The organism is Streptomyces sp. SAI-127 (assembly GCF_029894425.1).
In the GTDB taxonomy this organism is placed as follows: domain Bacteria; phylum Actinomycetota; class Actinomycetes; order Streptomycetales; family Streptomycetaceae; genus Streptomyces.
This window is the reverse complement of sequence record NZ_JARXYJ010000001.1, coordinates 679,992-795,334: the sequence shown is the minus strand read 5'-3', so window position 1 is coordinate 795,334 and position 115,343 is coordinate 679,992. Positions and strand designations below refer to the sequence as shown.

General features: G+C 69.7%; 97 protein-coding genes and 4 pseudogenes (2 of these 101 cut by a window edge). 63 read left to right on the top strand and 38 right to left on the bottom strand.

The features are described 5' to 3' along the window. From M2157_RS03855 to M2157_RS03840, 4 genes are all read left to right on the top strand, one after another. On the top strand, positions 1 to 364 hold the end of the coding sequence (locus M2157_RS03855; RefSeq protein WP_280864420.1) for a MerR family transcriptional regulator. It extends 632 nt beyond the left edge of the window; only the last 364 of its 996 coding nucleotides appear in the window; its start codon lies beyond the left edge, outside the window; its stop codon occupies positions 362 to 364. 268 nt (positions 365 to 632) lie between these two features. Next, positions 633 to 1,856 carry a lycopene cyclase family protein gene (locus tag M2157_RS03850; protein ID WP_280864419.1) on the top strand — a complete coding sequence of 408 codons (1,224 nt, stop codon included), beginning with the start codon at positions 633 to 635 and terminating at the stop codon, positions 1,854 to 1,856. Next, on the top strand, positions 1,853 to 2,584 hold the full coding sequence (locus tag M2157_RS03845) for a class I SAM-dependent methyltransferase (RefSeq protein WP_280864418.1): 732 nt from the start codon (positions 1,853 to 1,855) through the stop codon (positions 2,582 to 2,584). Before M2157_RS03850 ends, M2157_RS03845 begins: the two co-directional genes overlap by 4 nt. Positions 2,585 to 2,637: 53 nt before the next feature. Beyond that, positions 2,638 to 4,134 (top strand): NAD(P)/FAD-dependent oxidoreductase, encoded by a 1,497-nt coding sequence (locus tag M2157_RS03840; protein WP_280868161.1) that lies wholly within the window; start codon positions 2,638 to 2,640, stop codon positions 4,132 to 4,134. A gap of 52 nt (positions 4,135 to 4,186) precedes the next feature. Here the strand turns inward: M2157_RS03840 and M2157_RS03835 are convergent, their stop codons facing one another. The 6 genes from M2157_RS03835 to M2157_RS03810 all read right to left on the bottom strand — a co-directional run bounded on the left by M2157_RS03835 (position 4,187) and on the right by M2157_RS03810 (position 11,311). After that, positions 4,187 to 5,191, bottom strand: coding sequence for a DUF5914 domain-containing protein (locus tag M2157_RS03835; protein WP_280864417.1), 1,005 nt, complete (start codon positions 5,189 to 5,191; stop codon positions 4,187 to 4,189). Then, the gene (locus tag M2157_RS03830; protein ID WP_280864416.1) at positions 5,188 to 6,183 is read right to left on the bottom strand and encodes a phytoene/squalene synthase family protein; all 996 of its coding nucleotides are present in this window, start codon (positions 6,181 to 6,183) and stop codon (positions 5,188 to 5,190) included. Before M2157_RS03830 ends, M2157_RS03835 begins: the two co-directional genes overlap by 4 nt. After that, positions 6,170 to 7,738, bottom strand: a complete 1,569-nt coding sequence (crtI, locus tag M2157_RS03825) for a phytoene desaturase family protein (protein WP_280864415.1) — start codon at positions 7,736 to 7,738, stop codon at positions 6,170 to 6,172. Before crtI ends, M2157_RS03830 begins: the two co-directional genes overlap by 14 nt. Then, on the bottom strand, positions 7,735 to 8,877 hold the full coding sequence (locus tag M2157_RS03820; protein ID WP_280868160.1) for a polyprenyl synthetase family protein: 1,143 nt from the start codon (positions 8,875 to 8,877) through the stop codon (positions 7,735 to 7,737). The genes crtI and M2157_RS03820 overlap by 4 nt, the downstream gene beginning before the upstream one ends. A 336-nt stretch (positions 8,878 to 9,213) precedes the next feature. Then, positions 9,214 to 10,395, bottom strand: a complete 1,182-nt coding sequence (locus M2157_RS03815) for an amidohydrolase family protein (protein WP_280860358.1) — start codon at positions 10,393 to 10,395, stop codon at positions 9,214 to 9,216. A 112-nt stretch (positions 10,396 to 10,507) separates the two neighbouring features. After that, positions 10,508 to 11,311, bottom strand: a complete 804-nt coding sequence (locus M2157_RS03810; protein ID WP_280860357.1) for an FCD domain-containing protein — start codon at positions 11,309 to 11,311, stop codon at positions 10,508 to 10,510. A gap of 172 nt (positions 11,312 to 11,483) precedes the next feature. Between M2157_RS03810 and M2157_RS03805 the strand changes: the two genes are divergently transcribed. Next, positions 11,484 to 12,323 carry an enoyl-CoA hydratase-related protein gene (locus M2157_RS03805; RefSeq protein WP_280860356.1) on the top strand — a complete coding sequence of 280 codons (840 nt, stop codon included), beginning with the start codon at positions 11,484 to 11,486 and terminating at the stop codon, positions 12,321 to 12,323. Continuing rightward, positions 12,320 to 12,910, top strand: a complete 591-nt coding sequence (locus M2157_RS03800) for a DUF2889 domain-containing protein (RefSeq protein WP_280864414.1) — start codon at positions 12,320 to 12,322, stop codon at positions 12,908 to 12,910. The genes M2157_RS03805 and M2157_RS03800 overlap by 4 nt, the downstream gene beginning before the upstream one ends. Positions 12,911 to 12,959: 49 nt before the next feature. Here the strand turns inward: M2157_RS03800 and M2157_RS03795 are convergent, their stop codons facing one another. Then, positions 12,960 to 13,646 carry a TetR/AcrR family transcriptional regulator gene (locus tag M2157_RS03795; RefSeq protein WP_280860353.1) on the bottom strand — a complete coding sequence of 229 codons (687 nt, stop codon included), beginning with the start codon at positions 13,644 to 13,646 and terminating at the stop codon, positions 12,960 to 12,962. A gap of 160 nt (positions 13,647 to 13,806) precedes the next feature. Here M2157_RS03795 and M2157_RS03790 point away from each other — a divergent pair, with 160 nt between their 5' ends. After that, positions 13,807 to 14,670 carry an NAD(P)H-binding protein gene (locus M2157_RS03790; RefSeq protein WP_280864413.1) on the top strand — a complete coding sequence of 288 codons (864 nt, stop codon included), beginning with the start codon at positions 13,807 to 13,809 and terminating at the stop codon, positions 14,668 to 14,670. 41 nt (positions 14,671 to 14,711) lie between these two features. On the opposite strand, the gene M2157_RS03785 is transcribed toward M2157_RS03790, so the two are convergent. Then, complete coding sequence (locus tag M2157_RS03785; RefSeq protein WP_280860351.1) at positions 14,712 to 16,073, bottom strand: 6-phospho-beta-glucosidase; 1,362 nt, start codon at positions 16,071 to 16,073, stop codon at positions 14,712 to 14,714. Further along, complete coding sequence (locus M2157_RS03780; protein WP_280864412.1) at positions 16,070 to 16,822, bottom strand: DeoR/GlpR family DNA-binding transcription regulator; 753 nt, start codon at positions 16,820 to 16,822, stop codon at positions 16,070 to 16,072. The genes M2157_RS03785 and M2157_RS03780 overlap by 4 nt, the downstream gene beginning before the upstream one ends. Before the next feature lie 365 nt (positions 16,823 to 17,187). On the opposite strand from M2157_RS03780, the gene M2157_RS03775 reads away from it, so the two are divergent. From M2157_RS03775 to M2157_RS03760, 4 genes are all read left to right on the top strand, one after another. Beyond that, the gene (locus tag M2157_RS03775) at positions 17,188 to 18,468 is read left to right on the top strand and encodes an extracellular solute-binding protein (RefSeq protein WP_280864411.1); all 1,281 of its coding nucleotides are present in this window, start codon (positions 17,188 to 17,190) and stop codon (positions 18,466 to 18,468) included. Positions 18,469 to 18,592: 124 nt separating this feature from the next. Further along, a complete protein-coding gene (locus tag M2157_RS03770) occupies positions 18,593 to 19,477 on the top strand; it encodes a sugar ABC transporter permease (RefSeq protein WP_280868159.1) in 885 nt (294 codons plus the stop codon). Further along, entirely contained in the window at positions 19,474 to 20,343 is an 870-nt protein-coding gene (locus M2157_RS03765; RefSeq protein ID WP_280864410.1) for a carbohydrate ABC transporter permease, read from the top strand. The genes M2157_RS03770 and M2157_RS03765 overlap by 4 nt, the downstream gene beginning before the upstream one ends. Before the next feature lie 103 nt (positions 20,344 to 20,446). Then, a complete protein-coding gene (locus M2157_RS03760) occupies positions 20,447 to 21,379 on the top strand; it encodes an alkaline phosphatase family protein (protein ID WP_280860347.1) in 933 nt (310 codons plus the stop codon). A gap of 48 nt (positions 21,380 to 21,427) precedes the next feature. On the opposite strand, the gene M2157_RS03755 is transcribed toward M2157_RS03760, so the two are convergent. Beyond that, on the bottom strand, positions 21,428 to 22,636 hold the full coding sequence (locus M2157_RS03755; RefSeq protein ID WP_280864096.1) for an IS110 family transposase: 1,209 nt from the start codon (positions 22,634 to 22,636) through the stop codon (positions 21,428 to 21,430). Positions 22,637 to 23,080: 444 nt separating this feature from the next. Here M2157_RS03755 and M2157_RS03750 point away from each other — a divergent pair, with 444 nt between their 5' ends. Next, a complete protein-coding gene (locus M2157_RS03750; RefSeq protein ID WP_348541827.1) occupies positions 23,081 to 23,812 on the top strand; it encodes an SDR family oxidoreductase in 732 nt (243 codons plus the stop codon). Between the two features lie 3 nt (positions 23,813 to 23,815). Here M2157_RS03750 and M2157_RS03745 read toward each other — a convergent pair whose 3' ends face one another. Further along, the gene (locus M2157_RS03745) at positions 23,816 to 24,649 is read right to left on the bottom strand and encodes a helix-turn-helix transcriptional regulator (RefSeq protein ID WP_280860345.1); all 834 of its coding nucleotides are present in this window, start codon (positions 24,647 to 24,649) and stop codon (positions 23,816 to 23,818) included. Positions 24,650 to 24,833: 184 nt separating this feature from the next. Then, positions 24,834 to 25,229, bottom strand: coding sequence for a hypothetical protein (locus tag M2157_RS03740; RefSeq protein ID WP_280864407.1), 396 nt, complete (start codon positions 25,227 to 25,229; stop codon positions 24,834 to 24,836). Positions 25,230 to 25,499: 270 nt separating this feature from the next. Here M2157_RS03740 and M2157_RS03735 point away from each other — a divergent pair, with 270 nt between their 5' ends. Together M2157_RS03735 and M2157_RS03730 are read left to right on the top strand one after the other, a co-directional pair. Continuing rightward, positions 25,500 to 26,315, top strand: coding sequence for a hypothetical protein (locus M2157_RS03735; protein WP_280864406.1), 816 nt, complete (start codon positions 25,500 to 25,502; stop codon positions 26,313 to 26,315). Between the two features lie 24 nt (positions 26,316 to 26,339). Beyond that, positions 26,340 to 26,813, top strand: a complete 474-nt coding sequence (locus tag M2157_RS03730; protein WP_280864405.1) for a hypothetical protein — start codon at positions 26,340 to 26,342, stop codon at positions 26,811 to 26,813. A 263-nt stretch (positions 26,814 to 27,076) separates the two neighbouring features. Here M2157_RS03730 and M2157_RS03725 read toward each other — a convergent pair whose 3' ends face one another. Next, entirely contained in the window at positions 27,077 to 28,303 is a 1,227-nt protein-coding gene (locus M2157_RS03725; RefSeq protein ID WP_280864404.1) for an acyl-CoA dehydrogenase family protein, read from the bottom strand. A gap of 113 nt (positions 28,304 to 28,416) precedes the next feature. Between M2157_RS03725 and fabG the strand changes: the two genes are divergently transcribed. Genes fabG through M2157_RS03700 form a run of 5 tightly spaced genes read left to right on the top strand, consistent with a single transcriptional unit; the run spans position 28,417 to position 33,902 of the window. Continuing rightward, a complete protein-coding gene (fabG, locus tag M2157_RS03720) occupies positions 28,417 to 29,163 on the top strand; it encodes a 3-oxoacyl-ACP reductase FabG (RefSeq protein ID WP_280860340.1) in 747 nt (248 codons plus the stop codon). Positions 29,164 to 29,185: 22 nt separating this feature from the next. Continuing rightward, a complete protein-coding gene (locus M2157_RS03715) occupies positions 29,186 to 30,436 on the top strand; it encodes an acetyl-CoA C-acetyltransferase (protein WP_280864403.1) in 1,251 nt (416 codons plus the stop codon). 1 nt (position 30,437) lies between these two features. After that, on the top strand, positions 30,438 to 31,883 hold the full coding sequence (locus tag M2157_RS03710; RefSeq protein ID WP_280864402.1) for an OB-fold domain-containing protein: 1,446 nt from the start codon (positions 30,438 to 30,440) through the stop codon (positions 31,881 to 31,883). Continuing rightward, on the top strand, positions 31,883 to 33,091 hold the full coding sequence (locus M2157_RS03705; RefSeq protein WP_280864401.1) for an acetyl-CoA acetyltransferase: 1,209 nt from the start codon (positions 31,883 to 31,885) through the stop codon (positions 33,089 to 33,091). The genes M2157_RS03710 and M2157_RS03705 overlap by 1 nt, the downstream gene beginning before the upstream one ends. A gap of 16 nt (positions 33,092 to 33,107) precedes the next feature. Continuing rightward, on the top strand, positions 33,108 to 33,902 hold the full coding sequence (locus M2157_RS03700) for a glucose 1-dehydrogenase (protein ID WP_280864400.1): 795 nt from the start codon (positions 33,108 to 33,110) through the stop codon (positions 33,900 to 33,902). Positions 33,903 to 33,977: 75 nt separating this feature from the next. Here the strand turns inward: M2157_RS03700 and M2157_RS03695 are convergent, their stop codons facing one another. Continuing rightward, on the bottom strand, positions 33,978 to 36,674 hold the full coding sequence (locus M2157_RS03695) for a branched-chain amino acid ABC transporter permease/ATP-binding protein (RefSeq protein ID WP_280864399.1): 2,697 nt from the start codon (positions 36,672 to 36,674) through the stop codon (positions 33,978 to 33,980). Positions 36,675 to 36,803: 129 nt separating this feature from the next. On the opposite strand from M2157_RS03695, the gene M2157_RS03690 reads away from it, so the two are divergent. The 5 genes from M2157_RS03690 to M2157_RS03670 all read left to right on the top strand — a co-directional run bounded on the left by M2157_RS03690 (position 36,804) and on the right by M2157_RS03670 (position 43,361). Continuing rightward, complete coding sequence (locus M2157_RS03690; protein ID WP_280860333.1) at positions 36,804 to 38,048, top strand: ABC transporter substrate-binding protein; 1,245 nt, start codon at positions 36,804 to 36,806, stop codon at positions 38,046 to 38,048. Between the two features lie 11 nt (positions 38,049 to 38,059). Continuing rightward, the gene (locus tag M2157_RS03685; protein ID WP_280860332.1) at positions 38,060 to 38,785 is read left to right on the top strand and encodes an ABC transporter ATP-binding protein; all 726 of its coding nucleotides are present in this window, start codon (positions 38,060 to 38,062) and stop codon (positions 38,783 to 38,785) included. Positions 38,786 to 38,795: 10 nt separating this feature from the next. Continuing rightward, positions 38,796 to 40,136, top strand: coding sequence for a hypothetical protein (locus tag M2157_RS03680; RefSeq protein ID WP_280864398.1), 1,341 nt, complete (start codon positions 38,796 to 38,798; stop codon positions 40,134 to 40,136). Beyond that, a complete protein-coding gene (locus M2157_RS03675; RefSeq protein ID WP_280864397.1) occupies positions 40,136 to 41,524 on the top strand; it encodes an acyl-CoA reductase in 1,389 nt (462 codons plus the stop codon). The genes M2157_RS03680 and M2157_RS03675 overlap by 1 nt, the downstream gene beginning before the upstream one ends. 418 nt (positions 41,525 to 41,942) lie before the next feature. After that, complete coding sequence (locus tag M2157_RS03670; protein WP_280864396.1) at positions 41,943 to 43,361, top strand: non-reducing end alpha-L-arabinofuranosidase family hydrolase; 1,419 nt, start codon at positions 41,943 to 41,945, stop codon at positions 43,359 to 43,361. 410 nt (positions 43,362 to 43,771) lie between these two features. Here the strand turns inward: M2157_RS03670 and M2157_RS03665 are convergent, their stop codons facing one another. Beyond that, positions 43,772 to 43,954, bottom strand: a complete 183-nt coding sequence (locus M2157_RS03665) for a hypothetical protein (protein WP_280864395.1) — start codon at positions 43,952 to 43,954, stop codon at positions 43,772 to 43,774. Between the two features lie 387 nt (positions 43,955 to 44,341). Here M2157_RS03665 and M2157_RS03660 point away from each other — a divergent pair, with 387 nt between their 5' ends. Beyond that, on the top strand, positions 44,342 to 46,054 hold the full coding sequence (locus tag M2157_RS03660; RefSeq protein ID WP_280864394.1) for a cellulose-binding protein: 1,713 nt from the start codon (positions 44,342 to 44,344) through the stop codon (positions 46,052 to 46,054). 98 nt (positions 46,055 to 46,152) lie between these two features. Here the strand turns inward: M2157_RS03660 and M2157_RS03655 are convergent. After that, positions 46,153 to 46,641: pseudogene (locus M2157_RS03655) on the bottom strand (family 43 glycosylhydrolase); the annotation flags it as partial. Between the two features lie 477 nt (positions 46,642 to 47,118). After that, complete coding sequence (locus M2157_RS03650) at positions 47,119 to 47,715, bottom strand: DUF308 domain-containing protein (protein ID WP_280864393.1); 597 nt, start codon at positions 47,713 to 47,715, stop codon at positions 47,119 to 47,121. A 212-nt stretch (positions 47,716 to 47,927) separates the two neighbouring features. On the opposite strand from M2157_RS03650, the gene M2157_RS03645 reads away from it, so the two are divergent. Further along, positions 47,928 to 49,112 carry a histidine kinase gene (locus M2157_RS03645; protein WP_280864392.1) on the top strand — a complete coding sequence of 395 codons (1,185 nt, stop codon included), beginning with the start codon at positions 47,928 to 47,930 and terminating at the stop codon, positions 49,110 to 49,112. Beyond that, a complete protein-coding gene (locus tag M2157_RS03640) occupies positions 49,109 to 49,768 on the top strand; it encodes a response regulator transcription factor (RefSeq protein ID WP_280864391.1) in 660 nt (219 codons plus the stop codon). Before M2157_RS03645 ends, M2157_RS03640 begins: the two co-directional genes overlap by 4 nt. Before the next feature lie 427 nt (positions 49,769 to 50,195). Here the strand turns inward: M2157_RS03640 and M2157_RS03635 are convergent, their stop codons facing one another. Continuing rightward, positions 50,196 to 51,029 (bottom strand): phosphotransferase, encoded by an 834-nt coding sequence (locus tag M2157_RS03635; protein WP_280864390.1) that lies wholly within the window; start codon positions 51,027 to 51,029, stop codon positions 50,196 to 50,198. Positions 51,030 to 51,740: 711 nt separating this feature from the next. Continuing rightward, positions 51,741 to 52,433: a GntR family transcriptional regulator gene (locus M2157_RS03630; RefSeq protein WP_280864389.1), complete on the bottom strand. Its 693-nt coding sequence runs from the start codon at positions 52,431 to 52,433 to the stop codon at positions 51,741 to 51,743. Between the two features lie 110 nt (positions 52,434 to 52,543). On the opposite strand from M2157_RS03630, the gene M2157_RS03625 reads away from it, so the two are divergent. Both M2157_RS03625 and M2157_RS03620 read left to right on the top strand, forming a co-directional pair. Further along, the gene (locus tag M2157_RS03625; protein ID WP_280864388.1) at positions 52,544 to 53,710 is read left to right on the top strand and encodes a mandelate racemase/muconate lactonizing enzyme family protein; all 1,167 of its coding nucleotides are present in this window, start codon (positions 52,544 to 52,546) and stop codon (positions 53,708 to 53,710) included. A gap of 511 nt (positions 53,711 to 54,221) precedes the next feature. Then, positions 54,222 to 55,190 carry a cytochrome c oxidase assembly protein gene (locus tag M2157_RS03620; protein WP_280860320.1) on the top strand — a complete coding sequence of 323 codons (969 nt, stop codon included), beginning with the start codon at positions 54,222 to 54,224 and terminating at the stop codon, positions 55,188 to 55,190. Between the two features lie 305 nt (positions 55,191 to 55,495). Here the strand turns inward: M2157_RS03620 and M2157_RS03615 are convergent, their stop codons facing one another. Further along, the gene (locus M2157_RS03615; RefSeq protein ID WP_280864387.1) at positions 55,496 to 55,696 is read right to left on the bottom strand and encodes a hypothetical protein; all 201 of its coding nucleotides are present in this window, start codon (positions 55,694 to 55,696) and stop codon (positions 55,496 to 55,498) included. Between the two features lie 151 nt (positions 55,697 to 55,847). Between M2157_RS03615 and M2157_RS03610 the strand changes: the two genes are divergently transcribed. The 16 genes and pseudogenes from M2157_RS03610 to M2157_RS03535 all read left to right on the top strand — a co-directional run bounded on the left by M2157_RS03610 (position 55,848) and on the right by M2157_RS03535 (position 71,438). Beyond that, entirely contained in the window at positions 55,848 to 57,590 is a 1,743-nt protein-coding gene (locus tag M2157_RS03610) for a CocE/NonD family hydrolase (RefSeq protein WP_280864386.1), read from the top strand. Continuing rightward, a complete protein-coding gene (locus M2157_RS03605) occupies positions 57,590 to 59,233 on the top strand; it encodes an AMP-binding protein (RefSeq protein ID WP_280864385.1) in 1,644 nt (547 codons plus the stop codon). Before M2157_RS03610 ends, M2157_RS03605 begins: the two co-directional genes overlap by 1 nt. Further along, positions 59,230 to 60,018: an enoyl-CoA hydratase/isomerase family protein gene (locus M2157_RS03600; protein ID WP_280860316.1), complete on the top strand. Its 789-nt coding sequence runs from the start codon at positions 59,230 to 59,232 to the stop codon at positions 60,016 to 60,018. The genes M2157_RS03605 and M2157_RS03600 overlap by 4 nt, the downstream gene beginning before the upstream one ends. Beyond that, on the top strand, positions 60,015 to 60,773 hold the full coding sequence (locus tag M2157_RS03595) for an SDR family NAD(P)-dependent oxidoreductase (protein WP_280864384.1): 759 nt from the start codon (positions 60,015 to 60,017) through the stop codon (positions 60,771 to 60,773). Before M2157_RS03600 ends, M2157_RS03595 begins: the two co-directional genes overlap by 4 nt. A gap of 176 nt (positions 60,774 to 60,949) precedes the next feature. Further along, positions 60,950 to 61,471: a zinc-binding dehydrogenase gene (locus tag M2157_RS03590; protein WP_280860314.1), complete on the top strand. Its 522-nt coding sequence runs from the start codon at positions 60,950 to 60,952 to the stop codon at positions 61,469 to 61,471. A gap of 429 nt (positions 61,472 to 61,900) precedes the next feature. Beyond that, positions 61,901 to 62,074, top strand: a pseudogene (locus M2157_RS03585) (IS5/IS1182 family transposase); the annotation flags it as partial. A 29-nt stretch (positions 62,075 to 62,103) separates the two neighbouring features. Then, positions 62,104 to 62,628 carry an ATP-binding protein gene (locus M2157_RS03580; RefSeq protein ID WP_280864383.1) on the top strand — a complete coding sequence of 175 codons (525 nt, stop codon included), beginning with the start codon at positions 62,104 to 62,106 and terminating at the stop codon, positions 62,626 to 62,628. 137 nt (positions 62,629 to 62,765) lie between these two features. After that, a complete protein-coding gene (locus M2157_RS03575) occupies positions 62,766 to 63,455 on the top strand; it encodes a TetR/AcrR family transcriptional regulator (RefSeq protein WP_280864382.1) in 690 nt (229 codons plus the stop codon). A gap of 349 nt (positions 63,456 to 63,804) precedes the next feature. Next, positions 63,805 to 64,554, top strand: coding sequence for an SDR family NAD(P)-dependent oxidoreductase (locus tag M2157_RS03570; protein WP_280864381.1), 750 nt, complete (start codon positions 63,805 to 63,807; stop codon positions 64,552 to 64,554). A 366-nt stretch (positions 64,555 to 64,920) separates the two neighbouring features. Beyond that, positions 64,921 to 65,760, top strand: a complete 840-nt coding sequence (locus M2157_RS03565; RefSeq protein ID WP_280864380.1) for a helix-turn-helix transcriptional regulator — start codon at positions 64,921 to 64,923, stop codon at positions 65,758 to 65,760. A 370-nt stretch (positions 65,761 to 66,130) separates the two neighbouring features. Beyond that, entirely contained in the window at positions 66,131 to 66,724 is a 594-nt protein-coding gene (locus M2157_RS03560) for a TetR/AcrR family transcriptional regulator (protein WP_280860308.1), read from the top strand. Between the two features lie 100 nt (positions 66,725 to 66,824). Continuing rightward, positions 66,825 to 67,562 (top strand): NAD(P)-binding domain-containing protein, encoded by a 738-nt coding sequence (locus tag M2157_RS03555; RefSeq protein ID WP_280864379.1) that lies wholly within the window; start codon positions 66,825 to 66,827, stop codon positions 67,560 to 67,562. A gap of 274 nt (positions 67,563 to 67,836) precedes the next feature. Beyond that, positions 67,837 to 68,535, top strand: a complete 699-nt coding sequence (locus M2157_RS03550) for a nitroreductase (protein ID WP_280864378.1) — start codon at positions 67,837 to 67,839, stop codon at positions 68,533 to 68,535. Positions 68,536 to 68,914: 379 nt separating this feature from the next. Further along, positions 68,915 to 69,310, top strand: a complete 396-nt coding sequence (locus M2157_RS03545) for a hypothetical protein (protein WP_280864377.1) — start codon at positions 68,915 to 68,917, stop codon at positions 69,308 to 69,310. 637 nt (positions 69,311 to 69,947) lie between these two features. Then, complete coding sequence (locus tag M2157_RS03540) at positions 69,948 to 70,400, top strand: hypothetical protein (RefSeq protein ID WP_280864376.1); 453 nt, start codon at positions 69,948 to 69,950, stop codon at positions 70,398 to 70,400. Between the two features lie 132 nt (positions 70,401 to 70,532). Continuing rightward, the gene (locus M2157_RS03535) at positions 70,533 to 71,438 is read left to right on the top strand and encodes an aminoglycoside phosphotransferase family protein (protein ID WP_280864375.1); all 906 of its coding nucleotides are present in this window, start codon (positions 70,533 to 70,535) and stop codon (positions 71,436 to 71,438) included. A gap of 102 nt (positions 71,439 to 71,540) precedes the next feature. Here the strand turns inward: M2157_RS03535 and M2157_RS03530 are convergent, their stop codons facing one another. Next, complete coding sequence (locus tag M2157_RS03530) at positions 71,541 to 72,089, bottom strand: transposase (RefSeq protein ID WP_348541776.1); 549 nt, start codon at positions 72,087 to 72,089, stop codon at positions 71,541 to 71,543. 139 nt (positions 72,090 to 72,228) lie between these two features. After that, positions 72,229 to 72,855, bottom strand: a complete 627-nt coding sequence (locus tag M2157_RS03525; RefSeq protein WP_280864373.1) for a DUF4352 domain-containing protein — start codon at positions 72,853 to 72,855, stop codon at positions 72,229 to 72,231. Positions 72,856 to 73,875: 1,020 nt separating this feature from the next. Between M2157_RS03525 and M2157_RS03520 the strand changes: the two genes are divergently transcribed. After that, positions 73,876 to 74,466, top strand: coding sequence for a DUF3291 domain-containing protein (locus M2157_RS03520; protein ID WP_280864372.1), 591 nt, complete (start codon positions 73,876 to 73,878; stop codon positions 74,464 to 74,466). Between the two features lie 144 nt (positions 74,467 to 74,610). On the opposite strand, the gene M2157_RS03515 is transcribed toward M2157_RS03520, so the two are convergent. The 5 genes from M2157_RS03515 to M2157_RS03495 form a co-directional block, all read right to left on the bottom strand. Continuing rightward, entirely contained in the window at positions 74,611 to 75,195 is a 585-nt protein-coding gene (locus M2157_RS03515; protein ID WP_280864371.1) for a DUF1097 domain-containing protein, read from the bottom strand. 2 nt (positions 75,196 to 75,197) lie between these two features. Then, entirely contained in the window at positions 75,198 to 76,235 is a 1,038-nt protein-coding gene (locus M2157_RS03510) for an alpha/beta fold hydrolase (protein WP_280864370.1), read from the bottom strand. Positions 76,236 to 76,255: 20 nt separating this feature from the next. Further along, positions 76,256 to 77,503 carry a formamidase gene (gene fmdA / locus M2157_RS03505; RefSeq protein WP_280864369.1) on the bottom strand — a complete coding sequence of 416 codons (1,248 nt, stop codon included), beginning with the start codon at positions 77,501 to 77,503 and terminating at the stop codon, positions 76,256 to 76,258. A 42-nt stretch (positions 77,504 to 77,545) separates the two neighbouring features. Further along, on the bottom strand, positions 77,546 to 77,827 hold the full coding sequence (locus M2157_RS03500; protein ID WP_280860296.1) for a zinc ribbon domain-containing protein: 282 nt from the start codon (positions 77,825 to 77,827) through the stop codon (positions 77,546 to 77,548). A 104-nt stretch (positions 77,828 to 77,931) separates the two neighbouring features. Further along, positions 77,932 to 79,029 (bottom strand): substrate-binding domain-containing protein, encoded by a 1,098-nt coding sequence (locus M2157_RS03495; protein ID WP_280864368.1) that lies wholly within the window; start codon positions 79,027 to 79,029, stop codon positions 77,932 to 77,934. Positions 79,030 to 79,138: 109 nt separating this feature from the next. On the opposite strand from M2157_RS03495, the gene M2157_RS03490 reads away from it, so the two are divergent. Continuing rightward, complete coding sequence (locus tag M2157_RS03490) at positions 79,139 to 79,579, top strand: MarR family winged helix-turn-helix transcriptional regulator (protein WP_280860293.1); 441 nt, start codon at positions 79,139 to 79,141, stop codon at positions 79,577 to 79,579. Between the two features lie 304 nt (positions 79,580 to 79,883). Here the strand turns inward: M2157_RS03490 and M2157_RS03485 are convergent, their stop codons facing one another. After that, complete coding sequence (locus M2157_RS03485; RefSeq protein WP_280860290.1) at positions 79,884 to 80,486, bottom strand: TetR/AcrR family transcriptional regulator; 603 nt, start codon at positions 80,484 to 80,486, stop codon at positions 79,884 to 79,886. A gap of 168 nt (positions 80,487 to 80,654) precedes the next feature. On the opposite strand from M2157_RS03485, the gene M2157_RS03480 reads away from it, so the two are divergent. From M2157_RS03480 to M2157_RS49080, 4 genes and pseudogenes are all read left to right on the top strand, one after another. Next, positions 80,655 to 81,368, top strand: coding sequence for an SDR family oxidoreductase (locus M2157_RS03480; protein ID WP_280864367.1), 714 nt, complete (start codon positions 80,655 to 80,657; stop codon positions 81,366 to 81,368). A 186-nt stretch (positions 81,369 to 81,554) separates the two neighbouring features. Further along, a pseudogene (locus M2157_RS03475) lies at positions 81,555 to 82,163 on the top strand (IS5 family transposase); the annotation flags it as partial. A 136-nt stretch (positions 82,164 to 82,299) separates the two neighbouring features. Continuing rightward, entirely contained in the window at positions 82,300 to 82,728 is a 429-nt protein-coding gene (locus M2157_RS03470; protein ID WP_280860288.1) for a hypothetical protein, read from the top strand. 403 nt (positions 82,729 to 83,131) lie between these two features. After that, positions 83,132 to 83,296 (top strand): hypothetical protein, encoded by a 165-nt coding sequence (locus M2157_RS49080; protein WP_348541839.1) that lies wholly within the window; start codon positions 83,132 to 83,134, stop codon positions 83,294 to 83,296. 92 nt (positions 83,297 to 83,388) lie between these two features. Here M2157_RS49080 and M2157_RS03460 read toward each other — a convergent pair whose 3' ends face one another. The 6 genes from M2157_RS03460 to M2157_RS03435 form a co-directional block, all read right to left on the bottom strand. Beyond that, positions 83,389 to 83,508 (bottom strand): winged helix-turn-helix domain-containing protein, encoded by a 120-nt coding sequence (locus M2157_RS03460; RefSeq protein ID WP_280860287.1) that lies wholly within the window; start codon positions 83,506 to 83,508, stop codon positions 83,389 to 83,391. Between the two features lie 12 nt (positions 83,509 to 83,520). Next, positions 83,521 to 83,649, bottom strand: a complete 129-nt coding sequence (locus tag M2157_RS03455) for a hypothetical protein (RefSeq protein WP_280864366.1) — start codon at positions 83,647 to 83,649, stop codon at positions 83,521 to 83,523. Between the two features lie 187 nt (positions 83,650 to 83,836). Then, entirely contained in the window at positions 83,837 to 84,664 is an 828-nt protein-coding gene (locus tag M2157_RS03450) for an enoyl-CoA hydratase/isomerase family protein (protein WP_280864365.1), read from the bottom strand. 118 nt (positions 84,665 to 84,782) lie between these two features. Next, positions 84,783 to 85,589 carry a strictosidine synthase gene (locus M2157_RS03445; protein WP_280860285.1) on the bottom strand — a complete coding sequence of 269 codons (807 nt, stop codon included), beginning with the start codon at positions 85,587 to 85,589 and terminating at the stop codon, positions 84,783 to 84,785. Between the two features lie 46 nt (positions 85,590 to 85,635). Further along, positions 85,636 to 86,502, bottom strand: coding sequence for an alpha/beta hydrolase (locus tag M2157_RS03440; RefSeq protein WP_280864364.1), 867 nt, complete (start codon positions 86,500 to 86,502; stop codon positions 85,636 to 85,638). A 50-nt stretch (positions 86,503 to 86,552) separates the two neighbouring features. Continuing rightward, positions 86,553 to 87,548 (bottom strand): NADP-dependent oxidoreductase, encoded by a 996-nt coding sequence (locus M2157_RS03435; RefSeq protein WP_280860283.1) that lies wholly within the window; start codon positions 87,546 to 87,548, stop codon positions 86,553 to 86,555. A gap of 149 nt (positions 87,549 to 87,697) precedes the next feature. Between M2157_RS03435 and M2157_RS03430 the strand changes: the two genes are divergently transcribed. Next, the gene (locus M2157_RS03430; RefSeq protein ID WP_280860282.1) at positions 87,698 to 88,321 is read left to right on the top strand and encodes a TetR/AcrR family transcriptional regulator; all 624 of its coding nucleotides are present in this window, start codon (positions 87,698 to 87,700) and stop codon (positions 88,319 to 88,321) included. A 147-nt stretch (positions 88,322 to 88,468) separates the two neighbouring features. Here the strand turns inward: M2157_RS03430 and M2157_RS03425 are convergent, their stop codons facing one another. Both M2157_RS03425 and M2157_RS03420 read right to left on the bottom strand, forming a co-directional pair. Beyond that, positions 88,469 to 89,125, bottom strand: a complete 657-nt coding sequence (locus tag M2157_RS03425) for a hypothetical protein (protein ID WP_280864363.1) — start codon at positions 89,123 to 89,125, stop codon at positions 88,469 to 88,471. A gap of 172 nt (positions 89,126 to 89,297) precedes the next feature. Next, positions 89,298 to 90,062, bottom strand: coding sequence for a VOC family protein (locus M2157_RS03420; RefSeq protein ID WP_280860279.1), 765 nt, complete (start codon positions 90,060 to 90,062; stop codon positions 89,298 to 89,300). A 180-nt stretch (positions 90,063 to 90,242) separates the two neighbouring features. On the opposite strand from M2157_RS03420, the gene M2157_RS03415 reads away from it, so the two are divergent. Continuing rightward, positions 90,243 to 91,157, top strand: coding sequence for an N-acetyltransferase (locus M2157_RS03415; protein ID WP_280864362.1), 915 nt, complete (start codon positions 90,243 to 90,245; stop codon positions 91,155 to 91,157). 34 nt (positions 91,158 to 91,191) lie between these two features. Here the strand turns inward: M2157_RS03415 and M2157_RS03410 are convergent. Next, a pseudogene (locus M2157_RS03410) lies at positions 91,192 to 91,299 on the bottom strand (VOC family protein); the annotation flags it as partial. A 382-nt stretch (positions 91,300 to 91,681) separates the two neighbouring features. Further along, positions 91,682 to 92,629 carry a methionyl-tRNA formyltransferase gene (locus tag M2157_RS03405; protein ID WP_280864361.1) on the bottom strand — a complete coding sequence of 316 codons (948 nt, stop codon included), beginning with the start codon at positions 92,627 to 92,629 and terminating at the stop codon, positions 91,682 to 91,684. 249 nt (positions 92,630 to 92,878) lie between these two features. On the opposite strand from M2157_RS03405, the gene M2157_RS03400 reads away from it, so the two are divergent. The 10 genes from M2157_RS03400 to M2157_RS03355 all read left to right on the top strand — a co-directional run. Next, positions 92,879 to 94,234, top strand: a complete 1,356-nt coding sequence (locus M2157_RS03400) for a lysine N(6)-hydroxylase/L-ornithine N(5)-oxygenase family protein (protein WP_280864360.1) — start codon at positions 92,879 to 92,881, stop codon at positions 94,232 to 94,234. 112 nt (positions 94,235 to 94,346) lie between these two features. Further along, the gene (locus M2157_RS03395; protein WP_280864359.1) at positions 94,347 to 95,405 is read left to right on the top strand and encodes an iron ABC transporter permease; all 1,059 of its coding nucleotides are present in this window, start codon (positions 94,347 to 94,349) and stop codon (positions 95,403 to 95,405) included. Continuing rightward, positions 95,402 to 96,505, top strand: coding sequence for an iron ABC transporter permease (locus tag M2157_RS03390; RefSeq protein WP_280860275.1), 1,104 nt, complete (start codon positions 95,402 to 95,404; stop codon positions 96,503 to 96,505). The genes M2157_RS03395 and M2157_RS03390 overlap by 4 nt, the downstream gene beginning before the upstream one ends. A gap of 40 nt (positions 96,506 to 96,545) precedes the next feature. After that, positions 96,546 to 97,385 carry an ABC transporter ATP-binding protein gene (locus tag M2157_RS03385; protein WP_280864358.1) on the top strand — a complete coding sequence of 280 codons (840 nt, stop codon included), beginning with the start codon at positions 96,546 to 96,548 and terminating at the stop codon, positions 97,383 to 97,385. Between the two features lie 111 nt (positions 97,386 to 97,496). Next, the gene (locus tag M2157_RS03380; RefSeq protein WP_280860273.1) at positions 97,497 to 98,552 is read left to right on the top strand and encodes an iron-siderophore ABC transporter substrate-binding protein; all 1,056 of its coding nucleotides are present in this window, start codon (positions 97,497 to 97,499) and stop codon (positions 98,550 to 98,552) included. 2 nt (positions 98,553 to 98,554) lie between these two features. Continuing rightward, positions 98,555 to 100,342 carry an ABC transporter ATP-binding protein gene (locus M2157_RS03375; protein ID WP_280864357.1) on the top strand — a complete coding sequence of 596 codons (1,788 nt, stop codon included), beginning with the start codon at positions 98,555 to 98,557 and terminating at the stop codon, positions 100,340 to 100,342. A gap of 68 nt (positions 100,343 to 100,410) precedes the next feature. Further along, positions 100,411 to 111,351 (top strand): non-ribosomal peptide synthetase, encoded by a 10,941-nt coding sequence (locus M2157_RS03370; RefSeq protein WP_280864356.1) that lies wholly within the window; start codon positions 100,411 to 100,413, stop codon positions 111,349 to 111,351. Positions 111,352 to 111,355: 4 nt separating this feature from the next. Further along, positions 111,356 to 113,059: an ABC transporter ATP-binding protein gene (locus M2157_RS03365; protein ID WP_280864355.1), complete on the top strand. Its 1,704-nt coding sequence runs from the start codon at positions 111,356 to 111,358 to the stop codon at positions 113,057 to 113,059. A 356-nt stretch (positions 113,060 to 113,415) separates the two neighbouring features. Beyond that, on the top strand, positions 113,416 to 114,246 hold the full coding sequence (locus tag M2157_RS03360) for an MHYT domain-containing protein (RefSeq protein WP_280864354.1): 831 nt from the start codon (positions 113,416 to 113,418) through the stop codon (positions 114,244 to 114,246). A 48-nt stretch (positions 114,247 to 114,294) separates the two neighbouring features. Next, positions 114,295 to 115,343, top strand: the 5' portion of a protein-coding gene (locus M2157_RS03355) for a nitrate- and nitrite sensing domain-containing protein (RefSeq protein ID WP_280864353.1). 955 nt of this gene lie beyond the right edge of the window; 1,049 of the gene's 2,004 nt are visible here — the first part of the coding sequence; its start codon is at positions 114,295 to 114,297; its stop codon lies beyond the right edge, outside the window.

Here is a 115,343-nt window from a genome sequence, read left to right as displayed (position 1 = left end):
GGTCCTCGCCTGTGTCCCCGCCGAGAACCACACGCTGCCCTTGGAGGTCCTGGCCGCCGCCCTGGCCGAACGGGGCCTGCCGGTGCGCATGTTCGGCGGCGCGCTGCCCGTCGAGTCGCTCGTGGCCGCGGTACGCAGGACCGGTCCGGCCGCGGTGGGGCTGTGGGCGCAGTCGCGCACCACCGCGAGCCGGCCGCTGGCTCAGCACGTGGCCGCGATCGAATGGGGTGTGCGGGGTGCCCGCAGGAAGCCGGTCGTCCTGACACTCGGGCCCGGCTGGGCCGGGCAGACCGTGCCGGGGTCACCGCATCCGTCCGGGTTGGCACAGGCCCTCACGGCCGTGGAGTCCATCGCTCTGAGGTGACGTGGTGCGTCCGTCGGGTACCTGGTCGGACGGACGTGAGGAGAGCGGCAGGTCCACTCCGGTTGGTCTGTGTCCGGCGCATCCACGGGCGGCAGGCTCACGGAAGAGAGGGCAAGGAGAGGGAGCCGCACGCGTGCCTCTGCGATCAGGAGTGAGACGTGGACATCAACGGCGCACGGGTACCGGGCCCCTCCGCCACCGGCGGCGGCCTGTTCGACGCGTACGGCGCCCGCGCGGTGCGCGATGCCGCCGCCGAACGGCGTGTCCGGTGAGCCGACCTCCCGCGGCGCCCACGGAAACCTCCGACGTGGTCATCGTCGGCGGCGGCGCGTCCGGGCTCAGTCTCGCGCACCACCTGACGGCGACCGGTTCCGCCACCGTCACCCTGGTGGAAGCACCGGACGGCCCGCGGCGTCCGCCCGAGCGGACCTGGTGTTACTGGGAGCGGGGCACCGGCGACTTCGCCGAAGCCGTCAGCGCCTCCTGGTCCCGGCTGCGCGTGCACGGTACCGACGGCCGGACGATCACCGTGGACCCGTCCCCGCTGCGCTACCGCATGCTCCGATCCACGGCGTTCGAACAGCTGGTGCATGCCCGGCTGGCCCGTTCACCAGGCTCGCGCGTCCTGCGCGCGACCGCGGACACGGTGCACGACACGGCCGACGGCGCGGAGGTCCGCTGCACGACGTCCGACGGCCGTACGCTGACACTCCGCGCCCGCCAGGTCTTCGACTCCCGCCCCCTGCGCTCTCTGCCACCGGCCCGGACACAGCTGATGCAGCACTTCCGTGGCTGGTTCGTGCGCACCGAAGCGGACCGGTTCGACCCCGCGGTCGCCGATCTGATGGACTTCCGGGTGCCGCAGCCGCGCCACGGGCTCGCCTTCGGCTACACGCTGCCGCTGGCGCCGGGCAGGGCGCTCGTCGAGTACACCGAGTTCTCCCGTGCTCCGCTGACCACGACGGTCTACGAGGCCGCACTGTCCCACTACTGTCGCGACATCCTCGGCCTCGGGGCGTTCACCGTCGAATCGGCGGAGCAGGGCGTCATCCCGATGACCGACGCGCGCTTCCCCCGCCGTACCGGGAGTTCCGTCTTCCGGATCGGCACCGCGGGCGGTGCCACCCGCCCGGCGACCGGCTACACCTTCGCCGCCGTGCAGCGGCAGAGCAGGGCCATCGCCGCCGCCCTGCGCGACGGCCGCGCGAGCGTGCCCGCACCGCACGGACGACGGGCACTGGCCATGGACGCGGTGCTGCTGCGGGCGCTGGACACCGGGCGGATCGACGGTCCCGGCTTCTTCACCGGCCTGTTCCGACGCGTTCCGCCGGAACGTCTGCTGCGCTTCCTCGACGGCGACACCTCGCTCAGCGAGGAGTGGGGCATCGGCCTGCGCACCCCCGTGGGACCCATGCTCCGGACCGCCCTCGAACTCCCCTTCCTGCCCCGACGGTCCCAGCCCGCCCCACGAATCGGAGAGAGCCACCGATGACACTGCTGCGCGACGACGACCTGGCACGCGCCTTCGACCACGCGTCGCACACCTACGACCGCCTCACGGCTCTCAACCCCGGCTACCGCACCGACCTCCTGCGCTCGGCCCGACGGCTCCGGCTGCCCCGGGCCGGGGCCGGCCTGCACATCCTCGACCTCGGCTGCGGCACGGGCGCCTCCACCCGGGCCCTCCTGCGGGCCGCGCCCCGCGCCCGGATCACGGCCGTCGACGCCTCGGCCGGGATGCTGCGGCGCGCACTGGCCAAACCGTGGCCGGCCCATGTGCGCTTCCTGCACCTGACCGCCGAGGAGGCGGCGACGGCCGGTGAGGGACCGTACGACGCGGTGTTCGCCGCCTACCTGTTCCGCAACGTCACCGATCCGGACGGCGTCCTGGGGACCGTCCGCTCACTGCTCCGGCCGGGGGGACGGCTCGCCGTCCACGAGTACAGTCTCAGCGGCTCCCCTGCCCACCGTGCCGTGTGGACGGCCGTGTGCCGAGGGGTGATCATCCCGGCGGGCACCCTCAGCGGTGACCGTGCCCTCTACCGTCACCTGTGGCGAAGCGTCCTCGACTTCGACACGGCCCCCGACTTCACCGCCCGGCTGGCCCGCGCCGGATTCACGGACGTGCGCGCGGCACCCGTCGCCGGATGGCAGACCGGCATCGTGCACACCTTCCTGGCCCGCAACGGGTCCGCCGCACCGGCGGGGGACGCCCGGTGAGCGCCCCGCGGCGAGCGGCCAGGTGGGGCCGCGACCGCAAGGCCGAGATCGTGATGCCCGCGCCCGGCCGGGACCGTTTCGACCGCGCGGCCGCGCCGGGCGTCGCCGTGGTCGGCGGGGGGATCGCCGGTCTCGCCGCGGCCACCCTGCTGGCCGAACGCGGCGCCCGCGTGACCCTCTACGAACGTGAGGAGTCGCTCGGCGGCCGTCTCGCGGGGTGGCGCACCCGCCTCGCAGACGGCTCCGAGGCGACCATGAGCCGCGGCTTCCACGCCTTCTTCCGCCAGTACTACAACCTGCGCGGCCTGCTGCGGCGTACCGACCCCGGCCTCGACCGTCTCAGGCCGCTGCCCGACTACCCACTGCGGCACAGCGGCGGGCTGACCGACAGCTTCGCCCGCGTTCCGCGGACACCGCCGTTCAGCGCGCTCGGCTTCGTCGCCCTCAGCCCCACCTTCGGCTGGCGCGACCTCACCGCGATGGACGCCCGGGCCGCGCTGCCCCTCCTGGACGTACGCGTCCCCGAGGTCTACGAACGCTTCGACGGCATGAGTGCGACGGCCTTCCTGGAGCGCGTCCGCTTCCCCGAAGCCGCGCACCATCTGGCCTTCGAGGTGTTCTCGCGCAGCTTCTTCGCCGACCCGCGCGAACTGTCCGCCGCGGAACTGCTGCTGATGTTCCACATCTACTTCCTCGGCTCCTCGGAGGGCCTGCTCTTCGACGTGCCGAACGAGCCCTTCCCCCAGGCCCTGTGGGAGCCCCTCGGCGACTACCTCCGCGGCCTCGGGACGGATGTCCGCACCGGCACACCCGTGCAGGGCGTCCACCCGTGCGACGGCGGGGGAGTGGAGGTGCGGACCGACAGCGCCACCGACCGGTACGACGCGGCCGTACTCGCACTCGATCCCGGAGCGCTGCGAGGGGTCGTCGCGGCGTCACCCCGCCTTGGTACCCCTGCCTGGCGCGGCGACATCGCCGCCCTGGACACCGCCCCCGCCTTCCTCGTCTCCCGGCTCTGGCTGGACCGGCCGGTGCGCGCCGACCGCCCCGGGTTCCTCGGCACCAGCGGCTACGACGGCCTCGACAACATCAGCGTCCTCGACCGCTACGAGGGCGAGGCCGCCCGCTGGGCGGCCCGGACCGGCGGCTCGGTGGTGGAACTGCACGCCTACGCCGTCCCCGCCGGCACCGACCCGGAGGCGATGCAGAACCGCCTCACGGAGAGCCTGCGCCGGGTCTACCCGGAGACACGGCACGCACGGGTCGTGGACGCCCGGCACGAGTGGCGCTCCGACTGCCCGTTCTTCCCGGTCGGCTCCTATTCCCGGCGGCCCACCGTGCTGACGCCGCACCCCCGGGTGACGCTGGCCGGTGACGCGATCCGCTGCGACCTGCCCGTGGCCCTCATGGAACGCGCAGCCACCACGGGCTTCCTGGCCGCGGGAGCCCTGCTCGACGCCTGGGGCGTCCGGGGACAGGTGCTGTGGACGGTTCCCCGGGCCGGCCGTTCACCCGTACTGCGAGCGCTCGGCGCGGCCGGGAGACGCTGAGTCCCCGGCATGCGGTGGCCCCCACCGGCTGCCGGGTGACCGCTGCGCGGTGCTATCCCGGGAACCGTCCCGTGCTGCGCAGCGCCCAGCGCCGCTCCGCGTACGCCAGGTCGTCGCGCCAGAGCCGGCCGGCCGTCCGCCGCATCAGAGGGCGCAGTACGGGCGCGGCGGCCCGCGCGAGGGCGAAGCCGCGCCGGTCCGAGGCGGCGACGACCGCCTCGACCACCGCGGTCCGCGGCCGCTCGTCCGCCTCGCGGGTCAGCGGCGTGGCATGAGTCTCCACCACGGATGTGGACCCCTCACCCTCGGTGATGCGCATGACGACCGTACGCGGTCCGGGCGCCGTGAACTCCGCCCGGACCGGCACCACCAGACGGCCGGTCACACGGAAAGAGACGTCGACGACGAAGGAATCGTCCTCGCCCGTCGGCGGCCGGGCCACCGTCAGGTCGACGAACGAGTACGGGTGGAACCACGAGCCGTGCCACGGGTCGAGCCGGTTGGCGACCACGTCCTGCGGGTCGCACCGCCCGACCGCCGTGAACACGGCGTCCACCCCGCTGCCCGCCGCCGGCCGTACCGGCACCACAGGACGCTCCAACGGCTCCTCGCCGCCGACCGAGTCCAGCCGGACCCACACCAGGACCCCGTCGTCGTGGACCGGGTAGGGATCCCATCCGGCGAACGGCCCCCCGTCCAGGGCCAGTCCGTGCCAGTGGCACACCAGCGTGCCGCACACCACCCGGCTGTCGCGCAGGGGCGCCCCGAGGTGGGGGCAGGCGCCCGGGCCGGCGTGCAGTTCGCCGGTTTCCGACCGCCACAGCACCACCTCGACACCGCCCACGGTCCTGCCGTACGGGCGGCCGCCGGCGCGTACGTCCCGGGAGGCACCGACGACGAACCAGTTTCCGGACGGGCGGGCCGAAGCCCGTTTGAGGGCGTCGGCGATCAGAGCCGGGCGTGCCTCCCGCCAGGTGGGCGTCTGCGTCGCCCAGTCCGACCGCCGGCGCCGCCGCAACGGCGGTGTCCAGCCAATCCGTTCCGCTCGGTCGCTCATCGCGCCGGTCCTTTCGTCGGGATGGCCGCGCCATCCGCCCGGGATGCTCCGCGCCCGGTGCGGGCCTGCCACCGCGCGCCCGCGATGCGTACGACTCCGGCGGCAGCCGTGGCCGCGCGGCGCCCGCGGGACACCACCGCACGGCGGTGCACCACGGTGTAGTCCTGATCCGCGATCGCGTCGAGAATGCCGCTGTACAGGGTGAACGCGGTGCGGATGCAGGGGCGTGTCCGTGGGTCGAGCATGGCGATGCCGGGTTCCGCCGCCCGGTACGCCTCTCTCGTCATGTCCTCGGCGGCGATCAGCGCCGCGCGGATCCGCCGGTCGCCGCGTCCCGTGCGGCGGCTCCACTCGAGCAGCGCCCGGTCCACGCCGTGGGCGGCGAGCAGGTCCGCCGGCAGGTAGACGCGGTCGCGGTCCAGGTCCTCACCCACGTCCCGCAGGAAGTTGGTGAGCTGGAACGCCACCCCGAGGTCGGCCGCGTGGGGTGCCGCCTCCGCGCTGGGTACGACCGTGCCGAGCACGGGCAGCATCTGCAGTCCGATCACCGCGGCCGAGCCGTGCATGTAGGCCCGCAGGTCGGCGTAGGTCGGATAGTCCGTGACGTGCAGGTCGCTGCGCATCGAGACCAGGAAGTCCGCGAACAGCCCGGGCTGGATGCCGTACCGGTCGGCGGTGTCGGCGACGGCCCGGACCACGGGCTCGGTTCCGCCGCCGGTACGCAGCCCGTGCGCGAGATCGCTCTCCAGGTGGCGCAGCAGCCGGTCGCGCTCCTCAGGCGTGCGGTGCCCGTCGAGGTCGTCCACGATGTCGTCCGCCCAGCGTGCGAAGCCGTACAGCGCGTGCACCGCGGAGCGGCGTTCCACCGGGAGCAGCCGGGTGGCCAGGAAGTAGGTCCTGCCGTGGCGGGCGTTGAGCCGCCGGCAGTGCGTGTACGCGGCGCGCAGGGCGGGGGCGGTGATCCCGGCGGCGTCCAGTTCACGACGGGTCATGGACGTCCTCCGCGGTCAAGGGAGTGGGGGCAAGTGCTGGGCGCGCCGGGCGGGTGCGGGCGAAACGGTGTGGGCCGCCCCCGGTGATGCGCGCCGCGGCGAGTTTGCCGCTGATGAGCACCGTCGGAACGCCGACACCGGGGGTGGTGCCGCAGCCGGCCAGTACGACGTTGTCGGCGCCGCGCACCAGATTGCGCGGGCGGAACGGGCCGGTCTGGGCGAAGGTGTGGGAGACGGAGAAGGGGCTGCCCGCCGCGTGCCCTTGCGCGGCCCAGTCCAGCGGAGTCACGAGCATCTCCTCCTGGACACTGTCCGCGAATCCGTCCAGGCCCCGGCGTTCCAGCTCGGCGACCAGGCTCTCCCGGTAGCGCGGCCCGAGGTCCCGCCACGCGTCGGCGGAGGGGCCGACGTCGGTGTTGGGGCAGGGGGCCAGCACGTAGTGGAGGTGTCTGCCCGGCGGCGCCAGGGCGGGATCGTGGGTCGTCGGCCGGGTGATCAGCAGGGACGGGTCGCTCATCAGCCGACCCGAGCGGGTCAACTCGTCGAACGTGCGCTCCCAGGCTCCGCCGAAGGACAGAGTGTGGTGGGCGAGGCCGGGCCAGGTGCGGTCGGTGCCCGCGTGCAGGACAACGGCGGACGGCGAGTGACGCAGCCCCACCGGGCGCCGTGGCGCGCGCCCCAGCAGCCGGTGCGCGGCGGACAGCTCGCAGGAGAGCACCACCGCGTCGCAGGCGATCCGCTCGCCGGAGGCCAGCCGCACGGCACGGACCCGTCCGGCCGAGCGCTCCAGCGAGGCCGCTTCGGCCGACCAGCGGAACTCGCCACCCGCGTCGGCCGCCGCGTCCGCCATCGCGCGGGGCAGCGCGTGCATACCGCCCTTGGGGAACCAGACGCCGGCCACGGTGTCCATGTAGGCGATCACCGCGTACGCCGCGAGGGCCCTGGCCGGGGCGACCCCGGCGTACAGGGCCTGGAAGGAGAAGACCCGGCGCAGGCGGGGGTCGGCCAGGAAGCGGGCGATGCGCCGGTCCAGCCGCCCGAAGCCGCCCAGAGCCGCCAGGCGGGCCAGGTCGGGGTGGAGCAGCTGGAAGGGCGAGTCGAAGTTCGTGTCGATGAAGCGCCGCATCTGCGCGCGGTACAGCCGCTCCAGCCATTCCCGCAGGTCGCGGTAGCCGGCCGCTTCGGCCGGTCCGGCGAACCGCCGGACCTCCGCCTCCATCGCCTGGCCGTCGGTGTGTACGTCGAGGGAGGTCCCGTCCGCGAAGCGGGCCCGGTAGGCGGGGTGCAGGGCCGTCAGCTCGACGTGGCGGGCAAGGCTGTCGCCGACGGCCGCGAAGGCTTCGTCGGCCAGGTGCGGCATGGTCAGGACCGTGGGACCGGTGTCCACCTCGTAGTCGCCGAGGCGTACGCGGCCGGCCCGGCCGCCCGGACCGGCGTCCCGTTCGACGACCGTGACCCGGCGGCCTGTGCCCAGCAGGTGCAGGGCACAGGCGAGGCCGGACAGCCCCGCGCCCACCACGACGACATGATCCGACGGCCCCGGCACGGTCCTCACGCGGCCTCCCCGGCGCGCTCGAGTGCCACGCCCGCCGCCCGTTCGACGAGGGTGGCGAACTCCCGCCGTACGAAGGACTCGGCGCCGGTCCGGTCGAAGTGCCGCAGACTCGTCGCCCCCAGCTGCGTGATCTTCGACTCCACGACGGCCCGCGCCCCGGTCCGCTCCAGCGCCGCTCGCATCCGCGCCACGGCCTCGTCCGAGGGGAGGGGCGTGCCCGGGGCGAGCGCGTCGGCGGATTCCTCGTCACCGGAGGCCTCGGCGAGCCTGACACCGACGGCGAGCAGATAGGTGAGCTTGCGGGTGCGCAGGTCGTCGTCGGCCGGTTTGCCCGTCACGGCCGGGTCTCCGAAGGCGCCCAGGAGGTCGTCGCGGAGCTGGAAGGCCAGACCGGCGCACCGTCCGGCGGAGCGCAGCGCGTCCAGGGCGGAGGCGTCGGCGCCGGTCAGTGCCGCGCCGAGAGCCAGCGGCCGCTCGACCGTGTACAGGGCGCTCTTGAGCGTGGCGATGCTCACCGCCTCGTCGAGTCCGGACGTTCCGGTGGCCTGGGCGTGGATGTCCCGGTACTGCCCGGCGACCATCTCGCCGCGCATGGCCTGCCACTCGCGGTGCAGCCGGAGGCCGTGCGGTGAGCCGAGAGCCGTCTCGGTCAGCAGGTCGTCCGCCCAGGCCAGGGCCAGATCACCGGCGAGCACCGCGGCGGACATCGCGAACGCTTCGGGCGGGCCCGTCATCCGTGCGGCCCGGTGCATACGGGCCAGGTCCACGTGCACCGCCGGTGCGCCGCGGCGCAGGGGCGAGCCGTCCATCACGTCGTCGTGGATGAGGGCGCACGCCTGGAGGAGTTCGAGGGCCGCGCCCGTACGCAGGAGTGCCGTGACGTCGCCCGATCCGCCGGTGGCCCGCCATCCGCACCACGCGAACGCCGTGCGCAGCCGCTTCCCGCCGCGCCGGACGAACGCGGAGACACGGCCGGCGACATCGCGGGCGAACACCGGATCGGTCTCCCGGGCCCGGCACATACGTTCGTCAAGCACACGCCCGAGCTCCGCCTCGACGGCACGGACGGCTTCCTGGGCCGTGAACGGCCGGTCGGCCGACCCGACCGGTTCGGCCACGGTGGGCCGCAGTCCCGGCATGCGCAACCCCTTCTCACTCTCGGTCACCTGCACACCCGTGCTTCTGCCGAGTGCCCCTGTACGGATGCGCCGATTCACCGCTGGGTGCGCGGGCCTTTCGGGAGCGGCCATGATCCGGAGTGCGGCAGCGGTGCCCGTCGTGCGGCCTCCGGCACCGTCGGTGCGGGGCAGACGCGGGGCGAGACAGACGTGGGGTGAGGCAGACGCGGGGTGACCACCGACCGCCCCAGCCCGGCCATCAGAAGGAGCGACGTCGCGGTACCGGAAACGGGCCGGACAAGCCTGAGCCCGGTACCGAAAGTCGGTACCGGGCTCCTCGCTTCTCTCCCGTGACGCTCAGCGGCTGATCAACTGCTGGGCGTTGTTGTACATGATGTCGTCCTGGGCGGACTCGTCGAGCTCGGCGATGAGCTTGCGGAAGTCACCGGGGGCGGCCAGGCCCTCCGCGTGCGGGAAGTCGGAGCCCATCACGATGGACTCGTGGTAGCCGAGGCGCTTGACGACGTTCACGATGTCGTCCTCGGGATAGGGCACCACGCGGACGTGCTTGCGGAAGACCTGGCTGGGGCGCTCGTCCAACTGCCCGCCGATCCAGGGGCCGTTGCGGCCCATGCCGCGGCTCTTGTCCATGTGGCGCACGAAGTGCGGCACCCACTCGGACCCGAACTCGGACACCAGGACGTTGATGTCGGGGAAACGGCCGAAGAGGTTGTCGAAGATCAGCGCGGACAGCGTCTCCTCGACGGGGCGCTGGCCGTAGGTGTTCTGCCACTGCCAGGCCGACATCCGGAAGTGGATGGGGTGCGGGTCGTAGCCCCAGGAGGGCGCCACCTGCGAGTTGTAGTAGAACTCGCTGATGTGGTAGCAGACGCTCGCCTTGGCCTCGTTGACCAGCTTCCAGAACGGGTCGAAGTACGGGTCGCCGGGGGAGCGGCCGTACACCGGTCCGGTGGGCAGCAGGATGAAGCGGGCGCCCTGGTTCAGGACGAACTCCAGCTCCTTGACGGCGCTGGGCAGGTCGCGCAGTGACAGCAGCGCGGGGGCGTAGATGCGGCCCTGGTGGTTGAAGCCCCAGACCTCGTTCATGTACCGGTTGAAGGAGTGGTAGTTGGCGTAGAGCGGCTCCACGCCCTTCACGTACTCCTCGGCGACCAGTGCCCAGCCGCCCGGGTAGATGATCGTCTGGTCCAGGCCCTGCTCGTCCATGACACGCAGCCGGGACTCGCGGTTCTGGTACGACTCGTGCATCGGCTCGAACTGGTACGTCTCCTCGGGATTGCCCGAGGCCATCGCCTTGAGCATCTCCTTGAGTGAACCGGGACGGTAGACCTGCCCGAACTCCGGTTCCAGGCATACGACGATGCGGTCCCCGGCGAGGATCACCTCCCGCCCGTCCGGCAGGGTCACCGGGGCGACCGCCGATCCGAGGAACTCCTTCGGGAGGTAGCGGGTGAAGGAGTCCCGCTCCTCGTACATGTGCTGGTCGCAGTCGAAGATGCGCTTGCGCAGTTCGGCCATGGCGTCGCCTCCGGGGCCCCAGGAACTATTCAGTACGCCTTCTATAATTATCTAACTGATTAGAGAGCGCAAGGGGGAGGTGGAGGCGGGTCCGCAGCGAGGTCGGGGCCGGTCAGTCGAGGAGTTCGAGCACCGTCTTGGGTCCCGCGGCGTTCACGACGTCGTCCGCGCTGGAGATGTGCCGCTGCCACAGCTTCTCGGCCTCGTCCGCCTTGCCGGACTCGATCAGGCCGACCATCCGCACATGCGCCCGGTGTCCCTTGAGGGCCTGCGTCTTCTGTGCCTCGGCGTCGGCCGCGCCCGCGGTGTACGAGGCGTTGGCCCGGTCGATGATGTTGCGCAGCATGCCGCACAACAGGATCAGGGTCTGGTTGCCGGTGAGTTCGACCAGCAGGGCGTGGAAGGCGTCCTGCGCGTCGACCAGGGCGAGCGGGTCGTCCAGGACGGCCTTCTCGGCCGCCACCGCGTCGCGCAGCCGCTTGATGTCGTCCGCCGTGTGCCTGGTGGCGAGCTGGCGGGCGCAGGGCGGCTCGATGAGGGCCGCGGCACGATAGATGTCACCCAGGGTGGCGCCGCGGTACTCCAGGATCAGGCCGGCGAAGCGGGCGGCGACATCCGAGTCCGGAGCGCTCACCCGGGCGCCGCCGTGGGCGCCGCGGCGCACCGTGATCAGGGACTCCGACTCCAGCACCCGGAACGCCTCGCGCAGCGTGGGCCGCGAGATGCCGAACTGCTCCATCAGGCCCGACTCCGGAGGCAGCGCGTCACCGGGCTTCAGCTCGCCCCGTACGATCTGACGACGCAGGTGCGCGGCGACCAGCTCGGCGGTCTTCGGCACCCGCACCTGACGTCCGACGCGGCTGCGGGCGGGGACGGGCACGGTCGCCGTTTCTGCGGTGCGGGCTGCCTCGGCCACGGTGGGCTCCTCGTATAGCTAAATGAATCGTCTTAGTGCATCGAGGGTACCAGGTCAAGGCGTGAGTGATCGTCTCTTTGCGTCACCTGATCTGGTGCCCTGGCGGCTGTTGGTATATAGATGATTCATCTATCTATAAAGCCAGCCAACGGACCCCGTGGGAGTGACCTCGATGACCGAGAACCCAGCCCCGGTGATCCTCACCGAGCTCACCGACGACGGGGTCATGCTGTTCACCCTGAACCGGCCCGAACGGCACAACGCCTGGACGCTGGAGATGGAGCTGCTCTACAACGAGCTGTTCGACCGGGCGGAGCAGGATCCACGGGTGCGTGCCGTGGTGCTCACCGGCGCCGGGCGCAGCTTCTGCCCGGGAATGGACATGAGCGTCCTGGACGCCGCCTCGTCGGGCGCCCGTCCATGGCCGACGGACCAGCTGCCCCCGCGCAGCCGCCCGATGTCCTTCCCGAAGCCCGTGGTGGCGGCCGTCAACGGCGCCTGCGCCGGCATCGGGTTCAACCAGGCGCTGATGTGCGACGTCCGGTTCGCCGTGCCGCACGCCAAGTTCGCCGCCGCGTTCAGCGCGCGGGGGCTGGTGGCCGAGGACGGCGTGTCCTGGATCCTGCCCCGGCTGATCGGCTACGGCAACGCCGCCGACCTGCTGCTGTCCTCACGTCGGATCACCGGGACGGAGGCCCTGGCCATGGGGCTGGTCAACCGCCTGGTCGAACCCCAGGACCTGCTCCCGGCGGCGCTCGCGTACGCGACCGAACTGGCCCGGTCGGCCAGCCCGTACGCGATGTCCCTGATCAAGCGGCAGCTCGCCGACGACCAGGCGAGGACCTTCACCGAGAGCCGCGATCACGCGGCCGCTCTCCTGGCCACGGCGAAACGTGCCCCGGACTACCGCGAGGGCGTGCTCAGCTTCATCGAACGCAGGCAGCCGGAGTTCGCGGGGCTGGGGGAGACTCCGGCCGTGGCCCCGGCGCTTCCGCAGGAGGCGTCGTCATGACACGCCCCGAACTCCCGCTGCACCGCCGCACGATCACCGTCACCGCGTACGCGGAGGGCGGCGACGAGATCTCGGTCGAGGCGGAACTGAGCGACGTGCGCCCCTGGGCGGAGCCGCCGGCCGACGTCGTCCACCGGATGGCGCTCGCGGTCCGGGTGCGGCTCGCCGGCATGGTCGTCGTGCACGCCGACGCGGACATGCGGACCTTCCCGCACGCCGAGTGCCCGTTGATCACCCCGGTGTTCGACGGACTGGTCGGGCTCAGCGTCGCCGCCGGATACAACCGGGCCATCCAGGAACGGTTCCGTGGGGTGTCCGGCTGCTCGCACCTGCATGAGCTGGCCCGCGCCTTGGGCCCCGCGGTGGTGCAGGCGGCCATCTCGGCGAACGCGGGCCTGCGGTACGCCGGTGAGCGGTCCCAGGGCCCGCGCTCCACGGCGGGCGTGCTGAACAGCTGCCACGTCTGGGCGCCGGACGGCGTGGGCCTGCGCAAGCTGGACGCGGGCTGGGTCCCGGGGACCGGCCCGCGTCCGGTACCGCCGCTCAGGGCCTTCGAGGAACGGGGACCGGGGGCGTCCGGCGCCTGAATGCGTTGCCGTCCGACGCCTGCATCCTCTCGGGCGGCGCGGGGCTGGATCAGCGTTGCAGCCACTCGTCGAGGAGCGCGACCTCGGCCTTGCTGAGACTGGGCAGCTCCGGCAGGAGGGTGCGGAAGGCCGCGACGACGGCCGCCGGGTCCCGGGTGGGGACAGCGGGCTCATCCACGAGGATGGCGCGAGCGATCGCGTCGAAGGCGGCGTCGGCCAGGTGCGGGTCGCTCTGCTCCGGTGGCAGGGTCAGCAGGGTGTGGACGGTTCCGATCCCCGCCGAGCGGATGAGGTTGACGGCGCGTTCCTCGCTCACCCGGAGCCGCCCGGCGGCGGCGATCCTGTGCACACGCTCGGCAAGGATCAACACGCCCTTGACCTGTGCCGGGGTGTTGCGTGCACGGGCCGGGTCGAGCAACAGGCCGTAGACGTACGGGTTGGCCAGGCCGAAGCTGATCTGCGTGTTCCATCCGGCGCGGAGGTCTTCCACGGGGTCGTCCGAGGGCGCGGTGGTCTGCTTGCTCGCCACATGTTCGGCGAAGACATGTTCCGCGGCGACATCCAGCAGGTCGTCCTTGTCCTGGAAGAAGCGGTAGAGAGCAGGAGGCTGCAGCCCGGCCTCGTGCGCCACGCGGCGTGTGGTCACCGCGGCCGGACCCTGGTCGCGCAGCAGGCCGGCCGCAGCCTTCACGATGCGGTCCCGGGTGATGTCTCGCCGCTGCGTGTTGGGTGTCATGGAGACGATGGTATCGCTCGCGTGTGACGGGTGATGTTATCGCTGTTATCGCCAGCTCATCCCGAATGACCTGCATGAAGAGTACGGCCGCGTCCAACGGAAGTATCGGTGATACCGTTATTTCAGTTCCGTTGGAAACGTTTTCAGACTGGAGCAACCGATGCTGATCGTCACGGGAGCCACCGGCCACCTCGGCTCGCTGATCGTCCACCGCCTGCTGGAGCGGGTACCGGCCGACAGGATCGCCGTCAGTGTGCGCGACGTGAGCAAGGCCGCCGACCTTGCCGAGCGCGGCGTCCGAGTCCGAGCGGGAGACTTCACCGAACCCGACAGTCTCAAGCACGCCTTCGAAGGTGCCGAGCGCGTCCTGGTCGTCTCCGCGGCCATTCGAGGCGGCGGCGCGTTGACTGCCAACCGCGCCGCCATCGACGCGGCACGGGAAGCGGGTGCCCGACGCATCCTCTACACCAGCCACCAGGCCGCCTCTCCCACGTCGCTCTTCCCGCCGCAGAAGGTCCACGCGGCTACCGAGGAGCACCTCCAGCACCAGGCAGTTCCCTACACCGCCCTTCGCAACGGGTTCTACGCCTCCGCCTTGGGCCCCTACCTCGGCGCGGCGCTGGCGACCGGCACGCTCGCCGTGCCGCAGGATGGCCCGGTGTCCTGGACGGCCCACGAGGACCTGGCAGAAGCCGCGGTCTCCGCACTGACCGAGGACGGTGTACTCGAAGGGATCACGCCGCCGCTGACAGCCCCCCACACGCTGGACTTCGCCGACGTTGCCGAGATCCTCAGCCGCATCACCGGCCGGACCATCACCCGAGTCGTCATGGACGACAACGAGTGGATATCCGCAGTGGTCGCCGACGGGATGCCGCGGCCCGCTGCGGAGTTCGCCCTGACGATGTTCGCGGCATCGCGCAATGGCGAGTTCAACGCCACCAACCCGACGCTGGAAGCCACCATCGGTCACCCCGCGAAGACCGTCCATGAGGTCTTGGAGGCCGCCGCGCGCTCCCGGTGAACCGACCAGCCTCTGACCGGCGACGGTTCCCGGTCAGAGCACTAACGCCCCAGGTAGGCAAGCTCCGGGAAATGTCGCTGGTACGCGTCCAGCAGGCGTTTCGCGACCGTGTACGAGTCGATCAGCGGGTGGATGGTCAGGGCCTTGACCGCGTGGGCGCGTTCCGCGGTGGTCGCGGCGTGGATCACCGCGCGTTCGACCGCCTTGACGGCGCACACCAGGCCCTGGCCGTGGTCGGGCAGCGGCGAGCCGGCGATGGGGCGTGCGCCGTTGGCGTCCACATGGCAGGGGACCTCGATGACGGCGTCGTCGTCCAGGGCGGGGATCCGGCCGCGGCCCCGGACGTTGAGGATGAGCGTGGTCCGCTCGTCCCGGGCGATGGCCCGCATGAGTGCGAGGGCCACCTGCTCATAGCCGCCGGATTCCAGGTCGCACGAGTCCCGTTCGCCCATGCCGACGGCGTCGCGGTTCTCCGCCATGTAGGTGGTCTCGCGCTCCAGCCGGGTGGCGTCCCAGGCGTTCCAGGCGGCCCGGGGCGCGGTCGGGCCGTCGCCCGCGGTGTCCAGCAGGTCGTAGAAGCGCTGCTGTTGCGTGTGGAGGAAGGCGCCCCGGGTGTGCTCGGCGGCCCGCGCGGTGCCGACCGACTCGCGGTGGAAGTAGTAGTAGTGCAGGTACTCGTTGGGCAGCGCGCCGAGTGTGCGCAGCAGGTCGGCGCCGAAGAGCTTGCCCTCCTCGAAGGAGGTCAGGGCGGCCTCGTTCCCGAACAGGGACGGCAGCAGGTTCCGGCCGTCGGCGTACAGGCCGCACAGCCAGCCCAGGTGGTTCAGACCCACGTAGTCCAGGCTGGTGCGCGCCGGGTCGACGCCGAGCGCCCCGGCCACGCGGCGGCCCAGACCCACCGGGGAGTCGCAGATCCCGATGACGCGGTCGCCGAGGAGGGCGGTCATGGCCTCGGTGACCATGCCTGCGGGGTTGGTGAAGTTGATGACCCAGGCATCGGGCGCCAGGGCGGCGATCCGACGGGCGATCTCCAGGGCCACCGGGATGGTGCGCAGCCCGTAGGAGATGCCGCCCGCGCCGACGGTCTCCTGGCCCAGCACGCCTTCCTCCAGGGCGATCCGCTCGTCCGCCGCACGGCCTGCGAGTCCGCCGACCCGGATGGCGGAGAACACGAAGTCGGCCCCGGTGACCGCCTCGTCCAGGTCGGTGGTGACGGTGACCCTCGGTGGATCGGGGTGCCCGGCAGCCTGGTCGGCGAGGACCTTGGCGATGGTCGTCAGCCGTGAGGCGTCCAGGTCGTACAGGGTCACGTCGGTGACGCGTCCTTCGCCGCGGTCGCCGAGCAGGGCCCGGTAGACCAGGGGGACGCGGAAGCCGCCGCCCCCCAGGATCGTCAGTCTCATACCTCGACCACCTCGACTCCGGCCTCGCGCAGACGGCTACCGGTCTTCTCCTCCACCGGGGCGTTGGTCACCACGACGTCGAGTTCCTCGGGACCGCACACCCGGGCCATTCCGGTGCCGGGGAACTTGCCCGCGTCCGCCAGCAGGACCACCTGGGCACTGGCGGCGATCATCGCCCGCTTGACGGGCACCTCGACGGCGGTGGTGTCCAGCACCTGTCCGTCGGGGCGGACCCCGCTGGTGCCGAGGAACAACCGGTCGGCGTGGACCTGCCGCAGGTTGTCCTCGGTGAGGAAGCCCACCAGCGAGCGGTAGTCGCGTCGGACCACGCCGCCCAGCAGGATCAGCTGGATGTCCTTGTCGTCCTGGAGCTCCTCGTAGACGGCGAGGTTGCTGGTGATCACGGTCAGGGACCGGCCGTGCAGGTGGCGGGCCACCCGGTGGGCCGTGGTGCCGATGTCGAGGAGCACGGTCTCGCCGTCCCTGACGAGGTCCGCGCACCAGACGGCGAGCGCGTCCTTCGCCTCGACACGGACTCCGGCCACGTCGGCGAACGGGTCGTCCTCGCCCACCATGGGGGCGGCGCCGCCGTAGACCCGCTTGAGCAGTCCCTCGTCCTCCAGTTGTACGAGGTCACGACGGATGGTGGCCTGACTCGCCCCGACCTTCTCGGCCAGGGCGACCACCGAGATGGGCCCGTCCGCGCGCAGGGCGCGAAGGATCAGCTGATGTCTTCGGTCAGGGAGCATGCGCTGACCATACTCGTGAACTCTTCAAACTCAAGCAAAGTCACGCATGAATGTCTCGATACTCGCTTGACCCTTGTCAAAGTCGCGCATCGGGTGCACTCTCTTGCGTAATTCAAGCGAGGTCCGGACCCCACTCCGGTCGGCCGAAGCGGATGAACGGCGTATCCCGCCGCCATGGACGCGTCGGCACCGTCTGAGAGGACCAGCTCACACGCCCCGGGTGGCTGAAGGGTTCCCACCACGCCGATGCTCTTCAGCCACCCGGCCCTCCCGTCACACCCCTCCACGGCTCACGACTCACAGGCCCTGTCGGACATACCGGATATGGCCGATGCGCAGACCCCGCCCAGAACTAGGAGAAGATCGTGGATCTTTCCCGCAGACGATTCCTTCAGGCCGCCGCCCTGACGGCCGCCGCGGCCGGCGCCACCGCAGCATGCGGCGGCAGTTCAGGATCGAGCGGCAGCAAGGACGGCAAGGACCTGACCCTCTGGTACTGGGGAGGCGCGCTCAGCGACAAGGTGGTCGCCGAAGCCAAGACGCACTTCAGCGGCCAGGTCAAGCTGACCACCAACTCCATCGGCGGCGACTTCAAGCAGAAGCTCACCACCACCCTCGCGGCGGGCGCGGCCGTGCCTGACATCACCGGCATCAAGGGGGAGGACATCGCCTCCTTCCTGCCCAATGGCAGCCGCTTCCTGGACCTGAACGACCTGGGCTTCAAGAAGCTCTCCTCCCAGTACCTGGACTGGAAGACCAAGCTCGCCCAGACCACCGACGGCAAGCAGATCGGTTTCCCGATCGATATCGGTCCCACCGCGCTCTACTACCGCGCGGACCTGTTCGACAAGGCCGGGCTGCCCTCCGACCCCGCCAAGGTCGCCGCCGCGACCAAGACCTGGGACGACTACTACGCGCTCGGCGCCGAGCTGAAGAAGGCGTTGCCCGGCACCTACCTGATCAACAACCTCGGCTCGGTGTTCAACATCGCGGTCGGTCAGGGCACCAAGCGGTTCATCGACGAGAACAACCACTTCATCGGCGACCAGGACCACATACGCGCCGCCTGGGATCTCTCCGTCCGCCCCTACCAGCTCGGCCTCGACGGAAAGATCAACGACAACACCCACAACGCCGCCCTCAGCAAGGGCACCCTCACCACCGAACTCGGCGCGGCCTGGCACGCGTTGGACATCGAGCAGGCAGCCCCCAACACCAAGGGCAAGTGGCATGTCAGCCCGAACCCCGGAGGACCGGCCAACCAGGGCGGCTCCTACCTGGCCCTGCCCAAGCAGTGCCGCAACCCCGAAGAGGCATTCAAGATCATCAGCTGGATCCTCAACCCGGCCAACGACGCCCGAGGCTTCACCGACGCCGCCATCTTCCCGGCCTGTCCGGCCGCTTACGCGATGCCGGCCATGACGGGTCCGGACGCCTTCTTCGGCGGGCAGAAGATCATCGAGGTCTTCGGGCCGGCCGCCGAGGCCATCCCGGCCAGCTACGAAGCGCCCGCCGACGCCGCCGTCATGGCCCCCTACCTGACCGAGCTGACCAACATCGAGGCCAAGGGCAAGAAGCCCGACGACGCCTGGAAGGACGCGGTCAGCCAGGCCAAGCAGATCGGCCAGCGGCAGGGAGTGAGCTGACATGTCCTCACCTCCGGTCACCGGACCCGCCGCGGTGCCCAAGCACCGCGGCGGGCCGGGCCCCACCCGGTTCCGCCCGCGACGCACCCCGCCCCCGGGCGCCGTACGGGTCAGGCGTCGCGGGGTGCTGTCCCACTGGCGGCAGTACCTGGCGATCTCGCCCTTCTACCTGGTCTTCCTCGCCTTCTCGTTCTTCCCGGTCCTCTACTCGCTGTATCTGGCCTTCCAGCGCTGGGACGGCATCGGCGACATGCACTTCGTGGGGCTGCAGGAGTTCCGGTTCCTGTGGAAGGACCCCGTCTTCTGGCTGTCGATCCGCAACACCCTGGTGATCTGGGTCCTCTCCACCGTGCCCACGCTCGTCGGTGCCCTGGTACTGGCGACGCTGCTGCATTCGGTGCGCCGCTTCAAGGGCTTCTACCGCATCGCCCTCTACGTGCCGAACGTCACCTCGATCGTCGCCGTGGCGATCTTCTTCGGCGCGGTCTTCAGCAACAACTTCGGCCTGGTCAACGCGATCCTGGACACGGTCGGCATCTCACCCGTCCCGTGGCTGAGCAACCCGTGGCTGATCAAACTGGTCATCGCGCTGCTGATGACCTGGATGTGGACCGGCTACAACATGATCATCTACCTGGCCGGGCTCCAGACCATCCCGAAGGAGATCTACGAGGCGGCCAAGCTGGACGGCGCCGGCCCCGTCCGTACCTTCCTCCAGATCACCATGCCGATCATGCGGCCCATCATCCTGTTCACCGTCATCATCTCGACCATCAACGGCCTGCAGAGCTTCAGCGAACCCCAGATCCTCTTCGCCAGCGAGGCCGCCAACCCCAGCCTCGGCGGTCCCGGCCAGGCGGGCCTGACCACGCTGCTGTACTTCTACCAGTCGGCCTTCGTCAACAACGACTACGGCTACGGCGCGGCCATCGTGTGGGCCTTCTTCGTACTGATCATCGTGCTGGTCCTCATCAACTGGCGCCTCGTGCAACGAGGGAGGAAGGCATGACGGCAGTGGGCACGACGCCGGATCAGGTGAGCACGAGGCGGTCCCGACGCCCCAGGGGCCTGAGCGCGCACGTCTTCCTCATCGTGGCTGTCCTGATCTCGGTCTTCCCGTTCGTGTGGACGATCATCATGGCGACCAACACCACCCAGGACATCTACAAGAGTCCGCCGAAGCTGACCTTCGGCTCCCACCTGCTGGAGAACATCCGGCACATGCTCAAGACCATCGACTTCTTCGGGTCGATGCTCAACACCATCGTCGTCGCGTCCGTCACCACCCTCCTGGTGCTGTTCGTCGACTCCCTGGCCGCTTTCGCCTTCGCCAAGTTCGACTTCCCCGGACGCAGGGTGCTCTTCGCCGCGCTGCTGGGGTTCATGATGCTGCCGTTGCAGCTGGGCATCCTTCCGCAGTTCATCCTCGTCTCCAAGATCGGCTGGGTCGGCACGCTCAGCGCACTCGTCCCGCCCTCTCTCGCCAACGCCTTCGGCATCTTCTGGCTGCGCCAGTACATCCAGAGCGGCGTGCCCGACGAACTTCTCGACGCCGCCCGCATCGACGGCGCCGGGTTCTTCCGGCAGTACTGGAACATCACGCTGCCCATGATCAAGCCGGGGCTGTCCTTCCTCGCCATCTACGCCTTCGTCAACGCCTGGAACGACTACATCTGGCCGCTCGTCGTGCTCACCAAGCCCGGCCACGTCACCCTTCAGGTGGCGCTCGCCCAGCTCAACGTCGCCCACAACACCGACTACAGCATGGTGATGGCCGGTGTGCTCATGGCATCCGTCCCGATGCTCGTCGTCTTCTCGATCTTCGCCCGAGGCTTCATCGCGGGCGCGACGGAAGGTGCCGTGCAGGGCAGCTGAAGCCGTTGTCGGCCCCGGCCTGCGAGGAGGCGGCGCCTCGGCACCGAGAGAGGTGAGGAATGACGGATGTCGATGTGCCGGGGCGGCCGGCAAGGAGGAGAGGGTGGACGGCGTGCAGCGCGGCAAGGTGCTTGTGGTGGGCCTGGACGGGGTGCGCTTCGACCGGCTGACTCTCCCTCAGCCTGCGGCCTCGCTTCGTTCGCCGTCCACGGCGCCCGTGTTGCAGGGGCTCATGGCGGCGGGCTCCTACGGCACCAGTCTGCTGCCCTACGGCGAGGTGGACGGGCAGGCGGAGGACGGGCCGTCGACCAGCATGGCCTACACCGACTCCGGACCCGGCTGGTCGAGCGTGCTGACCGGGGTGTGGCCCGACCGTCACGGGGTGACCGGCAATGACTTCACCGGCGCCGACTACTCCCGCTACCCCGACTTCCTCAGCCGCGCCGTCACCGCCCGGCCCGGTCTGCGCACCGCGGCCGTGGCGTCGTGGCCCGAACTGTTCCACCGAGGCACCCTCGGCCCCGCAATCGGCCGGCGAGTACTTCACGACGGCGAGGCGGAGGGCTACGACGCCGCGGACCGCCTCGTCGCCGACACCGCCGCACACTGGCTCACGCACGGCGACCCGGACGCCGTGTTCGTGTACTTCGGCGCCGCCGACGAAGCCGGCCATGCCACGGGCTCCCTCAGCCCCGCCTACGACAACGCCCTCCTCACCCAGGACGCCCACCTCGGACGGCTGTTGGAAGCGATCGACTCCCGACGCTCCCACCCCGACCGCGCCGACGAGCACTGGACAGTGCTCGTCACCACGGACCACGGCCACCTCGACACCGGTGGCCACGGCGGTGACACCCGTGCCGAGCGCGAGGTCTTCGTCATCCTCGCCGAGCCCGGGATGCCCGGCGGCACCCTGCTCGACGCCCCGCGCCTCATCGACCTGGCCCCGACCGTCCTGGACCGTCTCGGCGTCCCCATCGACCCCGCCTGGGGCCTCCAAGGCCACATCCTGCCCAGGCCCTGCCAGGGCTCCTGATCCATGTCGGGGGGGGTGCCTCTATGTTCTTCGTCAATGCTGAGTGGGTCATGCGGGGGCGGTTTCGGGGGTGCGGGGCTCGTAGAAGGTGCCGTCGCGGAGCATGGCGAACAGCACGCTGATGCGGTGACGGGCCAGGCGGAGAAGGGCCTGCGTATGGGTCTTTCCGCGGGCCCGGCATTTGTCGTAGTAGGTGCGGGAGGCGGGATCGTGCAGGGCGGCGAAGGCGGAGAGGAACATGGCCCGTTTGAGCTGCCGGTTTCCGCTTCTGGGTGCATGTTCGCCGTGGATCGAGGTCCCGGAGGATCTGGTGGCCGGTGCCAGGCCGGCGTAGGAGGCGAGGTGGGCGGCGGTGGGGAAGCTGGTGCCGTCGCCGACGGTGACCAGCAGCACGGCAGCGGTCCTGACCGCGACCCCCGGCATCGAGGTCAGGACCTTCGAAAGAGGGTGATCCTCCAGGAGGGTTTTGATCTGGGCTTCCAGGGCCCGGCGTTGTTCGTGGACGGCGGCGAGGGAGCGGGCCAAGGACGGGATCACGGTGTCGAGGGTGCCGGTGCCGGGGACGACGACGGTCTGTTCGCCGAGTGCGTCGAAGACCTCGTCGATCAGGCGCTGGGCCATGCGCGGGGCCTTGGGCCGGATCACCTCAACGAGCTTGCGGCGACCGGCCTTTCGCAGTGCGGCCGGGGATCCGTAGCGTTCCAGCAGCCAGGTCACGGCGCTGTGGTCCAGGCGGGGCCCGAGTACGCGTTCCAAGCTGGGGTGGAACTGGGTGAGCAGGCCGCGTATTCGGTTGGAGGTGCGGGTGGCCTCGGCCGCCAGGTCCTGGTCGAAGCCCACCAGGACCGTGAGTTCGGCGGTGATCTCATCGGTCAGTTCCAGCGAGCGCAGGGTGTGCGGCATGGTGCGGGCGGCGTCCGCGATCACTGCGGCGTCCTTCGCGTCGGTCTTCGCCTCGCCCGGGTAGAGATCGGCGATCCGCCGCATCGACAGGCCGGGCAGGTAGGCGACCTTGCAGCCGGCGTCCCGGGCGACCGTCAGGGGCAGGGCGCCGATCGAGGCGGGCTGGTCCACGATGACCAGGACGGTGCCGAACTTCGCGGCCAGCTTGTCGAACACGGCCCGCAACTTGGGCTCGCTGTTGGGCAGCTGTTTGTCGAAGACCTTCTTGCCGGCCGGGGTCAGCCCGTGCCCGTGGTGAGCGGTCTTGCCGACGTCCAGGCCGAGGAAGACGCCCACGTCGTCGATGTCGTCCAACCCATCCTCCCGAGCAGGGTTCGTGTGGTGCTGGCCAGGGCTTCGGTGTCGTATGCGCGCATCCACGTTATGCAGACCTGCCGCCCGCAAGCAGCCGGGCATTGCGCCAGGCCGGGCGGTAGTCGGACCTCTCATCAGCGTCTCCAACGGCACCCCGCGGACCCGGTGACACCACCCCCCAGGTCATCCCTGCGACAGGGGGGAACAGTCATGCCGGGCCCGGAGGCCAGCGGTCCCATTGCGGAACCGCGAAGAACATAACGGGGGGCGTCGCGACCGGCGCCCCCTGTTCGTGATCCGGAGGGTGTCACCGGGCCCGGAGGCATCGACGGACCGCTGATTTGGGGCTTGAGCACCGGGCGAAGCCACGAAGAAGGCAATGGGGGTGGCCGGACCACCAGCATCAGGCGTATCTGGATCGCTGTCTCCGCATTCCCGAGGCTGATGGGGCAAGCACAACTCAGACCTACGGAACCGGAGGCGCACAGGATGCGCGTTGTGATCATGGGTGGGACGTCTGGGATCGGCCTCGCGACAGCCGAGAGACTGACGGCTGGCGGCGCCGAGGTGATCGTGACCGGACGGGACCCCGAGAAGCTGGCGGCAGCCAAGGACCGGGTGGCCGGTGCCGAACAGATCGACGGTGCCTCGGAATCGGACGTGACGGAGTTCTTCGAGCGGATCGGCGCCATCGACCATCTCGTGCTGGCATTCAGTCCGGGCGCGCTCGGGCTCGGGCCGCTCGCGGATGTGAGCCTGGCCGGCATCAGGGGTGCCTTCGACGGCAAGCTCTTTTCGTACCTGTATGCGATCCAGCAGGCCGACGTCACTGGCTCGGTCACGATGATCTCCGCAGCCACCGCGAGGGCCGCCCTGCCCGGCAGCGTGGCGCTCGCCGCGGTCAACGGGGCGATCGAGCGGATCGTGTCCCCGCTGGCCGCCGAACTGGCGCCGGTGCGGATCAACGCCGTGGCCCCCGGGGCCGTCGACACTCCCTGGTGGTCGTTCCTGTCGGAGGAACAGCGTGCGGCCCAGTTCAGCGCCGTGGCGGCGGATCTGCCCGCCAAGCGGATCGGACGGCCCGGCGATGTCGCGAACGCGATCGCTTACCTCATCGGCGCCGACTACGTGACGGGCACAGTCCTCCCGGTCGACGGCGGGTTCACGGTCGCCTGACGTTCACGCACTCGTATTTCTGACGAGTTTCAGGAATTGGCTTTCCACCTCTGAGCCCGGCGGCAGCAGATACGAGACCAGCGTCTTGTCGTCATTCGCCACGTGCAGCTTCACGTAGTCGAGGGTGACCTCGCCAAGTATCGGATGGTCGATCGTGCGGGCCTCGGGCACGAACGGCGCCAGTTCCTTGCGTCGCCACATGCGGGCGAAGTCGGGGCTGGCGTCGGCCAGTTCCGTGATGAGCCCGGTGATCTCGGGCGCCAGGATGCCTTCGTTCGCCTGCGTGCGGAACAGCGCGACGGTGAGCGCGGCCTCCGTCTCCCAGTCTCGGGTCATCTCCCGCACCTCGGGTGCGGTGAACGTGAGCCACAAAACGTTGCGCCGCGATGCGGACAGGGCGCCCAGGTCGCCATAGAGGAGTTCGCAGCCGCGGTTCCAGGCCAGGATGTCGAACCGCGGGTTCACGATGAAGGCCGGATTCGGGTCCAGGTGGGTGAGCAACAGCTCGTATTGGGGTGGCAGTTCGGCGCGCGAAGGCGCCCTGTCCGGAGGCGGTTCATCGGCCAGCCGGAACAAATGGTCACGCTCGACCGCATCAAGTCCGAGGGCCGTGGCCAGGCTCCCGAGAATCTGCCGCGAGACGCGGATGTCGCGGGCCTGCTCCAGCCACGTGTACCAGGTGATGCTCACCCCGGCGAGCGTCGCGACTTCCTCGCGCCGCAGCCCGGGTGTGCGCCGCCGCCCGAAGGTCGGCAGCCCCGCCTGCGCCGGCGTGCGCCGCGCCCGCCGGCTGCGGAGGAACTCGGCAAGCTCACGCCGTCGGTCCTGCGCTGTCATCTGTCCACCGCGGCTTCCGCCTCGACACGTTCCCCTTCAGTGGATGCGAGCGTTGTCGTGCATGCCTTCACCTGCAGGGACATGGCACCTCCGGCCGCTCGGTCACCACAGACTCTAAGACAACCGACTTTCCCAGCCCTGACCCAGCCCAGCCCACTGGGCCTTCAGTTGGCGGGTGAGCGCTTCATCGGGCGAATCGGTCGCGGGAGATCAGCCAGCGCCAGCGCCGACGCTCCGTGACGAGGGTGGCGGCGGCCAGCAGGGTCACAGAGAACGCCGCCCAGGCGGGCCAGGCCAGCCATGAGGAGACCACGGCCGCAACAAGCTGGAGCAGCACCAGCAAGATCGTGGTCCAGCCCGGCACCGCGATGATCACGTTGGCCTTGTCTCCCGGAGTGGAGAAGAGCGTCGGAAGGCCGATCAGGGCCGCCACGGACAGGGCGGCGAGCAGCCAGGAATGGCCGGCCAGGGCCCAGGGGGTGGCCACCCATGCGACGAGTTCCGTCGCGAAGCGCAGGGCAGACGCGGCGCGGTCGTCCGGCCGGTCCGAAGTGCTTTCCGCACGAGCAGTGTTGGTCACCTGCGGACGATCTCACGGTGCACCGACGGCAACTCCGCGGACGGCGAACATACGTAGCCGGTTGCGTAGTTCTACTGATCTCTTCAGCGTCCGCTTAGGGGAGGGTCTTGATCGAGGGTGAATCGTGCTCGACCGGAGCGCCACTGAGCACAGGTCAGGATGATGACGTTGCTGGAGTCTGCAGGAGACCGGGTACGGTGGCTGGTCCGCGCCGTCACCCCGACGGGACGTAACCGGCCGGCTCGGTATGCCGCTGCTCCGGTCACCGCCATGCTGGCGGCCGTCGCGCTGCTGACGGCCGGCTGCTCGGGCGACGGAGACGGCACCGACGCATCGGCCGCCACGCCCTCCGTGACCGGCACCGCCACCGCTGCCCCGACCACCCCGTCGGCCACGCCCTCCCCGCCCTATCCGACCAACGCCAAGGGCTGCCACTCCAACGGGGAGTGGACGACGGAACAGGCCACGGACTGGGTGCGAATAGCGGCCGATGCCCCCGACGCAGGCGTCGACACCTCCAAGGACCCGGTCACGATCCACGAGAGCGTGGAGGGCTACTCCGGCCCGCTCTGCGAAACAGTCACCGTTCAGGTGGAGTTCTGGAAGCTCACCTACGGCTCGGCGGGCGCCGGAGAGCACACGACCAGCGCCACGGAGGCCCCGCCGGACTACTACTTCGACATGGACTCCGTGAAGCGGACCGAGCTGCGCGCCGACGGGCGCAAGGAGCTCCTCGTGAAACCGCCGGAGAAGCTCTACGCCGGCGACCGCAGCGTCTGCGTGGGGGCCCTGGTCGCGGTGTACGTCGGCAAGCCCCTCAAGAGCAAGGAACTGCCCGAGCAGATCAGCACCGAGTCCGGGGGCCTCAACATCTACGGCGGGGACGTGGATTTCAGGACCGAGCGGGTGGCCGAGTACGAGCTGTCGCCTCCAGCGGCGCCGCAGGTCTGCAGCCCCGAGGGCAAGCCCACCGCCGACCCGTACGACGTGCCCGACACCACGGGTGTGCCCGACCCGCTGTACCCGACGCCGACGTTCAGCTTCGACCTGGACGACGTCCTGCGTTCCCCGAGTTACGGAGATTGAGCATGTATCTGAAGGGAGGCTGCCATGAGTAAGCGGGAATTGGGGCCGTATCCAAGTCTGAGATATGCGCACATGGTGTCCAAGGACGTCCACAGCAGCCATGTCGTCCGCCAGTTTGCTCTCTATCCGATCGACATCGAGCGGCCGGAGAAGGGCCGACGGGTGGAGGCGCTGGAATGCGGGAGCTGCCAGAAGCCGCTGAAGTTCAAGGTGCTCAGTGTCGCGGCGACCAGGAGCCGCCGGTGGGCGTGGCTGGTGCTGGGCCTGGCCGGGGTAGCGGTGGCGCTCGGGTTCGGGGTGGCGATCTTCGAGGTCGGCGGGCGAGTGGTCGAGGAGGGGGCCCCCAACCCGGTGGGCCCGCTGGCGCTGGGCTTCCTCGCCGGGTTCCTTTCCGGGATCGTCGGCCTGAGCTACTGGTGGTACGAGGACGGGGTGCGCGGGCCCGGCTCGCCGCTGCTGTCGTTGGGTGTGCACGCTCTCCGGTGGCCGCGCAGCTAGCGCGCTCCTGGCGAGATGCCTGATCTGCGAGGCCCTCGAAGATCGACTTATCGAGGAGACTCGGGCTGGACTCCTCGCTGTCCGCCGTGAACGCGCGCCCGCCACACTCGCCACAGACGGGCGGAACCATCTTCAAAGCGCGTCCAATGGATCCGTCCACTCGATGACGCCGACCGGGCATGACGATCCGGCCCACCACGCTCTTCAGGCGCCGCCTGAGACGCGGTCCACCGCCGAAAGCCGGCACAGCTCCCGACCGGGTTCTAACCCGCCGCCGCCCTCGGCTCGCGCGGCAGCCCCAGCACCTTCTCCGCGAGGATGTTCCGCTGCACCTGGGACGTGCCCGCGTAGATGGTGCCGGAGCGGGCGATGAGGTATGTCGTCGACCAGGACGCCGAGGAGTTCGCCGCGCCGGGGTCGTCGGTGCGGTAGGTGCGCAGGGGCGGGCGGCCGACCGGCACCTGGCCGTGCAGGCCCATGATGTCCATCGCCAGATCGGTGACCTTGGTGTGGTACTCGCTCCAGTACAGCTTGGCGATCGACGACTCGGGTCCGGGCTCGGTGCCCTTGAGCCAGCCGGTGAGGATCCGGTAGCCGAGATAGCGCATGATCTCGACCTTGGACCAGCACCAGGCGATGCGCTGCCGGATCACCGGGTCCTGGTCCTTGCCGTACAGCCGGGCCAGCTCGACGAGGCGTTCCACCTCCGCCTTGAAGAGGATCGGGTTGGTCGCCGCCTCCTCCCCGCGCTCCACGCCGAGCAGGCTCTGGGCGACGGTCCAGCCATTGTCGACACCGCCCACGACGAGATCGGCGCGGGTGCGGGCGCCGTTGAAGAACACCTCGTTGAAGTGCAGCTGCCCGCTCATCATGCGGAACGGCCGCACCTCGACGCCGGGCTGGTCGAGCGGGACGAGCAGGAAGGAGATGCCGCGGTGCTTGGCGGCGTCCGCGTTCGTGCGGGCCAGGACGAAGATCCAGTCGCTGTGGTGGGCGCCGGAGGTCCACACCTTCTGGCCGTCGATCACCCACTCCTCACCGTCACGCACCGCGCGCGTCCTCAAGGAGGCCAGGTCGGAGCCCGCGTCCGGCTCGGAGTACCCCTGGCACCAGGTGTCCTCGCCGCTGAGGATGCGGGGGAGGAAGTGGGCCTTCTGCTGGTCCGTGCCCCAGCGCAGCAGCGTGTTGGCCAGCATCTTCACGCCGAAGGTGTCCTGCGGCAGCCCGAACGGCACACCGGCCAGTGCCAGTTCCTCCATGAGCACCACCTGGTGGAGCTTGGTCAGGCCCCGGCCGCCGTACTGCTCGGGCCAGGTCAGCGAGAGGTAGCGGCGCTCGGCCAGCAGACGGCGCCAGTCCCGGGCGAAGGCCCAGGCCGCCTCCTCGTCGAGAGCGCCGATGCCCTTCCAGTCCGATGGCAGTGTCTCGGCGAGGAACGCCCTGACCTCGGTGCGGAACGCCTCGGTCTCGGGGGGATAGCTGATGTCCACCTGCGTACTCTCCTCGTCCGGGCCCGTGCGCACAGCTCCATCGCTGTATTGATTGTTTCAGCATAATAGGTTATCTATTTGAGAGGAATAGCGTCGAGCCAGGGCGGGCTGACATGGGACTGCTGGACGGCCGCAACGCGGTGATCACCGGCGGCGCACAGGGCATCGGCTTCGAGATCGCCGGAGTCCTCGGCGCCGAGGGGGCGTCCGTCGTCCTCGGTGACATCAACGAGGACGCGGCGGCGGAAGCCGCCGAACGCCTCGCCAAGAACGGCGTGGCAGCCACCTCGCTGCGCTGCGACGTCACCGACGAGGACGAGGTCGCCGCCCTCGTCGCCCACTGCGCCGACACCTTCGGACCGGTCGGCGTCATGGTCAACAACGCCGGGATCACCCGGGACGCGACCCTGCGCAAGATGGCCCTGTCCGACTTCCGCGCCGTCGTCGACGTCCACCTGACCGGCGCCTGGAACGGCACCCGGTACGCCGCCGAGGCCATGCGCGCGCACGGACACGGCGGCAGCATCGTCAACATCTCCTCCATCGCCGGCAAGGTCGGAAACTTCGGCCAGACCAACTACAGCGCCGCCAAAGCCGGACTCGTCGGCCTCACCAAGGCCTCCGCCAAGGAACTCGCGAAAGCGGGCATCCGCGTCAACGCCGTCCAGCCCGGCCTGATCCGCACCGCCATGACCGAGGCAATGCCTCCCGCCGCCTGGGACGCGAAGCTCGCCGAGATCCCCATGGGACGCGCCGGAGAGCCCGCCGAGGTCGCCCAGGTCGTCCTCTTCCTCGCCTCCGACCTGGCGAGCTACGTCACCGGAGCCGTGGTCGAGGTCACCGGCGGTCGGTACATGTGACTCCTCATGAAAGGCAGTACTGATGCCCGCCCTCCTGCGTGACGCGGTGATCTGCGAACCCGTGCGTACCCCCGTCGGCGGCTACGGCGGCGTCTTCCGCGACGTGACGGCGGCCGAACTCGCCGCCACGGTCGTCCGCGCCGTACTGGAACGCACCGGCATACCCCCCGCAGCCGTGGACGATGTCCTGCTGGGTCAGTGCTACCCCAACGGAGAGGCTCCGGCCATCGGCCGCGTGGCCGCCCTGGACGCCGGTCTGCCGGTAGAGGTCCCCGGACTTCAGATCGACCGCCGCTGCGGCTCCGGACTGCAGGCGATCATCACCGCGGCGATGCAGGTGCAGACCGGCGCCAGCGACCTCGTGCTGGCCGGCGGCGTCGAGTCCATGAGCCAGGCCGAGTTCTACACCACCGACGTCCGCTGGGGGGTACGCGGCGCGGGCACCACCCTGCACGACCGCCTGGCCCGCGGCCGCGTCACCTCCGGGGGTGCCAACCACCCAGTCGCCGGCGGCATGCTGGAGACCGCCGAGAACCTGCGCCGCGAGTACGCCATCCCCCGCGAGGAGCAGGACCGACTCGCCCTGCGCTCGCACGAGAAGGCCGTCGCGGCCCAGCGGGAGGGCCGGTTCACCGACGAGATCGTGCCGGTCACCGTACGCACCCGGAAGGGCGAGACGGTCGTCGACACCGACGAACACCCGCGCCCCGGCTCGTCCTTGGAGAAGCTCGCGTCGCTGCGCCCCGTGCTGGGCCGTCAGGACCTCGAGGCGACCGTCACAGCAGGCAACGCCAGCGGCCAGAACGACGGCGCCGCGCTGTGCGTCGTCACCCACCCCGAGCGCGCCGCCGAACTCGGCCTGCGCCCGCTGGGCCGCCTGGTCTCCTGGGCCGTCGTCGGCGTACCACCCGAGACGATGGGCATCGGGCCGGTACCCGCCACCGCCAGGGCCCTGGAACGAGCCGGACTGAAACTCGCCGACATCGACCTGATCGAACTCAACGAGGCCTTCGCCGCCCAGGTACTGGCCTGCACCCGTGAATGGGGCCTGACCGAGACCGACTTCGAGCGGTTCAACGTCAACGGCTCCGGCATCTCGCTGGGCCACCCCGTCGGCGCCACCGGCGGCCGCATCCTCGCCACCCTGCTGCGCGAACTGGACCGCCGTCAGGCCCGCTACGGCCTGGAGACCATGTGCCTCGGCGGGGGCCAGGGCCTGGCCGCCGTCTTCGAACGGCCGACCGACGCAACCCACGCTCATGGAGGACGCTGACATGGCCGGACTGATCGCATACGGCGCCTACGTGCCGTACCACCGCCTCGCGAGGACGGATGTCGCAGCCGCACTGGGCGGCAGGGGAGGCAAGGGAACCCGCGCGGTCGCGGGCTACGACGAGGACACCACGTCCATGGCCGTCGAGGCGGCCCGCGACGCCCTGGCCCGCGACGGCCTGCGCGCCCGCGTCAGCCAGCTCTTCCTCGCCACCGCCGCACCCGCCTACCTCGACAAGACCAACGCCACCGCCGTCCACGCCGCGCTCGGTCTCGACCAGCATGTGCTCGCCGCCGACATGGCCGGCTCCGTGCGCTCGGGCCTCGGCGCCCTGGTCACGGCCGCCCGGTCCCCGGTACCGACCCTGACGGTCCTGTCCGACCTGCGCACCGGCCTGCCCGGCGGCAGCGACGAGGTCGCGGGCGGCGATGGCGCGGCGGCGTTCGTCTTCGGCGGCCACCGCAACGGGGCCCCCGTCATCGCGGAGTTGCTCGCACACGACACGGTCAGCGACGAGATCCTCGACCGCTGGCGGCTGCCGGGGGCGCCTGTCTCCCGGGTCTGGGAGGAGCGCTTCGCCGAGGAGATCTACGTGTCCCTCGCGGACAAGGCGCTCACCGCTGCCCTGGACCACGCGGCGGTCGACATCGGCTCGATCGACCACTTCGTGGTCGCGGGCCTGCACGCGCGCGCGTGCGCGGCGGTCCGGCGCACAGCCGGTGTCCGTCCCGAGGCGGTGACCCCGGACCTGGCCGGAGCGATCGGCAACGCCGGCACCGCCCAGCCCGGACTGCTCCTCGCCGACGTCCTCGACCGGGCCCGGCCCGGCGAGACCATCGCCCTCGTCGTGCTCGGCGACGGCGCCGGAGTCCTCCTGCTGCGCACCACCGACGCGCTCCCGGCTCACCGGGCTGCCCGCCCGGTCTCCGCACAGGTCGCCCAGGGCAGCGCCCCGATGCCGTACGCCACGTACCTGTCCTGGCGCGGTCTCCTCGACCGTGAACCACCCCGGCGGCCGGACCCCGAGCCGCCCTACGCCCCGCCCGCGCACCGCCGCACGGCCTGGAAGTACGGCTTCGTCGCCTCCCGTTGCGAGAAGTGCGCCACCCGGCATCTGCCGCCGGACCGGGTGTGCACCTCCTGCCGGAGCGTCGACGCCATGACCGACGAGCCGATGGCGCACGTGCGCGGCACGGTCGCCACGTTCACCGTCGACCGCCTGGCGGCCACGCCGAGTCCGCCGATGCTGGTCGTGGTCGTCGACTACGACGGCGGCGGCCGGTTCCGCTGCCAGCTGACCGACGCCACCGAGGCCGACGCCGTCATCGGCGCCCGCGTGGAGATGACCTTCCGGCGCACGGTCACCGCGTCCGGCGTGCACAACTACTTCTGGAAGGCCCGGCCGGTGCGCACGGGCGAGACCGACGAGACCGAGGGGACACACTGATGGGCTCGCACGGAATACGGGACCGGGTCGCGATCGTCGGCATGGGCTGCACGCCCTTCGGCGAGCACTGGACCCGCTCGGCGGACGACCTGCTGATCGACGCCGTGGGCGAGGCGGTCACCTCTGCCGGCATCACCCTCGACGACATCGACGCGTACTGGTTCGGCACCCAGGCCTCCGGCGTGTCCGGGCTGACCCTGAGCCGGGCGCTCCACCTGCCCAACAAGCCGGTCACCCGCGTCGAGAACATGTGCGCCACCGGCTCGGAGGCACTGCGCAACGCCTGCTACGCCGTCGCTTCGGGGGCGTACGACGTGGCGATGGCCGTCGGCGTGGAGAAGCTGAAGGACTCCGGCATGTCCGGGCTGTCCGGTACGGCCATCCCGGGCGCGGGAGACGACAGCCGCGGGGAGATCACGGCCCCGGCCAACTTCTCCCTCCTGGCTCCCGCCTACGCCGCCAAGTACGGCCTGGCGGGGGAGGAGATGAAGGACGTCATCACCCGCATCGCATGGAAGAACCACGTCAACGGGGCCCGCAATCCGCGCGCGCAGTTCCGCAAGGAGGTGCCGCTGGAGCGCATCCGGTCGGCCCCGATCGTCGCGGGCATGCTGGGCGTGTTCGACTGCTCGGGCGTCTCGGACGGTTCGGCGGCGGCGATCGTGGTGCGCGCCGAGGACGCCTATAAGTACACCGACAAGCCGATCTTCGTGAAGGCGCTGTCCTTCGTCGCCGGTCCGGCGGACGGGCTCCTCGACCCGGAGTACGACTTCACCACCTTCCCCGAGGTCGTCGCCTCCGCGCAGGAGGCCTACCGGCAGGCGCGCATCACCGACCCGCGCGCCGAACTCGCCCTCGCCGAGGTCCATGACTGCTTCACACCAACGGAGTTGGTGCTGATGGAGGACCTGGGCTTCTCCGAGCGCGGCCAGGGCTGGAAGGACGTGACCAGCGGGGCGTTCGACCTGGACGGCTCTCTGCCGGTCAACCCGGACGGCGGTCTGAAGGCCTTCGGCCACCCCATCGGTGCCTCCGGCCTGCGCATGATGTTCGAGGCCTGGCTCCAACTGCGCGGCGAGGCACCGGCCGAGCGGACGGTGAAGTCCGTGGCTGAAGGACGCTCGCTCGCCCTGACGCACAACCTCGGTGGCGGACCCGGCGAGTGCGTCTCGTTCGTGTCGGTCGTCGGCAGCCAACTCACCGCATAGGGAAGGTGGTTCGACCATGGGACGGCTCGAAGACAAGATCGCCGTCGTCACCGGGGCCGCGTCCGGCATCGGCGCCGCCACCGCGCGTCGCGTGGCGGCCGAAGGCGCTCACACGGTCGTGGCCGACCTGAACCTCGAGGGCGCCAAGGCGGTCACGGAGGAGATCCGTGCCGCCGGAGGCTCGGCGACAGCGGTTCCGGTCGACCTCGGCGACATCGAGAGCGTACGGGCCATGGTGGCCGTGGCGGTCGAGACGTACGGCGGTCTCGACGTCCTGCACAACAACGCGGCGGCCACCCACCTGGCCGCCCGCCAGGACCTCGCCGTCGTGGAGGCCGACCCGGCGGTCTGGGACGACACGATGCGGATCAACCTGCGCGGGACCATGGTCGCCATCCAGGCCGCCGTCCCGCACATGATCGCGCGCGGCGGCGGTTCCATCATCAACACCTCGTCCGGATCCGGCCTCGCGGGCGACCTGCGCAACCCGGCGTACGGCGCCTCGAAGGCCGCCCTCATCAACCTCACGCAGTACGTCGCCACCCAGTACGGCAAGCAGGGCGTGCGCTGCAACGCCATCGCGCCGGGGTTCATCGTCACCCCGGCGAGCTCCGGTTCGGCGCACGGGGCGATCCGGGAGGCGATGCTGCGCCATCACCTCACCCCGCGCCTGGGGCGCCCGGAGGACGTCGCCTCGGCGGTGGTGTTCCTCGCCTCGGACGAGTCGGCGTTCGTCACCGGGCACACCCTGCGCGTGGACGGCGGGTTGCTGTCCCATCAGCCGTACGTGGCGGATCTGCGCGAGGCCTGACAAGGCCCTTGTCGTTGCTGCCGGAGGCGCTGATCGCAGCGCCTCCGGTTTTCGGCGTTCCCCGGGACGGGACGTTCAGGCCAGCGTCTCCGGCTCCAGGTCGCCCAGGTAGGCCGCCCGGACCGCCGGATCGCGCCGGACCTCCTCGGGGGTGCCGGCGCAGATCCGGCGGCCGAAGTCCAGGACGACGACCTGGTCGCAGACGCTCATCACCATGTCGACGTCGTGCTCGACGAGCAGCACGCCCATGCCCCAGTCCTCGGCGAGCCGCCGTACCAAGTGGGCCAACTCCCGGGTCTCGTCGTCCGACAGGCCCGCCGCCGGTTCGTCGAGGAGCAGCACGGACGGCGAGGCCGCCACCGCGCGGGCGATGGCCAGCAGCCGCCGCTCTCCGTACGACAGGTCGCCCACCGGCCGGTCCAGACTGTCCTGGAGACCGAACTCCCGTACCGCGACGAGCACATGAGTGGGGAGCGGGCGGCTGCCGGGACGGATCAGGTCCGTGAGGTAGGCCCATCGGCCGGGCCGGTCGCAGGCCGCGTACAGGTTGTCCAGGACGGTCATGTCCTCGAACAGTTCCAGCGACTGGAAGGAGCGGCTCAGACCGGCTGCTGCCCGCCGGTGGACCGGCAGCCGGGTCGCGTCCCGGTCTCCGAGGCGCACGCTGCCCGACGCGGCCCGGGTGAAGCCGGTGACCGCGTCGATGGCGGAGGTCTTGCCGGCGCCGTTGGGACCGATGAGCCCCACGACCTGGCCCGGTGCGACGTCCAGGGAGAGCCCGTCGACGGCGACGACACCGCCGTAGCGGACGGTGAGGTCCCGTACCTGGAGGGGGAGTGGGGCGGCGCGGGTCGCGGTCGGGACGGCTGACGGCTCGTCCTTGGGGACGGTCGCCGGCCGTTTCGGGGGCAGCTTGCGCCGGCTCCCCGCCGCCTGTCTGCTGAGCCCCTTCCCGATGCCGTCCTGGTTGCCCACCAGCGTCAGCACCAGGATGATCCCGCCGATCAGCGGCATCCACTCGCTGAGCCCGGGCAGCACGAGGTCCCCGAACCGGGCACCCACCGTGCCCGCGGCGAAGGTCGCGCCGAACAGCGGGCCGACGAGGAAACCGACCCCGCCGATGACCGCGAGGCCGAGCGCGGTGATGGAGCCGAAGCTGGCGAAGTCGGACAGGACGACCGAGGTCGAGCGGAAGCCGGTGAGCACTCCGGCGAGCGCGGCGATGGCCGCGGACAGGCCGAAGGCGTAGAGCTTGGCGGCGCGGACGTCGATGCCGAGGGCGGCGGCGGCCCGCTCGTTCGCCCGTACGGCGATCAGCCTTCGGCCGGTCCGGCTGCGCCGCACGTTGGCGACCACGAGCGCGGCGGCGACGAACAGCACGAGCACGACGGCGGCGTACCGCTGCGGATGGTCGACGCCGGAGATGCTGATCCCGAAGAGTGTCTGCTTGCCCACCGCGATGCCGTCGCTGCCGGGGGTCGTCGACAGATCGGTGTTCTGGAAGACCATCGCCTCCAGCGTGGTGCCGAGGCCGAGCGTGATGATCGCGAGATTGACGCCGCGGGTGCGGACCGCCGGGAGCGCGAAGAGCAGACCGATCGGGACCGTGCCCAACACCCCTGCCAACAGGGCGAGTTCGAAGGGCCAGCCCCAGTCGGCCGCCGCGTGTCCGGCGATGAAGGCGCCCGTCCCGGCCAGTGCGTAGGCCGCGAGGGAGACCTGTCCCGCGTAGCCGGTGACCACGACGATCGACAGGATGATCAGTGACAGCACCAGGGTGGTGGTGATCGCGTCGGCCCACAGCGGCGTCGCCAGACTCACCAGCGACAGCCCGGCCACGACGGCGAGCGCCAACGGCAGGGGGCGGACCTTCCCGGTGCCCAGGGCGGGCAGCCGGTCCAGGAACGTGCCGCGCAGCGGCAGCGCCCGGCCGCGTGCGACCAGCACCAGGGCGATGAACAGGAAGGGGACCGAGGCGGCGAGCCCGGTGACGTCGGAGCCGAAGCGGGTCAGTTCGGACTGCACGACGCCGATGACCAGGCCACCCGCCAGGGTGACGGGGAACGAGGAGAATTTGCCGACCAGGGCGGCGGCCAGGGCGCTCAGCAGGAGGGTGGTCAGCCCGGTCACCGACAGGCCGATGACCGGCACGATCAGGATGCCGGTCAGCCCGGCGAGCGCCGATCCCAGTGCCCAGTTGCCGGTGGCAATCAGGTCCGGGGACCAGCCGAGCGAGGCGGCCGCGCCCTCGTTCTCCGCTACCGCGCTGGTGCCCAGGCCGAACAGGGTGCGCTTGTAGAGGAGATGGAGGAGGACGGTCACGGCGACCGCGATGCCGATCAGCCACATGCGGTCCTCGGAGACCGTCGCCCCGGCGATCGTCAGCAGCTTGGTGGGCAGCTTGCCCGGCACCAGCTCCAGGCTGTCGCCGTAGCGCTTGACGGCGATCGCGGTGAGCACGATGAAGACCGCCAGGGTGCCGACCAGACGCGCCAGCGAGGACGCTCTGCGCAGCGGGCGGAGCACCAGCAGGTGGGTGAGCACGCCCAGCACCGCGGAGGTGAGCACGCCGCAGGCGGTGGCGGGCCAGTACGTCACGTCGTGCTGGGTTGCGAGCTCCCACTGGACATAGGCCCCGGCCATACCGATCGCGCCGTGCGCGAAGTTCAGGACGCCGGAGCCCCGGTAGACCAGCACGATGCCGTGCGCGGTGAGCGCGTAGAGGGCACCGAGCCCGAGGCCGAGCAGCGCGAAACGCAGGACGTCGTCCATCGAGGAACCTCCCGAGGGCAGGTGCGAGACAGCACATTCATTTAAATAATTGTGCCGAGAGTACTTCACTAACCAGAAAACGCACCCCATGCTGTTCGGCATCTCGACGACGAGCACAGCGGAGGAACCATGAACCACTCACGCCGACGCAGAACCGCCGCAGCGAGCGCCCTCGCGGTCACCGGAGTCCTGCTCGCCGCCGGCTGCGGGGGAGAGGCGTCCGGCAGTTCGAAGGAGGAGACCTCCGCCCTGAAGGGCACACCGGTCAAGGTGATGGTCTGGGCGCCGGAGGACACCCAGGGCAGCGCCCAGCCCGGAGTCCGGCTCACCGCCCAGGCGTACGAGAAGTGGATCAACGCCAACGGCGGGATCAAGGGCGCCCCGCTGAAGGTGCTCACCTGCAACGAGAAGGGCAACCCCGACGAGGCCGAGAAGTGCGCCCAGCAGGCGGTCGCCGAGAAGGTGGTCGCGGTGGTGGGCTCCTACAGCCTCGCCGGTGATCGCTACATGCCCATCCTGCAGAAGGCCGGCATCCCGTACATCGGCGGCACCGGAGTCTCGGCGGCCGAGTTCTCCAACCCGCTGTCGTTCCCGGTCAACGGCGGCACCCCGGTGGTGTTCGCGGCACACGGCAAGCAGCTGGTGGACCAGGGCTGCAAGAAGATCTCCGGCGTACGGTACGACGTCGCCGCCGCCGCGATCGTCTCGCAGTTCCTCACCCTCGGCGCGGTTTCCGCCGGAGGGACAGCGCCGAAGGACCTCAAGGTGCCGCTCACCGCCACAGACCTCGCCCCGCAGGTCGCCGCCGCGACCAAGGGCAGCGACTGCGTGGACGTCATCCTGGGCACGCACTCGGACCTGTTCGTGAAGTCGTACGTGCAGTCCGGCGCCAAGACGAAGCTCGGCAGCGTCGTCGGCAACCTCACCCCGCAGCTGGCCGAAAGCACGGGAGGGAGCAGCAGTCCCCTGGAGGGCTCCGCGATCACCGGCTACTACCCGCCGACCTCCGACGCCGCCTGGAAGGACTTCCTCGAAGCCACCAAGGGCAACAAGGACATCGACACCTCCAATGGCGCCAACGGGACGACCTGGGTGGCGTTCAAGGTCTTCACCGAGGCCGTCAAGCAACTGCCCACCATCTCGTCCAAGGCCCTGGTGCAGGAGCTGGACACCACGGCGGGCATCGACACCGGCGGCCTGACCCCGCCGCTGACCTGGAAGGCATCGACGGCCCTGCCGATCAAGGGCCTCAACCGCATCCACAACACCACCGCAACCGAACTGACCATCCGCGACGGGAAGATCGAGTGGGCCAAGCCCGGATCGACCTTCGTCGACGTCCGCAAGGTGCTGACGGCCGCGATGTCCGGCTGAGGAGCAAACCCGTGGACAACACCGACGCACCCCTGATCGAAGCACGCTCGCTGTCCGCCGGATACGGCAGCCAGCCGGTCGTACGCGAACTCGACCTGGAGGTCAGGCCCGGCGAGGTCGTCGCCCTGCTCGGCCCCAACGGGGCGGGCAAGACCACCACCCTCCGAGCGCTCTCCGGCAGCCTCGCCCCGATGGGCGGCGAGGTGCGCTGGCTGGGCGAACCCGGCCGCGCACCGCTGCACCGCCGCGCCCGCCAAGGCCTGGCGTACGTCGGGGAGCGGGCGGTCTTCACCCGGCTCGACACCGCGGACAACCTGCGGGTCGGCCGGGTGCGGTCCCAGCAGGCGCTGGAACTCTTCCCCGAGCTCGAAAAGCGCCTCAGAACCGGCGCGGGCATGCTGTCCGGCGGCGAGCAGCAGATGCTGTCGCTGGCCCGCGCCCTGTGCCGCTCGCCCAAGCTGCTCCTCGCGGACGAACTCTCCCTCGGCCTCGCCCCGTTGGTGGTCGACCGCCTCCTGCGCGCGGTACGCGAGGCGGCCGACCGCGGCCTCGGCGCGCTGCTGGTCGAACAGCACGTGCGCAAGGTGCTGGACATCGCCGACCGCGTGTACGTCCTGCACCGCGGCCGCGTCACCATGACCGGCACCCCGAAGGAACTGCGCGGCAACCTCGACGCGATCGAGTCGTCGTACCTCGCGCAGACCGCAGCGGAAAAGACAACGTACGCAACTGATTGAGGTGAACGCTGTGCCAGGCGCACGCGAGCAGATCCGATCCCTCGTCCTTTCCGGCGACACCTTCGACCAACCCGCCGACGAGCTGAGGGAGTTGCAGCTGGAGGCCGCCCGGGAGACCTTCACCGCCCACCGCGAGCGGGTTCCGCTGCTGCGCACCCGGGCGGCGGAGACCGGTGTGGAGGAGGTCACCGGCCTCGACGACCTCGTGCCGCTGCTCTTCTCGCACACCAGCTACAAGTCCTACCCCGTCTCCCTCATCACCGCGGGCCGCTGGGACCGGCTCCTGCGCTGGTACACCACCGTGTCCGCGGTCGAACCCGGCGACGTCGACATGGACGGCGTCAACGACATCGACGAGTGGACCGACCGCATCACCGCCGCCGGCCATCGCCCGTACATCACCAGCGGCACCTCCGGGAAGGTCTCCTTCCTCAACTGCGACGCCAGTGACCTGAGTTTCCTCCACGACATCCTGGAGCACCTCACCTGCTGGCCCGACCCCCTGCCCCCGAAACCCACCCGCCGCGGCTATCTGCTCGCACCCGCGAGCGGCCCGATGCGCTCCATCGACGGCTTTCGCCGGCACGCCGACGTCTTCGCGCAACCCGGCGAGACCCGGCTGCTCACCGAGGACCCGATGCGGGTCTCCGAGCTGATGAGCAGCGCGCTGCTGCGCCGCCGGATCGCGGAGGGCGCCGCCACCCCACAGGAGATCAGCTCCTTCGAGAACGCCTCCGAGTCCCGCGAGCAGGAACTCGGCGCGGCCATGGCCCAGATCGTCGACGACATCGCCGCGCACCGCGACGAGCCGCTGCTGATCGCCGGCATGAACAACCAGCAGTTCACCCTCATCCAGGCCCTGCGCGCCCGCGGCGTGCCCGACGGCAGCCTGCACCCGGACACGCTGGTGCTCAGCGGCGGCGGCAACAAAGGCCGCGCGCTGCCCGACGACTACCAGCAGCAGCTCACCGCCTTCTACGAAGGTGTACGCCGCGTACGCAGCTACGGCATGACCGAGCTCCAGGGCTCCTGCCTCGCCTGCGAGCAGGGCAACTACCACGTGCCGCCCTGGGTGATCCCCCTCGTGCTCGACGAGCCCGGCGAGAAGCTGCTCAACCCCGGACACGGCGTGGTGGAGGGGCGGTTCGCGTTCCTCGACGTCTCCCTGGAGGGCCGCTGGGGCGGACTGATCAGCGGCGACCGGGTCTTCGTGGACTTCTCGCCGTGCACCTGCGGCCGCCCCGGACCGGCGGTCCTGCCGGACATCCGGCGCTACGGCGACCTCGGCGGCGACGACAAGATCACCTGCGCCGCGACACTCGACTCCTATGTGCGGGGGATGATCCACTGATGAGCGGTACGACACTCGACGGCACCGCGGCCGACCCCGTGACCGTCGTCCACGTGGTCCGGGGCGAGGCCGACCAGAGCACACCCGTCGACCTCGGCCGGTTCACCGCACCGCCCCTCGACCTGGACCGCCTTGTGTGGCCGCGCTCCGAACCGGGTCCCGCCTTCGACGTGCCCGTGGCGGAGATCGTCGAGCTGCTGGTGGAGACCGGCGAGGCGCTCAAGGCGGACCGCGGAGGCCTGCTCGCCGAAGCCCTGGACCGGATGGTCCCGGTCAGCCCGTTGCCCGCGGAGGTGCTGGAGCGCGCCTACGCCGTGCTGTGGCGCAGCTTCCAACGCCCCGGCCTGTACGCCCAGATCGCCCACGAACTCGGCGGTGCGGACGTGCTCGACGGCTGGCGCGAGGTACGCCTGCCCGACGACCGGATCGCGGCCACCCGCGCGTTCCCGCCCCGCCTGGTGCACATCATCGCCGGCAACGCACCCGGAGTCGCGGCGATGTCCGTCGTGCGCGGCGCGCTCACCAAGGGCGTCAACCTCCTGAAACTGCCCTCGAACGACCTGTTCACCGCGACCGCGATCCTGCGCACCATGGCCGCGGTCGCCCCCGGGCACCCGGTCGTGCGGTCGTTCTCCGCGGTGTACTGGCGCGGCGGCGACGAGGCGGTGGAGAGCGTGCTGTTCCGCCCGCAGTTCTTCGACAAGCTGGTCGCCTGGGGCGGCGAGGCCACCATCCGCAGCGCGCTGAAGTACGTCGGCCCGGGGTTCGAACTCGTCTCCTTCGACCCCAAGACCTCCATCTCGATGATCGGCCGCGAGGCCTTCGCGTCCGAGGAGAGCCTGGCCCGGGCGGCCGACGCGGGCGCCGCCGACGCCACGTTCTTCAACCAGCAGGCCTGCGTGGCCAGCCGCTTCCAGTTCGTCGAGGGATCCTGGGACGACGCCGACCGCTACGCCGCCCTGCTGTGCGAACGTCTCGGCGTGGCAAGGGAGTTCAGCTCGGCTGGCGGTCCACGGGTTGCCGCGGAACTGCGTGAGGAGATCGACGTCCTGCGGTCCATGCAGCCCGAGTACCGGGTGTGGGGCGGCTACGACGGCCAGGGCCTGGTCATCCGTTCACCGGAACCCGTGGATTTCCACCCCGACGGGAAGATCGTCGACGTCGTCCCGGTCGCCACCCTGTCCGAAGCCGTCACCCACGCCGGGGTGGCCACCCAAACGGTCGGCGTGTACCCCGACACCCGCAAGGCGGAACTACGCGACGCCCTCGCCTGCGCCGGCGTGCAACGCGTGGTCTCCCTCGGCAGGGCGGGCGGCATGCCGCCGGGCCTCTCCCACGACGGCTTCTACCCGCTGCAACGGCTCATGCGCTGGGTGAACGACGAGTGACGGCTTCCGCGGCGGCGAACCGGGCGCCCCGGGTTCCGGGTCCCGCCCGGACGGCGAGACCGGCCATCCGGAAGACCGCGTACACGGGGGCCAGTCTGACCTCGCGGGGGCCGAAGAGTTCTGGGCGTCGAGGGCCCGTGATGATCACCAAGTCCGCGCCCGCACCGCTACCTGGCCCTCACGCCAAAGGCCCGTACAACCATGGGACTTGAAGCCGCCTGGTTTCAGCCTGCGAACGTTTCTGCCCGCGGATCTTGCGAGAAGTATTGACGTCATTCATGGGATGTCTAGCATTCTCTCGATCGGCACTTCGACCGCTGTTTGATATGTCGAACAGTCGGAGTTCCGCCACACCGGCATCCGGGCAGCCCTCGACGGGCCGGACCGGAGTCGCTTGCTCGAGGATGACGAGGTCCTTATGCGCAGACGTAGTTTCAGCCGCAGGCGCCCGTCCGCGGTGCTCGCCGCCGTGGTCGCGGCCCTGGCCGCGTTGGCGGCGCTGCTCGTTGCCGGTCCGGCTCAGGCGGCCACCACCAGCGACGTGCGCGGTGTTGATTCCGGCCGCTGTCTCGATGTGGCGGGCTTCAGCCAGACCGACGGCGCGAACGTGCACATCTGGGACTGCCACGGCGGAACCAACCAGCAGTGGACGTTGACGGACAGCGACCAGCTGACCGTGTACGGCAACAAGTGCCTGGATGTCCGGGGCGGCGCCACCACGCCCGGGACCCCGGTGCAGATCTGGACGTGCAACGGCAGTGACAACCAGCAGTGGCGGGTGAACCCCGACGGCACGATCGTCGGCGTGCGGTCCGGACTGTGCCTGGAGGTCTCGGGCTGGGGCAAGGCCAACGGCACGGGGGTGCAGATCTGGTCGTGCCACGGCGGCGCCAACCAGAAGTGGACCGGCCTGTCCGGGGCGAGCAACGCGTGTGCTCTTCCGTCCGCCTACCGCTGGACCTCGACGGGTCCGCTGGCGCAGCCGGCGAACGGGCAGCTCGCGCTGAAGGACTTCGCCACCGTGAAGTACAACGGCAAGAACCTGGTCTACGCGACCACCGCCAACGAAAGTGGGTGGGGCTCGACGGGGTTCAGTCCCTTCACGAACTGGTCGGACATGGGGGCGGCCACCCAGACCAAGACGAACCGGGACGCGGTGGCGCCCGAACTGTTCTACCTCTCAACCAAGAACATCTGGGTGATGGTGTACCAGTGGCCGTCGTTCGTCTACAGCACGTCCAGCGACCCCACCAACCCCAACGGCTGGTCCGCCCCGCAGCCGCTGTTCACCGGCAGCCTCCCCGCCGGCGAAGACGGCGCCCCGCTCGACGCGACCATGATCGCCGACAACCAGAACATGTACCTGTTCTTCGCCGGTGACAACGGCAAGATCTACCGGACGAGCATGCCGCTCGGGAACTTCCCCAGCAGCTTCGGCTCCTCGTACACGACGGTCATGAGCGACACAAACAGGGACCTTCTGTTCGAGGCGCCGGAGGTCTACAAGGTCCAGGGCCGGGACCAGTACCTCATGATCGTTGAGGCGCAGGGTTCGAACCGCTACTTCCGCTCGTTCACCGCCTCCAGCCTGGACGGTCCGTGGACCGTCCAGGCCGGCAGCGAGAGCAGCCCCTTCGCGGGCCAGGCCAACAGCGGTTCCACCTGGGCCCAGGGCGTCAGCCACGGTGACCTGATCCGCAACAACCCCGACCAGACCATGACCATCGATCCCTGCAACCTGCAGTTCCTCTACCAGGGCCTCCTCAAAGACATCCCGCCGAACACCGGCTACATGAGCCTGCCGTACCGGCCGGGCCTGCTCACCCTGCAGCGCTGACCCGCCTGATCCACGGTGACCGCGATGGGGTGCGGTCCGCCGCCGCGCGGACGAGCTGTCTACGGCGTGGGTGACTCCACCTGCTGACCGATACTCACCGCCTTGAGGAACCCCAGCCGCGCGTCGGCTGGGGTTCCTCTCGTTCGTGGACTCTCATCGTGGGTACGGACCGAAGCCCTGTGACGCCACCAGGAATCCGCCTGCCGGCCGTGGTGTGCCGAGAATTCCGCAAGCCCATCCCGGGCATCGGTCCGTGTCGCCGTCGTTCCCCTGGACCCACGTCGTCTTCCTGCTGCGACTACGAGCCCATCGCTTCGGCGCCGACGCCCACCTTGGCTTCGTTCACCTTCAGTGACAGCGTTTGTCGACCAGTTTGAGCGGCGATTTGCGATCTCTGGGAGGAAAGGTCTTCACGACGTCCGTGCGGAGCAGTCGTGTCCGTCGCCGGGCAGGCCCATGACGTTCAGCACGGGTTCCTCGCCCTCGGGGATCTCGAAGGTGAAGTTCGCTCCTGACGCGATCGCCGTGAGCGAGCACTGGTTGCCGAAGGCCAGCGCAGCATGCGGCTTCCGGGAACAGCCCGCCCTGTTCACTGCGGAAACGACGTCCGCGTGCTTGAGCCCTGCCGGGCCCTGTGCGGCTTCAGCCGCTCGGCCACCGCGGGGCGGTGTGCGGCCGGAAGCATGTGATGGTTCGCGCCGTCGAGGTGGAAAGGGAGCCCGGGCGTGTCACCGGGGCACCGGGTCACGGGATCACCGGGTCCGGTGAGACCGTGCGACCGCGTCTCGGCGAAAAAGTAATTGAGACGGCAACCTTTCCGCTCTGAGTGGCCACTTAGGGGTGTACCGACGAGGGCGAGCCGTGGTCAGCGGCGCTACGCCCTCTGTGTCACCACCCGATCGGAGCGTTACGTGTCATCAGAAGACCCGAGATCCGCCGAGCAGCCGATGCCTCGGGGTCGCACGCCCCGCCGTAGCCGGATGCGCCTCCGCTTTGTCGCGGGGGCGGTGGCGGTGCTCGCCGCCTCGGCCGGTGTCGGCGCCTTGGCGCCCAGCGCGGACGCCGCGGCGACCGTCGGCATCAGTGTGGATGCCGGTACCTCCTTGGGCACGGTGCCCAGCAGTGGTGCCGGCCTCAACACGGGCGTCGGCGACGACCGCATGGGGGACGCCAAGGTGACATCGCTGATGAAGGCCGCGGGAGTTCGGCAGCTTCGCTATCCCGGCGGCTCCGGCGCGGACGACTTCCACTGGAAGACCCACACCATGGGCAACGGCGGCTGGATCGTACCCAACACCGACTTCGACAGCTTCATGGCCACCGCGAAGAAGGTCGGCGCCCAGCCGATCCTGACCGCGAACTACGGTTCCGGCACCCCCCAGGAGGCCGCCGACTGGGTCAAGTACGCCAACGTCGACAAAGGTTACGGCGTGAAGTACTGGGAGATCGGCAACGAGGTCTACGGCAACGGGCACTACGGCAACGGCAAGGGCTGGGAAACCGACAACCACGCCGACAAGAGCCCGAAGGAGTACGGGAAGAACCTGGTCGCCTACGCGAAGGCGATGAAGGCCGTGGACCCGAAGGTGAAGATCGGAGCGGTGCTCACCACCCCCGGCTTCTGGCCGGATGCGGAGAAGGCCCCCGGTGACAGCGCCGACTGGAACAACACGGTGCTCTCCATCGCGGGACGCTCGATCGACTTCGTCATCGTCCACTGGTATCCGGGCGGCAAAACCACGGCCGACCTGCTGAACACCCCCTCCCGGATCGCCGGTGTCAGGTCCTCGCTGCGCTCGCTGATCGCCAAGTACGCGGGCTCGCGCGCCGCTTCGGTGGAGATCGCGGTCACCGAGACCGACACCGTCTTCTCGCCCGCCCTGACCAGCCAGGCCGCAGCCCTGTTCGCGCCGGACACCTACATGACCTGGTTCGAGCAAGGCGCCACCCACGTGGACTGGTGGAACCTGCACAACGGCTCGGGCGACGCACCCACCACCGTCAACGGCGAGACCGACTACCAGGACGGGGGCATTCTCTCCGCCGGAACCTGCGCCGGGGGGAAGTGCCAACCGCGGCGCGACACACCCTTCCCCACCTACTGGGGCATCCGCTCGCTGACCGCACTGGCGAAGCCTGGCGACACCATGGTCAAGTCGTCCTCGCGCAGCTCGTCGGTTGCTGTGCACGCGGTGCGGAGCAAGGGCGGTCTGAACGTCATGCTGATCAACAAGAGCCCGAAGGACGCGGCGCAGGTGTCGCTCTCGTACGCCGGATTCACCCCGGCCGCAGGGGCGGTCACGACCGTTTCGTATGCCAAGGGAGACACCGCCCTGACGACGGCGAAGCGGGGCACGGCGGGCGCACAGAAGCTGCCGCCGTACTCGATCACGACTCTTCAGCTGAAGCCCGCGTTGGGGACTACCAGCGCTGACAAGCCGACGCCCGCCCCCACGCCGACCGCCGTCACGCCGGTTGTCTCGGCCCCCGGCACGACCGGCACCCGCGCGCAGGGGGGGATCGGCGCGCCCGTCGGCCAGGCGACCCCAAGCAGCACGTCCGGCGACCTGGCTTCCACCGGGGCGAGCAGCGCTGTTGTCACGTACAGCGCCCTCGGTGGCCTGCTGGTCATCGCTGCCGGCGGCGTGCTGGTGCTTCGCGGACGTCGCCGCAGGGGTCTGCACGGGAAGTGAGACCGCGTGAGTGACTGACGGCCCGGCAGCAACGCCACCCACCCGTGGCGTACGCGCCGGGCCGTCGGCCTGTGCGCACGCGGCGGTCAAACACAAACGTAGTAGATGCTGCCGATCACGGCGTGCCGGGCCCAGGGGCCCGCCGCGTCGGTGGCCCTGTATACGTACGACCGCTGCCAGCCGATCTGGCCCAGCCAGTAGAAGGTCTTGTCGCTGGGGCGGTAGCGCATCGAGGATGCCCAGATGCCCCCGACGTACGCCCGTCCGCCGTTGAGGTCGTACGCGTCGCCGAAGTCGAGGACCGGCACCGAGTGGCCGATGAACTCCCAGTTGACCAGGTCGTAGGAGCGCAGGACGGGCGCGCCCGGCGAGTAGTGCATGGTCGAGCCGGTGTAGTAGTACGTGTCGCCGACGCGGATGACCTCGAGGTCGGCGAAGTCCTGCCAGATCACCGGGTTGGTGAACCGCTCCTGCTGGGCCGCCGTGGCCGCCGCCGCGTGCATCGCCGGCAGCGTGGCGCCCGCGACCAGGCCGGCGGTGGCCGCCATGACTCTCCGGCGGCTGTGGGGGTGTTGGAGCCAGGACATTCGAGATCAGCTTCCTCACGTGTGGGGGGACCGAGAGCGAAGTTCGAAATATCAGACATAATTCTGAATTTCGAACGGGAATATAGGAGCGGGCATGAGGGGAGTCAACACCGGGCGATCAGCGGGCAGTTAGCGGCTCGCCCGCAGCAGTCGTCGTTCGGTGATAGTGCGCGCTTCGGGGCTCTCGAAGTCGTCCGGGCCAATTCCTCGTGGTTGCGCAAGTCCCCTGACACACCATCAGCCAACTACAACAACACGCGGCCAGACCTTCGAGGGCGTCGCCATCCGGGTCGCCAAGCGCATCTTCGCGATGACCGCGGCGATCTGACACAACCGCAGGACCAGCGCCCCGGTCACCCGAACCCTGATCACATACGACCACTGATCACCGTTGGCGAGCAGCGCCTTCAGGGATCGACGGCGGGTTTGCGGAAGACGCCGTGCCTCCGGGAGGGGCAGTGGCTCCAACGACGGTGGTCAACGCTGTGCGCGTCGGCTGCGGATGCTCAGGGCGATGACGGAGACAAGGAACCAGAAGGCACCGAAGGCTGAGTATCCGGCGACGGTGGACAGGCCGCTGGTCGCCGAGGTGGACATGGCAGCAAAGGAGGCACCGGCGAGGACGGACAGTCCGCCGCTGATGACCATGGGCCACTGGGCACCGACGGTGCGTCGGCGCTGGATCGCCACGACGAGCTGGATCGCTCCGGAAAGGAGGGCCCAGATGCCGAACACGAGCAGGGCCGTCCCGATGGTGGAGAAGACAGCGATGATCATCCCGGTGGTGGTGGCGAGGCCGAGAGCCATGTTGGTGGTACCGACGCGGTCCGTGGAGCCGGTGCCGGCCATGCGACGCTCGAGGAGCGTGGCGATGACGTCCCACAGGGGGTAGATGACGAGCAGCACGGCCGCGATCACTGTGGGCTTGTCCGTCGACACGAGCGAGGCGGAGGTCGTGGCGACGAGTGCCACCCAGATCAGGGAGAAGGCGGCTCGGATCAGATAGAGCGATCGGAGCCCGGAGGGCGTCGTCGTGGTCCTGGTCTTGCTCGAAGGCACGGTGGTCTGAGTCATCGGGTGTCCCGTTTTGTGATCGTGATGGTGTGAGACGGTCGCCTCGATGAGGAGTCTCAGCGGCTTCGGGAGGGGCCGCGTACTTCGAACGAAGTAGTTCTGCCATCCACTTCGGAATCGAATGAGTTCTCCGTCCCCATCGCCCGGACCGGGCTCGCCGTCTACATCATTCGAAGTACACGGCCGCAGCACACGTGGGCGAGAATCGGGCCATGGTCAAGGCGCAGAACAATCAGGACGGGCCCGTGGCGCCTCTGTGGGTCCGCCGCCCCGAGGCGCTGCACCTCGTCGCCTATTCGGTGGCCGCGCTGGTGTTCACCGGCCAGATCGTGGCAGTGATCCTGCGGGGGTCGGACTGGCCGACGGCCCTTTCCGTGCTCCTCGCCGGTGGCGGTGTCGCCCTCTCATGGCGAAGGCCGTGGGCAGGACTGATCGTGGCGAGCGCGGCGTCCTTCGCCGTCACATCGGTGGGCCACGACCCGCTGTCGGTGTGGATGATGGCGGTGCTCGTGCTGTTCTCGGTCACCGTCAGGGGGAAGCAGCCGCTGGCCGCAACCGGCATCGTGGCGGCGTTCTTCCTGGGGGCGTTCATGACACTGGGAGGATTCCGTGGCGGCGCGATCGTGGGAGCCGCCGCACTCTTCTCTGCCATAGCAGGAGGTGCGACGGGGGCCGCGCTGCGCATCCATCGAGAGCACTGGCGCACCCTGGAGGAACGGGCCGAAAGCGCCATCGCCACCCGCGAGATCGAAGCCACCCGACGGGTGACCGAGGAACGACTCCGCATCGCCCGGGACCTCCACGACGTCGTCGGCCACCAGATCGCGATGCTGAGCCTGCATCTCGGTGCCGCGGAGATCGGGCTGCCCGAAGACGCCGAGTCCTCCCGGCAGTCCCTCGTCTCAGCCAGGTCCAGCGCCCGCACCGTCGTCGTCGAAACGCAACGGATCCTCGCGCTCCTCCGCCTCGGGGACGACCTCTCCGACGACGAGGCGCTCCGGCCGACCCCGGCGCTCAGCGGCCTGGAAGGCCTTGTCGCCTCGTTCGAGAGCATCGGCCTCGACGTCCGTCCCTCCCTCGACATTCCCGCCGGTTTCGTGGAGCCCAGCGTAGGCGTGACGGTCTACCGGGTCGTCCAGGAAGCGCTCACGAATGCCTACCGGCACGGAGTGGGGGCGGCAACGGTGGAGGTGCGTGAGCGCGACGGCAGGATCTGCGTCACCGTGGAGAACCGCGTCGGTCACTCACCGCGCAGCTCCGGCTCGGGCACCGGACTCGGACTCGTCGGGATGCGCGAACGCGTCGAGTCCTCCAGCGGGCGGCTGACGATCGACAGTGACGATGGGCGATTCCGGGTCCATGCGGAGTTCAGCCCTCTGGGAGCCGTCGTCTCATGACGCGGATTCTGATCGTCGACGACCAGGACGAGATAAGGGCCGGCATCAAAGCGATGCTCCGGCTCGACCCAAGTCTCGTTGTTGCGGGAGATCTCTCCGATGGACTCCAGGCCGTCCCCTTCCTCCGGGCCCACCCCGTCGACCTGGTCCTGATGGACATCCGGATGCCCGGCATCGACGGTGTCGAAGCCACTCGCCGGATCCGCAAAGAGCACCCACCCGAAAAGCTGCGGGTGATCGTGCTGACCACTTTTGACCAGGACGACATCGTTCTCGCCGCCCTTCGCGCGGGTGCCAACGGATTCCTGAGCAAGACCGTGAGCCCCGCTGAACTCGTTGCCGGAATCACCGAGGTCGTCGGCGGTGGCGGTGCGCTGTCGGCCGCCGCGACGGCCGCGCTCATCGGTCACATGACCGACAGTCCGCCCCCGGTGATCGACCGGGAACTGCTGCGACGCTTCGACGCTCTGACGCCCAGGGAGCGGGACGTGGTCGTTCTCGTCGCGAGCGGTCTCGGCAACGACGAGATCGCGGCCCAGATGTCCGTGTCGCCCTTCACCGTGAAGACGCATGCGGTGCGGGCCATGACGAAGGTCGGCGCACGTGATCGAGCGCAACTCGTCTCGTTCGTCTTCCGGGCCGGCCTCTACCCCTGAGCCTGCCGAGCAGAACCCCGAAACGTGTGCCCCCCGTGGCGATGCCGAGCAGTCCGGTGGGCGGGACGGCGTGGGTACGTACCTGGAAGACCTCGCCGTCGCGCTGGGCAAGCGGCGTGCCTGGACCTATAGCTGCGGAGGAGGGCTTGCGTCACGGCAAGGCAGACGAGCTCGGAGTCGGTCAGCAGCGGCGCCGTTCCATCCACCGGCTGCCTCGATCTCGTCGTCGATCTTCACCTACAGCGCGGTCAACAGGCGCTCTCTCTTCAAGCTCGCGCACCAGCCCCGACATCGGACTCAGTCGGTCCAGCAGGGCGGCTCACGGCAGGCTTCAACGTTGCCGCACGGCAGTCCTGTTCGTGCGAATCCGCCAGCTTGGCAATCATCCGGTAATCGACAGGCACGCCTCCCAAGATCATGGAGTTCTCTACGCCCCGTGATCCAAGTGGAAGACAATGCCTGCCGACGCCTCTCGGTGCCCGGCCCAGGCCCGGGCAGCGGCGGTAAGAGCGGCTCTGTGCGGCATGGGGCGTGTGCGTTCCCAGTTTTCCCAGGCGGTGTAGACGGTGCGCGCGAAGGTGGTGACGGTGGCAGGGTCGGCCGCTCGGTACGCGGGAACTTGCCGGGCGATCGTCTCGGCCTGGTCTGGAGTGTGGCCGGCGGAGATGAGTCGGGGCACTGTCAGGGCGGTGTCTGCCCACGCGGGGGCGGGGCAGGAAAGGGCCCAGTCCAGTAGCAGCAACTTGCCGCCGGGCGTCCTCAGCATGTTGTGCGGGGACATGTCCGTGTGGGCGAGCCGTCTGCCTTGCAGTCCGGGCGGCACGTCCTCGGGCAGAAATTCAGTCCACCGTGTGTGCAGCGGCTTCTTGTCCAGTGCTTCGGGCCATGGCGCCTGGGAGGTGACGGTGAGGGTGCGCAGCAGCGGCGCGAGATCGCCGGACCCTGGAGTCAGGTCCGGGTGCCGGCCTTCGATGTACTCGTACCCATAGAGCATCCACCCGTCGGCGGCGACCTCCCACAGCACGCGGGGGGCAAGGGGTGCGCATCGTGTGACCCGCGCCTCGTGGCGGTAGACCCATGCCTGTGGGTCGTCATGCCGCGTGCCTTTGATGAACGCTCGCCCCGCTGGTGTGTGGACCGTGCAGGCGAGCCGGGACATGACGCCGTGCGGCGCGGTCTCGGCCGTTTCGACCGGGCCTGTGTGCTGCTCGACGGCGGCCCGGATCGTTGCCGGTAGGTCGTGCCATTCGAGGCGGTCCACCCGCGGTCTCCTGCGTTGGTCGGGCGAAACGGGGTCGGGAACTACTTCGGGTGGTTCGGGCTGTCCGAGCAGTTCGCGTGGCACTGCGAGCAGTCGGCGAGGTCCAGCTCGGGCCAGAACTCCATGTCGATCTCGTACCCGGCGAGGGTGATCGAGTCGACGGTCAGCGCGCGCAGTGACGTGCCGCCGCCGTGCTCCTACTTGTCGAGGAATCCGGGCTGGTGGTGCAGGAAGCGGCCGAACCGCTGCTCGCAGAACTCGGCGTACGCCTTGGTGTGGAGCAGGAACTTGTGCCAGAAGTCGTCGACGAGCGGCGAGGGCTGAGCGGCCGATCGGCATAGTCACATGCCGCCAGGAAGGCGAGCATCTGCCCGACGCCGCATGCTCCACCAGCGCGGGTGAATCCCACCTCGATCGCTTGCCGAGGGCAGGGCCATGACGCGTGCGAACGCTTCCCCAGGACCGGCATCAAGCAGCAGACTCACCAGCCACCCCCGGGTGCGTTCGACACGCCAGCGGCGCGGGAGGACGACAATCCCCTTGGCGCCTTGGCGCCTTGGCGCCTTGGGGCGGGAGACGGTCTGAGGGGATGTGGGGAAGGATCCCGCCTGACCGAGGTCATGGGGATCAACCGGCGCAGCATCTACGCCGCCGACGGCACAAGGAGCTCCCGGCTTTCGTAGGCCGGGCAATCACCGGCTCGTCGGTCTGTCAAAAGGACTGGTCTGCCCGTATGCCCTCGCGGTCCTCGAGGGCGCCGATGGCGGTGGCGGTGAGGCTGTGGGTGATGTGGCCTCGCATCAGCTGGGCGGCTTCGGCGGCGCGGCCGTCCACGATGAGGGAGACGAGTTGGTGGTGTTCCTGTAGGTCCCGGGTGCGGGGTTCGTCGCCGGGCGGGAGTTCGAGGCCGAGGCGACGGTAGCGGTCGGACTTGTCCCACAGGTCGTCCAGGAGACGGATGAGGACGTCGTTGTGCGAGGCCCGGTACAGCGCCTGGTGGAAGGCGCGGTGGGCCGTGAGGGCCTCTTCCCCCCATTGGCGGGTGACGGGGAGGAGCTTGTCGACGGCGGCCTGCATGGTGGCGATGTCGTCGTCGGTCCGTCGCTGGGCGGCGAGTTCGGCGGCGGTCGGGTCCAGGGACAGGCGGACTTCGAAAAGCTGGCGGGCCTCGTTCGAGTTCATGACGGAGACCCGGACGTCGCGGTGGGTTTCGACGGTGAGGAGTCCCTCGCTGCTGAGGCGGCGGATGGCCTCGCGCAGCGGCGTGATGCTCATGCTGAGGGACTCGGCGAGCTCGTACTGGGCGAGCCGTGACCCGGCAGGAAGAGTGCCGAAGAGGATCCGATCGCGGAGTTCCGCGTAGGCGAGGTCGCTCTTGCTGAAGAACAGGTTCTGTCCTGCCATAGCCCCCTGACCGTTCCTTTCCGGAGGTTCCCCCACCCCTTGACATCCCACCGTGGACCGGCTCACTCTAACAGCCGACACATCTTATAAGATATGAGAAAGGCTCCGCAGTGAAGATCACCAACGTCTACGAGGGCGTCGTTCCGATCCGCTCCTCGATCCGTAATGCCTGGATCGACTTCAGCTCCATGGACTGTTCGATCGTGGCGATCGAGAGCGACGTCATCCGGGACGGCAAGCCCGTGGTGGGCTACGGCTTCAACTCCAACGGCCGCTACAGCGCCGGAGAGATCCTGCGCCGCCGGATCCTGCCCCGCCTCCTCGAGGCCGAGCCCGGCAGCCTGCTCGACGAGCGGGGCGGCCTGGACCACGCCAAGGCGTGGGACGTGATGATGACCAACGAGAAGCCCGGCGGGCACGGTGAGCGCTCGGTCGCGGTCGGCGTGGTGGACATGGCCCTGTTCGACCTGGCCTCCAAGATCGAGGGCAAGCCGCTGTACCGGTATCTGTCCGAGCGCTACGGCGACGGGCAGCCCGACGACTCCGTCTTCGTCTACGCCGCCGGCGGCTACTACGCCCCGGGCAAGACCCTCACCGACCTTCAGGACGAGATGCGCGGCTTCCTCGACCTGGGCTACGACGTCGTCAAGATGAAGATCGGCGGCGCCGACCTGGCGGAGGACCTGCGCCGCATCGAGGCCGTCATCGACGTCCTGGACGGCGACGGCTCCCGGCTGGCCGTCGACGTCAACGGCCGCTTCGACCTCACCACGGCCCTGGAGTACGGGCGGGCCATCGAGCCCTACGGGCTGTTCTGGTACGAGGAGATCGGCGACCCGCTCGACTACCACCTCAACGCCACCGTCGCCGAGCACTACACCGGCTCCATCGCCACCGGCGAGAACCTCTTCTCCCTCCAGGACGCCCGCAACCTGATCCGCTACGGCGGCCTGCGCCCCGACCGCGACACCATCCAGGTCGACCCCGCGCTCTCGTACGGTCTGGTGGAGTACCTGCGCATCCAGGACATGCTCCGTCAGCACGGCTGGTCATCGAGGCGCTGCATCCCGCACGGCGGGCACCAGTTCTCCCTGCACATCGCAGCCGCCCTCAAGCTCGGCGGCAACGAGTCGTACCCGGGCGAGTTCCAGCCCACCGGCGGCTTCGCCGACGACGCCGTCGTCGAGAAGAGCCGTGTCGGCCTGACCGACACCCCAGGCATCGGCTTCGAGAGCAAGGCCGCCTTCTACAAGGTGCTGCGCGCCCTGCACAGCTGACGAGATCGGGGGTGCGCGAGCCGCGTCGCGTCCCCCGCATCACCCCCACAGGTCAGCGCTACACAGGATCGTCGTGCAAGGGAGCACCAACGATGACAAGCACCATCACCGCCGCCGCCCCCCGCAGCGGCCACGGCTGAGCCGTCTCATACGTGAGCTGTGGTTCCAGGTCGTACTGGCCGTGGCCGACCGACTTCCGGGAGTCCACGGTCGGGGAAACCGCCTGAATGGACCGCGGTCAACGGCCCGGTTCCCAGAGCCATCACCGGCATCGAACTCGACCCATGGGGCAGCGTCGAGCGTCTCACCACCGTGTGGAACGGCACCTACACCGACAACGCCCTGCTGGCCCGTGGGCGATCGAGCGCTGACGGTCACGGCCTTGCCCGCGACGGACCGGCAGGGGCAGGGATTCGGTATGAGCCCGGTATGACGACGGCAAATCGGCTGGGTGCGCGACCGGTTCAGGGGAGGACATGGCACAAGATCTCTGCAAGGAAAGGAGATCGGGATGGCGGTTCTGCCCGAGCTCACCGCGGGACGGTTGCTCTCCTCATGGCACCTGGACGTGCCCGCGCTGCTGCTGGTCGTCCTGCTCGGCGCGCTGTACGGCCGGGGCGCGCTGCGGCTGAGGCGGCGGGGCGAGCGTTGGCCCGGGACCCGCGTCGCGGCCTTCACGTTGCTTGGCCTCGGCACGCTCGTCGTGGCCACGATGTCCGCGCTGTCCGTGTACGACCGTGTGCTGTTCTGGCCGGCCGCTGTCCAGAACATCCTTCTCGACCTGATCGCTCCGCTCGGGCTGGCGCTGGGCGATCCGCTGCGCCTGGCTCTGCGGGCCCTGCCCGAGCCGGCTGCCGGTCGCCTACGGCAGGTGATGACCAGCCGGCCGGTGCGGCTGCTCACCTTCCCCCTGGTCACTACGGCCCTCGTGCTCGTGACCGAACTGACGGTGTACTTCACCCCCTACTTCGAGACCGCTCTGCGCGACGGCTGGCTGCACGAGCTGCTGTACTTGCACCTGCTGCTCGTCGGAAGCCTGTTCGTGGTGCCGGTACTCACCCGCGAGGAGGCGCTGCCGAGGTGGTGCACTCATCCGGTCCGGGCGGCGCTGGTGTTCCTCGACGGGGTCGTCGACGCGGTGCCGGGCATCGTGGTGATGACCCACGGCACGCTGATCGCCGGAGCCTGGTACCTGGGCCATGCTCCCCCATGGGCATCGGACGTGCACCATGACCAGCAGCTCGGCGGTGGCGCCATGATCGGCATCGCCGAACTGGTGGCGCTGCCCTTCCTGCTCGCCGTCCTCGTGCAGTGGGCGCGTGCCGAACGCGCCGAGACCGTCGCCCTGGACCGCCGCCTGGACGCGGAACTGGTCCCGGCGGCGCCTGCGGCGACGGGTCCGGAGCTCGTCCGTCCGTGGTGGGAGACCGAGAACGGCGAAGTCGCCCAGCGCATGCGCCAGCAGCGGCCGGGGCACTGACGCACGCATCGTGCGTAGCGCCCGGAGACCGGCTCTGCCCGGCATCGTCCTCCCCTCCGGGTTCTCCATCAACCTGAACGGCTCCGCGGTCTACCTCACGATGGCCTCCCTCTTCCTGGCCCAGGCCAGGGCATCGACCTGTCCCCGGCAGCAGCAGCTGATCATGGTCGGCGTCACGATGCTCACCAGCAAGGGCACCGCCGGAATTGCAGGCGGCCCCTTCATCGTCCGCGCCGGCACCGTCACCGCGGTCGGCCACATCCCGCTCGCCGCCCTCTCCCTGATCGTCGGCATCGACCGCATCCTCAACGAGGCCGCGTCTTCATCAACGTCCTCGGCAACGCCGCCGCCACCATCGCGATCGGCAATTGGGAGAACGAGTTGGACACTGCCAAGGCCGGCGCGGGCAAGTAGCCGTGGCCGTCGTCGAGTGCAGTCACCCCTGAACCGGCGTAGGTGTACCCCGTGAGCACGCCCAGCGTCTCCGTCTCCTGAACGACGACCATCCGGCAACAAGCCTTGAGCCCGCAAGTCGCGACGCATCGACACGCCCTGTCCGCCGACGCAGGCCCTTCTTCGGTAATTGACAGGGTACGGACGTACCTCTTAACGTACCCAAATCCGGAGGCGACGCCGTCAGCTCAACGAGGAGCACCGATGCAGCACCTATACGAGATAGATGTCCAGGTCCCGATGCGTGACGGCGTAGCCCTCGCCGCCAACGTGTGGCATCCGGCCGAGGGACAGGCTCCGACGCTGCTCGTCCGCCTGCCGTACGGCAAGGACGTGATGGGCCTCGGCCAACCAGCCATGCCCGACCTCCTGGCTCTGGTGGAGGCCGGCTACGCGGTGGTGGTGCAGGACTGCCGGGGCACCCACCGCTCGGAAGGCGAGTTCGTTCCGCATATGGCCGACCGGGCCGACGGCGAGGACACCGTCACCTGGATCGCCGACCGGCCGTGGTCGGACGGCACGGTGGGCATGTACGGGCCGTCCTACCTGGGCATGGTCCAGTGGGAAACCGCCGCGACCGGCGCCCCCGCCCTCAAAGCGATCGCGCCGTCCTTGACGTCGATCGACAACTACGAGGCGCCCTGGTACTCCGCGGGCGGTGCGCTGTCACTGAGTGTGGTCACGTGGTGGAACGCCATCATGTACGCGGCGGACGCGCAGCGGTCCCTGGCGGCCGGCACTGACACCGTGTCCCAGCTACAGCAGCTCGGTCAGGCGGCCCTGTTCTCCGAGCCTCTCAATGACGTGCTGCCGACGGCCGAGGTTCCGGTCCTGGCGGCGTACGGCAAGTGGTGGGACGACTGGATGGCCCACCCCTCCCACGACGGGTACTGGGACGCCATGGAGCTCACCCCCGAGCTCAAGAACGTCACCGCCCCGGCGCTCAACATCGGCGGCTGGTACGACCTCTACATCGGCCAGACCGTCCGCACCTACACCACTGCCCGCGAGCAGGCGGGCAGTGCCCAGGCGCGCGAAGGGCAACAGCTGCTCATCGGTCCGTGGGATCACGTCTCCGCGAGTGGCATCTATCCCGACCGCTCCTTCGGCCCGTTGGCCAGTCCCCAGATGGTGGGCCTGACCGGCCTGCATGTGAAGTTCTTCGACCGCTGGCTCCGCGGCGACACCACCGCTCTGGACGACGTGGCGCCCGTGAAGATCTTCGTCATGGGCATCGACCAGTGGCGCGACGAGCAGGAGTGGCCGCTGCCCGACACGAGGTGGACCGACTTCCACCTGACGAGCGGCGGTCACGCCAACACAGCGGGCGGGGACGGCGTGTTGACGACCGAGCCGCCGACCGGCGCCGGGCACGACACTTACCTCTACGATCCGCGCCGCCCGGTTCCCACGGCCGGCGGGGCGTGCCTGCCGATGACGCCGGGGTTCGGCGGCCCGGTCGATCAGCGGACCGTCGCCGGCCGCGAGGACGTGCTGTGTTTCGCCGGCCCGGTGCTCGAGGAGCCTGTCGAGGTCACCGGTCCGGTCAGCCTCAGCCTCTTCGTGTCCTCCTCAGTGGTGGACACCGACTTCACCGCCAAGCTCGTCGACGTCTTCCCCGACGGCAAGGCGATCAACCTGTGCGACGGGATCCTGCGCGCCCGCTATCGAGGCGGCCTCGCCACGGAGGAACTGATGGAGCCCGGCACGGTCTACGAGGTCACCGTCGACATGACCGCCACCTCGAATGTGTTCTTCCCCGGTCACCGCATCCGTGTGGACGTCTCCAGCAGCAACTTCCCGCGCTACGACCGCAACACCAACACCGGCGGAGTCATCGCCCGTGAGAGCGAGGAGCAGATGATCCCCGCGGTGAACCACATCCATCACGGGCCGAGCCACCCCAGCCGTCTGGTCCTGCCGATCATCGACCGGAAGGACCAGTGATGAGCGCCGCCGACCGGGTCGCCGAACTGACCGCGACCTTCGCGGCTCCTTCCGTCGACGTGGCCTGGCTGCTGTGCGACCAGCACCCGGCCGACCGCGTCGCGTTCACCGTCGTCGACGCCACCGGTGAGCCTTCCGCACTGTCCTTCGGAGAGCTCACCGCGGACTCCCACCGCTGTGCGCGGGCGCTGCAGGGGCTTGGCGTCGGTCCGGGGGACAGGGTGGCGACCCTGATGGGCAAAAGCACCGACCTGGTCACCGTCATCCTCGCGATCTGGCGGCTCGGTGCGGTCTACGTCCCGCTGTTCACCGCCTTCGCGCCCCAGGCCATCGCCCTGCGCCTGGAAGGCTCCGGCGCGCATGTCGTGGTCGTCGACCCGGACCAGCGCCACAAACTCGACCCGGGCCCCGACATGCCGGACGACCCCCTGCGTCGCCTCGTCGTCACCGGAAGCGGCGCGCAGCACGGCGACGTGGCGCTGGCCGACCTCATCGCGGCCGCGTCGCCGGAGCCGGTGCCCGCCGTCACCACCAGCGGGGACGGACCGCTGGTGCACATGTTCACCTCCGGCACCACCGGTAAGCCCAAGGGGGTCATCCACCCCGTCTCCTACATCGCCGGATGGCAGGTCTACCTGGAGTTCGGCCTGGGCGTCACCCGGGACAGCAGCTACTGGTGCGCCGCCGACCCCGGCTGGGCCTACGGGCTGTACGCGGCCATCGTCGCTCCGATGGCCGCCGGGATCCCCAGCCTGCTGCTGTCCGGCGGGTTCTCCCCGGAGACGACTTGGCGCACCCTCGCCGACCACCAGGTCACCGACTTCACCGCCGCCCCGACCGTGTACCGGGGACTGCGCTCCTCGCCGGTGCCGGTACCGCAAGGACTGTGCCTGGAGCGGGCGTCCAGCGCGGGCGAGCCGCTGACTCCCGAGGTCAACGAGTGGGCCGGCTCGGCGCTCGGCCTGGCCGTGCACGACCACTTCGGCCAGACCGAGGTCGGTATGCCCTTGGCCAACCACCACCATCCCGAACTCGCCCGCCCCCTCAAGGCCGGATCGATGGGCCGGCCGCTGCCGGGCTGGAGCCTCACCGTCCTGGCCGACGAGAAGGACGAGCCCGCCGAACCAGGCGTGCTCGGCCGGGTCGCGATCGACGTCGCGGCGAGCCCGCTGATGACCTTCCGCGGCTACCAGATCCCCGGGCAGAGCGACGCCAAGTTCACCGCCGACGGCCGCTGGTACCTCACGGGCGACGCCGGGCGCATCGACACCGACGGCGACTTCTTCTTCTCCTCCCGTGACGACGACGTCATCATCATGGCCGGCTACCGGATCGGGCCGTTCGAGATCGAGAGCGTTCTCGCGCAGCACCCGGCAATCGCCGAGTGCAGCGTCATCGGCGCACCCGACGACGTCCGCGGCGAGGTCATCGAGGCGTACGTCGTCCTCCGCGACGGCCACGACGCCTCGCCGGACCTGGCCGCCGAACTCCAGCTGCTGGTCAAGACCCGCTACGCCGCCCACGCCTACCCGCGCACGATCCACTTCATCGACGTCCTGCCCAAGACCCCCAGCGGCAAGACCCAGCGCTACCTGCTGCGCAGCCGCCGTCGCACCGAACTTTCCAGCCGAGAGGCACAGTGACCCACACGGACCCCCTCCTCGTCGAGCAACGCGGCACCGTCAGGTGGCTGTTGCTCAACCGCCCCGAGCGGCGCAACGCCCTCGACATCTCCCTCGTAGAAGCCCTGGACAAGCAGATCACCAGTGCCGAGGCCGACCCCGGCACAGCGGTCATCGCCGTGGCCGGCCGGGGGCCGAGCTTCTGTGCCGGCGGGGACTTCCACCAGTTCCTGGAACTGCACGAGCGGGGCGACAACCCGGTCGACTTCCTGACCGACGTGTCGGCCTGCTTCAGCCGCATCGCGGCCAGCCCGAAACCCTGGGTCGCCGTCCTGCACGGTCACGCCGTCGCCGGGGGCCTCGAACTCGCCCTGGCCTGCGATGTCGTCGTCGCCGCCGACACCACGCTCGTCGGCGACGGCCACGTCATGCGGCGGCTCCTACCGGCCGGAGGATCGAGCGTCCGGCTTCCCGGCGCGGTCGGACGCGGACTGTCGCGCTGGCTCCTGCTCACCGGCGAACTGCTGCCCGCGACTGCTTTCGCGCACACCGGCTGGATCCGGGAGATCGTGCCCGAGGCCGACCTCGACGCCACCGCCACCCGCATCTGCCGACAACTGGCCGACCGCAACAGCCCGGCCCAGCAACGCCTCAAGACACTCCTGCACCGGATCGACGGCATGGCCCCCGATCAGGCCCTGCGCGAGGAATTGTCCGCCTTCGCAGACAACTGGTCGGCGAGCTCGGTGGCCGACGCCCTGCGGGCCTTCCTCGCACCCCGGACCACGAAAGCAGACACCAAGTGAATCGCTTCCACGGACGCGTCGTCGCCATCACCGGCGCCGCACAAGGCCTCGGCCTCGCCATGGCGACCCGGTTCGCCGCCGAGGGCGCCACCGTCGCGCTGGCCGACGTCAACGAACAGGCCCTCGCCGAAGCGGTCGAGACCATCGCCGACTCCCATGACGCGCAACTCCGCACCGACGTGGTGGACGTGACCGACTCCGCACAGGTCGATGCCTGGGTCGCCGGCATCACCGCCGGTCTCGGCCGCCTCGACGTGCTGGTCAACAACGCCGGCATCATCCGCGACAACCGGGTCGAGGACATCACCGACGACGACTGGCACGCGGTCATCGACGTCAGCCTCACCGGCGGCTTCCACTGTGCCCGTGCCGCGTTCGGGCCCATGAAAACCCAGGGCTACGGACGCATCATCAGCTTCTCCTCCATGTCATGGCGCGGGAACTTCGGCCAGACCAACTACGTGGCCGCCAAGGCCGGCATCGTCGGCATGACCCGCACGCTCGCGCTCGAGGGCGCCCGCCACGGCATCACCGCCAACGCCATTGCTCCCGGCCTCATCGAGACACCGATGCTCGCCTCGATGAACGGCCCGGCGCGCGACAAGCTCACGAACAAGGTCCCGATGCGGCACACCGGCAGGCCCGAGGACATCGCCGAAGCCGCAGCCTTCCTCGCCAGCGAAGCCGCCGGCTACATCACCGGCATCGTCCTGGACGTGGACGGCGGCATCTCCATCGGATCCTCGATCCGGTAGCCCAGCAGGTGATCAGCCTCCGCATCGGTGGTCGTACGAGAGCTTCCGGAGCCGGAGGCCCAAGAGGGCCAGGTCCTCATCGACGTCGAATGGGCGGGCGTGGTGTTCCCGTACCTCCTGCAGACTCGCGGGGAGTACCAGACGCGTCCGCACCGCCGTTCATCCCCGGCTGGGAGATGTCCGGAACAGTCCGCACGGACGGTGCCGGATTCCGTGCCGGTGACCGCGTGGCAGCGCTGCCGGTCACCCGTGGCTTCGCCCAGACGGCCGCTGTCGACGCATCGATGGTCGTTCCTCTCCCGGACAACGTCGACACCCGCCGTGGGGCGGCCCTGCCCCTGAACTACCTGACCGCACATTTCGCCCTCATGCACGCGGTTGCTCTGCGCCCTGGCGAGGTCCTCCTCGTCCACGGAGCCGCGGGCGGAGTGGGGAGCGCGGCCTGCCAGTTGGCCGCGGCGTACGGCGCGCGCGTCATCGCCGTCGTGTCCACCGACGAGAAGGCCGAACTGGCCAGGTCGTCAGGAGCACACGAGGTCGTAGGTGTCGGCGGATTTCTCGACGAGGTCAGGACCCTCACCGACGGCCGAGGCGTCGACGTCGTGGTCGACCCCGTCGGCGGGGACCGCTTCCCGGACTCGCTCCGTGCGCTACGGCACGGCGGGGGACGCATCCTTGTCCTGGGATTCTGCTGCTGACCAACACACCTCTGTGCTCGGAGTCGGGATGGACGAGTACTGGCGGCAGGATCCGGAAGCCGCCCGCGTCTGCTGGCAAGAACTCTGGCCCTTGCTGACGTCGGGCCGACTGGACCCGCCCATCTCGTCCGTCTTCCCCCTGGAGAGGGCGTGGGCCGCGCTGAATCACTTGGACCAGCGAAAAGTCCTCGGCCGGACATTGCTGCAGATCGGTGCCTGACGACGCAGAAGACTCCGCGGTTCAGCGGGTGGACGATCCGGTGCCGATACCACCACCGACATCGGGCAGACGCGGTGATGTGGCGCGCGGCCAGGGCGAACGCCGCGCACTGGCCCTGCTGATCACCCGGGCCGTGGAGGTTGTTCGTGTCGCCCGGGCTGGACGGCGGGCGCCCCCCGACTCTGCCCGGCCCGGCGGTGATGAGGCTTCGTCGCCAGATCAAGCACACGATCCCCGAGCCGAAGAAGCAGTGGGCCGACCGCCAAGGCCGCAGCAGCAAGGGCGACCGGCCCGTCGGCTTCGACACGACGATCTACAAGCGCGCCTACGTCTTCCACGGCACCGTCACCGTGGCTTCGATCCGCCTCTGCCCCAATCCGTGATCACTTGGCCTTCGTGACAAGATCCGGGCGTGACGACGTTGTTCCTGACGGTCGGCCTGCCAGGGGCCGGAAAGACCACGAGAGCGCGGCAACTGGCCAAGGAGCACAACGCGCTGCGGCTGACGCCGGACGAGTGGATGATCCCGCTGTTCGGCGATCCGCAGCCGGAAGGGAAGCGCGATGTCCTGGAAGGACGGCTGCTCTGGCTTGGTCTGGAGGCGCTGAAGCTGGGAACGAACGTGGTCCTGGATTTCGGATGCTGGTCTCGTGACGAGAGGTCCGCGATCCGCTGGTTGGTGATGTCCGTGGGCGCGTCCTGTCACCTTGTGTACGTGCCGGTGGACCATGAGACCCAACGTGCCCGGATCGCCCATCGCCAGTCGACCAGCCCTGATCAGACCTTCACGATGAGCGAGAAGGACCTCGTGCACTGGAGGACGCTGTTCGAGGAGCCCGACGCCACGGAACTCGATGGGCGTGAGGTGGGAGGTCCGCCAGCCGGGTGGTCAGGATGGCGGGAGTGGGCCACCGATCGGTGGCCGTCGCTCGCGTGACTGTCCGGCCAACATCACTCACGGGGCACTCCATGTGGGTACGTTAGACGGTACGGTAGTACCCATGTGTAAAGGTCGGCCTTCCCGTCGGACGACCACCCGCCGCTAGGCGGAGACGCTCATGGGAGACTGCTGCGGTGACGGCCCAAACTGACTCGCGTGACCGACGCCCGCGCCGAACGGCGCGCAGGCGGGTCGTCGACACCCGTCGTCGGGACGAACTGCTGCGCCAGGCCGAGGCGATCATCCTGACCGAAGGCTTCACCGCCGTGACCATGGATGAGCTCGCCCAGCGACTGGGATGCTCCAAGGCGACGCTGTACAGTCTCGCCTCCACGAAGGAACAACTCGTGCTGGCGGTCACCCGCGCCTTCTTCCGGGACGCGACGGCCGAGATCGAACAGGCTGTCCAGGCCGAGCCCGACCCCAGGCAGCGGATCCGGGTCTATCTCACCGGCGTCGGCACGGCCATGCGCCGGCATTCCCACGCCTTCTACGACGACATGGTCGGTTACGAACCGACCGCACAGATCTACCGCACGAACTCCGCCGCCGCGGCACGCCGGGTCCACGAACTGATCGAGGAGGGCGTGCAGTCCGGCGTTTTCCGCGCGCTCAACGGCCATTTCGCAGCTCAGGTCGTGGCGGTCACCATTGACGCGGTCCAGTCGGGGGTCCTCCTGGAGAGGACCGGCCTGACCGCCGGCGACGCCTTCTCCGAGCTCGGTGACCTCCTGCTGGACGGGCTCAGTTCGGGGCAGGGCGCATCCGAGCCTCCTGCCACAGCTGTGCGCTCACCCAGGGACGAGTTCTCGGCGCCGAAGTAAAGGCCGGGGGAGGGGCGCGCCTCGCGGACCGTCGCTGACCAGACACCACCCTGTGACGTCGCGGACTCGCCCGGCTTTCACCACATGAGGGTGCCGCTGAAGGCCTTACCAAGGGCTCGGGGACAGCCTCGCGGATGTGTGCCTGTACGGGTTCTCTGAAGGGGTTGGCCCCCGGGGCGGTCGGACCGTTCTGTGCCCTGTGCCAGAGGGGGAGGCGAGTGTGGGCGCCACTCCAGGCAGAGACCGCCGATCCATGGATAAACCTTCCTCTCCCGCCCTTGCGCGGGCGCTCTTACGGTCGAGGCTGCGGGCGCTCACCGGCCCGCCGTACCGAAGGAGCAGGACCCCCATGAAGATGACCGGCAACACGATTCTGATCACCGGCGGCACCTCTGGCATCGGTCTCGGCCTGGCGGTGCGTCTGCACGAGGCCGGCAACAAGGTGATCGTCGCCGGCCGGCGCAAGGAACTCCTCGACGAGATCACGGCCGAGCACCCGGGTATCGACGCGCTCGTCCTCGATGTCGCGGACCCCGACTCGATCGCCCGGGCCCGTGAGACCGTGGCGGCGAGCCACCCGGAGCTGAACGTCCTGGTCAACAACGCCGGCATCATGCAGATGGAGAACCTCCTCGACCCGGCCGGACTCCAGGTCGCCGAGGATCACGTCGCGACCAATCTGCTCGGCACGATCCGCATGACGTACGCCTTCCTGCCGCTGCTGGTGGGCAAGGACGACGCGGTCGTCATGAACGTCACCTCCGCGCTGGCGTTCGTACCGTTCCCGATCACGCCGACCTACAGCGCGACCAAGGCCGCCCTGCACTCCTTCTCCGAGAGCCTGCGCATCCAGCTCGCCGGTGCTGACGCCGGCGTCCAGGTGATCGAGGTGGTCCCGCCGGGCGTGCGCACGACCCTGCTGGGCCAGCAGGACAGCGACCAGTCCATGCCGTTGGACGACTTCCTCACCGAGACCCTCGACCTGCTGCGTGAGAACCCCGACGCGAAGGAACTGGTCGTCGAGCGCGCCCGGTTCATCCGCGACGCGGTGGCCAACGGCTCCTACGACGACGTCCTCGCCATGATCAGCGGCAGTTGACCGACCTGCGGTGACCGCCGCGGAGCAAGCTGGACCCGCCTCGGGGAGTTCCTCACCGAAGGCGCGGAACGGTAAGGAAGCGCCTTCGGTTTCGCCCCGGTCGTCGCACGGGAGGCGGCCGTTTCCGTCCTGAGCGCCGAGGGGCATGCGAGCGCCTGTCTGGCACGGCGAACATCGTCGTATCAGACGGGCCGGGCGACGAGTCCCGCGTACTCCCCAGCGGGTCATGCAGGTCAGGCCACCATCGGATGTCTCGCTGCGCATGCCCTCGGCGTCGGCCGTACGAGAGAGCGGGCGGCAGAGGACTGCTCAGCCATGGATCGGCGGTCTCTGGATAGCCGGGTGGGTTGCGGCGAGGATGGGGGCATGGACAAGAAGGATCTGGCGGAGTTCCTGCGTTACCGGCGTGAGATGTTGCGTCCCCGCGACGTCGGGCTGGTCGAGGGGCCGCGCAGGCGTACGCAGGGGCTGCGCCGCGAGGAGGTCGCGCAGCTCGCCGGTATGTCCACCGACTACTACGCCCGGCTGGAACAGCAGCGTGCTCCGCAGCCCTCGGTCCAGATCACCGCGGCTCTCGCGCGGGCGCTGCGGCTGACCCTGGACGAACGCGACCACCTTTTCGTCCTCATCGGCCACAACGCCCCGGCCCGTTTCCACCGCTCCGAACACGTCAGTCCGACGCTGCTGCGGGTCCTGGACCGCTTGGACGACTCCCCGGCCCTGGTGCAGACCGACCTGTTCGAGACCCTCGCGATGAATCCCTTGGCCGTCGCGCTGCTCGGCGACCAGACCCGCCACACCGGTCTGGCCAGTAGCGGCTACTACCGCTGGTTCATGGACCCGGCCGAACGTCTGATGGTTCCCGAGGAGACGCACGAACGCCACGGCCGCGCCCAGGCGGCACGCCTGCGGGCCGCGCTGACAGCCGGCAGCGACACCACCCGAGCCGCCCGGATCCTCGCCGAACTGCAGGAACACAGCCCCGAGTTCGTCCGCATGTGGGAACTCCAGGAGGTCGCCCAACGCTACGACGACTGCAAGACCATCCTCCATCCCGAACTCGGACGCATCGACGTCGATGCCCAGGTCCTGTTCACTGAGAACCGCGCCCAGACCCTGGTGGTGCTGACCACTCGCCCCGGCTCGGAGAGCCAGAGCAAGCTCGAAGTGCTCTCCGTCATAGGGGATCGCCAGGTCACGCCCTGACCCGAATGACGCCACTGGCCCTGCTGAACGATCTGCCTGTCTGGCTGGCATCTATGCCAATGTGCGTCGCCGGGGCGACCCGCGCTGCCAGGGCTCAGCCCGTCCCAGCACTGAACGGGTCGTCCGCTCCCGGACATGGCGGGAACGAAGTCATCCGCGAGAACCTGCGGTTCTTTGGGTGGCCGCTGTCGCGGTGGCGCGCAAGTTCTCGGGGACGGCCAGGAGGCCGGCGGCGCCGCGGCCCAGGCGCCCAATCGCCGCGCTCAGGCCGCTGATTTGACCGGATGCCGCCTCCGTTTTACGCTCGAGTGCATACGGAGGCGGCATCCGGTTTGGTGCGGTCGCAGGGTCACGGCAGGCGGGAGGGCGTATGAGCGCCGTGGAACAGCGGGGACGTAAGCCGCGCGCGGACGTGCAGCGCAACCGCGCGGCCCTTCTGGAGACCGCGCAGCGTCACTTCCTGCAGCACGGGGTCGGCACCTCCCTCGAGGCGGTGGCCAAGGAGGCGGGTGTCGGTCCCGGCACCCTGTACCGGCACTTCCCCACCCGGGAGGCGCTGCTGGCGGCGGTGCTGCAGACGCGGTCCGAGGAGCTGGTGGCCCGTCAGGCGGACATCGACCGGCTCGGCGACCCGGCCGAGGCGCTGGAGCAGTGGCTGCGGGCGATGGAGGAGTACTTCAGCGCCTTCAGCGGGCTGCCGGACCCGCTCATGGCCGCGGCCAGGGCACAGGAGCCGGACAACCCGCTGACGATTCCCTGCGACATCCTCATCTCCGCCACCGACCAGTACGTGCGCGCCGCGCAGCTGTCGGGGCGGGTGCGTGCCTCGGTGCGGGGGCACGACCTGTTCCTCGCGGCCTGCTCCATCGCCTGGATCAAGGGCACCGGTACCGAGGAGGAGTCGCTCGACCGGCTCCGCACCCTCATCGCGAGCGGCTACCGCCAGCGGGACACCCAGGCCTGAACCGCCAGGCGCCCCGCCCCCGCAACGCCAGGCGGCACCACCGCACGGCCATCACCTCGCGCTGCCCGCAGGGGCGGCACGACCTCTCAAGGGACACATCATGAAAATTACTGTCATAGGCGCCGGTGCCATCGGCGGGAACCTCGCTGTCAAGCTCAGCGCGGCGGGTCATGACGTCCAGGTGGCCGACGCCCGCGGCCCCGAGGCCGTCCGGGCACAGGTGCTGGAGTCCGGGGCTCGCGCGGTGGGCCTTGCCGACGCCGTCCAGGGCAGGGATGTCATCGTCCTGTCGATCCCGTTCGGGGTGGCGGGCCAGCTGGCCGGCCTGTTCGCGTCGGTGCCCGACGAGACGGTGGTCATCGACACCGCGAACTACTACCCCGGCATGCTCAGCGAGCCGATCGAGGCGGTCGACAACGGCCAGGTGGAGAGCGTGTACACCGCCGAACTGCTCGGCCGCCCCGTGGTCAAGGCGTGGAACGCCGCCCTGGCAGAAACCCAGCGGGCCAAGGGTGTTCCGGCCGGAACACCCGGCCGCCTCGCCATCCCCGTCGCCGGTGACAGCGAGGAGGCGCGGCGCGTGGCCATGCAGCTCGTGGACGACACCGGCTTCGACCCCTACGACGCCGGCACCCTGGCCGACTCCTGGCGCCAACAGCCCAACAGCCCCGCCTACTGCACCGAGTTGACCCTCGACGAGCTGCCGGCGGCCCTGGCCGCAGCCGACCGCGCCAAGGACGCGGCCATCCGCGACAGCCTCCCGGAACGCTTCGCCGCCCTCGGCGCCAACCCCACCGTCGACGACGTCGTCGAGATGAACCGCGCCGCCCACCGCTGAGACACCGACCTGCCCCTCGTGCACCCAACGACACGAGAGCGGCAGCGCCGGCACGCCACGAACACACACGACGAACACGAAGAGCGCACAGTCCCCCGCGCTGCGACCTGCAGTCTCGGCACGTCGCTGCCTGCGAGCATCCGCATGCCTGCCGGTACCCGCAGGGTGCCTCCGCACCCGGCCCTTACACCGGCTGTCTCCTTGCATGGCCTGCCGTAGTGCGCTGCGCCGCGGCCGCCGTTGCGGTGACTGCGCGCCATGGAGAGGAACTGCCTTGCCCGGCACCGCATCGCCCTTCACCGACATCGCACGTTCCCGGCGTTCCCCCCGCCGGTTCCTGCCCACCGCCCTGTCCCCTTCGGACATCCGCGGCGTGCTGGAAGACGCACAGACCGCCCCCTCGAACAGCAACACCCAGCCGTGGATGGTGCACGTCGTCTCGGGTGCGGCGCGGGACGCCCTGGCCAAGGAGCTGCTCCGGGCCGAGGAGGAGGGGCGGACCTCCCCGGATTTCACCGATGGCTACGGCGAGGGCCTGTACCTCAAGCGGTCGCAGGCCCTGGGCGCGAGTGTCTACCGGGCCCGGGGCGTAGCGCGCTCGGACCGGGAGGGCAGGAGGGCGGCGGTCCGCGAGAACCTGGAGTTCTACGGCGCTCCCCATGCCGCCTTCCTGTTCATGCCGGCACTCGGCGACGGGGTACGGACGGCCGGCGACATCGGCATGTACGCGCAGAACTTCCTGCTCTCGCTGGCGGCCCGTGGGCTGGCCGGCATCCCGCAGACCGTACTCGGCGTCTACGCCGACACCGTCCGCCAGTTCCTGGATGTCCCCGCGGAGCTCAAGCTGCTGTTCGGCATCTCCTTCGGCATGGCTGACCCGGCGGCACCGGTGAACACGCTCCGCACGGAGCGGGTTCCGCTGCAGCGGAGCGTGGTCCTGCATGCCACCCCGGGAGTCCTCGACAGGCCGTAGTCCCTCCGCCTGCAGGAACCATTCGACGCCTGGGCCGGGCCGCCAGTCAGCCGGCTGGGGCTGGGCGACCGCACGGCTGATATCCCTGCCTCCTCTTCGGCCAGGCCATCGAGGCTGTCGGTGTCCGTCCCGGGCCCGGTCCGGCCGGCACCGGAGTCTGGTTCGCTCGGGCGGCCGTTTCGGGAGTGGGGTGGGGCGGGAGTGTTCGGGCGGGTTGGGTACGGGCAAGGAGGCATTGTTCGCCTGCGGTGCCGTTGAGGCCGGCAGCCGGCTCTGACCAGACCGCAAGACGACTTACGACGATGGCAGTCAGGAACGGCTGTCCTACGTACTGGAGGCCGACCCCGTCGGCACCAGCACGGCGTCCCGGCTGAACGACTTGGACAAGGCCGGAACCTCACCGCCCAGGACGACACCGCGTCGACCTGCCCCACCACAGTTCACCTGGACCTGCAACGACCCCGGCCAGCTCACCGCACAGAACGGCTCCACCACCGGCTGGTCCTACGACAAGACCCGCAACGAGACCGCGGGCTGGCGCACGGCCGCATCAGCGCGGACGAACGAGACGTGGACGGACTGCAGCCAGCTGTCCGGCACCACGGTCGGCGGAATGAACCACGTCCACGACGACGAACGGCGTGGACACCGGATTCATCCGCGAACCCGGGGGCACGTTGAATTCCATGACCGGCCCACCGGCCTGCCGTGTGGCACCACCACCGAGGCCGTCCCGCAGCCGCTCCGCTACACCGGCGCTTACAGAGATCACTGATGGAAGCCGTTGTGGGATCCGGAGGGGCAGCCCTGGCTCATCCTGCTTATCGCGGTTTCGGTTCTGTTCACTGTCGCTCTCGCGGGATACATGGTCTTGTGGTCCCGGCAGCGTCGCAGCGACACTGCCGGCTGACCGCCCCGAAGGAACCCAAGCCACGGGGGAAACGACAGGCCCGTGCCCAGCGCCTGGCCTGTCGTTTCCCGCGCACCGAGGGAGAAGCTAACGCAATGGGCAATCTGGGAGGCATGGAGCTTGTTGTCCTCGGCGGTTTTCTGCTCGTCATTGCCATCTTCGTAACGGCGATCATACGTACATTGAAACGATGAGTGACGCAATAAGAGGAGTGCGAGCCTTTTCTGCTCTTTTGATCGTAGGAGGGATATGTGCGTGCGCTGCGGGGGCGGTCACTGGAGATGCTGCGCCGATCGCACTTGGAGTCGTCGCTGCAACCAGCGGAGTGGTTCTGGTGGTCTTCGCCTTCCTAGGTCACCGGAAGACCCGCTCCTGACATAATGACGACGCCGAGGGCTACCTTGTCCTTGCGATGGTCTTCGAACTCGTCGAGTCCGCCCAGACCCGCTGGCGCTTGCTCAACGCACTCCACCTCCGTCGAACGGCATGACACGGTGGCCGCATGAACCTGCCTGCCGACCTCCTCGCCGGCCTGCATGCCCCCAACCCCCGGGATCGCGACGCCGCCGCTGAGCAACTCGGCGACCTCCTGCACGGGTCCAGCCTGACGCAGGACGAGACGGAAGCTGCTGTCGTGTGCTTGCTCACCGTCGGCATCAACGACCCAGACGACGCCGTCCGCGAGAGCGCCCTCAACGCCATCGGCAACGCCTCCGAACGCCGAGACCTGCCGCTCCACCTGGTCGCCGGACTGGCGCCGCGGCTCCACACAATGCCCGCCCCCCTCCTCGAGCATGCCCTCGGCATTCTCGGCGCCACCCGTGACCCCGACGCCCACCCGATGATCGAGCCCTACCGGCACCACCCCATGGCCTACGTCCGCGACGCCGCCGCCATGGCACTGGCAGAGCTGCCCGATCACAACGCCCCCGCGGCGACGGACCACAACCTTTGACAATTCCTTGCCTGCCATGGCCCGTACGGGCACGGCCACATCGGAGGCTGCCGGCAGGTCAAACTCTCAGCAGACAACGTCGCGCGACAAAAAGGGGTTGCAGGCGAAGATCGTGACCCGAATGCTTCCATCATGAAGATGCACGCCAACCAGCTGACGGTGTTACCTGAGACGGTGCGCGCGTTGGTAGATGAGCAGTTTCCTGAGTGGCGAAGCCTGCCCATCAGGAGCATTGCTGCGCAGGGCACGGTCAACGCCGTCTTCCGCATTGGCGATCGGCTCGCAGCTCGATTCCCTCTTGAGTCCGCAGACATCGAGTCGACGCGTCGCTGGCTGGAGTCCGAAATGGAAGCGACTCGCGAACTGGTGGGTCGCACGCGTTTCCCCACGCCCGAGCCGGTCGCGCTCGGTGAACCAGGGGCGGGTTACCCGCTTCCGTGGTCGGTGCAGACGTGGCTGCCCGGGATCGTGGCCGACAACGAGGACCCAGGCGAATCGCATGCGTTCGCCCGTGACTTGGCCGATCTCATCGGCGACCTGCGCGCCATAAACACGCGTGGCCGCACGTTTGCCGGCACAGGCCGAGGAGGCGATCTGCAGGCCCATGACGCGTGGATGGAGACCTGTTTCAGGCACAGTGAGCAGCTCCTGGATGTCCCATCACTTCGCCGTATTTGGGTAACTTTGCGCGAACTGCCGCGGGGCACGGTTGAGGACGTCATGTCCCATTGCGACCTGATTCCCGGCAACGTGCTCGTGTCCGCTGGTCGGCTTGCGGGGATTCTCGACGTTGGCGGCTTCGGGCCGGCTGATCCTTCTCTGGATCTCGTGAGCGCGTGGCATTTGCTCGAGGCTGGGCCGCGGCAGGTGCTCCGCGATCACCTGGGTTGCGACGATCTTGAATGGGAGCGGGGCAAGGCGTGGGCGTTCGTTCAAGCGATGGGGTTGGTCTGGTACTACGTCGAAAGCAACCCGACCATGAGACGAATGGGTCAACGATCCTTGGAACGCATCCTGGCGGACAAGTCGCTCGCGTGACTTGAAGCAGGTGCTGGTCGCGGCCGATGACCTGTGTGGGGAAGAGGGGCTGGATGTGAGTGGTCTGGAGTCGGACCGCTTCAACGACCTGCGTTTTCGTGGTCAGGGGTACGTCGAGGTTCGGTCGCCGAACAGTGAGTTCCCCGAAGTCCCGATCATGGACGACCTCACCGCGTCACGGGCGACTTCGTCCTGGATATCGATCGAGCGTGGAACCTGGTGCACGACTTCACTCAGACACGGGCGGCCGGCCCTCTGGGGGAGTGGTGTGAGGTGCAGGATCCGGCGCTTGCTGCGTTCGTTGCGGGTGGGGTTGGCGTCATAGCCCTTGTCCCCGAGCGGTGCCTCGGGTCGGCGGCGTGGCCGGCCGGGGCGGCATGCGATGGGCGGGATGCCGTCGACCAGGGCGAGGGTATGGGTGACGTCGTTGACGTTCGCCGCGGTGGTGATGACCTTGAGCTGGGTGCCGCGTCCGTCGCAGATCAAGTGGTGTTGGCTGCCCGCCTCCGCGGGTCGACCGGCGACGGACCGGTGTCGGCTCCCCCCTTTTCGCGCGGATGGGGGAGCCGTCCACACATGCCCTGGACCAGTCGACCTCACCCGTCGCGTTGCGTTCGGCGAGCAGGATCCGGTGCAACTGGTCGAAGACATCGGCTTGCTGCCACCGCTCCAGCCTGCGCCAACAGGTCTGCCCCGGGCCGAACCCCAGCGCCAGAGGCAGGAGTTGACAGGCGCCGTTGCGGCGGACCGGCATCGCCGCGGAGGAGAGTCCCAGCGGGGCTGACCACGCTCAGGCCGGAAGCTCGACCTTGAAGGCAGCGTCCGCATTGGGGTCTTCCGTACCGGCGTAGCTCACGACACCGCCGCGTCGGCCGACGTCGAGGATGAGATACCCCGTAACGGACTGGCCCGGCTTGTATGTCGTATCGAGAGTCCGCCCGTCGCCGACGCCCTCCAGCGTCGAGGCGTCCTGAGCGGCCGTGTTGTCGTCCTCCCACTCCATCACGCCGTACGTCATGATCTCTGCGGGAGCGTCCCCGACGTTCTTCAACGTGAGCGTCAGCCTGACGAACTGGCCGTTCTCTGGCTTGTTGCCCGTGTCGATCTCGTCCGGCGTCACGTACTCCGCACTGACAACAGTCGTCTTCATCTGCGTCGTCACCTTGAAGTTCTCGCCGAGATCATCCGTCTCGCCGTACGCCCACGTGCCCGACTGGCCCACCTTCAGGACCGGGACCGCGGATGCGGACGCCGTTTCTGACGGCTCCTGTGACGGTTGTTCCTTGACCACCGACTCCGCAGAAGCGGACGCCTTCGAAGAGGCTTTGTCGTCAGATCCCCCCGAGGAACACCCCGCCAGAGGCGCGACGGATATCAGCATTGCCAGCACACAGGCACGGCGAACGTAGGCGCACATGGCGCATCCCCCCATGACTCGGTGGCCTCCCCAGGCCACACGGAGCAGCAAGCGTAGGGCACAGCCGCAGGAGCGAGAGGTGCAATTGGCGCTGCGATGCAGGCGTCTCGCTGAGGCGCCGCAGCTCACCGTCGGGACGAAGACTGACGAAGATCACCCCGACCTTGATGCCGGATCGGGCGAGTTCGCAGACGGTGATCGTCGGGAGCCGCGCGTTGACCTGCGCGTGTGGGCTTGGCGGTCATAACAGCGTCGACGTCGTACAGCGGGTGACGCGGGCTGCCGGCGGCGCGGTCGAGCAGGCTGCGGCGTACCAAGTCGCGGGCTGTACGCCACACGCCTGTGCTGCAAGTCCGGTTCGCGCGCTGGTGGAGTGTCGGTATTCGAAAGGTGCAGTATTCGCCTGCGGGGCGAGCGGCCCCGTACCGGCATGACGTAATCGCGGCAGGCGACCAGGTACGTCCAGGCGCCTGGCAGGTCCTCGCGCCGGCGGCCGAAGAAGTCCCGGATCGCCGTCTGCGAGGGCGGGACACGCAAACCGAATTCGCCGCGGCGTCGGGGGCGGTTGAACGGATCGATCGGTGACTCGACGGCGTGGCCGAAGCGGTGCATGATCTCGCCGCCGTAGCGCGGTTCGAGGTAGCGAAGTAGGCGTCGACCGCACGCGTTCGGCGGCACTCGGGGCTATCGGACAGGGGGTGCGGGCGGGTATGGCGGGCGAACCGATCGGCCGAAGTGGATCACTGGTACCCCGCAGCCTGCCCCGCTCGTCACCGCCACCAGCCCCCGTAATGACCGGTGTAGGAAGGCCACTTGGGCAGGGAAAACGCAACTTCGACAGGGCCCGCAGAGGCAGCTACCTTCAACTGGTCTTCGGCGATCGCCCACGGTCGCGCAGGAGTTCCTTCGGGCTGAGCCACCCGCGCCGGGATGAGTTGCCATGCCCCACGAACCCTCGCGCCCGTGCGTAAGCCCGCCGAACCGGGTCCACACCAGGCAGCCCCAACCAGGGAGAGACGCATGCCCCATCTTGCTCTGTACACATTCGGCGTCCTGAAGTCACCTCTGGCCGATCCCGCACCTCTCACGCGCGAGTTCTATGACATTGGTGAGGCCGTCTACCGGAGGATCAGCCAGCACCCCGGATACCTCGCGCGTGCTGAAGCGGCAGACGGTGACCGGGGCATGCTCTTCGAGGCGGACTGGGGTGCATGGGGAGAGTTCGCCGTACCGACCTGGTACGGCAAGGGCCGTACGGTGGAAACCACCGCCCTGGCCGCGACGCTCTCACTCTGGACCGACCTGCGCCCCGCCTTCGACGCCGTCTACACCGGTCTGCATCGTGAGGCGCTGAACAGGCGTTACGACTGGTTCGAGAGGGCAGGACGCCCGAACTACGTGTGCTGGTGGGTCTCCGACGGAGTGATACCCACCTGGCAGGACGGGGTTTCCAGACTGGAACACCTCCACGACCACGGCTCCGCACCGCACGCCTTCACCTTCCACCACTCATTCGCTCCGGACGGAACTCCGACCAGGATCAAAGGCATCGGGCCGAAGAGCGACCAAGTTCCACCACTTGATGCAGAGAACGGACCAGCCCGAACGTGATCACCCCAACTCATGGGTACGCGAGAGCCCCGGACGGCTTGGGGGAGGGCCGTCCGGGGTGGTCTGAGGTGGAGTGGGAAGAGCGGTCGCCTCTGGGTGAGTGGCTCCGTAGGGCTTCCGCCGAGTGGTCGTCCCCACCGGTGCTTAAGTGGTCGATTGCGCCACCTCCTCGGTCAGGTGCCGCTCCGGCTCGGGGGCGGTAGGCGGCGCGAACATCAGGCGCAGTCCCAGGACGGCGCAGAGCGGGCCGAGGGCGCACATCGCGGCGGCGCTGACGAACGAGGCGCCCAGATTCCCCGCGTCGTAGCCGAATCCGCCGAAGTACGTGGCGAAGGTCGACGCGAAGCCGAAGAACATTCCCGGGATGAGGGCGAACGGCTTCAGCCGGCCCGTTGCCAGCAGGGTGCCGTTGACGAAGAAGATCACCACGCCGAGTGCCAGGGTTTGGGCGAACTCGCCGGTGCCGAACATCGTGCCCGTCTCCCGGTTGAGGAGTACGGCCACCACCGCGAACCCTGCCCCCGTCGTGGTCGCGGTGATCATGGAGATGGCATTGGCGATGTTCGGGCCGCCCTGCATGAACGTCCCGGCCCAGGTGATGAAGATCGCCCAGGTCGGCATATGGAGCGGACTCAGGAGCAGGAAGACGGTGGCGAAGGCGACGATCGAGGCGCTGACCTCGTGGGGCAGTCTGATGCGTCCGGTACGGACCGTACGTACAGTGCTCATGGCTACGCCAACCCGCCCGGCTTGGCCAGCAGTTCCTTGATGCCCGTGTCGATGAACGCGGTGTCCGCGGGGCTGCTGCCGCCGCCGGCGAAGTGGCCCCAGATGCCCGGGATCACGCGGAGTTCGGCGCCCGGTATGTGGCTGACGGCCCAGGCCTCGTCCTCCGGCGGGAAGTAGAGGTCCTTCTCGGCGGGCATGTCGAGCGTGGTCGCCTTGATGGAGCCCAGCGCCGCCTCCGTGTCCCCGCCGAAGCCGGGGGTGAGGCCGACGTCGCCGTTCTGCCAGGTCCACAGCATGGTGAGCAGGTTGTTGGGGTCGCGGCCGTCGAGGAAGAAGCCCTCCCAGAAGCCGACCAGGAAGTCCTCGAGGGAGGTGTAGCCGAGCTTCTCGTACTCCTTCTCCCAGTAGAACGCCTGCGAGAAGCCCCACCCCGCGTACACCCGGGCGAGCGCGCGCAGTCCGGTGGTGGGCCACTTGTCCTTGTCGTACCAGCCGCCGTTGTAGACCGCGTCGGCGGTGAGCGCGGCCTTGACGCCCTCCAGGAAGACCTTGTTGTGGGCGCTGGTGCGCGGGGAGCCGCAGAACGGGGCGATCCGCTCCACCATCTCCGGGTGGCTGACGGCCCACTGGAAGGTCTGGCCGGCGCCCATCGACCAGCCGGTCACGAGGGCGATCTTCTCGATGCCGAACTCCTCGGTGACCAGCTTGTGCTGGGCCTCGATCTGGTCGTACACCGTGATGTCGGGGAAGCGGGCGCGGTCGTACGGTGGCGGTGTGTTGCTCGGCGAGGTGGACAGGCCGTTGCCGAGCATGTTCGGGACGATGATGAAGTACTCGGCCGGGTCGAGGGCCATGCCGGGGCCGATGAGCCACTCGTTGTCCCAGTGGCGGCCGGAGTACCAGGTGGGGTAGACGATCATGTTGGACTTGTCCGCGTTGAGTTCGCCGTACGTGGTGTAGGCGAGGTGCGTGCCGCGCAGGGTGGCGCCGCTCTGGGTGGTGAAGTCGCCCAGTTGGAAGGTGAGATGGTCACTGCTCATGGGGCTGCCTTTCGAGACGTTCAGGAAGTGACGGCGCACTGGCCGCGGTCGGCTTTTCTCGGGCCCTCGGCCGTCGGCCGGATGTCGAAGTCGAAGATCGCCGTGGGGAGGTAGAGGGTGCTGCACGCGTTCGGGATGTCCACGACGCCGCTGAGGCGGCCCTCGATCGGGGCGGAGCCGAGCAGCAGGTAGGCCTGTTCGCCGCTGTAGCCGAAGGTCTTCAGGTACTCGACGGCGTTGAGGCAGGCGTTGCGATACGCCATGGTCGCGTCGAGGTAGTGGTTGGTGTCGGTCTCGTGGTCGACGGAGATGCCGACGAACGAGATGAACTCGGTGTACTGCGGGGCGACGTTGCCGGGCATGAAGATCGGATTGGTCGTGACTCCGTACTTCTCCATGCCGCCCTTGATGAGATCGACGTGCAGGTCGATGAATCCGCCCATCTCGATGGCGCCGCAGAAGGTGATCTCGCCGTCGCCTTGGCTGAAGTGCAGGTCGCCGCCGGAGAGCAGGGCGCCGGGGGCGAGGACGGGGTAGAAGACCCGGGAGCCGCGGGTGAAGTTCTTGATGTCGTGGTTGCCGCCGTTCTCCCGGGCCGGGACGGTACGGGCGCCCTCGGCGGCGATCCGCCTGCCGACGTCGCCGCTCGCCGTGCCGGCCAGGGCGTTGTCGGCGAGGGGTGGGAGCGCGAGGGCCGGTACCCGGTGCGGGTCGGTGTCGATGAGGGCCTGCTCACGGGCGTTCCAGCGGGCCAGCAGTTCGGCTGAGGGCGCGGTGCCGAACAGGCCGGGATGGGTGATCCCGGTGTAGCGGACGCCGGGAATGTGCCGGGAGGTGGCCTGCTGGCCGTGGAAGTCCCAGACGGCCTTGTAGGAGTCGGGGAAGTGGTCGGTGAGGAATCCGCCGCCGTTGTCGCGGGCGAAGACGCCGGTGTAGCCCCAGCCCTGACCCGAGCCTTCGCCCTCCGCCTGCGGCACGGGGCCCAGGTCGAGGATGTCCACGACGAGCAGGTCACCGGGTTCGGCGCCCTCCACGGCGATGGGGCCGCTGAGCATGTGCGCGTGGGTGAGGTCGACGTCGCGGACGTCGTTGGCGGAGTCGTTGTTCCCTATCTGGTTGTCGGTCCAGTCCCGGCACTCGATACGGAACTCCGTGCCGGGCCGCACGGTGACGGCGGGCGGGATGTCGGGGTGCCAGCGGTTGTGGCCGGGCACTTTCTGGTCACGCATGGACAGGGCCTGGTCGACACTGAAGACGACTTCGGGCATGGACTGCCTCCGTAATCCGGTGCTTCGCGGTGCGTGTGGGGATCAGCGCTTGGGGAGCCCGGCCTGCCGGGGATCGGCCGGCGGGGTCGGCCGGCGGCGGGCCGGGGGTACGTCGGTGACGACCCGCGGCTCATGGGCGCTTGCCTCCTGGGCGTGCAGGGCACGGGCCAGCGGAGCTGAGGTGCGGGCGAGCATCGGGGCGGTGAAGACCCGGCGGGCAGGGCCTGTGCAGCTCCCGCACGGCTCCTCGGCAAGAGCCCGGCCGATCGGCCGGATCACGTCGAAGGAGCCGCAGCCCGTACAGCGGTACTGATACGTGGCCATGGGCTATCAACCTCCAAAAGCTTCGAGAAAAAAGTATTTCCAGCCGAAGCAATTGGGCAAGGGGGTCGCGTGTTGCGCACAGGTAAAAAAGAACTCCCCGCGGGTCAGGGAAGCTGCTGCAGCACGTCCCACCGCAGCCCGTCGGCCGCCGCGAGGAACACCCGCTGCTCGAGGTGGCGGTCACGGATCTGGACCGTGCCGCGGGGGCTCTCGTACTCCAGCCCCTCGGCGGTCGCCTGGATGCGCCGCACATCCGTGTCGCCCGCCCGGCGCAGCAGTTCGGTGAGCATGCGCACGCCCTCGTAGCACGACTCGCCGAGGCTGTTGAGCACCGGTGCGCCGGGGCCGAACCGGCGGAAGTACGCGGCGGCGAAGTCGAGCCCGGACGCGGTCGGCAGGTCCTCGAAGTATCCGGCCGAGGTCATCAGCCCCCGGGTGTTCTCCGGTCCGGTGGCCAGCAGGACGTTCTCCTCGATCAGGGAACTGAACCGGATGAGGTCGCGGTCCAGCCCGGCCGCGGTGAAGGCGCGGTTGAAGAGGACGGCGTCCTGTCCGATCAGCAGCATCAGCACGGCCTCGCAGCCGCTTGCCGCGACGCGCGCGAGGACGGGCCCGAAGTCCTGGGTGCCGAGCGGCACATACATCTCGTCACAGACCTCGCCGCCCAGTTCGCGCAGATAGCGGTGAGCGGCGCGGGCCGACGAGCGGGGCCAGACGTAGTCGTCGCCGACGATCGTCCAGCGGCGGATGTCCAGTTCGCTCGCGAACCACCGCAGCGCGGGCCGCAGTTGACGGTTCGGGGTCTCACCGGTCAGGAACACGCCGGGGGAGCGCTCGCCGCCCTCGTACAGCGCCGTGTAGACATAGGGCACCCGGCCGTCGATGCGCGGGGCGACGACCTCGCGGACGGCGGAGATGTGCCAGCCGGCCACCGCGTCCACGACGCCTCCGGAGATCAGTGCGTCGACCTCCGTGGCCACCTGCTCGGGCCGCGCGCCGCCGTCGACGAGCACCAGGCGCACCTCCCTGCCCAGCACGCCCGATTCGGCGTTGACCTCTTCGGCCGCGAGCTGGGCGCAGCATTCGCAGGAAGGGCCGAAGATGCCGGCCGGGCCCTGGAGCGGTATCACCAGGGCGACATCCAGTGCGTCACGGGCCCGGCTCGCCGGGGCGCCGAGCCGGACAGACGCCTTCTCGATCATAGCCGCTCACCCTAGCCATTGCTTGCTACGGGAATATTTCACAGCGATAAGGAAAGGACTGTATCGTGGGATCACTCCACCCGTACATCACGACGACTCTGGCAGGGCGATGACGACGACCACCCCGGCGGCCGTAGCCGATCTCGACCTCGCGCGTGCACTGACTCTCGTCGAGCGCAGCGTCGTCCTACGGCTCGGTGAGGCGCTGAAGGCAGAGGGCGGCACGCTCGAGGAGTGGCGGGTGCTGTCGTTCCTGGGCGACGGCGAAGGCCATGCCATGACCGAGATCGCCGAGTTCGCGCTGCTGTCCGCGCCCACCCTGACCAAGGTCGTCGACCGCATGGTCTCCGTGAACCTCGTCCTGCGCCGGGTCGACGACCAGGACCGTCGGCGCGTGCTGGTCTTCGCGTCCGAGCGGGGCAACGAGGCGCTGACCCGCTGGACGGCGGCGGTCGCACAGGAGCAGCAAGGCATCGTGTCCGCTCTCGGTGCGGAGGAGACGGCCCTGCTCAGGGCATTGCTCCAGCGGGCCTCCCGACGCCTGGGCTGAGAGGTCCCGCGGTGCGGCGTGGGCACGGTGTCTTCCGGCCGGGTGCTCGACGCGGGCCGTGAGGGGCCGTATGTCACGCGGCCACTCCTCGAAGGTGGGGGCCTTTACTTCTGAGAGCCGTTGGTGCAACACCTCTGCCCTGGCTGCGATACCGCTCAGCCCGGTGGCGGAGCGGTGGGAGCGACGGTGTCCGGGCTGCTCCTGGTGTGCCGGCGACGCGTGACTCGGCGCGGTCAGGAACCGGGTCGTGACGCTGGCGAAGGCCATCCTGGTGATGGCCTTGTGTCCGAGGCTGGGCCGCACTTCAGCGAGGTAGCAGGACCTCGACCTGCCTCCGGATGTCCTGCACGATCTCCTCGACGCTCAGGGCGATGTTCAGGCTCGTCGCCATGCTGAGGAACATCACGGCGGACACGATGTGTGCCAGCGTCTCGGCGTCGTCCGCGGTGACCCGCTCGTCTCGGCGCAGCACGGCGGCGATGGCTTCCTCGGCCTGCGCGACGATGGCGAGTGCCGCGCTGTGCCGGGGCTCCTCGGGGTCGCCGAAGACCATCTCTCGCAGGTAGGTGCGTCCGTTGTCGATCTGGGTGCGGTTGCACTCAACGATCGGCCGGACAAGGGCCAGCACTGCGTCCAGCACATCTGGGATGGTCTCGGCGTCCGCCCGGCCCTGCTCGAGCGATTCGGCGTACTTGGCGTTCTGCACGAGCAGGAGGAGTTCGCCCTTGGTCTTGGCGTAGAGGAACAGGGTCCCGGTGCCGATGTCGGCCTTGTCCGCGATCTGCTGGGTCGTGACCTCATCGACGCCGTGCTCGGCGAACAGCTCAGTGGCGGCAGCGACAATGCGGTCGAGTTTGTCCTGCTTGTTCCGCTCGCGCCGTCCGACCGGCCGGGGGGCGACAGGCATGGCCGTGTCCTCCAGGAATAGATTCTGACTGCAATCAGTTATGATGATAGTCAATAACGTGTGGGCTCGAATGTGGCTCCACTCATTCTCCCACGGGCGGGCGAGGAGCCATTGCTCCATCCGTGCACAGCCACGCACGTCACATCCCCTTGGAAAGAAGGAACACCAATGCCCTCCATCGATGGAGCAGTCGTCCTTGTGACCGGAGCGAACGGCGGCCTCGGGACCCACTTCGTCCACGACGCCCTGGCGCGCGGAGCCGCCAAGGTCTACGCCACCGCCCGCTCCCCCCGCGCCTGGGACGATGAGCGCATCGTCCCCCTTGCACTCGATGTCACCGACCCCGCGTCGATCGACGCGGCCGTCGCCGCCGCGCCGGATGTCACCGTGCTCATCAACAACGCGGGCGCGATCCCGCCGAACGCGAGCCTGCTCGACGTCACCGAGGCGGACATCCGGGCGAACATGGAGACGAACTTCTTCGGTCCCGTCTTCCTCGCCCGCGCGTTCGCACCGATCCTCGCCGCCAAGTCGCAGGCGGTCCTCGTCGACGTGCACTCCGTTGCCAGTTGGTACGCCTTCGGTGGCGTCTACAGCGCGTCCAAGGCCGCACTGTGGTCGGCCACCAACTCTCTGCGCATCGAGCTCGCGCCCAAGGGCGTCCACGTGACGGGGGTGCACATGGGCTACGTCGACACCCCCATGGCCGCGCACGCCGACGGACCGAAGTTGCTGCCGGCGGAGCTGGTGACGACGGTCTACAACGCCGTCGAGGCCGGCGAACACGAGGTCTTGGCCGACGAGTTGACCGTACAGGTCAAGTCGGCCCTGAGCGGCCCGGTCGAGGCGCTCTACCCGGACCTGCACAGCGCGAACGCCTGAGCTTGTTCTACTTCCAAGCATGGGTGCGAGGCCCCGACCTGGTCTTTTTCAGGTCAGGGTTCCGCGATCCATGACGCTCGAACAGTTGGCCGCCGTCGAGGAGGCGTGCTCCGCCCCGATCGTCGATGAGAGTCGGCCTGGCGGTTCGTGCTGCACACTGGGGTCGCCTCGGAACACCTGCCGCAGGAGCTGGGCTTCGGCTCGGGCATGACATGCTGGCGGCGCCTGGCCGAGTGGACCACGGCCGGGGTGTGGCCCCGGCTGCACGAGGTCCTCCTGGCCAAGCTCCGCGGCGTGGACGCCCTGGACTTCTCCCGGGCGGCGGTCGACGGCTCCCACATCCGGGCACTCAAGAGGGGCCCAAGACACGACGAAGACCCGTTGACCGGGGCGAGACGGGCAGCAAGCATCACGTGATCACCGACGCCACCGGCATCCCACTCGCCGCCACCTTGACCGGCGGCAACCGCAACGACGTCACCCAGCTGGTCCCGCTGCTTCGGGCGATACCGCCGATGCGTGGTGAGCGAGGCCGACCCCGGCGCCGCCCGGACGTGCTGCTTGGCGACCGCGGCTACGACCACGACAAGTACTGGCGACTGGTCCGGAGCCTCGGGGGCAAGCCACTGATCTCCCGCCGCAGTACCGAGCACGGCTCCGGGCAGGGCGCCCAACGCTGGGTAGTGGAGCGCACTTTCGTCCATCTGCATTGATTTCGCTGCCGGCGGATCCGCTGGGAGATCCGCGACGACATCCACCAAGCCTTCCTCACTCGGATGTGTACTTATCTGCTGGCGGCGTCTGAACGGACTCCAGTGGAAGCTGAGTTCGACGACAACCTTGCACAGCACGCCACAACGGGAACTTTCCGGCGAGCTGAGGACGGAGCGAACCAGCAGTGGTCTCTCCACTCGAAGTAGTGTCGGGGTGCATGGTGTCTTTGTTCGCGTTGATTGGGCCGCCCGCGATTACCATCTTCCTCTTCGCGGCCGGGACGCTCCCCTACGCGTTGTGGGTGACCAGGAAGAAGCCCTCGCAGCCGGCCCGCTGGGCCGTGCTCGGCAGCGCAGCAACCATCGCCGCCTACGGGGCCGGAACTGTCTACGGGCTCGCTTTCACGAACCCGCTCGACGTGTGCGGCTCCAGGACCGGCGACGGCGTGTACATGGATGCTGGACGGGACTTCAGCCTGACATCGGTGAACGTGGACGCTTTCCCTCCATCCATCACTTGTCACTGGACCAGCGGCCACAGCACCGAAGAGGTGTGGTTCTGGGCCACACCTTTGCTGTACGCAGGACTGGCCTGCTCCGTCGTCTGCTTGGCCATGCTTCTCATCAACCGAACGCGAAGGCCCTGAGCGCCTCTTCCGTTCCCCGTCGGGGGTTGCACGTACTGCTACGGCGAGGAGGGACTCGCCCAACTCTCCAGGCCGCTGCACCTCATACCCGACGACATGGTGTCCGCGGCAGCCGGAGAGGTGCCCAGCCACTGGGACGACTTCCCGCGTCTCTACCGCCGTCTCGTCCCGTGCATCATCCGCCCCCTTGTCGCCGGTCAGTTCCACGTCACCGAGGAGCTGATCGCCACCCGCCTGGTCGAGGCAGGCTGGAGCACCTGGGACGCGCCCCTGGCCGACGCACTTCGCAACGTCTGGACCGCATGGTGGCAGGCCACCTTGCACACCCACCCCAGCCCGGTGTTCATCAGGGACACCCTCGGCCTCATCACCGTCGCCACCGACAGCCTGCGCCGACGCGCACTTGGCGGACCTGATGGTCGACGTGCTGTTCGAGTACGAGATCACCGACCTGAGCCTGGGGTTCCACAGCGAATACCACGCGACCGCGGAGCTGGTGGAGCTCCAGCAGCTGATCAGCGCTCCAACTGACGCCTCAACCCACGCGGTTCACAAGGACGACTACTGAGCTCTTGGGGTTGTCGCCGATCAGGTCGGGGCGGAGTTGGATGTAACGCGACCAGCGGCGCCAAGACGATGTACGCCCAGCGCTGGCCGCAGTCATTCCGCCTGCGGCCACACATCCTTCTTCCACAGACCCACCGCCTGCTCGTTGCGCTCCAGCGCCCGGCGGGCCGGTGACTGCCAGGACCATCCGTGCGGGTGCAGCAGCCGACACACCGCTGCCGACGATCAGTCCATCCGGAACCTCCGGGCGATCAGCACTCTGATCCGGGCCGGCGTCCAGCGCTGGTCCTCCCAGTCACGCGCCGGGCCCCGTGCCGGCTCCTTCTCGAGGACAGCGAACGGCTCATCGGCCACCTTGGGCAGTTTCGGCGGCCCCGCGGAGGCGAGCGCGGTCCCACGATCACCGCGGTTCTCTCACCGCGACCGAACCGCTCACCCGCCTCGTACCGGATCCGCTCGCGCAACAGCTGCCGCTCCGCGGTCGCCCTCCACCCTGCGCGTATCGAATGACTCCGGCCTACCGCAGGGATCACCACACACGTCACCATCCCCGGTTGGCGGCGCCGATGTAATGCCCCAGGCGGTACTCGAAGTCGATGCCGGCCTGCTCGACGATGGCCTGCGTTCCGGCGGCGCGGGCGAGGAAGCCGGGGAGGGTGAGGGAGTGGGCGAACTCGCCGTAGGCGGCGATCAGATCCGCGTCCGGGGGCAGGGAGGCGCGGTTGATCTGGGCTTTGGCCGAGGCGAGTGAGGTGCGGTCGAATGAGGCGAGCCGGCGGACGATCGTGTCGACGAAGGCGTCGAGTTCGCTGTCGGGGAGGGTACGGGTGGTCCAGCCCCAGCGTTCGGCGGTGTCGGCGTCGTAGTCGTCGCTCGTGAGGATGGCTTCCAGGGCGCGGTCGCGCCCGATGGCGCGGGGGAGGCGCTCGGTGCCGCCACCGCCGGGGAGCAGTCCGCTGCCGACCTCCGGCTGCCCGAAGATCGCTTTCTCCCGGCTGGCGTACCGCAGATCGAGGGCGAGGGCGAGTTCGTTCCCGCCGCCGCGGGTGCGTCCGCGGATGGCCGCGATGGTGATGTAGGGCGCTTTGGAGAGTGCCAGGACCAGGTTCGTCCAGGCCGGCACTGCGTGCTCGTCCTCGGGGGCGGGGAAGTCGGCGGCGGCCAGGTCGAAGTGGTTGTAGAAGAAGTCGGGGGTGGCGCTGTCGAACACCACGACCTGGATGTCCGGGTCGGTGGCCAGTTCCTCGACGATCTGGATGAGCCGCAGGACGGTCTCGCCGACGATGAGGTTGACGGGCGGGTTGGCGAAGGTGACCTTCGCGACCTGGGGCGAGGTGCGCTCGTAGTGGATGGTGCTCTGCTCGCTCATGTTCTGGTTCCAGATGTGTGAGGGACAGCGGATGGCGGCGGGGCGTCAGCAATGCGGGGAAGCCTGGGCCGATGGTTTGCCGAGCAGGTCCGGCGGCCCTGCTCCCGGCGGTTGCCGCTCACTCCTGGTAGTGCGGGAGGATGTCGCCGTTCTTGACGTAGGTGAGGGCGGCGGTGACGTCGTAGGCGTGGATCGCGGAGACCAGCGGTGCCAGTTGCTCGGACAGGCCCTGGATCACGTTGCCGGTGAAGAAGGCGTCCCGTGCTGCGGTGTCGGTGAACCCGAGCATGAGGGAGGCGTGGAAGCGCTGGTCGTGGGGGTTGTCGTGGGCGACGTTCGGGGTGTCCCAGAGCTTTTCGATCCAGGGCAGGAACGTCTGTGTGCGCAGTTCCTTCAGTACTCCGGTTCCGGCGAGCGCGGGGACGAGCTGCTTCTTGACGAACTTCCGGAACTCGCTTGCGCCGGACCCGTCTCTGCGGCGCAGGTAGACCAGGACGCGAGCACCGACCTTCTCGTCCGGGCCTGCGACGTCGTACCAGCGGGACGAGTTCGGCGGGCCGGCGTAGAGCAGGGTGCGGCGGAACACGTTGATCTCGTCCGCGTAGGCCAGCTTCGTCTGCTTGCGCCCCTGCGAGGGAGCGAGCGCCGATCGGAAGGTGACTTCCGCGACGCCGTCGATCTTCCGGTCGGCGGGGATGGAGGTCTCCACTCCGCCGGTCGCCGGCCACCGGCCCGGGTTGTGCTCGGCGAGGTGGATCTGGCGGTACTCCTCCAGGCCCGGGGTGGCGGAGATGATCCCCGAGTGCGGGCCCTTCCAGTAGTCCATGCCGGTCTGGCGGGGCTGGTCGGTGCGCACCCACAACAGGATCGAGGACGTGAGGTGCTTCTTCACGTCCAGTTGTACGGCGGTCGATGGCGTGCTCATGGTGTTGCCCTTCTCTCCCTGGCCGGCTCTTCCTGCCAGGCGGTGGTCATCGGGCGAGGAACTCGACCGCGAGCGGGGCGAACTCCTCGTAGTACTGGAAGATGCCGCCGTGACCTGAGTCGGGGTAGATGATCAGCTCGCTGTCCTTGATACGGCGGTGCAGGTCCTCGGAGAGGACCGAGGGGACCATGCGGTCGTTGTCGCCGTTGGCGATCAGCGTGGGGTGGGTGATCTTCGACAGGTCGTCGGGGGTGGAGCGCCCCCAATTCGTGATCGCCTTCAATTGCGTCTGGAACGCCTTGGTCTTGATCTTCGCGTCGCGGTCGACGGTGCGCTCCTTGAGCCGGTTGACGAACGCGCGCCCGGCGGCCTTGCCGACGGCGTTGCGGTTGAAGAACAGGAACTCCTTGGGGTCCGACCGGGTCAAGGTGGCGCGCAGGATGTCCCAGTAGGTGGTGCCGACGACCTTGTCGATGTCCTTGCCGCCCTTGGGCCCGGTGCCGGTGAGGACGAGTTTGCGGACGAGGTCGGGGTGCTTCACCACCAGGGCCTGGGCGACCATGCCGCCGAGAGAGAAGGAGAAGACGTCGATCTTGTCGTACCCGAGCGCCTTGATGAAGGTGTAGGCGTCGTCGGCCATCGCCTCGACGCTGTCCGGCACCTGACCTGTGGACGCCCCGACACCGCGGTTGTCGAAGGCGATGACGTGACGGCCCTTCGCGACGGGGTCGATGATGCGCGGGTCCCAGTTGTCCAAGGTCGCGGCGAGGTGGACGAAGAAGACGACGGGGATGCCCCCCTTCGGTCCCAACTCGCGGTAGGCGTAGGTGACGCCACCGGCGCTGACGGTGCGGGCCGGGGCCTTCGCGTAGGCGGTGATGACGGCTTCGTTCGGGGTGTCGGTGCTGCTCATGACGGATTCTCCTCGTGTGTTCTGTGTGGCCCCGTCGCGGTTGCGGCGAGTCAGCTGTTGCCGATGACGGCCTTGCCGCGGATGCCACCCTGGGACAGGGACTGAAGCGCCTGGGGGGTCTGGTCGAAGCCGATCACCTTGCCCACGACCGGGCGCAACACGCCCTGGTCGACGAGGGTGGTGATCTGGCGGAGCTGGTCGCCGCTGGCGCGCATGAGCAGGAACTCATACGTCACCCCGAGCTTCTTCGCCTGCCTGCGGATCTTGCCGCTCAGGCCGGCGACCGCCAGGCGCAGCAGCGGGTTCAGACCGGCCTCGCGGGCGAACGCGGGGTCCGGGGGACCGGCGATCCCGATGGCTTTGCCGCCGGGCTTGAGCACCCGCAGAGACTTCTCGAGATTCTCACCACCGAGGCTGTCCAGCACCAGGTCGTAGCCGGTCAGGACCTGCTCGAAGTCCTGGCTGCGGTAATCGATCACCGTGTCCGCGCCAAGCGCGCGCACGAAGTGCTCGTTGGAACGGCCGGCGGTCGTGGCGACGCTCGCGCCGAGGTGTGCGGCGAGCTGGATCGCGATCGAACCGACCCCGCCGGCGCCGGCGTGGATGAGAACCTTCTGCCCGGGTCGGACCTTCCCGCGCTCGACCAGCGCCTGCCACGCCGTGAGGGCCACCAGCGGCAGCGAGCCCGCCGCTTCCATGCTGATCGAAGCGGGCTTGAGCGCGAGGTCGCCCTCCGCCACCGCGATTCGCTCGGCGAACGTGCCGATGCGGTCCTGGTCGGGCCGGGCGTAGACCTCATCCCCGGGCTTGAAGCCGCGAACTGCCGCCCCGACGCCGATGACGGTGCCCGCGACGTCGTTGCCCAGAATCAGCGGCAGCTTGTAGGGCAGGATCTGCTTGAACTCACCGGCGCGGATCTTCTCATCCAGCGGGTTCAGCCCGGCGGCCTCCACCCGGACGAGCACGTCGTGCTCCCCCATGGTGGGCTCGGGGACGTCCGCCTCCTGCAGCGGCTCCTTGTACTTGCTGACGACGAACGCTCTCATGGGGCGTCGCTCCTTGCCTTCATCCTATTTGTTCATGTTTGGGACCATATCGGCGAATCCAGCACGACATCTGGCACCTCGCCTCACTCCATAAACCCGAGTACACTCAACTATGAGCTCACTCAGAATTATTGTCAAGGGAGGTCCACATGGGACGCGGTCACATGCCGATCGGGCGCCGCGAGCAGGCCAAACAGGACAAGCGCGAGCGCATCATGACCGCAGCCGGCGAGCTGTTCGTCGAACGCGGTGTCAGCGGGGTCACGACGCAGCAGATCGCCCACCGGGCCGACGTCGCGATCGGCACCCTCTACCTGTATGCGTCCACGAAGGCCGAGTTGCTGATCATGGTGCAGAACGAGAAGTTCGCCGACGCCATCGACGTCGGCCTCGCCGCCGCGAACGACGCCGTCGGGCAGGGCGCGCTGGAGCCAGTCATCGCTCTCATCCGTCCCGTGGTGGAGTGCGTGAGGGAGCACATCGAGAACGGCCGCACCTACCTGCACGAACTCGTCTTCGGCGACCCGGCCGAGCCCTACCGGCAAGCGGGTCTAGCCCTCGCCGGTCGCCTTGAGGACGGCATCACCGGCCTGCTCACCCGCGACGAGTACGTCCGTCCCGCCGACGCGGCAACGCTGGCGCGGGTGATCACCGCGATCGTCCACATCAGCACCACCGCCACCATGTACCTGCACCGCAGCGACGAAGTCGTCCTCGCCGACATCCGCGACCAGATCCACGCCACCCTGGCGCCCCACCACCGTGCCGCATGACCACTCGTTCCACGAGCGCATGTGGCAGTTGTCTCCGTGGCGCCTTCGATCCAGGCCTCGGTTGCCCGGATGAACCGCTCGGGCGTGCTCATGAGGTGGCCCCTCTCCAGCGTGCCGGAGGCGAGGACCTGATTCACGCCGTGCAGTTCACTGGCGCCCGATCCAACGGGCAGCGGCCTCATAGGTGGTGTCCGGGGTGCTGTTGAACGCGATGGCTGCATCGGGTGCGTACTGTCGAATCAGGTTGATGACCTGCTCGAGGAGTCCAACTTGGTCGTCCGAGTGCCGCAGGCCACCGCCGACGGTGACGCACTTCCACGGGTGGGCCCGCAGCGCGTTCCCGACGACTGCTTCCACGTCGTCACTTCCATCCAGGCCGATGAGACAGGTCCGCACGCCCACGCCGTGTTCGGCGAACTTGGTCAGCCCCGCCTCGATCGCCTTGGCTGCCGGCTCGGGATCCCACGGCCCGGGCACGCGATACGGATCAAGTCCGATGACGAGAACGCGGAGTGAAGCAGTGGTGTCCATATCTGGACGATACGCGTCGAACGACCCACGAATCAGAAGGTGGTGCTGAAGCCGCGAGCGGATGGCCGCCTTGGCGGCGACGATGTCCGCGATCTCCCCGTCGAGCCGGTCGAGCAGTACCCGGGCGCCGTCGAGTGCCGCGAGTCCGCCCGAGGACCCGTTGGCGAGAACGACGAACACGTCGTGGTCGGAGTGCTCGGTCGTCATGCCGTCGTGGCGCGCGAGGACTTCAGCAGGAAGCCGGCGACGCCCGGTCAGCGGTGGCGCGGGCAAGGAACTCGTCGTAGGGCAGCGGGGGTTGAGGAGTCGATCGCGTCATGGGATCTCCCGGGTGCGAGGACCGCGGTCGTGTGCCGCCGCACCGAGGATCAACGCACGCCTGGACGCTGTACGACCCCGGCTGCCGTCCGCGTCTCGTTGTTCCGTTGCCTCTCGTTCCCGTCTCTCAGCCGTCGTCTCCCGCGAGGTGCACGCCGAACACCGCTCCCTGCGGGTCCCGCAGAACGGCGATCCGGGGGCCGTCGGGGACCGAGGTGGGTTCCATGAGGACCGTGCCGCCCGCCGAGGTCGCGGTGGCCGTGGTGGTGTCCACGTCCTCGACGGCGAAATAAGGCAGCCAGTGCGGCGGCACCTCGGGCGGGAACTTGTCGTCCATGGTCACCATGCCGCCGAAGTCGGCGCCGTCCAGACCCCACTGCGTGTAGTGCTCCGAGGCGTTGACGCTCCAGCCGAACACCGTCGTGTAGAAGGCCTCGGCCCGCTCTGGGGCCCGGGTCATCAGCTCCACCCAGCCCAGCGAACCGGGCGCGTTGAACAGTCCCGCGCCCGGGAAGGACCGTGCCTGCCAGAGCTGGAAGGCCGCGCCGGCCGGATCGAGGGCCACGGTGAAACGGCCCACGTCGAACACGTCCATCGGTCCGACCAGGACCGCGCCCCCGGCCTCGGTCAGCCTCCGCGCGGCGGCGTCGGCGTCCGTCACCGCGAACGACACGTTCCAGGCCACCGGCTGCGACTCCTGGTACAGGGGGGTCAGTGCCGCGACCGCCGCGTCGCCGAGGTGCGCCACGGTGTAGCCCCCGGCCTCCGAGCGCGGATCCGTCTCGGGGCGCCAGCCGAACAGCTCCGCGTAGAACCGCTTGGCCGCCTCCACGTCGTCGGTCCCCAGCTCCGTCCAGCAGGGACCACCGGTCACCGGCTTGTCGAACTTCATGGTGTTCCTCCCGGAGCGAGTTGCTCTGCGGTCCCCTCCAGCACGCTAAGCCCGGGCCATGGTCCCGGCCATCCGGCGGCAACAGGGTGGCGCGCGGCGGGCGGACCGCCGTACCCTCGCCCCGTACCGCACCGCATGGCGGCCTCCAGCGCACACCCCTCAGGACCCGGAGGTCCCCGTATGCCCGCGCTCACGGTGCGCCCCTTCCGCCGCGGCGACCGCGACCAGCTCACGGACCTGGTCAACGCGCATGTCGCCGCCGTCGTCCCCGGCGTCTCCGTCTCGACGAACACGGTGCTCAGCGCCCTGGAGCGGCAGCCCGACGAGTTCATCACCGACCCGTGGGTGAGTGAACGCGTCACCCTCGTCGCCGAGCAGAGCGACCACGTGGTCGCCGCCGCGCATCTGCTGCGCTACCGGTCCGGCGCGGAGGTCGGCGAGGCCTACCGGGACATCGGTGAGATCGACTGGTTCCTCTGCCATCCGCCGGCCTCTTTCCGTCCGGACGCCGACGAGGCCGCCGACCTGCTGATGGGCGCCTGCCTGGCCCAGCTCGCCCGGTGGAACGTACGGGCCCGGTACGCCGGCGGAGAGGTGCCCGCCCCCGCGGTCTACGGCCTGCCCCACACCTGGCCGCACATCCGTGCCGCCTTCGAACGTGCGGGCTTCAGGCATGTCGGCGACACGGAGGTGATCCTGATCGCTCGGGTGCCCGACCTGCCGCCCGCCGAGGCCCGCCCGGGCATCAGGGTCCAGCGCACGCTGGGGGAGTGCGGCACCCGTCTCACGGCGTACGCCGACGCGCGCATCCTCGGCTTCATCGAGGTCGACACCTCCCTGGCCCGCCCGGAACGGCACGCCCGCGGCGCCGGCCTCGCCGACATCGGCAACCTGCACATCGACCCGGGGGCGTACGGCACGGGTCTGGAGCACTGGCTCCTCGCCCAGGCCGCCGAATGGCTGTGCCTGTGCGGGGTGGACCGTCTCCTCGCCTGCGAACCCTCGACCGACCAGGTGGCGATCGACCATCTGACCTCGGCCGGCTTCCGTGAACTGACCCGCACCGACCGCCACTGGGAGCATCGGCCGGGCTGAGCTCAGATCCCCGGCCCCCACGGTTCCCTCACCGCGGCCGCACGATGTCGACGCCTCTGCCCCGCAACTCCTCGTGCGCCGCGGCCAGGTCCGCAACGTGGAGCCACAGCCGCACGGCCGACGACGGCGGGACCCCCGACCGCGAACGGCCAGGGGGTCGCCACCGGCGCCCCGTTCACGGAGATCCGCACCACAGCCCAGACCCGCAGCGACCTCCATCACCCGGCCGCACCGCGAACGCACCGACGCCGTCACGGCGGCCGGCCGCCACCACCGCGCCGAGACCGGGCTCACTGTCGGGCGCCGGTACGGCGTCGAGGGCGTCGCCTGGTTCATGGGTGCACCGAGGACTGGCTGGACGACCCGGAACACGTCGAGCCCGTCCTGGCGGCAACCCGGCAACCCGCCGGCGACCCGGCACATCGAGTCCGAGCCGACGCTGCTCAAGCCGGCGGGCAGCTGCTCACAGCGGGACGGCCGCCGAGTTGGCCGTCCACGATCCGTCGAGGCCAAGCAGCCAGCCGTCAGGGGCGGCTGGTCAGGTAGCCGCCCATGGAGGTGAAGTACTCCGTGGCGGGCATCTCCCGGCCGTCCTCGGTGCGCACGCGCGTGATGGCCAGGCCCGGGTTGCGGCCCGTGCGCGCTTCGGCTCCGGCGACGATCACCACGCCGTCGCCCTCGCGGTAGAAGATCCGGCCGGGCGTACCGCCGTAGTGCCCCTGGGACACCACGGCCGCGAGGACCTCGAGCCGCTTGCCCTTGTGGAAGGTGAATGTGCTGGGGTACGGCTCTGACTGGGCGCGGACCAGGCGTTCGAGGTCCGCCGCCGGCCAGGTCCAGTCGATGCGGCTGTCCTCGATGGACCGCTTGTGGAAGAAGCTCGCCTGGGACCGGTCCTGCTTGGTGAACTCGGTCTGCCCGGCAGCGATGAGGTCGAGTGCGCCGATGGTGACCGGGGCGATGAGGTCGACGGTCTTGTGGAAGAGGTCGGTGGCGGTGTCCGTCGGTCCGACGGGTACCGACTCCTGCCGGACGATGTCGCCGGCGTCGAGTTCGTCGTTCATCATGTGCGCGGTGACGCCCACTTCGGGCTCGCCGTTGATCAGCGCCCAGATCAGCGGGGAGAAGCCGGCGTACTTCGGCAGCAGCGAGTCGTGCACGTTGAGCGTGCCGTGGCGCGGGAGGTCGAAGATGCGCGGGGGGATCCACGTCCGCCAGTTGTTCGCCACGATGATGTCCGGGTCGGCGTCCTTGAGGCGCTCGAACAGCTCGTCGTCGTCGGGGCGGTTGCGGATCAGCACCGGGACGCCGTGCTCTTCGGCGAGGTCGGCGACGGAGTCGCTCCAGATCTTCTCGTACGCGTGCTCGCTCTTGGGATGCGTCACGACCAGGACCACGTCGTGTTCGGAGTCCAGGAGGGCTTGCAGGGTGCGGTGCCCCCACGTCTGGTAACCGAGCATGGCGACCCGCATGGGGGTTCCTCCTCAGAGCAGGGATTGACCGGAAGCAGTAAAGCAAGGCTTACCTTAGTACGCAATGCCCTTGCGTGGCAGCCCAGTTGACGGGGTGAATCGGCGGTCGGCTGTCCGCTTCGCCCTATCGACACCCTCACAGGTTTAGCTTAGGCTCACCTAAGTTCACGGCAAGTCGCTCCGTCGGCGTGCCACTTTTCGTGCTTTCCCCACGCCCGGCAGGCGACTGCCCCGCACGATGGGAGTGACATGTCGCAGGTTCTTCCTGGTGACGTACCACCGGTCCACGACCTCATTGGCATCGGCTTCGGACCGTCCAATGTGGCCATGGCGATCGCACTCAGCGAGCACAACGCACGCGTCGGCGGGCAGGAGGCGATCAGCGCTCACTTCTTCGAGCAGCAGCCGCGCTTCGGCTGGCACCGAGGCATGCTGATCGACGACGCGACCATGCAGGTGTCCTTTCTCAAGGACCTGGTGACGCTGCGGAACCCGTCCAGCGAGTTCAGCTTCCTCTGCTACCTGCAGAGCAAGGGACGGCTGATCGACTTCATCAACCACAAGAACCTCTTCCCGCTGCGGGTGGAGTTCCACGACTACTTCGAGTGGGCGGCCGCCAAGGTCGACGACATGGTCTCCTACGGCCACGAGGTCGTCGGCGTCGCGCCCGTCGTCCGTGACGGAGCCGTGGAGTACCTGGACGTGACGGTCCGGTCGGGGGAGGGGCTCGCGGTGCACCGGGCCCGTAACCTCGTCATCGGTACCGGTCTGCGTCCCCTCGTGCCGGAGGGTGTGGAGCGCGGCGACCGCGTCTGGCACAACTCCGAACTGCTGGCGAAGGTCGACGGGTTGGAAGGCACCTCGCCCTCCCGGTTCGTCGTCGTGGGCGCCGGGCAGAGCGCCGCCGAGAACGTCGCCTACCTGCACCGCCGCTTCCCCGAGGCCGAGGTCTGCGCGGTCTTCTCCCGCTACGGCTACAGCCCGGCCGACGACAGCAGCTTCGCCAACCGGATCTTCGACCCCGAGGCGGTCGACGAGTACTTCGCCGCGCCCGAGGACGTCAAACGCCGGCTGATGGACTACCACGGCAACACCAACTACTCCGTGGTGGACATCGACCTGATCGACGACCTGTACGGGCAGATGTACCGGGAGAAGGTCCTCGGCACCGAGCGGCTGCGCTTCCTCAACGTGTCCCGGCTCACCGACGTCAAGGAGACGCCCGACAGGGTCCGTGCCACCGTGACGTCCCTGGTCACCGGTGAGGAGACCGCCCTGGACGCGGACGTCGTGGTCTTCGCCACCGGCTACAGCCCCGCCGACCCCATCGGCCTGCTCGGCGAGGTCGCGGACCGCTGCCTGCGCGACGACGAGGGCCGCGTCCGCGTCGAGCGCGACTACCGCATCGCCACCGAACCCGACCTGCGCTGCGGCATCTACCTGCAGGGCGGCACGGAGCACACGCACGGGATCACCTCGCCCCTGCTGTCCAACACCGCGATCAGGGTCGGCGAGATCCTGGACTCGGTCCTCGGTCAGGATCTCAAGTCCGCTTCCCGCCAGGCGCGTTCGGTCGCCGACGGAATCGGCAGCACCGCCCGCTAGACCGCCACCGGTCCCGCCCCCCCCCACAGCCCCGCACCGCCCGGTGGCACCGCACCCAACAGGCGCGGCACTGGGCAACCCCCGTGAAAACAAAGGGATAACGTACCTCGACATGGGCACGACTGCAGTGGAGCGCCCCGCGCCCAGGGGCACAACAGAGGCCCGTCGGCGGCGGGTTGTGGGTTTGGGCACGCTTGTGGTGATCCTCGTGGTCACGGGGGCGGTGTCGTTGGCGGTGGGGGCGCGCGCGCTGAGTCCCGCCGAGGTGTGGCACGGGTTGTTCGCGGCGCCGGACTCCGACCGGCGGCTCACCGAGATCAGGCTCATCGTGGAGACCGTGCGGGTGCCCCGGACGGTGCTCGCGATCGTGGCGGGCGTCGCCCTGGGGATCGCCGGGGCGTTGATCCAGGGCTACACGCGGAACCCGATCGCCGACACGGGCCTGCTGGGGGTGAACACCGGCGCCTCGTTCGCCGTGGTGTCGGTGATCGCGGTGTTCGGGTTCTCCAACCCGTTCCAGTACGTCTGGTTCGCCTTCCTGGGCGCGGCCCTCGCCGGTGTCGTCGTGTTCGGGCTGGCGAGCATCGGCCGCGGGGCCGGCAACCCGTTGACGCTCGCACTGGCCGGGCAGGGGATCACCGTGTTCCTCATGGCGATGACCACGGCGGTCGCGCTCTCCAACCAGGCCTCGCTGAACGCGCTGCGGTTCTGGAACGCGGGCTCGGTGGCCGGTGTCGGATTCGACGTCATCTGGCCGGTGACCGGGTTCATCGTGGTCGGCCTGGTGCTGGCACTGACCACCCTGCCCACCATCAACCTGCTCAACCTGGGCGAGGACGTGGCGCGGGGGCTGGGCGCGAGCATCGCGCTGAGCCGGACCGTCGGCATCGTGGCCATCACCCTGCTGGCGGGCGCGGCGACGGCGGCGTGCGGCCCCATCGCGTTCCTCGGGCTCATGGTCGCCCACGTGGCCCGCTATCTGACCGGGCCGGACTACCGCTGGCTGGTGCCGTACGCGGGTCTGCTCGGAGCCATCGTCCTGCTGGTCTGCGACATCGTGGGGCGCCTGGTGGTGCGGCCGGGCGAGCTGGACGCCGGTGTCGTCGTGGCCCTCCTCGGAGCTCCCTTCTTCGCGGTTCTGGTGTGGCGCGGAAAGTTCAAGAACGCATGAGCGGGCGAGAGTTGAAGCCGGACAGGACAGACCTGAAGCCTGACGGGACACACGTGAAGCCATCAGTGGCGCCGGGCGTGCGGCTCGGCCACGTGTCGTTCGTATGGCGACCCTGGCTCGTGCTCGTCACGCTGCTGCTGACGGCGGCGACCTTCCTGGTCTTCTGCGTGTCCATCGGGGTCGGGGACTTCCCTATCGGCCTGCCCCAGGTGATCGCCACGATCTTCGGCGGGGGTGAGCGGGTCGACGAGTTCGTCATCATGGACCTGCGGATGCCGCGTGCCCTGGCCGGGCTCGTCGTGGGGATCGCGCTGGGGGTGTCCGGGGCCATCACGCAGTCCATCGCGCGCAATCCGCTGGCCAGCCCGGACATTCTGGGAATCACCGGGGGCGCGAGCGCGGTCTCGGTGTTCCTGGTGACCGTGTCGGGCGGAGCCTCCGCGGCGATCGTCAACTCCGTGGGCCTGTCCGCGGCGGCGCTCGCCGGCGGACTCGGCACGGGCCTGCTCGTGTACTTCCTGGCGTGGCGGCGCGGCATCGACGGCTTCCGGCTCATCCTCATCGGTATCTCCGTGAGCGCCGTGATGGAGGCCATCACGACCTGGCTGCTGGTCACGGCCGACATCAGGGACGTGGCCCGGGCCCAGGCGTGGCTGGTCGGCTCGCTCGACAACCGGTCGTGGGACGAGGTGTGGGTGGCGCTGTGGTGCTCGCTCGTCCTGCTGATCGTCGTGTCGTGTGCCGCCTTCCAGTTCAAGCCGATGCACTTCGGTGACGAGGTCGCCGCGGGCCTGGGCGTCCGGTACGCGATGGTGCGGGCGGTCCTGCTGTTGTGCGCCGTCCTGCTGGCCGCGGTGGCGGTGAGCGCGGCGGGCCCGGTCCCGTTCGTCGCGCTGGTGGCGCCGCAGGTGGCGATGCGTCTGGCGCGGTGCCCGACGCCGCCGATGGTGGCCTCCGGCCTGGTGGGAGCGCTGCTGCTGATCGGCGCGGACCTGGTCGCGCGCACGGCGCTGCCGATCAGTCTCCCGGTCGGCGTGGTCACCGCCGCGATCGGCGGCCCCTTCCTCGTCTATCTGCTGGTGCGGGCGAACCTCCGATAGCTGGTACAAAAGTTAGGCAGACCTAATGCAGGGGGATCCCGTGGCCGCTCAGTACATCACCGAGATCGAGTCCGGGGTCCGTGACGCCTCGCGGCTGGCAGCCAGAGGCGTCACGGTCGGGTACGGCGGCCGGATGGTCATCAACGGTCTCGACGTGGCTATCCCGCCCGGGGTGATCACCACGATCATCGGGCCCAACGGCTGCGGGAAGTCCACCCTGTTGCGGACCCTGTCCCGGCTGCTCAAGCCGACCAGGGGAACGGTGGTGCTGGACGGCGACGACATCGTCAAGCTCAGGACCAGGGACGTGGCGAAGAAGCTCGGCCTGCTGCCGCAGGCACCGGTCGCGCCGGAGGGGCTGACGGTGTCCGACCTGGTCGCCAGGGGCCGTCATCCGCACCAGAGTTGGCTGCGGCAGTGGTCGTCGGACGACGCCGCCGTCGTGGAGCGGGCGCTGGCCATGACCGGGGTGTCCGACCTGGCCGACCGTCCGGTCGACTCGCTGTCCGGCGGACAGCGTCAGCGCGTCTGGATCTCGATGACGCTGGCTCAGGGAACCGACCTGCTGCTCCTCGACGAGCCGACCACCTACCTGGACCTGGCCCACGCGATCGACGTGCTCGACCTGGTGGACGACCTGCACGAGTCGGGGTGCACCGTGGTCATGGTGCTGCACGACCTCAATCTGGCCACGCGCTACAGCGACAACCTCGTGGTGATGAGGGAGGGGGCGATCCTGGCGCAGGGGCACCCGCGCGACGTGATCACCGCGGAGTTGCTGCACGAGGCGTTCGGCCTGCGCGCCAAGGTGATCGACGATCCGGTGGGCGACCGGCCGCTCATCGTGCCGATCGGCCGTACACACGTCCAACTGGACTGATTCCTCGTGAAGTTATACAAGTTAGGCTAGGCTTACCTCACCTGCGCACGGTAAGGTTTGCCTGCCCTTAGACGGGGGCGCAGTGGACAGCGCGAAAGCAAGGGATTTCGAATGCTCCTCCATCGAACGACGCTCAAGAGATCCCGGCGGCGGCTGGCGGCCATCTTGTCCGCCGCGGCCCTTGGCGTCGGCCTCCTCGCGGGATGCGGTTCCGACTCGTCCGACTCGAACAAGGCCGGCGACAGCACCACAACCGCCGCCGCCGGCGCATTCCCGGTCACCGTGGAGCACGCGTTCGGAACCACCGAGGTCACCAAGGCTCCCGAGCGGGTCGTCTCCGTCGGCTACACGGACGACCAGACCATCCTGGCGTTCGGCATCAAGCCGGTCGGCATGGTCGACCAGTACCCGAACCCGGCGGGCAAGTCCCCCGACATCAACACCCAGTGGCCCTGGGTGAAGGACAAGTGGGGCGACACCAAGCCCGAGGTCATCATGGCCAACGGTGACTCCGGCCCCAACTACGAGAAGATCGCCGCCCTTCGGCCCGACCTGATCATCGCGGTCTACTCCGAGATCGACCAGGCCGCCTACGACAAGCTCTCCCGGATCGCCCCGACGGTGGGCCGTACCAAGGCCGAGAAGGAGCCGTTCAGCGCGCCCTGGCAGGACAACGCGCTGCACATCGCCAAGGCGCTCGGCAAGGCCGAGGAGGGCGAGAAGATGGTGGCGGACATCCAGGGCCAACTCGACGCGGCCAAGAAGGCGCACCCCGAGTTCGCCGACCAGAAGGCCGTCGCGCTGTCCTGGTACGAGAACTCCGTGGCGCCGTTCACCTCCACCGACGTGCGCGGACGGCTGGTGACGGGCATCGGCTTCACGTACCAGACCGAGATCGACAAGGTCGCGGACGGCAGCTTCTACACCAAGCTCTCGCCCGAGCGCATCGACCTGATCGACGTCGACCACATCTTCGTCATCAACGACAAGGCGGACACGGAAGCCCTGAAGAAGTTCAAGCTGTTCGCCAATCTGGACGCCGTGAAGAAGGGCAAGGTGTCGTACCTGCTGGACAGTGAGGGCCCGGCGGTCGGCGCGGCCATTTCCCAGGGCACCCTGCTGTCCATGCCGTACGCGATCGACGAGCTCGTCAAGTCGGCCGGGTAGGTGTGAGCGCCACCGACACGCGCGTCGCCCCGGCGACCCTGCGCACGGCGACCGGACACGAGGCCGGCCGATGGGTCGCGGCGCACTGCCGCGAGGTGCCCTGGCTGACGGTCGCCACCGTGCTCACCACGGTGGCCGGGGCCGCGCTCCAGGTGCTCCCCGTGCTCCTGCTCGGTCGGGTGGTCGACGCGGTCGTCGAGGGCGAGTCCCGCTCGGTCCTGCTCACGGTCGGGGTGTGGATGGTGGCGGCCGCGCTGCTCGGCGCGGCGGCCACCGCGGTGTCGACCTACCTGATCGGGCGGCTGGGCGCCGACCTGCTGGCGCGGCTGCGGGAAGGCGCCGTACGGGCGGTGCTCGGGATGCCGAGCGCACGCATCGAGCAGGTCGGCCGCGGGGACGTGCTGTCCAGGGTCGGCGACGACGTGGCCGTGATCTCCAAGGGCATCCGGACGGCCGTGCCCACGGTGTTCTCGGCGGGCGTGCTGGTCGTCATCGCCACGGCCGGCATGTTCGGCCTGGACTGGCGGCTCGGCCTGGCGGGCGCCGGCGCGCTGCCCGCGTATGCGCTGGCCCTGCGCTGGTACCTGCCCCGGTCCGCCCCGCTCTACCGCAAGCAGCGGGTGGCTCAGGCCGACCGCGCGCAGGCGTTGATGAGTGGTCTGAACGGGATCGACACGGTCCGGGCGTACCGCCTCGAAGGCGCCTTCCGCGAGAAGGTCACCGGGGAGTCGTGGCGGGTGCGCGAACTCGGCATCGAGGTGTTCCGGTTCTTCGGCCGGTTCGTCGGCAGGGAGAACCGCGCCGAGTTCATCGGACTGGTCCTGATCATCGTCGTGGGCTACGCCCTGCTGGAGGCCGATGCCGCCAGCCTGGGCGAGGTCTCGGCGGCCCCGCTGATGTTCCACCGGCTGTTCACCCCGCTGGGCTCCATCATGTTCACCTTCGACGAGGCGCAGAAGTCGGGCGCGAGCCTGACCCGGCTGGTCGGGGTACTGGGGGAGGCCGCGGAGGACCGGCTGGTGGGCGACACGGCCGTCGCCGCGGCGGACAGCGCGCCGTACCCGGTGACCGTACAGGGACTGACGTTCAGCTATCCCGGCAGCGAGGAGCCGGTCCTGAGGGATGTCGACCTGACGATCCCGGCCGGCGGTTCGCTCGCGCTGGTAGGGGCGACGGGCGCGGGCAAGACGACCCTGGCCGCGCTGATCGCGGGCATCGGAACACCGCAGGCCGGGTCGGTGCGCGTCGGGCCGACCGATCTCGCCGGTCTGGACGAGGCCGGGGCGCGTGCCCTGGTCAGCATCCTGACGCAGGAGACGCACGTGTTCTCCGGTTCGCTCGCCGACGACCTGCGGCTGGCCGCGCCAGAGGCGACCGACGCCGAGCTGATGGAGGCGTTGCGCACGGTCGGCGCCGAGGCCTGGGTCGACGCGCTGCCCGACAAGCTGAACACCCTGGTCGGCGAAGGGGGAGAGCGCCTGGACGTCACCAAGATCGCCCAGATCGCCCTGGCCCGGCTGGTGCTGGGCCGCTCGCCGGTGGTGGTGCTCGACGAGTCCACCGCGGAGGCGGGCAGCGAGGGCGCCGCCGCACTGGAGCGGGCCGTGGTGGCCGCGTGCGCGGGCCGGACCACGTTGTTCGTGGCGCACCGGCTGACCCAGGCGATGGCCGCGGACCGGATCGCCGTGCTGGACGCGGGACGTGTCGTGGAGCAAGGCACGCACGAGGAGTTGGTGGCGCTGGGCGGCCGCTACGCGCGGCTGTGGCGGGCCTGGCGAGAAGGTAGTTAGTCACCCCGAGTGGATCCCTGAGCAGGTTAGGCCGACTTTCATGCCTTGGAAGGGGCGCTGAGTCTTCGATGGTGGAACCGAGCGCTCGTCTCGTACTGCTTTCTCCCACGCACCTGGCCGACGTGCGCCGGCGAACCGGCGACTTCTCCGACAGGACCGTCGCCGAAGCGTGCGCCATCGGGCTGTCGTACTGGGCGACCGGGCGGAGCCCCGACGGCATCGACCTCACCCCCGGCACTCTGTTCGCCGACGTCCTCGGGTGGGTCGACAACGGCGGGGCCGGGCAGGGCGGTTGGGAGACCGGCGCGGACGGCGCCGGCGGCTGGAGCATCGCCGTCCCGGAAGACGTCGTGCCGGCGGAAGCGCGGCTCGCGCTGGACGACCTGGCCGACTTCCCGGACCGGCCCATCGGCACCATCGGCCCGTCCGGACCGGCGGCCAGGCTCGCGGCCCTGACCGAGTGGAACGACACCCGGGCCGACCGGGTCCGCCCGACCATCGTGGAGATGTTCCGCGAGCAGGCGCGGACCAGGCCGGACGCCGTAGCCGTCGTCGACGAGCACCGGTCGCTGACCTACCGTCAGACGGCTGAGCTGTCCAGTCAGTTGGCTCACCTTCTGATCGAGCGAGGGCTCACCGCCGAACAGGTCGTGGGCATCTCCCTGGGCCGCTCCGCCGACATGGTGATCGGGCTGCTGGGTGTGCTCCAGGCGGGGTGTGCGTTCGTGCCGCTCGATCCGCAGTGGCCCGCCGCGCGCCGGGCCGTCGTCATCGAGGACGCCCGGGTCGTGCTGCAGCTCAACGACTCCGGCGGGCACGACCCGGGTGAACCCGAAGCCGTGGCCGTCGACCTGGGCGACTGGCGGTACGGATCCCACCCCGTCGAGGAGACCGGGGTTACCGTCCCCGGCAACGCCCTGGCCTACGTGATCTTCACGTCCGGTTCGACCGGGCGGCCCAAGGGCGCGATGATCCGGCACGAAGCGATCAGCGAGCGCCTGCTGTGGCAGGTCGACGAGATCCTGGGCTTCGGCCACGACGACGCGTCGCTGTTCAAGGCGCCGCTGTCCTTCGACATCTCCATCAACGAGATCTTCCTGCCGCTGGTGTCCGGCGGCAGGCTGGTGGTCCTGCGGCCCGGCGGCGAACGCGACCCGCACCACCTGCTGAGCGTGATCGCCGAACACCGCGTCACCTTCACCTACCTGGTGTCGTCCATGCTGGACGTGCTGCTGGAGATCGCCGGCGACTCCGGGCAGTTGGACAGCCTGCGGCACGTGTGGTGCGGCGGCGAGGTGCTGACCCCGGAGCTGTACGAGCGGTTCCGCACCCGGCTCGACATCCCGATGTACCACGGCTACGGCCCGGCCGAGACGACGATCGGCGTCTCGCACGTCATCTACCGGGGCGCGGCGGAACGCCTGTCGACGTCGATCGGCAAGGCCAACCCCAACACCCAGTTGTACGTGCTGGACGACGAGTTGCGCCCGGTCCCGGTCGGGGTCGGCGGCGAGCTGTACGTGGGCGGCTTCCTCCTGGGCCGCGGGTACGTGGGCGCGCCCGGCCTGACGGCGTCCCGGTTCGTGGCGAACCCCTTCGCCGACGACGGTTCCCGGCTCTACCGGACCGGTGACCTCGCACGGTTCGCCCCGGACGGGTCCCTGGACTTCCTCGGCCGGGCCGACAACCAGATCAAGATCCGCGGCATGCGGCTGGAGATCGAGGACGTCGAGGTCGGTCTCGCGGAACACCCCGGGGTACGGCACACCTGCGTCGTCGCGAAGAAGAACGCGGCCGGCGGCACCTACCTGGTGGGCTACGTGATCCCGGCCACCGGGAGCGAGGACCTGCGGGCCGACGAGGTCAAGGCGTGGGCCACCGCGCACATGGTCGAGTACATGGTGCCCGCCCACATCGTCGTGATGAAGGAGTTCCCGCTCACCGCGAACGGCAAGCTCGACCGCAACGCCTTGCCGGAGCCCGCGATCGGGACGGGCTCCCTCATACCGCCCAGCACCGAGAACGAGCGCGCGGTGTGCGCGGCGGTCGCGTCCGTGCTGCGGCTGGACGAGGTCGGCGTCGGCCAGGACTTCTTCCAGCTCGGCGGAGACAGCATCCTGGCGATCTCGCTGCTGAGCGCGCTGCGGGACGCGGGTCTCCATGTCACGCCACGGCAGATCTTCGCCCACAGCACGGCGGGGGCGCTGGCGGCGGTGGCGAGCCGTGAGGACGTCTCCACCATTGACCACGGCGATGTCGCGACCGGGTCCGTCGTGGGATCGCCCATCGTGCAGTGGCTCGGCGAGACCACGGACGCGATCGACGGCTTCGTGCAGTCGGTGGTGCTGAACACCCCGCCGGACCTGACCGCCGACGCTCTGGATCAGATCCTCGTCGCCATGGTCGGGCGGCACGACATGCTGCGCGCCAGGCTGGTGCGCGGGGACCGCTGGAGCTTCGACATCCCGGTGGCGGACCGGGCCGCAGCCGGATGGAGCGAGAGCGACCGGCCGCTCGACGAGTGCGTCGCGCTCGCCACCGAGGCGCTGGACCCGGCGGACGGCGTGATGCTGCGTGCCGTCTGGCGCCGGTCGGCACGTCAACTGGTCCTGGTCGCCCATCACGTGGTGATCGACGGCGTGTCCTGGCGGGTCCTGATGGAGGACCTGGCCACGGCGTGGCGGCAGTTCGCCTCGGGCGCGCCCATCGAACTGCCCCCGGTCGGCACGTCGTTCCGGCGCTGGACACAGCTGCTGGAGCGTGCGGCCTTCGACGCGGACAGCTCTTACTACTGGCGTCCCCTGCCGGGACCGGACGGGCCGGTCGGCCGGCGCGCGCTGTCCGAAGCCGACACCGTCGCGCGGGAACGGGTGCGGACCGTCTCGGTCGGACCCGACGTCACGGCCGCGCTGCTGGGCGAGGTTCCCGCGAAGTTCCACGCGGGTGTCAACGACGTACTGCTGACCGCGCTCGCCGTCACCCTGGCCCGATGGCGCCGCGACCTCGGCCAGGACCAGACGTTCGCGCACATCGAACTCGAAGGCCACGGCCGCGAAGGACAGTTCGTGGCGGACACCGCCGGTTTCGAGCCGGAACTGTCGCGGACCGTCGGCTGGTTCACCACCCTGTTCCCGGTGACCATCGACGCCGGCGCGGCGGCCGACCTCACCGCACCCGCATACCTGGCGGCCGCGCTCAAGGCGGTCAAGGAAGACCTCGCCCGGGTGCCGGACAACGGAATCTCCTACGGCGCCCTGCGGTACCTGACCCACACCGAGTTCGACGCGCCCGCACCGCAGGTGCTGTTCAACTACCTGGGCCGCTTCGACGCGGGAGCCCCCGGCGACTGGCAACTCGCGGCCACCACAGGCCAGTTGGGCGAGAAGCGCGACCCGAGAATGCACCTCCCGCGCGCCCTGGAGTTCAACGCGATCGCCGAACCCACCGCCTCGACCGGCGAGTACGAGCTGGTCACCACGATCTCCTGGCCCGACGGGATGTTCACCGACGAGGACATCACCACCCTCGGCGACTACTTCCGGGGCGCCCTGGCCGGGCTGGCCGCGCTCGAACAGGGCGGCCACTCGCCCAGCGACTTCGGCCTGGTGCGGCTGACGCAGGACGATGTCGACGCCCTGGACGGACCGGCGCTGCGGGACATCCTGCCGTTGACCCCGTTGCAGGAGGGCCTGTACTTCCACTCGGTCTTCGACGACGACTCGGCGGGCGCCTACGTCGAGCAGCAACTGCTCACCCTGGACGGCGAGGTGGACGCCGACCGGCTCGCTGCGGCGGCCACCCGGCTGCTCACCCTGTACCCGAACCTGGCCGCGCGGTTCGTGGTCCTCGCCGACGGCCGTGTGGTCTCCGTGCTGGAGAACGGCGTGCAGGCGCCCTTCACCACGCTGGACCGCCCCGGCATCACCGACGACGAGATCCGCGACCTGGCCGAACGGGACCGCCGCGCCGGGTTCGACCTGGCCACCGGCCCCCTGATGCGGTACACGCTCATCCGCGCCGGCTCCGGCCGGAACGTCCTGGTGCAGACCGTGCACCACATCATCGCCGACGGCTGGTCGGTGCCGCCGATGCTCCGCGCGCTGCTGGCCGAGTACCACGCGCCGGGCACCCTGTACCCGCTCGGCGGATTCCCCGACTACGTGCGCCGGCTCGCCGGGCGCGACGAGGACGAGAGCGACCGCGTATGGCGCGAGCAGCTCGCCGAGCTGCCCGGGCCGTCGCTGATCGCCGAGGGACACACCCCGTCCGACCGGTTCGCCGACACCGCCCTGGAGCCGCAGGACGACATCGACTCGGCCGTCCGATCGGCCGGCGTGCCCCTGAGCGTGGCCGTGCACAGCGCCTGGGCGGTGACGTTGGGCGGCCTCCTGCACGGCACCGACGTCGTGTTCGGCTCCACCGTGTCCGGGCGCGACGCCGATGTGCCCGGCATCGGGGACATGGTGGGCCTGTTCATCAACACGATCCCCGTACGCGCCCGTTGGACCGGCACGACCACCTCCCGCGACCTGCTCGCCTCCGTGCGGGAACACCAGAGTGCGGTGCTGCCCCACCAGCACGTCTCGCTGGCGAGGATCGGCCGCCAGACCGGCGCCGGCTCACTGTTCGACACCCTGGTGGTGTTCGACGTGGCCACCGATGTGGACGCCCTGCGCGGGCCCGACGACACGCTGGTCGTCACCGACATCGTGAACGAGGGCGCCCCGCACTACCCGTTGACGCTGGTGGTGGAGCGCACGCTCGACGGCCGTCCGCGCTTCAACCTGATCTACGACGGTGAGCTGCTGCGGGAGGCGAGTGCCCGGGCGATCCTGCGGACGTTCACCTCGGCCCTCACCGGACTGCTCACGCGGCCGGACGCCCTGGTCGACGACCTGGCGCCCGAGAGTACCCGTAGTCCCGCGCACATCACTCCGACGACCTTGGGCGGGCTGTTCGACGCCGCCGCGCGCCGCGACCCGGCCGCCACCGCAGTCACCCAGTGCGGTCTCGACGGAGAGGCCCGGTCCCTGACGTACGGTGAACTGGCCCACACGAAGGACGAGTTGGCCGCCACCTTGCGCGCGGCCGGTGTCGGTCCGGGCAAGCGGGTCGCCGTCGCCGTCCCGCGCTCCCTCGAGCAGGTCGTCGCCCTGGTCGCGATCGTCACCGCAGGCGGTGCCTACGTACCGCTGGACCTGGCGTACCCGGACGAGAGGCTGCAGTACATCCTCGCCGACGCCGCTCCGCAGGTTGTCCTCGTGGAACGTGAGCAGCGGGACCGCTTCACGGAACTGCTGGCCCGGGCAGGTGTGTCGGCCCGGGTGCTCGTGCAGGGGGACGAGCTGCCCCCGGCCACCACCGATGCTCCCGAGCCCGAGGTCAGGTGGCAGGATCCCGCGTACGTCATCTACACGTCCGGGTCGACCGGGCGACCCAAGGGTGTTGTCGTCCCGCACTCCAGCGTGGTGACCCTGCTCGCGAACACTCAGCCCGACATGGACTTCGGCCCGCACGACGTGTGGGTCCAGTTCCACTCCTTCTCCTTCGACTTCGCCGTCTGGGAGCTGTGGGGCGCGCTGGCGCACGGCGGTGAGCTGCTGGTGCCGGAGTACGGGCTGACCCGCTCCCCGGTCGACTTCCACCGGCTGGTCCGTGAGCGCTCAGTGACCGTGCTCAACCAGACGCCGTCGGCGTTCTACCAGTTCATCGAGGCCGACCGGCAGGCCGACGAGCCGGTCACCGCACTGCGCCGGATCATCTTCGGAGGCGAGGCGCTGGATCTCGGGCGGCTGCGCGGCTGGGTCGAGCGGCACGGCACCGGTTCGCCCGAACTGGTCAACATGTACGGCATCACCGAGACCACCGTCCATGTCACCCACCGGGTGCTGACCGACGGGGACTTCGCGCTCGGGGACGAGGTCAGCCCGATCGGCGGTCCGATCCCCGGCCTGGTCACCTACCTGCTCGACGACCGGCTCAGGCCGGTGCCGCCGGGCCGGGTGGGTGCCATCTACGTTGCCGGCGACCAGGTGTCGCTCGGCTACCTGGGCAGGCCGGGGCTCACCGCGGGCCGGTTCGTGGCGAACCCGTTCGCCGGCGACGGCTCCCGCATGTACCACACGGGCGACCTCGCCCGCCGTACGCTCGACGGCGAGCTGGAGTTCGCAGGCCGCGCCGACGACCAGGTCCAACTCAAGGGATTCAGGATCGAGTTGGGCGAGGTCGAGTCCGCGATCAGGGAACTCGACGGCGTGGTCGACGTGGCCGTCACCGTGGCGGACGGCGGCGACCACCTGGTCGCGCACGTGGTGGGCCGGGTGCCGGGGGACCTCGTCGAGTCGCTGTCCACGAAGTTGCCCGTGCACATGGTGCCGGGCCGGGCGCTGTCGGTCGACGCACTGCCGTTGACGGTCAACGGCAAGCTGGACCGCAAGGCTTTGGCCGAGAGGGCCGCACGGGCTGCCCGGGACGAAACCCCGGTGGCCGCGAGTGGTTCCGCGCTCGCCTCACTGGTCGGCATCTTCGCCGACACCCTCCCCGGCTCCGACGCGGACGCCGACACCGACTTCTTCCGGGCCGGCGGCGACAGCATCGTCGCCATCACCGTGATCAACCGGGCCAGGGCGCTCGGCCTGCCGATCGCGCCACGGGACGTGTTCCTGTTCAGGACTCCGCGCGCCCTCGCGGAGCACCTGGCGACGAGCACACCGCAGGCCGCGCCCTCGGCGCCGGTCCGCCGCGAGGACGGCCCCCTGCCACCGACGCCGATCATCCTGCGCCAGCGCGAACTGGGCGGATCGCTCGCCCTATTCGCCCAGGCAAGGACGCTGATGGCCCCCGACGGAACTGGGTTCGCCGACGTCGAGCGCGCCGCGAACGCCCTGGTGGCAGCGCACCCGGCCCTCCGGTTGCGGCTGCGCGTCGAGCACGGGGTGTGGGCACTGTGCACCGAACCCGCCCGCGAGGTCGCCGTCGTACGACCGGACACGACCGATGCGACAGCGGCGGCGAACGAGGCCGCCGGACGCCTTGATCCCGAGTCCGGGGACGTCATCGCGTTCTCGTGGCTGGAGGCGAGCCGCACCCTGGTGGTCACCGTGCACCACCTCGCCGTCGACTCGGTGTCCTGGCTGATCCTGCTGAACGACCTGGCCACCGCCCTGCGAGGGGATCCCCTGGCACCGCCGACCACGTCCTATGCCGAGTACGCCGAAGCGCTGACGCTCCGGTCCGCCCAGGTGACCGACGACCTCGGGCACTGGATCAGCACGCTCCAGGCACCCGCGCTGCTGCCCGCGATCGAGGGGCTGCGCGAGACCACCGTCGTACTCGCGCCCGACGTGAGTGACCGCGTGACGCGTACCGCGCCCGCCGCACTCGGTGTCGGTCTCACCGAGGTACTGTGCGGCGCGCTGCGCACCGCGCTGACACAGATCCAGCCGTCGCCCACCGATCTGGCGATCGAACTGGAGCGCCACGGCCGGGTCCCGGCCCTCGAAGACCACGACTACACCCGCACGGTCGGCTGGTTCACCTCCATCGCCCCCGTGCGGCTCACGCCGCACACCGACCCGGTCGCCGCCGCGCGCGAGGTCGCCGAACGCCAGCCGGACGAGCCCGGGCACGTCGCCTACGGCCAACTCCGGTACCTCAACCCGCAGACGGCCCCGCTTCTCGACGCCCGCCCGCAGGTGCTGTTCAACTACCTCGGCCGGGGCGGCGAGTCCCAGGCCCCGCACATCACGGGCGGCGAGCAGGGCAGCCCGTACGCCGTCGAGGTCAACGCGTGGACCGACGCGGCCACCGGACGCCTGCACGCGGCTTTTACCCTCGCCGAGGGCATCCCCGACGAGATCACCGAGCACTGGCTGAGCGCCCTGCACCACATCGCGGACGCCTCCGCGACGGCCGAGCGCACGGCACCGGTCACCCCGCTCCAGCGGGGCCTGTACTTCCAGGCCCAGATGGCCGGCACGTCCGGACACTACGTCGCGCAGAGCTGGTTCACCTTCGACCGGCGCCTGGACACCGACGCGCTCGCCGAGGCGATGGCGTACGTGATCGCGCGCCACCCGGTCGTAGGCGCCGGCTTCACCACCGACGACGACGGAAACCCCGTCCAGGTCCTCAGCGCGGAACGGCAAATCACCGTACATACAGTCGAGTTGGCGACCGAGGCGGAGGTCGAAGCCCTGCGCGCCCGGGACCGCGACAGCGGCTTCGACCCGGGTGAGCCACCGCTGATCCGGCTGACCGTGGTGCGTCTGCCCGACGACCGCGACGGCCTGCTGCTGAGCTACCACCTGCTGCTGTGGGACGGCTGGTCCCGCGAGATCGTGCTGCGGGACCTGTTCGACGCTTACCAGGCCGTCGTCGCGGGCGAGCCACTCGACCCGGCCCCGGCCACGCCAGGTTTCGAGGACTACGCCCGGGCGCTCGACGCCAAGGACCCCGCCGTATCGGAACGCTTCTGGGCGGAGCACCTGACGGGCCTTCCCGGCCCGACGCTGCTCGCCGGACCGGCGCCCTCCCTGTCGGACGAGCTGCCCCGCGCGCTCGTGCACACCCTGACCGAAGAACAGTCGGAACTGCTGCGGCAAGCGGCCCGGGTGCACGGCGTCACGCTGAACTCGGTGCTGACCGGCGCGTTCGGCCTCCTGCTCGGCGCGCACACCGGACGTGGTGACGCCGTCTTCGGCGTGACCGTCTCCGGCCGGGAGGGCGAGGGCCTGGACGAGGTCGTCGGCGTACTGCTCAACACCGTGCCCATGTGGACGCGGGCACGGCCGGGCGACACGGTCCGGGAGTACCTGACGGCCGTACAGGCGGCCAGGGTCGAGGCGATGGAGCACGAGCATCTGGGGCTCGGCGAGATCCAGCGGGCCAGTGGGCACGACACCCTGTTCGACAACCTGTTCGTGCTCCAGAACTTCCTGGACGTGGACGCCTTCGCCGAGATGAACGCCCGGCACGGCATCACCTCGGTGAAGGCCGACGACTCCACCCACTATCCCTTCACGTGGGTTGTCACGCCGGGCGACCGGCTCACGGTCAAGCTGGAGCACCGCGACGGCGACTCCGAGAGGGCTCGTCGTCTCCTCGACGACTACCTGCGGGTGCTCGAAGATCTGGCTCGCTCGACCGGCCCGGTGGGCGCGCTGCGGGGGGTGGGGCCGCAGCCCGCGCCGGGAACGCGTTCGGACGTCGGAACGGACACCGTCATCGACCGCTTCGACCAGGCGGCGGACCGCGACCCGCGGCGAGTGGCGCTCGTCGCCCACGGCTCGACCATGACCTTCGCGGAGCTCCGGGACCGTAGCCGTGCGGTGGCGGGTGTGCTGGCCGGGCGTGGCATCGGCCCCGAGACGGCCGTGGGCCTGGCGATCCCACGCTCCCTCGACTCGATCGTGGCGCTGTTCGCCGTGCTGCGCGTCGGCGCCGCGTACGTGCCTCTGGAGCTGGACCACCCGGACGAGCGGATCGCCGCGATCGTCGCGGACGCCCGCCCGGAGGTCGTGCTCACCGTGAGCGCCGTGTCGCCCCGGCTGACCGGCAATCCGGTGGACCTGATCGAGCTCGACCGTCCCCTGTCCGAGGCCGAGCCGTATCCGACCTTCGCGCCGGACGACCTGGACCGCCTGCGGCACCCCGCGTACACGATCTACACCTCCGGATCGACCGGGAAGCCCAAGGGCGTGGTGACCGAGTACGCCGGGCTCACCAACATGCTGATCAACCATCAGCGCCGGATCTTCGAGCCGGTACTGGCGCAGCACGGCAACCGGGTCTTCCGGATCGCGCACACCGTGTCCTTCGCGTTCGACATGTCGTGGGAGGAGCTGCTGTGGCTCGCCGACGGCCACGAGGTGCACATCTGCGACGAGGAACTGCGGCGTGACGCACCCCGGTTGGTCGAGTACTGCCTCGAACACGGCATCGACGTCATCAACGTGACCCCGACCTACGCCCAACAGCTCGTCGCCGAGGGACTGCTGGACAACCCGGCGCGGCGCCCGGCGCTGGTGCTGCTGGGCGGCGAGGCCGTCACCCCGGCGCTGTGGCAGCGGCTCGCCGAGACCGAGGGCACGGTCGGCTACAACCTGTACGGGCCCACCGAGTACACCATCAACACCCTCGGCGTCGGCACCTTCGAATGCCAGGACCCGGTGGTGGGCGTGGCGATCGAGAACACGGACGTGTACGTGCTGGATCCGTGGCTACGGCCCCTGCCGGACGGCGTGCCCGGGGAGCTGTACGTGTCGGGCATCGGCATCGCGCGCGGCTACCTCGGGCAGTCCGCCCAGACCGCGCACCGCTTCGTCGCATGCCCGTTCGGCGAACCCGGCGAGCGCATGTACCGCACCGGAGACCTGGTGATCCGGCGGCCCGACGGGAACCTGATGTACCTGGGCCGCACCGACCAACAGGTCAAGATCCGCGGGCACCGGGTGGAACTCGGCGAGGTGGAGGCATCGTTCGCGGCACACCCGGCGGTGCGGTTCGTCGCCGCGGTCGCCCAGCCCGACCCGCAGGTCGACGGCGCATACCGGCTGGCCGCCTACCTCGTGCTCGACGGCGCCGCCGATCTGGCGGCGGTCGCCGCCGAAGTCGGTGCCGGGCTGCCGGACTTCCTGCGCCCGACGCACTACGCCCAGGTCGACAGCATCCCGCTCACGGTGAACGGGAAGGCTGACACCAAGGCGCTGCCGGAGGCCAAGCCGCTGGGCGCGCTGACCACGGCGGCCGAGCGCGGCCCGGAGACCGAAACCGAGACGGCGGTGTGCGAGTTCTTCGCCGAGGCACTGGACCTGGACGACGACGAGGTGAGCGCGGTGAGCGACTTCGTGTCCCTCGGAGGGCACTCCATGCTGGCGGTGCGGCTGATCGGGCTGCTCCGCCGCGAGTACGGACCTGTGATCACGATCCGCGATCTGTTCACCCTGCGAACCCCGGAAGCGATCAGCCGCCACCTTGATGACAACTCCCGATCCAATGACAACTCCTGACTTGATGACAACTCCTGACTCGCAGCGGCCCCACCCGGGGTCCCACATCCTGAGGACCGCACTGCGCCGCAACGTCGGCGCCATGGTCTGGGGCACCGTCCTCATGGGCCTGTACCAGGCGGGGGAGACCGCCTTCCCCATCGCGCTCGGCCTGATCGTCGAACACACGATGAAGGGGGACCGGAACCTCGGCTCGCTCGGCCTGTCGATCGCCGCGCTGGCCGTGATCATCACGACCGTGTCGCTTTCGTGGCGGTTCGGGATGCGCGTCCTGCAGAAGGCCAACACCACCGAGGCGCACCGCTGGCGGGTGCGGGTCGCCTCCTGCGGACTCCAGCCGGTGGCCAGGGACGTCGACCTCAAGTCCGGTGAGGTGCTGACCATCGCCACCGAGGACGCCGACCAGACCGCCGACATCATCGAGGTGGTGCCGCTGCTGATCAGCTCGCTGGTGGCGGTCGTGATCGCGGCGGTCGCGCTGGGCCTGGCCGACGTCCGGCTCGGCCTGCTGGTGATCGTGGGAACCGTCGCGATCCTGTCGATCCTGAGCGTGATGTCCAAGCGGATCGGCGCCAGTACCCGCGAACAGCAGGCCCGGGTGGCACGGGCGGGCGCCAAGGTCGCCGACCTGATCATCGGCCTGCGCCCGCTGCACGGCTTCGGCGGCAACCACGCCGCGTTCCGGTCCTACCGGAACGTCAGCACGGAGGCCAAGCACCAGGCGATCACCGTCGCCCGGGTGAACGGGGTGTACGCGGGCACCGCGCTGGCCCTCAACGCGGTCCTCGCCGCCGCCGTGACCCTGACGGCGGGCTGGCTGGCGTTCGAGGGCCGGATCACCATCGGGGAACTCGTCATGGCCGTGGGTCTGGCGCAGTTCATCATGGAACCGCTCAAACTGTTCTCGGAGATGCCGAAGTACGTGATGATGGCGCGCGCTTCGGCTGAGCGGATGGCGCTGGTGCTGAGCGCGCCGCCGGTGACGACCCCGGGGTCGCGGCGCCCGGCGGCGGGCAAAGGCCTGGAGATCGACGGCGTCCGCCACGGGTCCCTGCGCAGACTCAAGTTCCAGGTGGCCCCCGGCGAGTTCGTGGCGATCGCCGTCTACCAGCCGCGCGCGGCGGCCGACCTCGCGTCGGTCCTGGCCGTGAGCGTGCCGCCGCACGCCTACGAGGGAGTGGTGCGGGTCGGCGGGCAGGAGCTCGCGGACCTGTCGGTCGAGGCGGTCCGCGAGCACATGCTGGTGAACCCGTACGACGGGGAGATCTTCGCCGGCACGCTCCGCACGAACATCGACCCGTCGGGCACCAGCCGGATGATCCCCGAAGCCGTCGAGGCGTCCATGCTGACCGACGTCGTCGCCCTGCACCGCGAAGGCCTCGACCACCCTGTCCGCGACCGCGGCGCGAACCTCTCCGGGGGGCAGCGCCAACGGCTGTCCCTGGCCCGCGCCCTCGCCGCCGACACCGACGTCCTCGTCCTGCACAACCCGACCACGGCCGTCGACGCCGTCACCGAACAGCTGATCGCGCGCAATGTCGCGAAACTGCGCCGGGGGCGCACCACCGTCGTGATCACCAGCAGCCCGGCCCTCCTGGACGCCGCCGACCGTGTCCTCGTCCTGGACGACGGCGTCATCACCGCCGAGGACACCCACCGCAACCTCCTGGCCACGGACGCGGCCTACTGCCTGGCGGTGGCCCGGTGACCCGCCGCAGCGGACGGTTGTCGAGGCCAACCGGGCCTCGGTGACCGATTCTTGGGCACTTTTCGGCCATGCCCGGAGCGTACGGAACGCCGCCGTCCTGGACGTTCCGCCGCCCGGACCGGCGACCATCTTCGCGGCCCGTGGCGCGGGCGAGCCGCGTCGGCGGTGGAAGTACAGGCACCGTAAGGGGTATGTGAAGCACTTGCGTGCAAACGGGTCCGTAACCCACACCGCAGTACTTTAACCCTCACCGACCTTCGGCAAGCAGTGGCGCGATCTCGTTCCCCCGGGTCTCTGTTACCGGCGGTAACTACGTGCGTGCCGAGCTCTCCGCCCGGCGGGCGAGAGGGGTCCCCGTGGGACACATGGACCATTTCAGCGCCGGATGGGTCACCCCCGTCCTCTCCTACGTCATGGCCTGTGTCGGCTCCGCGCTCGGTCTGCGGTGCACGGTCAGGGCCCTGGAGGCCGACGGCGCCTCGAAACGGAACTGGCTGACGCTGGCCTCGTTCGCGATCGGCTCCGGCATCTGGACGATGCACTTCGTCGCGATGATGGGCTTCGGCGTCGAGGGCACCCCGATCCGCTACGACGTCCCGCTCACCGTGCTCAGCCTCGTCATGGCCATCGCCGTCGTCAGCGCCGGCGTCTTCACCGCCGGATACGGGCGTTCGCGGATCATCTCGGTGGCGCTCGGCGGGCTCGGCACCGGACTGGGCGTCGCTGCCATGCACTACGCCGGCATGGCCGCGCTCAACCTGCACGGCACAGTCGGATACGACCCGTTCCTCGTCGTCACCTCCGTCGTGATCGCCGTCGTCGCCGCGACCGCCGCGCTCACCCTCACCCTCATCGTGCGCGGGCCCGTCCTCGCCGCCGTCGCCGCGCTCGTCATGGGGCTCGCGGTCAGCAGCATGCACTACACCGCCATGTACGCCGTCGACGTCCGTCTCGCGCCCAGCAGCGCCGAGCTGCCCGGGGCCACCGCCACCGAGTTCCTCTTCCCGCTCGCCGTGGTGCTCGGCTCGTTCCTCTTCCTCACCTCCGCGTACGTCGCGCTCTCCCCGACCGGCAAGCGCGCCGAGTCCGTCGCCGCCGAACTGCTGCGCGAGGTCGAGCTCTCCACCGCGACCGCCGCCACGCCCGCTCCCGCCACGCCCGCTCCCGCCACCACCGCGACCGCCTGAGCCGCACGTCCGCGAAGCCGCACCGCACCCCCTCGAAGAGGTATCCCCATGTCTGTCACCCGTGCCACGGAACGGCTGCGCCCCAGATCGGTCCGGGCCAAGATCGTCGCCCTGCTCATGCTGCCCATCGTGTCCCTCATGGCACTGTGGGGCTTCGCCGCGGTGACCACGGCCTCCAGCATCGCCGACACCCAACGGGTCAAGGACGTCAACGCCGAACTCCTCGCCCCCCTCGACGGGTTCGTCAGCGCCCTGCAGAACGAGCGCACCGCCGCCACCCGCCACGCCGCCGCGCCGGACACGGCCGGTCTCGACACGATCGAGGTAGCCCGGAACGCCACCGACAAGGCCGCCAACGCCTTCCGGGAAGGTGCCGACGCCGCCACCGCTGACGCCGAGCTCCTCGACGCGGGGCTGCCCGCCCGGATCGACCGTCTGGAGGCCGACGTGCGCGGACTCACGGCGCTGCGCGCGCGGACCGCCGCCAAGGGCGCCGCTCAGGCGGCGGTCACGGGGTACTCGACGGTCATCGAGGACGCCTTCGCCGTCACCGGGGCGCTCACCGGCGAGAACGGCATCCACGCTGCATCCGAGGCACGGGTCGTCCTCGAACTCGCCCGCGCCCGCGAGGCCGTGGCCCAGGAACAGGCCCTCCTCGCCGCGGGGAGCGGGGCAGGCAAGCTCACCACGGAGCAGTACACGCTGTTCGCCGGGGCCGTCGCCACCCAGCGGGAGCTGCTCAAGCCCGCGGTCGCCGACCTGAAGCCGGCGCACCGGGAGGCGTACGACGCGGTCCTGCACAGCGGGAGTTACGACGCGCTCGCGGCCGGCGAGGACCGGGTGCGCAGTGCCGGACCGGGCGCCCCGGTCATCTCCGCGGGCTTCCTGAGGGACTGGGACAACGGCGCCGACGCCGTGCTGAAGGGGCTCGCCGAGGCCCAGTCGGACGCCGGCACGGGCGCGACGGCCAAGGCCGACCCGTTCGGCTGGGACACGCTGGGCGCCTCCGGCGTCGCCGTCATCCTCGGTCTGGTGGGGGTGCTGCTGTCGCTGCTGGTGTCCGTGGGCGTCGGTCGCGGGCTCATCGTCGAACTGCT

What these genes read in the sequence shown, in the direction of transcription:
- M2157_RS03845 (WP_280864418.1), top strand. Translation starts at nt 1,853, where the DNA reads ATGACACTGCTGCGCGACGACGACCTGGCACGCGCCTTCGACCACGCG.
- M2157_RS03840 (WP_280868161.1), top strand. Translation starts at nt 2,638, where the DNA reads ATGCCCGCGCCCGGCCGGGACCGTTTCGACCGCGCGGCCGCGCCGGGC.
- M2157_RS03835 (WP_280864417.1), bottom strand. Translation starts at nt 5,191, where the DNA reads ATGAGCGACCGAGCGGAACGGATTGGCTGGACACCGCCGTTGCGGCGG.
- M2157_RS03830 (WP_280864416.1), bottom strand. Translation starts at nt 6,183, where the DNA reads ATGACCCGTCGTGAACTGGACGCCGCCGGGATCACCGCCCCCGCCCTG.
- M2157_RS03820 (WP_280868160.1), bottom strand. Translation starts at nt 8,877, where the DNA reads ATGCCGGGACTGCGGCCCACCGTGGCCGAACCGGTCGGGTCGGCCGAC.
- M2157_RS03815 (WP_280860358.1), bottom strand. Translation starts at nt 10,395, where the DNA reads ATGGCCGAACTGCGCAAGCGCATCTTCGACTGCGACCAGCACATGTAC.
- M2157_RS03805 (WP_280860356.1), top strand. Translation starts at nt 11,484, where the DNA reads ATGACCGAGAACCCAGCCCCGGTGATCCTCACCGAGCTCACCGACGAC.
- M2157_RS03800 (WP_280864414.1), top strand. Translation starts at nt 12,320, where the DNA reads ATGACACGCCCCGAACTCCCGCTGCACCGCCGCACGATCACCGTCACC.
- M2157_RS03795 (WP_280860353.1), bottom strand. Translation starts at nt 13,646, where the DNA reads ATGACACCCAACACGCAGCGGCGAGACATCACCCGGGACCGCATCGTG.
- M2157_RS03790 (WP_280864413.1), top strand. Translation starts at nt 13,807, where the DNA reads ATGCTGATCGTCACGGGAGCCACCGGCCACCTCGGCTCGCTGATCGTC.
- M2157_RS03785 (WP_280860351.1), bottom strand. Translation starts at nt 16,073, where the DNA reads ATGAGACTGACGATCCTGGGGGGCGGCGGCTTCCGCGTCCCCCTGGTC.
- M2157_RS03780 (WP_280864412.1), bottom strand. Translation starts at nt 16,822, where the DNA reads ATGCTCCCTGACCGAAGACATCAGCTGATCCTTCGCGCCCTGCGCGCG.
- M2157_RS03765 (WP_280864410.1), top strand. Translation starts at nt 19,474, where the DNA reads ATGACGGCAGTGGGCACGACGCCGGATCAGGTGAGCACGAGGCGGTCC.
- M2157_RS03750 (WP_348541827.1), top strand. Translation starts at nt 23,081, where the DNA reads ATGGGGCAAGCACAACTCAGACCTACGGAACCGGAGGCGCACAGGATG.
- M2157_RS03745 (WP_280860345.1), bottom strand. Translation starts at nt 24,649, where the DNA reads ATGACAGCGCAGGACCGACGGCGTGAGCTTGCCGAGTTCCTCCGCAGC.
- M2157_RS03735 (WP_280864406.1), top strand. Translation starts at nt 25,500, where the DNA reads ATGCTGGCGGCCGTCGCGCTGCTGACGGCCGGCTGCTCGGGCGACGGA.
- M2157_RS03730 (WP_280864405.1), top strand. Translation starts at nt 26,340, where the DNA reads ATGAGTAAGCGGGAATTGGGGCCGTATCCAAGTCTGAGATATGCGCAC.
- fabG (WP_280860340.1), top strand. Translation starts at nt 28,417, where the DNA reads ATGGGACTGCTGGACGGCCGCAACGCGGTGATCACCGGCGGCGCACAG.
- M2157_RS03715 (WP_280864403.1), top strand. Translation starts at nt 29,186, where the DNA reads ATGCCCGCCCTCCTGCGTGACGCGGTGATCTGCGAACCCGTGCGTACC.
- M2157_RS03710 (WP_280864402.1), top strand. Translation starts at nt 30,438, where the DNA reads ATGGCCGGACTGATCGCATACGGCGCCTACGTGCCGTACCACCGCCTC.
- M2157_RS03705 (WP_280864401.1), top strand. Translation starts at nt 31,883, where the DNA reads ATGGGCTCGCACGGAATACGGGACCGGGTCGCGATCGTCGGCATGGGC.
- M2157_RS03700 (WP_280864400.1), top strand. Translation starts at nt 33,108, where the DNA reads ATGGGACGGCTCGAAGACAAGATCGCCGTCGTCACCGGGGCCGCGTCC.
- M2157_RS03695 (WP_280864399.1), bottom strand. Translation starts at nt 36,674, where the DNA reads ATGGACGACGTCCTGCGTTTCGCGCTGCTCGGCCTCGGGCTCGGTGCC.
- M2157_RS03690 (WP_280860333.1), top strand. Translation starts at nt 36,804, where the DNA reads ATGAACCACTCACGCCGACGCAGAACCGCCGCAGCGAGCGCCCTCGCG.
- M2157_RS03675 (WP_280864397.1), top strand. Translation starts at nt 40,136, where the DNA reads ATGAGCGGTACGACACTCGACGGCACCGCGGCCGACCCCGTGACCGTC.
- M2157_RS03670 (WP_280864396.1), top strand. Translation starts at nt 41,943, where the DNA reads ATGCGCAGACGTAGTTTCAGCCGCAGGCGCCCGTCCGCGGTGCTCGCC.
- M2157_RS03660 (WP_280864394.1), top strand. Translation starts at nt 44,342, where the DNA reads ATGCGCCTCCGCTTTGTCGCGGGGGCGGTGGCGGTGCTCGCCGCCTCG.
- M2157_RS03650 (WP_280864393.1), bottom strand. Translation starts at nt 47,715, where the DNA reads ATGACTCAGACCACCGTGCCTTCGAGCAAGACCAGGACCACGACGACG.
- M2157_RS03645 (WP_280864392.1), top strand. Translation starts at nt 47,928, where the DNA reads ATGGTCAAGGCGCAGAACAATCAGGACGGGCCCGTGGCGCCTCTGTGG.
- M2157_RS03640 (WP_280864391.1), top strand. Translation starts at nt 49,109, where the DNA reads ATGACGCGGATTCTGATCGTCGACGACCAGGACGAGATAAGGGCCGGC.
- M2157_RS03630 (WP_280864389.1), bottom strand. Translation starts at nt 52,433, where the DNA reads ATGGCAGGACAGAACCTGTTCTTCAGCAAGAGCGACCTCGCCTACGCG.
- M2157_RS03620 (WP_280860320.1), top strand. Translation starts at nt 54,222, where the DNA reads ATGGCGGTTCTGCCCGAGCTCACCGCGGGACGGTTGCTCTCCTCATGG.
- M2157_RS03615 (WP_280864387.1), bottom strand. Translation starts at nt 55,696, where the DNA reads ATGGTCGTCGTTCAGGAGACGGAGACGCTGGGCGTGCTCACGGGGTAC.
- M2157_RS03610 (WP_280864386.1), top strand. Translation starts at nt 55,848, where the DNA reads ATGCAGCACCTATACGAGATAGATGTCCAGGTCCCGATGCGTGACGGC.
- M2157_RS03605 (WP_280864385.1), top strand. Translation starts at nt 57,590, where the DNA reads ATGAGCGCCGCCGACCGGGTCGCCGAACTGACCGCGACCTTCGCGGCT.
- M2157_RS03590 (WP_280860314.1), top strand. Translation starts at nt 60,950, where the DNA reads ATGTCCGGAACAGTCCGCACGGACGGTGCCGGATTCCGTGCCGGTGAC.
- M2157_RS03570 (WP_280864381.1), top strand. Translation starts at nt 63,805, where the DNA reads ATGAAGATGACCGGCAACACGATTCTGATCACCGGCGGCACCTCTGGC.
- M2157_RS03565 (WP_280864380.1), top strand. Translation starts at nt 64,921, where the DNA reads ATGGACAAGAAGGATCTGGCGGAGTTCCTGCGTTACCGGCGTGAGATG.
- M2157_RS03560 (WP_280860308.1), top strand. Translation starts at nt 66,131, where the DNA reads ATGAGCGCCGTGGAACAGCGGGGACGTAAGCCGCGCGCGGACGTGCAG.
- M2157_RS03555 (WP_280864379.1), top strand. Translation starts at nt 66,825, where the DNA reads ATGAAAATTACTGTCATAGGCGCCGGTGCCATCGGCGGGAACCTCGCT.
- M2157_RS03540 (WP_280864376.1), top strand. Translation starts at nt 69,948, where the DNA reads ATGAACCTGCCTGCCGACCTCCTCGCCGGCCTGCATGCCCCCAACCCC.
- M2157_RS03535 (WP_280864375.1), top strand. Translation starts at nt 70,533, where the DNA reads ATGAAGATGCACGCCAACCAGCTGACGGTGTTACCTGAGACGGTGCGC.
- M2157_RS03530 (WP_348541776.1), bottom strand. Translation starts at nt 72,089, where the DNA reads ATGTCTTCGACCAGTTGCACCGGATCCTGCTCGCCGAACGCAACGCGA.
- M2157_RS03525 (WP_280864373.1), bottom strand. Translation starts at nt 72,855, where the DNA reads ATGTGCGCCTACGTTCGCCGTGCCTGTGTGCTGGCAATGCTGATATCC.
- M2157_RS03520 (WP_280864372.1), top strand. Translation starts at nt 73,876, where the DNA reads ATGCCCCATCTTGCTCTGTACACATTCGGCGTCCTGAAGTCACCTCTG.
- M2157_RS03515 (WP_280864371.1), bottom strand. Translation starts at nt 75,195, where the DNA reads ATGAGCACTGTACGTACGGTCCGTACCGGACGCATCAGACTGCCCCAC.
- M2157_RS03510 (WP_280864370.1), bottom strand. Translation starts at nt 76,235, where the DNA reads ATGAGCAGTGACCATCTCACCTTCCAACTGGGCGACTTCACCACCCAG.
- fmdA (WP_280864369.1), bottom strand. Translation starts at nt 77,503, where the DNA reads ATGCCCGAAGTCGTCTTCAGTGTCGACCAGGCCCTGTCCATGCGTGAC.
- M2157_RS03500 (WP_280860296.1), bottom strand. Translation starts at nt 77,827, where the DNA reads ATGGCCACGTATCAGTACCGCTGTACGGGCTGCGGCTCCTTCGACGTG.
- M2157_RS03495 (WP_280864368.1), bottom strand. Translation starts at nt 79,029, where the DNA reads ATGATCGAGAAGGCGTCTGTCCGGCTCGGCGCCCCGGCGAGCCGGGCC.
- M2157_RS03490 (WP_280860293.1), top strand. Translation starts at nt 79,139, where the DNA reads ATGACGACGACCACCCCGGCGGCCGTAGCCGATCTCGACCTCGCGCGT.
- M2157_RS03485 (WP_280860290.1), bottom strand. Translation starts at nt 80,486, where the DNA reads ATGCCTGTCGCCCCCCGGCCGGTCGGACGGCGCGAGCGGAACAAGCAG.
- M2157_RS03480 (WP_280864367.1), top strand. Translation starts at nt 80,655, where the DNA reads ATGCCCTCCATCGATGGAGCAGTCGTCCTTGTGACCGGAGCGAACGGC.
- M2157_RS03470 (WP_280860288.1), top strand. Translation starts at nt 82,300, where the DNA reads ATGGTGTCTTTGTTCGCGTTGATTGGGCCGCCCGCGATTACCATCTTC.
- M2157_RS03450 (WP_280864365.1), bottom strand. Translation starts at nt 84,664, where the DNA reads ATGAGCGAGCAGAGCACCATCCACTACGAGCGCACCTCGCCCCAGGTC.
- M2157_RS03445 (WP_280860285.1), bottom strand. Translation starts at nt 85,589, where the DNA reads ATGAGCACGCCATCGACCGCCGTACAACTGGACGTGAAGAAGCACCTC.
- M2157_RS03440 (WP_280864364.1), bottom strand. Translation starts at nt 86,502, where the DNA reads ATGAGCAGCACCGACACCCCGAACGAAGCCGTCATCACCGCCTACGCG.
- M2157_RS03435 (WP_280860283.1), bottom strand. Translation starts at nt 87,548, where the DNA reads ATGAGAGCGTTCGTCGTCAGCAAGTACAAGGAGCCGCTGCAGGAGGCG.
- M2157_RS03430 (WP_280860282.1), top strand. Translation starts at nt 87,698, where the DNA reads ATGGGACGCGGTCACATGCCGATCGGGCGCCGCGAGCAGGCCAAACAG.
- M2157_RS03420 (WP_280860279.1), bottom strand. Translation starts at nt 90,062, where the DNA reads ATGAAGTTCGACAAGCCGGTGACCGGTGGTCCCTGCTGGACGGAGCTG.
- M2157_RS03415 (WP_280864362.1), top strand. Translation starts at nt 90,243, where the DNA reads ATGCCCGCGCTCACGGTGCGCCCCTTCCGCCGCGGCGACCGCGACCAG.
- M2157_RS03405 (WP_280864361.1), bottom strand. Translation starts at nt 92,629, where the DNA reads ATGCGGGTCGCCATGCTCGGTTACCAGACGTGGGGGCACCGCACCCTG.
- M2157_RS03400 (WP_280864360.1), top strand. Translation starts at nt 92,879, where the DNA reads ATGTCGCAGGTTCTTCCTGGTGACGTACCACCGGTCCACGACCTCATT.
- M2157_RS03395 (WP_280864359.1), top strand. Translation starts at nt 94,347, where the DNA reads ATGGGCACGACTGCAGTGGAGCGCCCCGCGCCCAGGGGCACAACAGAG.
- M2157_RS03390 (WP_280860275.1), top strand. Translation starts at nt 95,402, where the DNA reads ATGAGCGGGCGAGAGTTGAAGCCGGACAGGACAGACCTGAAGCCTGAC.
- M2157_RS03380 (WP_280860273.1), top strand. Translation starts at nt 97,497, where the DNA reads ATGCTCCTCCATCGAACGACGCTCAAGAGATCCCGGCGGCGGCTGGCG.
- M2157_RS03370 (WP_280864356.1), top strand. Translation starts at nt 100,411, where the DNA reads ATGGTGGAACCGAGCGCTCGTCTCGTACTGCTTTCTCCCACGCACCTG.
- M2157_RS03365 (WP_280864355.1), top strand. Translation starts at nt 111,356, where the DNA reads ATGACAACTCCTGACTCGCAGCGGCCCCACCCGGGGTCCCACATCCTG.